The organism is Neobacillus piezotolerans, assembly GCF_003362805.1.
GTDB classification, from domain to species: Bacteria; Bacillota; Bacilli; order Bacillales; family Cytobacillaceae; genus Bacillus_D; species Bacillus_D piezotolerans.
This window is the reverse complement of sequence record NZ_QNQT01000001.1, coordinates 343869-459211: the sequence shown is the minus strand read 5'-3', so window position 1 is coordinate 459211 and position 115343 is coordinate 343869. Positions and strand designations below refer to the sequence as shown.

Genomic DNA, 115343 nt, shown 5'->3' with positions numbered 1-115343 from the left:
TTAATCCTGCTCCTGATTTTCGCCCGCTCCTGGTATATTTCCGGAATTACAAACTTTTACGCTTTTTACGCAATCCAGGAATACTCATTTACAATCAAGCATGCGCAATACCTGCTTTTCGCATTCCTCGTCGCGGGTGCTGCCGGAACATTTTTTGGCGGGCCAATTGCCGACAGGTTCGGGAAAAAGAATGTCATCTCCGCGTCCATGCTTTTCGCGGTCCCTTTTTCGGCGATTATGCCATTTTTGCCTCCCGCTGCTGCGCTTGCCTGCCTAATCCTGAATGGTTTCATTTTGATGACAAGCTTCTCTGTAACGGTTGTGTATGCCCAGGAACTCGTGCCTGGAAAAATTGGGCTGATGTCCGGGCTTACGGTGGGCCTCGCCTTTGGGATGGGAGCGATCGGTTCGGTTGGCCTTGGCTATATCGCCGATCTCGCGGGCCTGAAGGAAATGATCACTGGAGTCGGCTTCCTTCCATTAATAGGCTTGTCAGCGTTTCTCCTTCCGCCGGACAAAAAACTGGAGCAATGGCAATAGAAGTATGTAAGCATCCGCTGGGGCCGCACCTATTTTAATTAAAACGCGGCAGCCGATGTAAATTCGGCTGCCGCTTCATTAGTGATATCATTACTAGATTTCTCTTATTCTGCGGTATAGTTCCTCTTTCTCTTCCTCTGATAACATCCGCTGCGCCATTGGGAATAGGACATTTTCCTCCTTGGCGAAATGCTCGGTCAATGTATAGTAAGCTTCTTTGATCCGGTCGGCCATCCCCCGGATTTCATCCTCGGAAAATTCCGCACCTTCTTCCGCTGCTTTGGTCAAATAAGTGCCTATCAGGTCCTTTGCCCGGTCATGTTCATACTCCATTACAGCGATAGGGCCAGAAGTACGCCCAATATACTCCCCCATCATTTCGAACAGCACGCCTTCCTCCCGGTCGGAATGGGGGCCCAAATCGGCAATGAATAGCTTTGTCTTTTCAGTCAATTCGAAGAATGTTTCCTTTATATATTCGCCTCTTTCAATTTTCCTGACTGCCTCAAGCAGGCCATCCAATTGGGAAAGAAGGGGGGGATGCTCCTCTTTTAATTGTTTCAGTCCGGAACATAGTTCAACTTCCCCTGCTCCTCCAAATGCGCTCAAGCAACCGTTCATTTTTATTTCCCCTTTCAATAGATTGTTATCTGAGAACATTATAGGAAGTTTTCAACCAATTAGTTGTGATGGCGGTCACATGCCACAAATTCGTCAAAAAGGAATGGGTACGCTTACAATTTTCGAAAATTTTTAACATTTAACCTGTCATCCACCGCCAAAGATTTCATATAATTTAGTTAGAACCAAAATAAGGAGGGACAAAGCTTGAATTTCCCACATTATAGAGACTTTTATCCAAAAAGTATGATGCCGATCGGGATGAACGACACCGCCTTATTAAATGAATCCCCCTTTGCGGATACAGGCGCCACCCATTGGCTTATCGCGCTCCAGGGTGAACATGAAGGGCTGCCAGCAGGGTGCTGCAATTGGAAGGTGCTCGTCTACACATCCGACCCTGAAGGTGCATTCAGCTGGGAGAACCCTTATTACGCCTCCACATTATTGGAGTCGATCGACTCCGCAATCGAACTTGCGCAACAAATCGAATCATTTGGGAAAAATGATGTACTTTGCACAATGGGCTCGGATAAAAAAATCAGCTGACCGTCCCATCTTCCTCTCTTTTGCTTCTTCTTTTTGCCTTCATTTGTGAAATCCCGTACATATCATGCAAATAGTGTTTATTCCACCCATATACTTATTAAAAGGTTGAATGCACGTAAAAAAGCTGTCCGCGAAATGAAGCGGACAGCTTTTTTGAAATTCATATTACCTTAGGCGAGGCGGAAGACGATGCCATGCCCGCCTTTTGGATATTCCCATTTGATATTCTGGTAAGGACAGCCAATCCTGCAGCTGCCGCACTCATGGCAGCCTTCAAAGCCTACCTGCATCCGCTTCCCTTCCCATTTGTACACTTCGGCGGGGCAGAACACAGTACAGAGCTTATCAGGGCATTTTGTCGCGCAAATATCATGGTCAAGAACGGTTAGATGGGACTTCGTGTCACACCTGAAACGGAGGAGATATTGTTTTTCTTCCAGAGTCTTGGTTGACATTATTTCACCGCCTTCCATGCGCGATAGACATCCTGCAGCACCTTGAGCGTGCCGCGTTCACTAGTAATACTCTTCATGATTTCCTTCTGCTTGTCGCGTTTAGGTGTTCCGTCAACCGTGAAGAATTTGCTCATTGCCTGGTTCATCATTGGTACGTATTCCTTGAAATACTGTGGATATTTTTCAAATGTGTGTGCCGCATCCTTGTACTTTTCAAGGTCTTTCATGATAAAGCTGCCATAAAGCGCTTCGCGATAACTGTTCAGGCTTGCTTCGCTGTAATTGCCGCGAGCTTTCGCCTCAATAATCGCTTCCGCGGCCAGCTTTCCGGAATACATGGCCATATTCGACCCTTCCCGGTGAATCGCATTGACAAGCTGCGCTGCATCCCCTACAACCACGACCCCATTCCCGGCGACCTTTGGAACCGACCTGAAACCGCCTTCAGGTATGAGGTGGGCCAAATATTCTGCTGATTCCCCGCCTTCAAGCATCGGGCGCACCATCGGATGGGTCTTTAGGTAATCGAGCAGGTCATACGGCTTCAGTTTCGCTTTGATCATGCTCGATAAGGTTGTTCCAACTCCGATATTGAGGCTCTCTTTATTTGTATATAGGAAAGCAGTACCTAGATTCCCTTTTGTGGAATCCCCGAATATTTCAATCGTACAGCCGTGGTTGCCTTCAAGATTGAACCTGTCGTTAATTTTTTCCTTTGGAAGATTGATAACTTCCATCACTGTCAAAGCAACTTCATCAGGACGGAACTCTTTATGGAAACCAAGCTGCTTACCTAGAAGGGAGTTAACTCCGTCGGCCAGGACAACCACGTCAGCGTACACATCGCCGTCTGGCCGGTCCGTCCTCACCCCGATCACCTTCCCGTTTTCTACGATGCATTCGGTTACTACAGTCTCGTTGATCAGAAGCGCGCCCTGTTCGACGGCCTTCTGGGCGAACCATTGGTCAAACTGAGCCCTAAGGACAGTGAAATTATTAAATGGTTCACTTGCCCATTCCATACCTTTATACCCGAAGGAAACGACTGATTCCTTATCCATCATCCAAAAACGCTGTTCGACGACTGGCCGCTCAAGTGGCGCTTCTTTCCAGAACTCGGGAATCAATTCCTCAGTCTGCTTCCTGTAAAGGACTCCGCCCATTACGTTTTTACTTCCAGGGTATTCCCCTCTTTCAATCAGCAGCACATTCAATCCATTCTTCGCGCACACAAGGGCGCATGCCGTGCCGGCTGGGCCGGCGCCAACGACGATTACATCAAATTTTTCAGGCATAACTGATTTCACCGCCCTTTTGGTTCCGCATCTGTTTGAATTGTTCTGTCAATTTCGGGACGATTTCCAGTGCATCCCCTACAATGCCGTAGGTGGCCACATCAAAAATCGGCGCGTTTGGATCTTTGTTGATTGCAATGATGATTTCCGAGTTCTTCATGCCGACGACATGCTGGATCGCACCGGATAAGGCAATCGCAAAGTAGATTTTTGGCGTGACCGTTTCCCCGGTCTGCCCGATTTGAAGATGGTGGGGCAGCCAGCCGGCCTCCACTACATCCCTTGTTCCCCCGACAGTCGCGCCAATCGCGTCTGCAAGGTCGTAGAGCATCTGGAAGTTTTGCAGGTCTCCCATTCCTTTGCCGCCGCAAACAATGACATGGGCTTCGGCAAGATTTGCCTTATTTGTTATGTCTTTCACAATTTTAAGCACTTTTGTACGCATATCTTCTTCCGAAAGCGCGATTTTTTCTTCGATGATCCTCCCTGTACGGGAAGGATCCGGTTCGAGTGCTTTCATAACCTTTGGCCTGACCGTCGCCATTTGAGGCCTGTGCTTTTTGCAGAGGATGGTCGCCATGATATTTCCACCGAACGCCGGCCTGCTTGCTTCAAATAGGCGGTTGTCCATATCAATATCAAGCATTGTCGTATCCGCGGTCAACCCGGTATTCAAATCGGTCGCGACGGCGCTTGCCAAATCCTTTCCGTTTGGCGTTGCGCCATAGAGAAAGATTTCCGGTTTATATTTTTCGGCGAGCATGATGACGCCTTTCATGAATGACTCCGTCCGATAGTGCTTCATGACCGGGTGGTCGATCATATAAACCTCATCGGCCCCGTGCGCGATCACTTTTGAAGCAAGCGGCTTAATGCCATCCCCCATCAGGACTCCGGCAAGCGGTACTTCGAGCTTATCGGCAAGCGTTCTTCCCGCGCCAAGCAATTCAAGTGATACGCCTTCAATTACACCATCCGTTTCTTCTATAAAAACCCAAACCCCTCTGTAATCATCTAAATTCATCAGAATCCTCCTATCCCCTTATGCTGGTTTGATTAGTTTGCCGATTTGGGCATTAATAGCTCTCTTTTGTCCATTAGGAGGCTTATTAGCTCCTTTACCTGATCATCGGCTGTGCCTTCGAGCCTTTTTCCGCCTTCCGGCTTTGGTGGGGAAAACATTTTGCCTACGATGGTCGGAGACCCCTTAAGGCCTAGCTGGGTCCGGTCAACATTTTCAAAATCACTCACAGCCCAGATGACAGGCTCGTACCTGGCAGCCTTGATCATATTCGGAAGCGGCGAGTATTCAATATCATTTATTTCCTTTTCGACGGTCAGAAGGCAAGGGAGCTGGGATTGTATGAGCTCATGGCCATTTGTTTGCTTCCGTTTTATCAGGACTGTCTTTTCCTTTAAGTTTACTTCGGCAACTTCAATCACATTAGTAACAGGAGGAATATCCAGCCTCCTGGCAATTCCAGGGCCAACCTGCCCCGTATCCCCATCGATGGCATGCTTTCCGCAAATCACCATGTCGATTGGCATTTCCTTGCTGATTTTTTCAAGCGCTTTTGATAACGCATAGCTTGTGGCTAGCGTATCCGCTCCGGCGAACGCCCGGTCCGAAATCAGATAGCCCCTATCGGCACCGATTTCGACGCTCCTTTTAATGACAGCCGTTGCTTGGGGCGGTCCCATCGAAAGGACAGAGATCGTTCCCCCTGTCAGCTTCCTGATCTTAACGGCTTCCTGGACAGCGTGGGCGTCGTATGGATTCAGGATGGCTGGCGCGCTCCGGCGGTCAAGCGTATTTGTTTTGGGATTGATTTTAATGATTTTTGTATCTGGTACCTGTTTGACACAAACAACAATATGCATGTACTACCTTCCCCTCTGCAATAAATTTGTGTAAGCGCTTCCCTATTACTTAATCAAATGCTTTGTATTACGATATATGAATCATAAAACAAGCATAGTACCAACAATAACGGCGAGAACCCATGGTACGCTGACAAGGGTATAATCCGGCAACGGCCTGGAAAGCGGGAAAACCGTCCAGTGGGATGAATATCATAGCTGTTAATTACTACTATAAAAAATATTCAGATATAGACAATGATATAAATCACATTTGGAAGTTTTTTAAATAAATTTTGGATAGAATGTTGGATTATTTCCATAAAAAAAAGAGAATGCCTATACGCATTCCCTGCCGATGTTTTATATGGCCGCGGAGACCGCCAGCCTTTCCCTGTTGTTTGTACGAGCAAGCCGCCAGTTTAAAAGGATATTGCCCCCCCGGTTTGGGTACTGTGAGGCGGTTTGCCTTGCTTTTTGATAGGCGACAATCAATTCATCAAGTTCCTGGCTGTATTGAATTGTCATTTCATCTGTAAATCCATTCTCTTTTGCCGATTCAATCATTACTTTTCGTTTCCGCTGAATTTCATCCATCAATCGCAACAATTCGAAGCTATTCATAAACACCCTTACCCTGCCTCCAACTGAATCCATTATTTTACAATAACCATAGGTACCCTTGAAGTAAAAAGGGGCACCTGTTGAATTATGCCAGCCTTTGGAAGTAATGTAAATAGATTCGCAAAACAGGTCAAAACATCTAACGTTTCGCCGTTTTTCGACATTGTCCTCACCATTTTTCCGAAAAATGCAAATGGCCGGCTCCAACTGGAATCGGCCCATGCGAATATATTTATATAGCTTTTTCGTAAATTGGCACCCAGCCTTCTTTCGTAACAAAAATCCGGATTGCCACAACTTTCCTGTCCTCCTGGAGGGTAAAATAGTGACGGACATTTTCAGGAACAGAAATAAGGTCGCCCGGGTCAAGGTTAACATCAAAAAACTCACCATTCTTCCCCTGGATGACAAAGATGCCGTGGCCGCTGACAATGAAGCGGACTTCGTCGTCAGTATGATGGTGTTCCCTCTTGAAATTTTCCAGGAGTGTATCAAGGTTGGGAGTCGAGTCTGACAACGAAATGACATCCTGTGCTTTGTAGCCCCTTCGTGCTGAAATTTCCTTGATTTCATTTTCGAAAGTTTTCAGAATTTCATCTTTGTCTCCATCGGACAGAGCAAAGTTTTCTTTCAGATTCTCCGGCAGCTTGCCTACATTCCAGTGTTCATAAATAACTTCCTGTGATTCCAGGAAGGCCGCTACTTCTTGCTGCCCGTGTAATTGTTCACCGCTATTTTGAAAGTTGATCCATGCCATTTTAAATACCTCATTCCTATAATAAGTTTTTGCAGTACCTTGCCAGGCTGGTTTGGCTTTCCTTAAACCCGGTTTATTTCTAGCCTGGCTCTTTTAAACTACCTTAAATAATTGAAATGGTTTGTGCTCGAGGAGGCGGAGCTGATACCTGAACAAAAATTCTGAAGCCTCCAATACCTTTTTTGCTTCAAAAGCATTTCTTCCCCACACGGTGATTCCGTGGTTGCGGATGAGCACCGCTCCTGTATCTCCGTGGATATGATGCGAAAATTCCTTCGCCAAAGTCGGGATATGGGCAAAATTCTTGATAATTGGGATCTTGAGGACCGCATCTTCATCCCATTTATCAAACGCCTTAATAATCTCCTGGCCCTGGAACGATACCTCGCCGCGATCCCCGTATATTTCGGATATGACATTGTTGTCGATTGTATGGACATGGAGGCTGCAGCCAGCATTTGTCCTTCTGTATATTTCAACGTGCAGCAGTGTTTCGGCCGAAGGCTTCAAATGTGTTTCCCCAACTGGCCTGCCAAATTCATCAACTAGCAAAAAGTCCTCATCCGTACGCTTTCTTTTATCTTTCCCGCTCGCAGTTACAAGGAATTGCAGCGGCTCACCGCTCACTTTTATTGCAAGGTTGCCGCTTGTTCCCATAAACCAATCCCGTCCCGAAAGCTCATCCTTCACGTCAGCAAGCTCATTCCATTTTTCGTTCAGCATGCCCGCTCTTTCACCTCTGTCCTTTTTTTAATTGATGCTATGCAATCATAAAAGTTGTTAAATGAATCATGGGGCAGCTCCCACTCCCCGCACTTTTCAAGCAGCAAATCACGCGCCAGGACGAAATCCGCCTGTTTTGCGGCTTCGAGATCCGTTACCGAGTCGCCAATTACTATCTTAAAATAGTCGCGCCCATGGCCTAGCCGCCTGATGACACTTGGCTTGCAGCAGCCGCAGTCATTGCCGCAGTTTTCGTCACAGCTGTTGGGCCAATGGATTTCGATTGTTTCACCGCTAAAGTCCGATGTATTGCAGAAAACCCCATCAAACGGACCATATTGGGAAAGTAGCGGAAGAACGAAGAAATCGATTCCCCCGCTTACGATATACAAAGGAATGCCTTCTTCCCTTGCATAAGCGACGAATTCACCGAATCCTTCCCTGATTTTCGCCTGTCCAATCACAAACTCGGCAATCCGTTCCTTATCGCTTGAGGAAAGCAGTGAAAATAGCTCGCCAACCCCTTTCCTGATTGAGATTTGTCCCGATAGGATTTGGTCCTTAATCGGTTCCCACTCTGGCGGGGCGAAGGCTTTCATAATTGAAATAATGTTGTCTTTTTCGGTTACCGTTCCATCAAAATCACAGTAAATGACAGGTTTTTTCATTTTGCCGCCTCCTTTTTCGGAGTACCCCACAGTTTCAAAGCTGTTTTAAGTTCCTGGCGGCTTTCAGAGGCTTCGCCAAGGCTTATACCACACAGAACTGCGTCAATTGCCTGGCGGAAAGCTCTCCCGCCCGCGGAAGCTCCTCCAGGGTGCCCATGGACCCCGCCGCCCGCGTTGATGACCGAATCAATTCCGAAATCGGAAATCAGCAGTGGCACAAGGCCGGGATGGATTCCAGCAGACGGAACCGGGAAAGCCTTTTTGAATGTACTTTCAACCGTCAATTCCTCAGCAATCCCAAGCGCGCTTTCCCTTTCCAATGCCACCGAACCGTATGGTGAAGGAAATAAAGCAAGATCGGCGCCGGCATACCTGAGCAATTTTCCTAATAAGAGCGGATGGGAAACGCCATATACAGGCGATGAAGCGATTGCACCGCTGAAGGCTGGATGCGCCATAATCGGCAGGCCAATGCTGTCATCCTCCCTCAATTCCTGCAAGACATCGAGCCCGTAGGAAAAAACATTGAACAAGAGCGCATCCGCTCCATCTTCCGCGAATCTTTTCGCCTTATCCCTTAGCTCCGAAGTCCTCCCTGTCAGGTTTACGGCGTAAAGCGTCCTGTGCCCTGTTTCGAAAAATACTTCATCTAGGACCCGTCGTCCCGCTTGAATTCTTTTTCCCGAAGGAGTCAACGGATTTTCGAAAAGGATTTCGTCATCTTTGACAATATCAATCCCTCCCAATGCCTGCTCCTTTAATTGACTTGAGAGGAAATCAATGTCCTTTCCAAGGACCCCTTTAAATATGCTCATTAACAGGGGCCTATCATGGACATCCAGCCTTTCCCGCACTCCCTCAATCCCAAAGCGCGGCCCAGGGAAAAAGGATCTAAGCTCTTCGCCAAATTCCAGGTCAAGAAGCCGGATTTTCCCATCGAGCGACAATTTTCCAAACACAGTGGTAAGAATAGCGGGAAGGTCGGCGGAAAAATTGGCTGCGGGATATGCAATCGAGATTTCCGCAATGCCATCGTTGATTTGTTCAGCAGATACGACTCTTCCTTTGTGCTTCCTTAACTGCTCCTGTTCAAGAGCGGGCAGGCTTGTCCATGAACCGACCGTAAGGCCCAATGCGATTTCCTCCGCTTTTTTCTCGGGATTCCTTTCATCCCCGACGTGATATGTCGCTATCAATTCACTCATGATGTCCATCCTTTCCTGGGCGGTGTTTCTTGTCCCAACACAGGCTTGTTTTTGTTTTTTGCATTAAAAAAACCCCTTCCAAAGAAGAGGTTAGCGCGGCAAACTAATCTCTTCTCATCTATCAGCTTTCGCTGCAAGAATTAGCACCGTGCTTAAAAATAAGTCGGTTGCCGGGCTTCATAGGGCTAGTCCCTCCGCCTGCTCTTGATAAGAAATGATTTTTATATATTTACTATTTTCATAATGTTAAGATTTAATTTGGATTATCGCAGGAAATAAATTCAATGTCAATATTTTTTAAAAAATGTCCAATGCTTTTATCCGGCTGACCGCTTCCGAAAGCCGCTCTTCCGATGCGAGGAGGCCAACACGGACATAGCCTTCGCCAAATTGGCCAAATCCAATGCCGGGCGCGACCATGATATGCGCTTTCTCCAGCAAATAATCGGCAAACTCCATCGAGCTGAATCGTTCCGGGATCTTCAGCCAGGCAAAAAAGGAGCCTTGCGGTGCGGCGACATCCCAGCCAATTTCCCTTAATCCGCCAATTAACGCCTTTCTTCTGCCTTTATAAAGAAGGACCAGCTCCGCGACACAGTCCTGCGGGCCATTCAATGCTTCCGCGGCGGCTTCCTGGACAGCACCGAACAGGGAAACATACAAATGATCCTGCATCAGTTCTATCGCTGAAATTACGCTCTGATTCCCAACGGCGAACCCGACCCGCCAACCGGCCATGTTATATGTTTTTGACAGCGTATAAATTTCAATGCCAATCTCTTTCGCACCTTCAGACTGAAGGAAGCTGACAGGCTTCTCACCTTCAAATCCTATTGCCCCGTAGGCAAAATCATGGACGACGCAAATGCCATGCTTTTTTGACATCGACACAGTTTCATCAAAGAACTCTTTTGTCGCAACCGCGCCGGTTGGATTGTTTGGGTAATTGAGAATCATCAGTTTGGCGCTTTCCAGTGTATGCGCCGAAATCGCTGAGTAATCAGGAAGGAAACCGTTTTCCTCAAGGAGCGGCATCATTTCAAGCTTTACCTGTGCCAATGCCGCGCCTGATAAATAATCCGGATAACCGGGGTCAGGAACTAGCATCAGTTCACCCGGATTCATTATGCACTGCGGGATTTCCACAAGCCCAGCCTTTCCTCCAAAAAGGATGGCGACTTCCGTATCGGGATCCAAATCAACATTGTATTCCCGTTTATAAAAATCGGCCGCGGCCTTCTTAAGGTACTTGAAGCCTTGAAAAGGAGAGTATTTATGATTTAGCGGATTTTCAGCGGCCGCTTGAAGCCGCTTCACGATATGCGGCGGAGTCGGCTGGTCAGGGTTTCCCTGGCCAAGGTTTATGACATCATGGCCTTCTGCAATCGCCTCGCCAACCTTTTTGACGAGCCCCGCGAAAAATTGCCCTGGAAGGCTGTTCAATAAATCGGACTTGGGGTATTCCTTCACAATAAGCCACCTGCTTCTATATGAATTTATATTTTTATGGAAATCTAGTCACAAATGATATAACGTAAAAGATATCTTGTAAAGAGGTTTTTTACTTTTCTGAATTGGGGGAAATTAACTTGAAGATGAAAATTGCCATCGCGCAAATGGATATCGCATATGGTAATCCCGAAGAAAACTATATTATCGCCGATAGATTGATTCAAGAAGCGGTGGAAGAAAATCCTGACCTGGTTGTCCTGCCTGAATTATGGACGACCGGCTACGACCTCGAGAGGCTTGATGAGATCGCGGATGGCAAAGCGGCCGAGTCTATCGCTTTCCTTGAAAAAACAGCCGCGCAAAACGGGGTCAATCTAATCGGTGGATCGGTGGCGAACCGAACTGGCAACGGCGTTGAAAATACATTACTCGTCATTTCAAAGGATGGGAAACTTGTCCATACGTACAGCAAGCTCCATTTGTTCCAGCTGATGGACGAACATCATTATTTCATTCCAGGAACCGGAACAGCCAATTTCGAGCTTGAAGGCCGCGGGTTTGCCGGCTTTGTCTGCTATGACATCCGATTTCCTGAATGGCTCAGGAAGCATGCGTCCAAAGGGGCGGAAGCAATTATTGTAGTCGCGGAATGGCCAAAGCTCAGGGTCGCACATTGGCGCTCCCTCCTGATTGCAAGGGCGATTGAAAACCAGTGCTATGTAATTGCATGCAACCGGGCGGGTAGCGATCCGAAAAATGTGTTCGCTGGCCATTCGATGGTAATCGACCCGTGGGGCGAGGTAATCGCGGAGGCCGGGGAAGGCGAGGAAATACTTACAGCTGAAATCGACTTCGACAAAGTGAAGGAAGTTCGTGGAATCATTCCTGTTTTTGAAGACAGAAGGCCTGAACATTATTAAGAATAGTGTAAGAAAGGAGGCCCGCCGGCTGGAGGCCTCCTTATTGTGTTTTATGGCTTTGCCCACATTTCTTCCGGATTCAGCTCATACACTGCATTTTCCCTATACATGTAATGGTTGATGATGAATTCGCGCCGTATGGTAGCGTAATCCTCGTGAAACTGTTTAATGTACTCGTTTATTTCCCTTTCCTCGTACTTCACGCCCTTTTTCAGCCCTTTTACAATATGCTCAAATACAAAAAGTTTTTTCTTCCTTTGGGCCGGAATGGTCTTCAGTTTCCCATCCGCCGTAAAGAAATTACTGATTACCTTTTGTCTTTCCTGGCTAACATTCTCCATTTCTTCGACTTCCTCCCCTATTTTTTCGGCCAGCTGCGTAAGCGCCTTCGCATGCTGTCCCAGAACTTTTTCATTTAGGTAAAAATAAATTGTATTTTTGTCCCTTCTTTCAAAAACAACATGGACGTCCCGGAGTTTTTTCAAATGATGGGTAATCGTAGGCGGACTTAATCCAAGCTTGCCTGCAATCGCTTGCCCATGGAGTGACCCTCCTGCCAGCAGCTTGACGATACGGATGCGTGTCGGATCGCCCATCGCTTTATAAAAAGCAACCAGCTTGTCTAATTGCATATTTATCACCTTTACTAATTTGGTATATATCTAATTAGATTTATATCAAATCGTCAAGTTGCAGTCAATAGGTGTTTTGGTGATATTTAGAAATTGGGCAGGCAACCCCCGCGCTGGAAAGTTTGTCTAAATTGAGACAGTTTTCGATATTCGCCATCAAATTTTCGATATTTGCCTAAAATCTTTCGATAAAACAAAAATTTTTTCGATATCTCCTCGATAATTTTCGATATATTTTCTTGTCTCTTAAAAACAGTTCATTATGAAGGAATGGAAGACAAAATAAAGTCTAATAGCAAGCCCGGAAACCGAAAACAGCCTAAAGAACATGCACATCCCGCTCACGGAATTAAAAAAAGCGGCCCTTTTTCGCAAAAAGGGGCCGCTTCACTTAAGTTTTTTGTACCTGGACCGATCGGATTAAAGCATTGGGTGATCGTGCTTAGCTTTCAGGCGCTGCCAGCGTTTCTCGATTTCTTTTTCGAAGACCGCGAGCATTTCCTTGTTTTCTTCTTTCAGCAAATGCTTTGATTTGCCCATGTATTTAAGCCATTCGGATGCAGGCACCCGTTTGTTCTTTTCTTCCGGATTGTACGTGATTGCTGTCTTACCCTGTTCGATTTCATATAGCGGGAAGAAGCACGAATTGACTGCCGCTTCCATGATGGTGCTGCCATACCTGTCCTCCGATTTCCAATTCAGAGGGCAGGTGATCAGGATTTTTCCATAAACGGTCCCGACATTTTGAACGTACCATTGTGCCTTCGCGCCTTTTTTTACAAGGTCCTGCGGGAATGCCTCCGTACCCGTGAAGACATACGGAATATTCGCCGCGGCCATCAGCTGCGCAGTGTCCTTATGATGGAAGCTCTTGCCCTGCTGGGTCTTCCCGACGCTCGTTGTGCTCGTCATGTGGCCCATCGGGGTGGAATAGGACATTTGTGATCCAGTATTCATGTAGCCTTCGTTATCGTACTCTACAATGATCAGCTTATGGCCGCGGAGGGCGGTTCCAATCGCTGATCCCATCCCGATATCCATTCCGCCGTCACCCGTTATCATTACAAACGTCACATCTTCGGCAATTTCGATTTCCCCGCGTTTTTTCAGCTCAAAGAACGCCTCGACCGTACCGGACAACGTCGCCGCTCCGTTTTGGAAAAGGTTGTGGATCATCGTTTGCTTATGCGATGTGTATGGATAGGCTGTCGTCGTTACATAGGCGCACCCGGTCTGGTAGAGAACGACAATATCGCCTTCAATTCCTTTGAAGAAAAGTTCAAGCCCTGGGAAAATTCCACATCCAGGACACGCGCCATGGCCCGATCCCAGGCGCTTCGGCTTGGATGCAAGCGCGCGGAGCGGCGGGATTTTCACCTTTAATTCCCCTGTTTCCTCATCCATTTTCACATCGATAAGGCCCGATTTATACGATTCTCCATGCTGCGGTTCGATAACCGGTTTTAGCTCTTTTTCCGGATTCCCTGGCACAATCCCGTAATAATCAAACGGCTTTTCGGCAAATCCTTTTTCCTTTGCCGCGATGGCCATTTCAAAAAATGCTTCAGCGTCATCTGCGTAAAAATCCTTGCCCCCGAGGCCAAATACCCTGCTCAGGACAACCGTGGCGTTTTCCTTGTCTTCCTGGAGAGCCGACTTTACTTCATGTGTCAGGTTCGGCCCGTGCGCTCCATACGAATCGGCGCGCTCGCCAACAAGCAATGATTTTACATTTTTAAGCGCCTCACGGATTTCGTTGGCCGGGAATGGCCGGATGATATTCGGTGAAATGACGCCAGCCTTAATCCCCTTCGCACGCAGTTTGTCAACAACATCCTTCGCGGATTCGGCCGCGGAATTCAGCAGGAATAACGCTACTTCCGCATCCTCCATTTTATAAAGGTCAAGCACAGGATACTCCCTGCCTGAAAGCTTCGCATATTCGGCTGTAACCTCACGGAATACCTCGCCGGCCACATAGATTGCTTCGGATTGCTGGAAATGGTTGTTCATCAGGTCTTCGCCGTTCATATGCGCGCCGATTGTTACCGGTTTTTTCGGATCCCTTGCAAAATTGTAGTCCAGCGGGCACTCACCAACAAATTTCTGGACCACCGCGCGGTCCTTGAAAAATTCAACCCGCCTCTTTTGGTGGGAGGTGAAAAATCCGTCATAAGCAACGATGACCGGCAAACGGACCTTCGAGTGCTCGGCGATTTTCAGGGCCATGATGTTCATATCATAAACAGCCTGCGGCGTCCTAGCAGTCAGGATGACCCATCCCGTGTTCAATGCATAGTACAAATCCGAATGGTCACCCCGGATATCCAACGGCCCGCTTACAGCCCTTGTGACAAGGTTCATGACCATCGGAAAGCGCGTCCCCGCTTGGACCGGGAGCTGCTCAATCATATACAGGAGCCCGTTCGCGCTTGTCGCGTTGAAAACTCTCGCCCCTGTCGCCGCTGCGCCGTAGCAGATCCCCGCTGAGCCATGTTCCCCGTCGGCAGGAATCAGCTTAATGTCGTGCTCGCCCCTCGCCTTCATCATATCAAGGTATTGGGCTACCTCGGTTGATGGCGTAATCGGAAAGTACCCCATTATATGATAATTTATTTGCGCCGCGGCCATCGCGGCCATTTCATTGCCGGATTCAAACGTGAGTACTTGCTCCGCTTTTGCAGTTTCTTTTAATTGTTCTTCCAACATGGCCATTTCTATATCCTCCCCGCCGCATAAGGAAAGTTCTGCCTTACCCTGTTGGCTTCAGCGTAGCCAATCGTTTCGCGCAGGTCGCCAAGCGCATCGGTCGGGCATGCCTCAACACATTTCAGGCATCCTTTGCAGTATTGATAATCGATGCCCTTCAAAAACATTTGTTCCCGGCCGCGCTTGTCCTGCCCCTTTTCCCATACGAAGCAGAAGTCAGGGCAAACCGTATCGCATGATGCGCAGTGGATGCATTTTTCGATTTTTAATTCAGGAAGGAACCCTTGCCTTGAACCGCTTAAATCCTTGAGGATACTGTTCGCCGGAGCGGTAATCGTACCGCCTATCTCCTGTGTGAAATAGCCAAGGAGCGGAAGCGGCCGCGTAAACGTCTTCCCTTCCGCGCCAACCGGCGCATCATAAATCTTGAACTGGACTTCGTTGTATCCGCGCTCAAATGTCCTGATATTTGGTTCGACCAAATGAGGGTACTTCTTTTCAAACGTTTTTCTAATTACATTTTTCATGGCTTCTGGGTCAAGAAACTCACAAATCCGAAATAGCGCACCAAGCATCGCGGTATTTACTTTCGTTTTCTCCTCGACTGCTATTGTGAGTGCGTCGACAATCGCCAGTGTGCCGTATTCCAATTTCAAATCCTTTTTAACGCCGTCAAAATCCCGGGCGGAATTGACGAGTACAATCCCCTCGGCGTCCAGGCCGCTGACAACATTGACCATTTTATACAAAGCCTCATGGAAAACTCCGATAATGTGCGGCTGTTCTATCGGGCTATGATCCCGTATTTCAACATCCGGGTCGCAAAAGCGGATAAAGCTTTTTACGGGCGACCCTTTTTTCTCCGAACCATACGATGAAAAGTTCGAACCATTCAGGCCAAGGCCGAGAACCCCTGCTTCAGCAAGCATCTTTCCGGCAAGGTTTGCACCGAGCCCGCCAATCGATTCAAGGCGGATTTCAAAAAAACCAAGGTCATTTCTTTTTGGCAGAATTGACATGTTTCCCCTCCCATTTCCCTTTTACAATTTCAAAGCAGGGTTAAATGCCTGCTTTCCCCACCATCTATTTTAGGCAACAGGAAATATTTACGCTGTGACAAATGTTATACACCCCGATAATATTTTAGGTACAGCACATATTCTTTTCCCAATGATACAGATTTCGCAAAGGCTATGGGTCAATCATAACAACTAATACAGATACTTAACTGTAATACAACAGATAAGCACATCCGACTGGAACGCTTTACCTGTTTCCCCAAAAACGATTCAGGGTATCAAGGGAGTGAGATTGCTGGGGGTCTCTTAGTTGGAGGAAATCATGAAAAAACGAAACTACTACTTTGACAATGCAAAATTCATTTTAATTTTTCTTGTTGTATTTGGCCATTTGCTAAGGACGTTCATTGAAGATAATGAGGTCTTTTTCGCGCTTTACAAGGCGATTTACACATTTCACATGCCCGCTTTCATCCTGATTTCAGGTTTTTTTGCAAAGGGCTTCAATGAAAAAGGCTATGTAGCGAAAATAGCCAGGAAATTAATCCTGCCATATATCATTTTCCAGGTAATCTATTCTGTTTTTTACTATTACCTATACCAAAAACCGGATCTCAGGATTGACCCGTTCGACCCACAATGGTCACTTTGGTTTTTGGTCAGCATGTTCTTCTGGAGCATAATGCTGATTTTCTTTACAAAAATCAGGCCATCCTTTGCGATTGCGGCGGCATTCTCAATTGGCTTACTGATCGGCTATATTAGCTGGGTTTCCAATTACTTGAGCCTTTCTAGGACGTTTGTGTTTTTCCCGTTATTCCTGGTCGGCTATTACATGAAGAAAGAGCATTTTTATTCACTATTCACCATCAGGAAGCGAATCATTGCTATCGCTGTTTTCCTCACTGTTTTCGCCGGATTTTACTTTTACCCGGAAATGCAGTATCAGTGGCTCCTCGGCTCCAAGCCGTATGAAGCGATGGGGGTCGCGTCTGTATGGGCGATGTTTAAACGCCTTGGCATTTACGCGCTGAGCCTGGTCATGGTGATGAGTTTCTTCGCCTTTGTTCCAAGGAAACAGTATTTCTTTACAACGCTTGGAAAAAACACTCTTTATGTTTATCTCTTGCACGGCTTTTTCGTCAAAGTTTTCCGGGAGAGCGACATTGCCTCATATTTTGACAAGACGGAGAGGATCGTCCTTCTCGCAGGCATTTCTCTCATACTCGTCATCGGGCTGTCCAGCAAGCTGATTACATCCTTTACCCAGCCGCTGATAGAACTGAAAGCCTCAAGGACGAAGAAATTGTTAAGCAGGCTTTCAGGCGGCCTGAGGCTTAACCAGGGGCGCCATTAATAAATTTGAGACCCAAACCGCTGTCCCCATACTTCCGTCTGCGAATCCCTTTCGGCTATGCCGGGAGGGATTTTTTCAATTACTAATACCAGTCCCGTACCCGCATACCTATTAAATATTTCCTTCCTTTTACATCGTCCGGTGATTATACTAAAATATTGATTAAGAACCTTTTTGAGGAGTTAACAAAAAATGAAGATTATCTGTTCAACTTTGAACGCGAAATATATTCACACCAATTTGGCCATCCGTTATCTTAAAGCCTACGCAGCTCCGGAGTTCAGCATTGAACTGGCAGAGTATACGATCAAGGACCCCGCTATGAACATCGTTTCAGACCTGATTGCAAAAAAGCCCGATGTTATCGGATTTAGCTGTTACATTTGGAATATTGAAGAGACGCTTAAAGTGATTTCGATGATTAAAAAAATCAATCCTTCCATCGCCATCGTCCTTGGCGGCCCGGAAGTTACGTATGATACAGCTGATTGGATGGAAAAAGTACCAGCTGCCGATTTTATCATTATCGGAGAGGGCGAGGCGGCGTTCAAACAGCTCCTTATCGAACTTGAAAGCGGGGCTCCAAAGCTTGAAAAAGTGCCCGGTTTGGCATACAGGCTGGATGGCAAGGTTAAAATCAATCTCCAGTCCGGCAAGCTGGATCTGAAGGAAATCCCTTCCCCCTACCGCTTTCCTGAAGATATCCCCCATCTCGGAAAAAGGGTCACGTACATTGAAACAAGCCGCGGCTGCCCGTTCAGCTGCCAATTTTGCCTCTCGTCCATCGAGGTTGGCGTACGCTATTTCGACCGAGAAAAAATTAAAGAAGACATCCGCCATTTGATGGCCAACGGGGCAAAAACGATTAAATTTGTCGACCGCACCTTTAATATAAGCCGAAGCTACGCAATGGAAATGTTCCGCTTCCTGATAGATGAACACCTGCCCGGGACTGTTTTTCAATTTGAAATAACGGCGGATATCATGCGACCGGAAGTTATTGAATTTTTGAACAAGGAAGCGCCTCAAGGATTATTCCGTTTTGAAATTGGCGTGCAGTCAACGAATGAATATACGAATGAGCTCGTAATGAGGAAGCAGAATTTTGAAAAACTGAAGAGGACCGTCACGATGGTTAAGGAGGGCGGCAAAATCGACCAGCATCTTGACCTGATTGCCGGCCTGCCTGAGGAAAACTATCAATCTTTCCGGAAAACCTTCAATGATGTGTTTGAGATGAGGCCGGAAGAATTGCAGCTCGGATTCTTAAAAATGCTACGCGGGACCGGCGTAAGGCTTCGCGCCGACGAGCATGATTACATTTATATGGACCAGGCCCCGTATGAAATTCTCGGAAACAACGTACTTCCATTCGAGGATATCATCCGCATCAAGCAAGTAGAGGATGTGCTGGAGAAATACTGGAACAGCCACCGAATGGATGCAACGATCGATTATTTAATCACGAGGGAATTTCCATCGCCGTTCGACTTCTTCCAGGAGTTCGGGGCGTATTGGGACCAAAAGGGATGGGCGCGGATCGGACATCAGCTTGAGGACCTGTTCAAACGACTCCATTCCTTCCTGGAATCAAGGGATACCCGAAATCTTGACATAATAGAGGGACTGATGATGTTCGACTATTTGTCGAGGCAGAAATACAGCCCGCGTAAACCATGGTGGGAAAAACGCTTCGATAAAAAAGATAGGAGCGCCCTTTACCAGCGCCTTTTGGCGGTACCGTCGATTGCGGGAAAATCGTTTGAAAGACTTGGCCTTTCGGAAAAGGAAATGTACAAGCATACGATTTTGGAGCCACTTGCCTTCGATTTGGGAACGTACTTGTCATCAGGTGAAATAAGGGAAGCCCCTTCCGCCCTGGCGGTTTACTACGACCCGGCCGGGAAGGGGCCGCTGATTGGTTCGTTCGCGCAATAAGCCGGCATTCGCCGGCTTATTTTTTTTCTTTTTCGGGTTTATCCCGGCCCTTTTGGTCATGGTTTTCCTTGCCCATTGCAAATAGCTCAAAAAGCTTAATCCCGTTCACATCGCCGAATTCGATGCTGAACTCTTCCTGACCTGGGTTGCGGCGCAGCCTGTCCTTCATCAGCCCCGCCCTTTCCGCCCAAGTTTCGAATTCCTGTTTGCCCCTTTCATAGGGTCTTCCTCATGGGCAAGTTCAGCGGAAAAATCCGATTCCCGGGTATTTTTATATGGTGTTTTGCTATATTTCTCGACAGCATTCCGCTCCGCTTTCCGTTTTGCCATTGCTGATGCCTCCTTTTTCATTAGTTTCTTTCATCCCCACGCTTTTCATGCATTCATCGGGAACTCACCAAGCATCAATTGAGGTTTGTATTACTATAGGGATAAACCTATTCCTTTTTTCAAAAAATAATTAAAAAAGGAGGAATGAAAATGACCAGGGATGCGGATGAGTTAAGAAGGCCCGATATGGACGGGACACTCCCCCACCAGATCAATGCCCCTGATTTCAAAGGCACAGGCATCAAAATGAAAGCCCCTTTTGTGAACCGGCATGGGGTGACCATTGGAGACAGCAACTATTCTTCCCCGAATTCCCCCCTTGAAAATTGGTCGGATGAAACAGATCCGGAGATCATGGCCGGCGATCAATGGGTCCATCCGACAAACGATATCGGATGGAACACTACTGAAAACAGGGAGCTGCTCGAAAGAAGGCGAAAACCAAAAGCCGTTCCCTTCATGCATCCGCAAATCGATACAGGGAAAGGCACGGATTAAATTCAGAAGAACCGCCAGCACCGGGAGGCGGTTCTTTTTCCTTTTAAACGCGGCCTCGGTACAATTGAGTATATAATAGAATTGGCATTAACAAGGAGGCGAATAAAGATGCTCCAGCCCGAACTTGCCGGAAAAATCATAAACGAAATCCGGAAAGTAATTGGTGAAGACGCCATTGTCGCCAGTACCGATGGAACCATCATCGCGAGCACCGACCCGGCCAGAACCGGTTCATTCCATGAAGGGACGCTCATTGCGGCCATTGAAAAAAGAAAAATAATCATTACGCAAGAAGACGAAACAAAGTTAAAAGGCGTTAGAGCGGGAATCAACCTTCCGATTTTTTTTCAACATGATGTCGTTGGTATTGTCGGGATAACCGGCGACCCGGAGGCTGTCACGCCTCTTGGGGAAGTGATTCGCAAAATGACCGAGCTGCTTATCATGGAAAATTATTATTCCAGCCAGTTTGAGTGGCAATCCCGCGCTCTTGAAGCCTTTGTCGCGGATTGGCTGCAGGCTCCCGGCGAAGAAACATTGATGGACAGGGCAAGGCTCCTTGGAATTGATATGGCGCTTGAGAGGATGGCTGCCATCATCGCGTTCAGGAATATCAGCCAGCCGCTGTCACGAGAAACCTGGTCCGCCCTGTTCAGCTGGCCTCATTTTTCAAAAACAGATGTTGTCACCCGGTGGGGCAACAGCCGCATCGTCGTCCTGCTCGACCACTCGCTTTCACCTGCGCGCGATGAAATTGAACGCAAGATCGCTTCTTTCTGCGATTTTACCGAAGCGCTGGCCGGAATTACCCCCGTTGCTGGCATAGGACAATCGGCGCCGGCCGGTACTATAAAGGAGTCCTACTTCCATGCGGGAAGAGCGCTTAAAAATGCCGGCACATCCAGGAAGGTAGTTTTTGATGAAGACCTAACACTTGAAATGTTAATTGATGGATTGAACGCGGAGATAAAGATCGATTTTGTGCGCCGGACAATTGGCCCAATTTTGGAAGAAGTGGACCTGCTTGAAACGTTAGCCGAGTTTTTCAGGCAAAACAAATCATTCAAAAAGACGGCGGAACAAATGCATATTCATATCAATACGCTCCATTACAGACTGAAAAAAATCGAGGAAATGACAAAGCTTAACCCAGGAAGAACATCTGACTTCACAGCTATGTTTCTGGCTATGCTCTTTTTGGATAAAAACACAAATAACAATCTTATCTGACCTTATTTTTTGGTTATAGACACATGGCGGTCGGATTGCCTGTTTTTTTATAATAATCATATAGGAAATGGAATTTAGTCTGCATTTAAAGGGATTGGAGGAATGCATTATGTTGGCACAGGGGATTTCCGAAAAAATAAAAAAGGAATTCATCGCGATTGTTTCACCCGAAAATTACGAGGATACACAAACGAGCCGGCTCGTCTATTCCTATGACGCAACGCCAAATTACCAGGCGCTCCCGGAGGCAATCATAAGCCCGAGGAATACCCGGGAAGTATCGGAGGTCCTGAAAATTTGCAACGAGCATGGGATACCGGTCGTCCCGAGGGGATCAGGGACGAATTTATGCGGGGGTACATGCCCAGTCGAAGGAGGGGTCGTCCTTCTATTCAAGCATATGAATAAAATCCTCGAAATCGACGAAGCGAATTTAACGATAACAGTCCAGCCCGGCGTACTGACAGTCCAAATTATTCAAGCCGTCGAAGCGAGGGGGCTTTTTTACCCGCCTGACCCCGGGTCGATGAAAATTTCAACGATTGGCGGCAATATCAATGAAAACGCCGGAGGGCTCCGAGGCCTTAAATACGGTGTTACTAGGGATTATGTGATTGGGCTGGAAGCGGTGCTCCCGAATGGCGATATTGTACGGACTGGAGGAAAGCTTGCAAAGGATGTCGCAGGCTATGATTTCACCCGCCTATTTGTGGGCTCGGAAGGAACGCTATGTGTCGTGACTGAGGCTATCCTGAAACTACTTCCCCTCCCCGAAACAAAAAAGACGGGTCTCGCGCTCTTCAGCGATCTCGAATCAGCGGCTAAAGCGGTGTCAAAAATCATCGCCAACAAAATTATACCGGCGACACTTGAATTCCTTGACAATGCAACTATCAGGGTCGTTGAGGATTATGTGAAAATCGGCCTTCCAGTGAATGCCGAGGCGGTCCTTTTAATCGAACAGGACGGTCAACCGGAAATTGTTGATCGGGATATGGCAAAAATCATCGATATATGCCTTCAGGAAAATGCTTTTTCAGTCGAGGTCGCCAAAACGGAACAGGAAGCGGAAGCGCTTAGAACCGCAAGAAGGACGGCATTGTCCGCCCTTGCAAGGCTAGCGCCGACGACGATTCTTGAGGACGCGACTGTTCCTCGTTCCGAAATTGCCAGGATGGTTAAGTCTATTACTGAAATCGCAGGAAAATACAATCTCAAGATTTGCACATTTGGCCATGCCGGAGATGGAAATCTTCACCCAACCTGCCCGACCGATGTCCGGAACCATGAAGAAATGGAGCGTGTCGAAAAGGCATTTGAAGAGATATTCCAAAGGGCAATCGAGCTTGGCGGGACAATTACCGGCGAACATGGCGTCGGGATTATGAAGGCGCCTTATCTGGAGATGAAATTGGGAAAGGAAGGCGTTGCAGCCATGAGGGCCGTCAAAGCGGCGCTTGATCCGAACAACATTATGAACCCGGGTAAAATTTTTGCTGGAGACAGCCGGAAACGGGTGGTGGTTTCCTAATGACAACAGTAAAGGAAAGGGAAGCAATCCAGCAGCAATTTAAAGCGCGGATGGACGAAGATGAATTATTGAATTGCATGCGATGCGGGTTTTGCCTGCCAAGCTGTCCGACCTATATCGAATCAGGGTTTCAGGAAACCCACTCGCCAAGGGGCCGTATCGCATTGATGAAGGCTGTTGCTGATGGCCTGATTGAGCCGGACGCGGACTTTGAGCGATCATTGGATTTATGCCTCGGGTGCAGGGCATGTGAAACGGTTTGCCCTTCTGGCGTCAAATATGGCTCCCTTCTTGAAGAAGCGCGCGATATCATCGCAAACAATAAATCTTACTCGCTTCCTGTAAGGGTTGCAAGAAAAGCGGCCTTTAGCGGCCTGTTCCCACACCAGAACCGCATGCGCGCAGTAGCCGGCCTCATCGGGTTTTATCAGAGGTCAGGACTGCAAACCGCCGCCAGGAAAATTGGGTTTATGAGCCTCCTCCCTGAAGGGCTCGCTTCCATGGAAAAAATCCTGCCAAAAATTCCGCCTATGAAGGAATTGAAAAATAGGCCCGAATTCATGCCGGCGACCGGCAGGAAAACAATGAAGGTTGCATTTTTCAGGGGCTGTCTGATGGATACGATGTTCCTTGAAACAAACGATGCGACAATCAAGCTGCTTCAGCTAGCCGGTTGCGAAGTTGCCATTCCGGATAGTCAGGCTTGCTGCGGGGCGCTGCACGGCCATTATGGCGAAAAAGAATCGGCCAAGGAATTGGCGAAAAGGAATATTGCAGCATTTGAAGGGACAGGAGCGGATTATATCATTACCAATGCGGGTGGATGCGGGGGATTTCTAGTTGAGTACGGGCACCTGTTCCAAAATGATGCGGAGTGGCATGAGCGGGCTGAGGCGTTCTCAAGCAAAGTAAAGGATTTATCTGAAATCCTATTGGAGGCTGGTTTCCTTGAGAAAGTTACGCTGGAGCTGCCTGGCCAAATAATCACGTATCAGGATTCATGCCATTTACGGAATGCCATGAAATCCTCGGCCGCTCCGAGGGAATTATTAAAGGCGCTAAAAGGCGCGGAATATCGGGAAATGAACGAAGCAGATCGTTGCTGCGGCTCGGCGGGCATATACAATATTATAGAATCCGAAATGTCAATGAAGGTACTTGATTCCAAAATGGAGAATGTCAAAGATACCCACGCGGCAACGATTGTAACTGCAAATCCCGGATGCCTTCTCCAAATGAAGCTTGGTATAGAACGTGAAGGCTTGTCAAAATCAATGCGAGCTGTCCACATTGCCGATTTGCTCCTTGAAGCCGTAAAAAAGGAAACGCTAGCCATTCAGTAGGAATTGTCCGCCATCATTAACTTTTCTTTGGGATTTGCCAAACCGGAAAAGAATTACCACTCATATTTTTTATCTCTTCCCCAAAAACTATACCTACAGAGAGCAATCTCTGATGTTACTAAAGGAGTGAGATCCATGGCAAGAAACAGCAATCAACTGCTTGTTCCAGGTGTGGAACAATTCCTTGACCAGGTCAAATATGAAATTGCCCAGGAATTTGGCGTTCAGTTAGGTTCTGATACAGTTTCCCGCGCGAACGGTTCTGTCGGCGGAGAAATTACGAAAAGGCTCGTCCGTCAGGCACAGGCACAAATGACCGGCCAAAACAACCAATAACAACTGAATAAACATGGAAAAAGTCCGGCTATTTGCCGGACTTCCCTTTTTCTTTATAGTCGTCATTTGTATCCTGGCCCCCATTCTTTTGGGGGTCATTGTTGCCTTTATATCCGTTCTTGTCTTTTTTTTGCTGGCCGTTGTTTTCTTTAATGCTGTTTCCTTTTTCCCCATTACTGCTTGCATTGCCCTTGCCTTTGTTTTCGGAATCATGTTTTTTGCTGCCAGTATTTTGATTGCTTTGGGGACTTGGCTTTTGGTTGCTGTTCCCTTTTCCGTTGTTCTTTCCATTCTGGTTGTCTTTCTGTTTTTTTGGGTCACCACCTTTTACATCACTGCCCTTTTTTCCCACGCTGTTCCCCTTGTCATTTCCATTATTTTGTTCTTTACTGTTGCCTTTACCGTTGCTGTCCCCGTTCTTTTTATTGTCTTTTCCGTTATTTTTAGTCTCAGCTTTTTGGCTGCCTTTGTTTTCTTTAGGTTTTGTTTCATGCTTTCCTTTTCCGGCTTCAGCTTTGGAGTTGGTATGCCCATTCCCCTTGTTCTCCTGCTTCAGCGGTACGACTGGCTTTCCAGGATCCGCTTTTTTCGACTGGCCTGGAGCGGAAGCTTTTCCTTCCTTAGATGGGACCGCGGAGTTAGTTGCAGTTGGGGCATCCTTGCTTGCCGGTTTTTCTTCCGACTGAATTGCGGCTGAAGCCCCAGCCTTGTAATTGCCGGTAGTCACTCCAAGTTTACGGGCTTCCTTAAGGTCTTTAGGAGATGCGCTCACTACCGTTACTTCATGTTCTTCTTTCTTTGCGGTTTCGGATATTTCCTCGATTGTTTCCTTCAGTCTAAGATCTGCCTTATCTTCTTTTTCACCAGTTTGCACGGCTGAAATAATGACATTATTTGTTTCCGCAAAATACCCTTGCCGTCCGATTTCGTAAAGGATCTTCTCCGCTACTTCGGATGCGTCTTCCTTTTTCCAGTCTTTCAAACCGGAGACTATTTTCTCTCCTTCTGGATTGTAGCCGCTCATTTTCAGGACCTGCATTTTATCATTGAGCCCAAGCTCAATGCTCGGATTCACATCTATGGACATATATGCGTATACCTGGCTTCCACTGTTCAGCGGAATAATCGCGGAAGCCATAATAATTAAGGCCGCGGCCGCGGACATCCAAATCCGCTTCATTCCGGCCAGCTTCCCAACCGTGTTTCTCTTTTCATGCGATTGGATTGCAGGTTCAAACGTAATCTCCTGGCCAATCAAGTACGTTTTCCCTTTCCTGCGCGCCCTTAAAAATTCTCCCTCAGGGGTCAATAAGGTTAGAAACGACTCATCCATTTCCAATATGATACCTGTTCTCATGAATCAAGCACCCCTTTTATATAATCCTTCATATACACATAATCACCGGACATGATTAATGCCATCGCGATAATATATTTCCGGTTCCGTTCAAGCGTTTTACGGCTGACATGGACCATATCTTCCAACTGTTTCATAGGAAGCCGTTTTTTAACGAGTAGGCTATCCCTTAATTCTTCATTTTCAGCAAGCAGCCTTGCTGCCTCGATTGCGTTCTTGCGCGCATCCGCGTGCTTGGGGGCCTGGTCGACCAAATCCTGAAGGCTAAGTTCGTAATCCCGCAGATGTTTTTGGAAACGGAGGATTTCCTCCCTCCTCAATTCTTCATCTGTTTTTTTCCGGTAGTCATCAAGCGAAATTTCGTTCTCGATCAACGCTCCCCTGGTATCCGGTTCTCCCGCCTCCGTCTGGAGCTCAAAGCTTACGGTCGGATTCTTGGCTTCCTTACGGATATGGTCAATGACGCGCCTTTTTATAAGCACTTCCGCAAAACTTAAAAGTGAGCTTCCTTTTTCAGGGGAATATTTTTGAATCGCTTCATTAAATGCAATAAGGCCTATGCTAAACTCATCGTCTGATTGAACGATATATCTTTTGCATACAACCGAAACTGTTTTTGCAATGAACGGCTTATAGGCTTCAATCAGTTCATTATTCAGCTTCTTGTCGCCCTGCTGTATTAATCTGACAGACTCCTCTAGCGTCTGCTTCTTTTTTTTGGCTAAGAACAATAAGCTTAGCATAAACCTCACCTCTCTAATCCCCAATTATAGCATATGAGAGATGCCAGTGGTTTAATTGGGAGAAAAGATAGCCCAAAAAGAGCTATCTTTTCCATTGCTTCATGCTAGCAGTTGCTTTGGCAGTCTTAGTTGCCGTTCTTGCCATGACCGGCTCCTTTGCCGTTTTCTTTCTTTTCAACATTAACTTGTGCTTTTGCCTCGAACTTGGCGGCTTTTTCAGCTTGTTTTACTTCTTTGACTTGCTGTTTTGCCTCGCTGCGGATTTCCTTTACTTCCTGGTTGGCCTGCTTGCGTACTTCATTAGATTTTTGGTTTGCCTGCTGGCGGATTTCTTTTACTTTTTGTTTTGCTTCCTGCTTTGCGGCGGCTGCCGGAGCTGCAGGAGTGGCTGGTACAGCTTTTACAGCTGGCTTCTCAACTTTTGTTTCCGCCTTTACAGCAGTTTTTGCATCTACTGATACTGCCTTTTCCGTTTCAGCTTTTTCAATTTCAGTTACCTTTTCGGCTTCAGCCGCTTTTTCTGTTTCAATTTTTTCTTCCTCTTTAGCTACCTCTTCAGCCTTTTCGGCCATTTTGGCAAGAGTTCGATCGATGTTTCTTTGAAGCGCTGCCTTGGCAGTTGGATTTTTTACTTTTTCAAGCGCGGCTTTCAGAGCAACAATGTTGTTTCGTACGAGTTCTTCGCTTGAGCCTTCTTTGTCTTCATCGTTTTCAACAGCCTTTTCTTCGTCAGCAGGCTCATCTTTTGAAGTTTCTTCGTCTGTTGCAGGCTGTTGCTCACTGCTTTCAGTTTGATCTTCAGTTTTTTGCTCGTCTGATTTTGGTTCATCGGACTTTTGCTCGTCGGATTTTGGTTCATCCGCTTTGGCATCGTATTGATTCAAGTAGGCAATGCTGTCCTTAAGCGTTTTAATCGCCATGTCTTCTTTTCCCGCATTGAAAAGCTCTTCTGCTTCCGCGAGCCTTTCAGCGGCATATCCCGCCAATAAATCAGCTTCCTTTTCCTTATCGAATGTAATGGCCAGCTTGATTTTTTCAAGGGCGATTTTTACAAAGTAAAAGAAATCGCCAGGAACCAAAGCAGGCTTTTCAGCATCGTTCTTTACTTGGACATCAGTTGTAACAGATGTTTCAGCCTGGACCTTCTGCCCCTCCGTCAGTGTGTCCGCGGACGCAAGTGCTGGTGAGAATGCAAATGTTCCTGCAAGTGCCATCGCCATTGCGGCTTTGCTTAATTTTTTCATTTCTACGTTTTTCATTGATGTCACCTCATATAAAGTTGTAGCGGCCGCTTTCACTAAACCTTACGCAGCGATTCCACCCTTTTGTGAGGGTAAATTAAAAAATTATGTTATTTTCATGAAATAAGGCCATAAACCTGCAACGGTTTATGGCCTTGTTATTTGTTTCGAAAACGGGGCATTTCTCCCCGATTAAGTACGCTAATCGTGCATATCCATAGGATTGTAAAGTTTCACTTCAGGATTCTTATCCTGGAACCATCTCAAGGCAAACTCATTCTCAAAAAGGAACGCGTACTTACCGAATCGGTCCTTTACGAGCAGGCTGCGCGAGTTTGAGAGGTTTTCATTGACAGTATCCCCGTCAACCCATCGAGCCACTTTTGAGCCGAGCCGTTCCATGATTACATCCGAATTGTATTCATTCTTCATCCTGTGTTCAAAGACTTCGAACTGAAGCTGCCCGACCGCCCCAAGCAAGTATTCTTCCATCCTAACGGTTTTGAAAAGCTGGATGGCGCCTTCCTGGACGAGCTGTTCGATCCCTTTATAAAAAGACTTCTGCTTCATAACGTTTTTCGCAGATACTTTCATAAACAATTCAGGGGTAAACTGCGGCAAACGCTCAAACTGGAATTGTTCTTTGCCGGTCGTGATTGTATCGCCAATCTGGTAGGTTCCGGTGTCATAAAGGCCGATGATGTCCCCGCTGACAGCCTCTTCAACAGTATTCCGCTCTTCTGCCATAAAAGAGGTAGATTGCGAAAGCTTAATTTGTTTCCCAAGTCTTGGAACATTTACGCTCATACCGCGCTCGAATTTTCCTGAGCAAACCCTTATGAAAGCAATCCTGTCACGGTGGGCAGGATTCATGTTCGCCTGAATTTTAAAAACAAAGCCTGAAAAGTTCTCGGAAAGAGGGTCAATTTCACCTGCCGAGGAATTACGCGGCTTTGGAGGCGGTGCGAATTGCAGGTAAGATTCAAGGAATGTCTGGACGCCGAAAGTAGTTAGCGCGCTACCGAAAAAGACAGGCGTCAGGTTTCCCGCCGCTATACGTTCAGGTGAAAATTCGTTCCCAGCCTCATTTAGCAGCAATACTTCATCAAGCGTCTGATCATATAGGCCTGTTTTCTTTATTGCGTGGTCGCCTTCAATTTCACCGTCATTTTTTAGTGGAATGAAGCGGTCTTTTTCCTCCACCCGGAACTGCTCAATCCGATTATGGTACCTATCATAAATCCCTAGGAATTCTTTCCCCATTCCAATCGGCCAATTCATTGGGTACGATTCTATCCCCAGGACTTCCTCCAGTTCAGCCAGCAGCTCAAGCGGCGGTTTACCCTGGCGGTCAAGCTTGTTCATGAACGTGAAAATCGGTATTCCCCGCATCCGGCAAACTTTGAACAGCTTCATTGTCTGTTCCTCAATCCCTTTTGCGGAGTCGATAATCATGACAGCGCTGTCGACAGCCATGAGCGTCCTGTAAGTGTCTTCACTGAAATCCTGGTGCCCCGGTGTATCAAGGATATTGACCCTAAAGCCGTCGTAATCGAACTGCATGACACTTGATGTAACGGAAATCCCGCGCTGCTTTTCGATTTCCATCCAGTCACTTGTCGCATATTTACCGGTCTTTTTTGCTTTAACGGTCCCGGCGTCGCGGATTGCCCCGCCAAAAAGAAGTAATTTCTCTGTCATTGTCGTCTTCCCTGCGTCCGGGTGGGAAATGATTGCAAAAGTCCTTCTTGAGAGGACTTCATCTTTAAAATTCTTGCCCATTTTTGTTTCCTCACTTTTGACAATTAGATTTTGTCCATAATTTCTATCTTATCCCTGTGCAATAAAGTTTGCAATCCTGAATATTTTCCTTATTAACGAATAGATTTTTTTTAAAAAAAGTAATTATGTCGAAAATGTGTCCATATTGGGAGGTGCGCAGAAAAAAAACCATCTTGTTTGCATTTAAAAAATCCATTGGTTTTATGCTCCGAAAGTCCCTTCCCATCAAGCAAGGAGACATGTTTGGAGAGCAAATATACTCATAAATTCACTAGTTGTTCAAACCCGTCCATATTAATTTCCTGCAATTCCCATAGGGGATAATTCTCATTCCCTATTTATTACAAATGGTATTTTCATATAATGGAGATAGACATAAAGGAGATGAGCATAGTGGATATGAGTAAAAAAGCGATATATAAATTCATACCGCTGATCGCAGCAGTGATAATAGCAGCCTCTGGAATTACTTGGGCACTACAGTCTACGGCAAAAGAAACTGTTATTCCGTTTTCTTCAATGGAACAAAAAATAAAGGCGGATAATGGTAAAATGGTATCTCTCGAAGAACGGTCCGATGGCAGCCTTACATTAACAACAAGCGAGGGGAAATTCATGGCAAAAGTGCCTCCGAACAGCCAGATGGCGGAAGAATTAGTATCCAAATACAACGTTGACTATACATTTACAAACAACAGCAAATACGGAAAATGGATTATGGGCGGAGTGATTGTATCATTGGCAGCCGCGGCGTTCGCGCTTCAAAAAGCAAAAGGCGGCAGCGGAATCGGCGTCTCAAACACAATGAAAAACAGCCTTTCAAAAGCCCGTCCACTTCCGGAAATCTCACTTAAAGACGTAGGCGGTCTTGGTGAAGAAATGAAAGAAGAAATTCTCCAGACGCTTTCCATTATAAAAGAACCTGAACGTTCATCAAAGCTTGGCATTAAGCCTCCAAAGGGAATCCTTCTGTACGGCCCTCCGGGAACAGGAAAAACACTGCTCGCGCAAGCAATGGCAAAAGAGCTTGGTGCTTCTTTCTTTTCTACAAGCGGCTCCGCCTTCAACGAGTTATTCGTCGGGGTAGGTGCTTCAAGGGTCAGAAGCCTGTTCCAAAATGCGCGAAAACAGTCTCCCGCTGTCATCTTTATTGATGAAGTCGACGCACTTGCCGGAAAACGGAAAGCGCTTGGCGGCGAAGAATCCGAAAAGACTCTAACTGAACTGCTCGTCCAGCTCGATGGCGGACATTCGAATGAGGGGATTTTATTCGTCGCGGCAACGAACCGCAAAGACATGCTGGATGATGCGTTCCTCCGTCCGGGAAGGATCGATTTCTCCTTCCAGGTTCCTCTTCCCGACACAAAAGGGCGCAGGGAAATCATTGACATCCATACAAAGGGCAAAATGCTTGCGGAAGATGTTGCGGCATCCCTTGATGACCTGGCCGAAAGTACATCCGGTTTTTCCGGGGCCGATTTGAGCATGCTGTTTGAAACGGCCAGCCGCCGTGCAGTCCGGAACGGCCAGGACGTTATTAAAAAAGCGGACCTTGACTATGCACTGGACAGGACGATCCTCGGCAGCACATCACGCGAGCTTCAGGACGCAGACACGAAGAGGCGTGTCGCCATCCATGAGGCCGGCCATGCGATTGTCGCGGCAATCACAAAGCCGGGCTCTGTCAGGAAAGCGACCATCATTCCAAGGGGAGACGCGCTAGGCTATGTAGCGCCAATTCCGAAAGAATTGCATCTTTCCACAACAAGCGACCTCCTTGACCGAATTGCGATGATTTTGGCAGGCGGTGTCGCCGAAAGGATGTACCTCGGTGAGCACAGCATCGGAGTAAGCGGGGATGTCCAGCAGGCGAAACATATCATTGAACAGATGGTCGATACAGGAATGCTCCAGGACGGATTCACCCTCACCTTCGTCAAAACCGAAAAGGAGACGAAGATGCAGGAATTATTCCAGAATGGCCTGGAAAAGTCGGAACTGATCATTCACGCAAACCGCCTGGCTTACGAACAGCTGGTGGAAGCCCTTCTAAAAAAAGAAACACTTGAAGGCTCGGAAGTTGAAGAAATAATCGCAAACTGCAATAGGGCCGCCGAGGAAGAGTATATTTACGCCTAACAAAAGCCGGGTTCCATGATATTGGAATCCGGCTTTTTTTTGTTTCAGTAATAGGGGAATAAGCAAAAAAGTTTAGCATGTCTCCATCCGTGGAAAATTACTAAAAGCATCGAACCATACCTAAAAGGAAAGGAAGCATAAATATGGCATTCGGATTTGTTGGCTTAGGCAAAAAGTATAAAAAGGAAGCTCAATCCTATTATGACAATCCGGAACAAACCGACTCGCTCCTGAATAGGGCATTCGGAAAAGCGGACAAAAATAGGAACTCACTCGGTTTTTCCTGGAAAAAGCTCCAGCTATTATTTGAATTGGCAAGGGCTTGGGCAAAGGGAGAATACAAAGATGTATCTAAAGGAACGATCCTTGCCGTCATTGGGGCGATTATTTATTTTGTTTCACCTGTCGATATCATTCCCGATTTCCTGCTCGGGCTCGGCCTTGTAGATGACGCCGCGGTCCTTGCCCTTTCGTGGAACCGAATTACAAAGGACCTCGAAAAATTCAGCACCTGGAAAAATACGATTGATTCTCCACAACAAGCTGAAAACCCCCTATCCTGATTGGATAAGGGGTTTTATTATGGCCATGGTTAACTCGCGAAAACATGCCTTCCTATTTTAACGGAAACCGCCCTTGTTCGAATCCAGGTATCCGTTGCAATTTCAGGGTTATAGAAAAACAATGCATTGGTTACCTTTTTATCCGTACGGATGGCTTCATCTACCGCCTTTTTCGCGTCAGGTCCAGCCGGCTTGTTGATTTCCCCATTGGAGACGGGATCGAATTGCCTTTTTTGATAAATCACTTCTTTGACTGAATCCGGAAATTTTGCGTTTTGCACCCTGTTTAGGACAACTTCGGCAACAGCAACTTTTCCTTTAAAGGGCTCCCCTTTCGCTTCGGCATGTACTAGCCGGGCAAGAAGATCCTTCTCCTCTGCAGACAAAGACGGTCCCTGTTTCGCGGGCTGTGCCTGCTCTTTCTTTTGAGGCTTTACAGCAGGCTTTTCCGCAGCGGACGCCTTTTTCTGCTTGAATATTTTTTCAACGGCCGGAAAACAATTTGAACCATTCTGATCTTTTTCAAAAAGGCTGCCAGACAGGAAATTAGGGAAGGCAATCATGAGCGACATGGCCTGCATTAAAAGAATAGATGCTGGTTTTTGCATTCTTGTCTCCTCCAACTCCCTTTATTTAGCTCCCTATTAGGCTAACATTGCTCGAGAATGAAACCAACCCCAAAAAGTTGCCATGGAAAGACAGACAACTTTTACCGGTTGGTAAGTTGGTTCTTTCCCTTTATTTTTGAAGCCTCTTTTCACAACATAAAAAGAAAACCCGGATTCCCGGGTCATCCGAAAGATTTCCTTTAACCCTTTGTTCCGGAAGAAATATTGGACCCTTCAATGAAATAGCGCTGAAAGAAGAAGAACAAAAGAACGACAGGGAGCAGCACGGTTACAGACATGGACATTAAATAATGCCACTGTGTCTGGACGGTTCCCTTAAATGTCTGCAGGCCGATTTGCAATGTATACATCCGTTCATCATTAATGTAAAGAAGCGGGCCAAGCAGGTCATTCCATGCGCCATTAAAAGAGAAAATGGCGACCGCCATCAACGCGGGCTTTGTGAGCGGAATCATGATATGCCACCAAATTTGGAGATGGTTCGCGCCGTCAAGCACCGCCGCCTCAATTAGCGAATTGGGGATGGTCATCATGAACTGGCGGAGCAGGAAGATGAAGAACGCGCTCCCAAGGAACGCGGGAACGATCAATGGCAAGTACGTATTCACCCAGCCCAGCTTGGAAAACAGGATATATTGGGGAACCATCGTCACAAATCCAGGAATCAGCATTGTTGACAGGACGATGACAAATAAAGCATTGCGCCCCTTGAATCGGATTTTCGCAAATGAATAGGCTACAAGCGAATTGATCAGTACACTGCCGATTGTCCCAATAATGGCGATAAAAAGTGTATTCATTGCCCATCTGGTGAATGGAGCTGTTTGCCACGCCTCAATATAATTATTGAAGTTGAATTCCTTCGGAAAAAATGTTGGCGGGTACTGGGCAATCTCGGCCGGCGATTTCAGGGATGTCGAGATCATCCACCAAAGCGGCGAAAGAATGATTACACTGCCTGCGATAAGCAGAAGGGTAATCGCCCATGCTTTGACCTTCTCCCTGAATTTCCTTTTCTCATAAAATTTCGGAGCCGTGTAGGCACTCATTTATTTTCGCCTCCCTCATAATGGACCCAGCGCTTTCCTAACTTCAGATTAATCACTGTCAGGATCATGACGATGATGAAGAGAATCCAGGCCATCGCTGAGGCATAACCCATGTCAAAAACCTTGAAGGCATTGTTCCACATATGTAGGTTATAGAATAGGAGCGAGTTCGCCGGCGCCCCGCTTCCATTTTCCGTCATGACGTAGGCTTCCTGAAAAATTTGGAACGCACCGATTGTACTCGTGATGATATCAAAAAAGATGATAGGAGATATCATTGGCAGGGTGATGTAGAAGAATTTCTGCATGCTGGTAGCCCCTTCAATATCGGCGGCTTCATACATCTCCCGAGAAACCCCCTGCAGGCTCGCCAGGTAAAGAAGCATCCCGCCCCCTACCGCCCACATTTTCATTAGGATCAATGCCGGTTTGGTCCATTCCGGATCAAACAGCCAAGCAGGGCCATCAATCCCAAACCAGCCAAGGAACGTATTAACAAGCCCAGTTGAAGGACTTAATAGCTGCATCCATAGGAAATACACCGCAACCCCGGACAATATTGCCGGCAAATAATAAATTGTCCGAAAAACTTTCATACCGAAAATTTTCTGGTTCAAAAGGAGCGCGATCAGGATAGCGCCGACAGTCGTCAAAGGAACTGAAAAGATGACATAATATAGCGTATTCCATAAGGAAGTCCAAAAAAGGTCATCGATCGTGAACATTCTTACAAAGTTGTCTAGGCCGATGAAGTTCATTTTTGACGTGATATTGTAATCAGTAAAACTGGCCGCAAGGGAAAATAGCAGCGGACCAAGCGTCAATCCAAGGAATCCAACAATCCACGGACTAATAAACAAATATCCCCATATATTTTCCTTCGCCGCTCTTGAAATCCCTGTTTTCGGAGATGAATTCCGGGATGCAGCCAGCTGAATGCCCTTCCCGACAGGAGGATTGTGTTCTTCAGGCAGTGCAATATTTGCCGATTGTTGCGGCTTCATTTTTCTTCCCCCTTTTTTTGTATAGGAAATCATAAATCGGAACTCTATTTTTTGCTAGTTGGGGCTGCCCAAGGCGCTTCCGCATTTCGCTCTACGATTGAAAAGAGAAAGGACAGCGCCGCCATCCCTTCTCTTAAGCAAAATGTATGAATTACGATTTACTTTTTTATTTTCTTCACATCGGCTTCAGCTTTCTTCAATGCTTCTTCCGGGGTTAGTTTCCCGGTAAAAACTTTGTCGATATGCGGATTAATTCTGTTCTGGTAGTCAGGGTATTCGGCAGGGACAGGATACAGGTTCGTTTCCTCAAGGTTCTTGACAGTCATTTCATACACTTCTTTGGCCTGTCCATCGAGTGACTCTGAAACTGCTTCAGCGCCTTCAATATTGGCGACGTTGTCGTAGTTCTTTTCTCCCCAGTACTTCTGTGCTTCCTTGCCTGTCAGGTATTTTATAAACTCTACTGCTTCCTTTGGATGTTTGGAGCCCTTTGGCACCTCGACGACAAAGCCGCCGCCGTCAGCCCAATGGCCTGCGTTTTCGTCATAGGCCGGAATTTTGGCAACCCCGAATTCCATGTCTTTTCCGTAATCACGGATTTGTGTATAGAAAGTACCCACATCAATAATCATCGCGACTTTGCCAGATATGAATGGGTTGGCCTGTTCGCTTCCAAATTCGGCCTTGAACGCCTGGACATTCTTCTCGCCATACCGTTCCTGCCATCCAAGCAGCCATTCAAGCGCTTCTACTTTCTTTGGCGTGTTGATTGCCAAGTCCCCGTCATCAATGAAGCCTTTGCCGCCATCCGCGCTTGCCATCCAGGCGGATGGGCCGACGCTGCCCCATAATGGGTAAAACCCGAAGCGGTCGTATTTATTGCCACTTTTAATATCAAGCTTTTTCGCATATTCTTCCAGCTCCGCCCAGGTTTGCGGAGGTTTGTTTGGATCTAGGCCAGCTTCCCTGAAAGCCTTCTTATTGTAAAATAACAGCCTGGTGTCTGTATTGAATGGTACTGCATAAGGTTTTCCGTTATATTCGACTGTTTTCCAGAGGTGAGGATAGAAATTTTCCTTGAATGAATCATCCAGGTATTTGCTTAAGTCTTCAGCCTGGTTGTTCTCGGCGCGCAGGGCAACAGAGTTAATGTCATTTACTATAACATCCGCGGGATTCCCGGCGGCAACGGCTGCAAGATTTTTCGTCCATATGTCTCCCCATGGCAAAAACGTATGGTTAACTTCAATTCTATCCTGGGAGTCATTGAAATCTTTTACAATCTTTTCAATAATCGGCCTCCGGGTTTCTGAGCCCCAAAACGTCCAGAAATTGAGGACTACTTTGCCATCTTTTGATTTTGTGTCCGCTGAGCTTTTTTCTTCGTTGCACCCAGCCAGGACTCCCATTACTAAAAGAATACATAAAAACCCTAAAAACCCCTTCTTCATACTCTCCTCCTGATGTTTTATATATTTTTTTAAAAAGGCACTATATTTGTTTACCCACGTTCTTATGGTTAAAACCTTTTAATACAAAATTGGCCTGAATTTCGACATTTGCTAAAAAAAATGAAATAAAGGTTCGCCCTTGTATGTAGCAGCCCTGAAAATAGGGATTGGGCTTTCTCAGATGTACGGTGCATAACTATGAGTATCTCCCCTCGGAAGCAGTCCTTCATGCTCTCCGCCCCTATCCCTGGCGGCAAACAAAAAAGGCTGAACCATAGGTCCAGCCTTCGATTCCAACTAGTATCTGAAGCATGCAGCGCCAACAATAATCAACAGGATAAACAGCACTACGATGAGGGCGAAACCGCCGCCGTATCCGAATCCGCCGCCATACCCGTAACCGCAGCCGCCAAATCCTCCGTATCCGTACATAATAGAACCTCCTCTAAATTAATAGAAACCTCCGTACCCCCAGGAAGCCCCGATAATTACTAACAGAATGAACAGGACTACCAGCAAGGCGAAACCGCCGCCGTATCCGTAAGCTCCTCCAGACATTCACATTACCTCCTTTAGTAAAGTCCATATATCCTATTCAGAGGCAGGAAAATGTGCAATAGACTTAGGAAACAATTTTAATAAATGGGCGTAATGAAAAGCGAAAGCGCCCGTTTAGCGCACGACAGGACTGGAGGGAAGCAACTACTTTGAATTACTGCCTTGCAGCTTTGCGACGAGCTGAAGACAACTTCTCCGAATTCACTGTGGCACAGGAGCACCCTCCCACAGTAAAGGAAACTTGATGGGCATATAATAAAGAAAAAAGGACCCTTTACAAGGTCCCTTTTCACTTAAATTTTGAAGTTCATTTTAATAACGTTCACTTTAATCAGCGCGTCGATGATAATGACGATAGCCGGCCCAGCGAACAAGCCGATAAAACCGATAAGCTTAAACCCGATATAAAGGCTGGCAAGGGATGCGAGTGGTGAAATCCCAAGGCTGGTCGCGTAAACCTTAGGTTCCACCGTCCGCCTTATGACCGTTATGGCAATGAAGAGCACAATCAGTCCAATCCCAAGGAATTGTTTATCTTGGACCAGGGAAATGACAGCCCAAGGAACGAGGAAAGAGCCGGTTCCGAGAATAGGAAGAATATCAACAATCACGATCAAAAGAGCAAGCAGGGCGGCATATTTCACTTTTAAAAGGAGCAGGCCCGCAAAAGCAAGGAAATAGGTCATGAGGCTAAGAATAATCTGGGCTTTTATGAACCCGACCCCCGCTTTGGTCAATTGATTGATGACGATGGACACCTTCTTCTTTGTCCCCTCGGTAAGATGCGCTTTAATGTATGCCTTAATCTCAGGAAGTTCAAGGCTGATCAAAAATAACGCAACGAGATAAATAAGGAATTCAATCAGGAAACCGGGAATGGAGGTCAGGACACCTATCAAGGCCTGAATGATTTCATGCACAAACCGATCCAGCTCATTAACAGAATTGTCAATCGTTTTCTCAACGGAAGTAATAACATCCGGAGGAAGTGTTTTTGAATAGTCTTTCCATTTTTTTATGAGCGGTTTAATTCCTGTTGAATACAAATCCCTGACATATGTAGGTGTTTTTTCGGATAAGTTAACGACCTGTTGAAAGAGGATCAGGAACAGGTTGTATCCGATTACCAGAAGGCCCGCCAGAAAGGTTACAAAAGCAGCGATAACGGACTTTGCCCTGGTCAGTTTAAGCTTCCTTTGAAAATAGCCAACGAGCCTTTCAAGGAATACCGCCGTTACTAACGCAAAAATGAGCGGCAGGCTATAAGGTATAAAAAAGATAAACAGCAGGATTAGCGCTGTGATGATGATCCACTTTTTCCACATTTTACTTCTCTCCCGGGAACAATTAAGCACATGCTGCGCATTATTACCTAATTATATCTTGTAAATGCGGCCAATGCGAAACATTTGTCGAAAAAAAACAAAAAGGAAGGGCTCCTTGTTAAGGAACCCCTTCCTTTTTAGATTATTTTCCGCGCCACCACGTTTTTACGGCCGCTCACCAGAGAGAAAAATTCATTTACAACAGAATGTTTTTCATAAAGGAATAGGAGCGTATCCCCCTCAGCCGACAGATTCCAGGCTTCCTGGTATGCTTTAAGCTCCTGGGGGATGATGGAAATTTGTTTTCCTGAGTATCCTTTTTCCTTGAGGGCAGCGGCATGCATCATATTGGCCGTTTCATATGGCCCGCGGCCCCTCAAGTCTTCATCTTCGCGAATGATTAGACGGTCGGAATTCCGGATCGCGATTTTGGCCATTTCTCGGATTTCGTGGTCCTGCCTGTCTCCCGGCGAAGAAATGACCGTAATGGCCGACCCTGTTTTAAAATGTCGAACTGTATCAAAAAATGCGTTTAGGCCCGCAATATTGTGCGCATAATCGACGATAATCTTCCTGCCCTCAACCTCATACGTGTTGAATCTTCCCTTCGATTGTTCACTATTTGGACTGAATGTCAGCGCTTTTTCCTTGAGCACTTCAAAAGGCACGCCTTGCGAGTGGGCAGCCGCCAAAGCCTGAAGGAGGTTTGAAATGTTATGCCGTGCTTTTCCTTCAATCGTGACGGGGATGTCCCTTGCAGGGAGAAGCCTTTTTGGATTGCCATCTTCTATGCAGGAAATCCAATTATCTTCGTCAAGGAACCAAACCGTCCAGCCTTTTTCGGCGGCTTCCCTAATATGGTGATTTGTATAAAAAAGGCTTGTGAAAATGACCTTGCCCCTTGTGTGTTCTGCCATTTGGACGACTTCAGGATCATCGGCGTTCAAAATGCAATGTCCGTTTTCCATGACCACTTCAGGAATGAGCCGTTTAAGTTTTACGAGCTGGCCAAAATCTTCAATCCCCTCAAGGCCAAGATGGTCTTCGGAGACATTCGTGACGATGCCGACATCGCATTGCCGGAATGCAAGCCCTTCACGCAGGATGCCGCCCCTTGCTGTTTCCAGGACCGCCGCATGGACGTTAGGGTTCGATAAGATTTTGCGGGCACTGATCGGTCCGCTGCAATCCCCTTCGTCGATCGTTTCGTTCCCGACATAGACGCCATCTGAATTTGTCATGCCAACAGTATAGCCATCCCTTTCGAGGAAGTGCTTTATCATCCTCGTCGTTGTCGTTTTTCCATTCGTGCCTGTAACCGAAATAATTGGAATGGAAGCATCTTCCCTTGTCTTGAAGAGATAATCGACAATTGCTTTGCCGACATCGCGCGGCTTCCCTTTTGCCGGATAATGGTGCATCCTGATTCCTGGCGCCGCGTTCACTTCAACAATGGTTGCTTTTTTCCTGTCAAGCTGAGCCGAAATATCAGGGCATATAAAGTCTACGCCCGCCACATCCAGTCCGATTGCCTTGGCGGCTGTAACGGCAACGTCCCTGATCGTTGGGTGAACTTCATCCGTCACATCGATGGCCTGCCCGCCGGTTGAAAGATTCGCATTCCCGACAACCTGGACAATCTTTCCCGGTTCCGGGATGGAGTCGAGTGTCAGGCCTGATTTTTCAAGATGGCAGGATACGATGGCATTTATCGGGATTTTTGACATCGGTTTTTCATGGCCGTCGCCCCTTAGCGGATTTTTGTTTTCCTTTTCAATCAAAGCTTTGATTGAGTCCTGGCCGTTCCCAATAACAAAAGGCGCCAGCCGCATGCTCGCGGCAATGAGCTCCCCATCTACAACCAGGAGACGATAGTCATGTCCCTCGTAATATCTTTCAACGATAAAGTTGTTTTCAGGGGTATCCATGCAATGGATAATATTGAACAGTTCCTCCCTGCTTTTAATATTCGTATAGACTCCGCGGCCCTGATTTCCGTTCAATGGCTTTATTACTAGCGGAAAACCGACCCGGTCCGCCGCCTCGAATACTTCCTCCGCTGAGGATGCCGTCTCGCCTTCAGGAACTGGAATTCCCGCACCAGCGAGGAGCGTTTTCGTCATTTGCTTGTCACAGGAATTTTCAACCGCCATAAAAGATGTCTGGCTTGTAATCGTAGCCTGAACAAATTTTTGCTTCGAACCGGTTCCCAGCCTTAATAAACTGTCCTTCCCTACCCTTTCAACAGGGATTTGTTTCGCAAAAGCCGCATTGTAAATCGCCTCCGTGCTCGGGCCCAGCTTATTTGTGTAATAAAGGTCTTCGATTTTTTCAATATATGGCCCAGCATCCACGGATTTGGCGCCAGTAAGGATTTTTTCGACAATATCCTTCGCCGCTTCGAATGCATAAAGCCCGGATTTTGATTCTCGGCAGTCGTAAGTTACGTAATAAATGCCTTTTTTGTTGCTTGTAAGCGTTTTTCCTCTTCGGACCTTTATTCCCGCAAGGTACTGCAGTTCTAGTGCCATATGTTCAAGGATGTGGCCCATCCAGGTTCCTTTTTCAAGCCTTTCCACAAATCCTCCCGGATACCCTAGCGAACAGGTGTGATCCTTAAGGCTTGGAATTGTACCAAGTAATGCTTCAGTAAAACCTGGGAGTTCGTTTGATGGGCTGAATTCCAATTCTTCCAAATCCAGCTCAATCCACATGGTTGGTTTGTAACTAAAGTAGTTTGGCCCCTTTAAGTACCGCACGCGGTGCATCTTCATTTTTTACTCCCCTTTTATTAAAAGTTTTCTGTTTTTCAAATCGAATTTGTAGCCATGTGTAAGGGTATGAAGCTTAAAGTTTGAGAGCGTAAGTTCTTCGCTCCCCTCCTCGGTTTTATTTACTTCGACAAAACTATTTTCCTTCCCGTCAAGGATCAATACCTGATGCTCGCCAATCACTTCGAATTGGTCTCCTTCCACAAGAATCGCGGTGTTTTCATCTATGCCAATTCCCATTAAATCCGGATTGCCCGCGATTGCCCCAAGCAGCCTGTCAAATCGGGACCTCTGTGAGAAGTGCTGGTCAATCAGCATATTCGCCATGAACCCGAATCCTTTATCCATTTCAACCTGGAGAATTTCGTCCGAATCCTTGGTCAGCGCATTAACGATCATATGCTTTCCCATGATGGACGCGCCAGCGCTCGTACCGCTAAGCACCATCCCTTGTTCCCATTTTTCAAAAAAAAGCCTGTGCAATTTTGTGCCGGTTATCATTTGCGTTAGCCTGCTTTGGTCTCCGCCTGTAATGAATAATGCGGAAAGGCCCTCTACATCCTTAAGTATTTTTGGGTCCTCGGCCTTTTCCCGGGAATCCACATCCAAGGTGATTGGATTTCTTATCCCTAGGTTTTGAAACACCTCTTTGTATTCCCCGCCCACTTCTTCTGGAATTTTCGTGGCCGTTGTTAAAATTCCGACCTGGCCCTCATTTCGAAGGGAAAGGTCGACGAATTTTTCCAGGATGGTGACGCCGCTGTACTTTTCTTCAGCGCCGCCTATGATTAATAAAGGGCCTTTGTTCACAAACATCACCTGTCTGGTCAGAATTTATAGATTTTTGAAAAAATGCAACAACATTTCTTTACCCGTTTATACCTTTTTAAAACGCAATCCGTAACAACGTATATGTATGGAGAGATAAAAATATGGCAAATTTTTTCAAGTAATTTCATTTTCCCTTGTTGTTTTAGCCACAATAGGGAAAGGGTATACAAATGAAAGAGGTGATAATTGATGGAGAAAGAGGAAAAGAAGCCGAATTCTTCCTTGTATCAGGGAAAACGTGACAATCCGGAACAATATCCAACCGATACCGAAAGCCTTTTTGATAAATTCGAGAGTGAAAGGAACGTAGACACGATTCCCATGGAAGATTTAAAGATGGAACAGCGCGAAGAGAAAGCCGAACACCATACAAAAGATGACTCTTCTAGCGAGAGGAAATATAACACTGGTTTTTAAGGAGAGATAGGAGGGATTCAAGTTGGATAAGAAAAAAGAACAAAACAACTCTTTGGAACAGGAACAGAAAAAGCAGGCGGGAAAAGAAATCGAACCCCAACGCGATCCTGTTAAGCCACAGGAAGAAAACCCAAAAGAATAAACGAAGAGTCTTGCCTGGCTTAAAAGCCAGGCTTTTCTTTTTCCTGCAGTTAATGGATATTATCTAGAAAGCTTTTCGCCCAGATTCCCGGCCTCCTTAATTTGTATATCACTTTCACCTTGATATCCCCATTGCTGAGATACTCATCTATTTTTCGACAGGCCGTTATATCCAAAAAATGCCCACCATAGGTTCTAAAACGGATAGGCTGCTTTCACAAAATAATCCCACTTCTCATAAACTATCGTGGATGACACTGAAGGAGGTAAGCTAATGGATAATAGACAAATGTTTGGCTCCCCCACCGCAACGGGAGGCTTTGGGGGATATCCGGGTTATGGCGGGTATGCAGGTTATCCCGGCCATGTAGGCGGAATGGGAGGTTACGGCGGATTTCCTGGTTATGGAGGTTATCCAGGGCATGGGGGATTCCCAGGTTATGGAGGGTTTCCGGGTCATGGAGGATATCCAGGATACGGCGGGTACCCGGGCCATGGGGGATATCCGGGATATGGCGGCTACCCGGGGCATGGAGGATATCCGGGATACGGAGGGTATCCAGGGCACCACTATGGATATGGACATCACCATCACCATGGGCATGAAGGATATCCTGGTGGTTACGGCCACCGGCCTCAGGAGTAGGAAACCCCAATACTGGCGCCCGGTGGAATGTCAATGGTCCACGACAGAAAAAACGACTGTTTCCGTTATGGACATACAACCATCCTTTCCTTGGCGGCAGAGTCTAAATGTAATATATTGGCACTATAAGAAAAAAGCCTGAATCCTTTAGAGGAAATCAGGCTTTTTTGAGTTCGAGTTTTCCGGCTAAAATTGACAGCAGGTAGTTGACGGTAAAATACATGAACGCAAGGATTACGAGCATCGGAATGACGTAGCCATCCTTTTGTCCGTAAATGATTTGGGCATTGTGAGTCAGTTCCGGAAGTGAAATTACGACCGCCAATGAGGTGTCTTTTAAGAGGGAAATAAATTGGCTGACAATTGGCGGAACCATCCTTCTAAGCGCCTGGGGCATAACGATATACCTGATTGTCTGAACATATCCCAGGCCAGATGAGCGCGCCGCTTCAATTTGTCCTTTCTCAATCGAATTGAGGCCGCTGCGGATGATTTCCGATAGCATCGCCGATTCGAATATCGTCAGCGCGACAATCGCCGCGGTGGTTACTGGAAGCTTAAGCCCAACTTCCGGAAGGGCGAAATACGTGAAGAATATAATGAGCAGCAAGGGCAAATTACGGATAGTTTCAACCCCAACCGCCAACACCTGTGAAACTGCCGGGATTTTCGCATACCGGGCTGTCCCGATGGCCCCCCCAATAATAAAACTGCAAATGATGGCAATTCCAGCGACCAGAAGGGTAATCCCGAATCCCTGGAAAAGAAATTTCAAGTGGTCAAACGAATAAGCGCCGATAAAATCCATCCGGGTACCCCCTTAATTGCTCCGCGCCATCCGGCGTTCCAAATACCCGACCCCAAGGCTGAGCGGTATTGTCAACACCAGGTAAAACAGCGCTACGATGATATACGTATCAAATATGACAAAAGTCCTGGAGGATATAATGTCACCCTGATACATCAAATCCATCCCGGCGATGACGCCCAGGATCGATGAGTTTTTTACGAGATTGATAAACTGGTTGCCAAGAGGCGGAATAACCATTTTTATTGCCTGCGGCAGGATAATCGAAAGCATTGCCTGGTTGTAGGTCAACCCCGACGAACGGGCAGCTTCCATCTGTCCTTTCGGTACCGCAAGGATTCCCGCCCTGATTGCTTCGGTGATAAACGCCGAGGTGTAGATGGACAACGCGATCGTTCCCGCCGTCATTCCGTCGAAATCCACCCCTACCGAAGACATCCCGAAGAAGAAAAAGAAAGCGATGATTAGGACAGGAATATTCCTGACAAATTCAACATAGGCAGTCCCAAGCCAGTTTAAAGGCTTGAAAGGAGAAATTCTGAAAACAGCGATAATGGTTCCAAGCAGGAAACTGGAAATTAGCGCGATTATGCTTGCAATGATTGTTACTTTAAATCCCTCGAGATAGAGGTCGAGGTTATTTGTTAAAATTGAAAAGTCCACCCGCGTCACCTCTCTAGCATTTTGCCGATCAGGCAAACATTTTGCCACATGAAGCAATCAGGATGAGCCAGGAAGGCCCATCCCAATTTCAATTGCCGATTATTGCTGTTTAATCCACTTATCCTTGATTTCATCATATTTGCCTGAATCCTTGACTGCCTTCAACGCCTCGTTCAGCTTATCAACAAGATCCTTATTGCCTTTTTTAACGGCAATTCCGTATGGTTCTTCAGTAAATGTGCCGCCTACAAGTTCAAATGACGGGTCTTCATCAGCCATTCCGTAAAGGATGGAGTCATCCGTGGTCAGCGCGTCGCCTTTTCCCGACTTGAGGGCAGTGAACGCTTCCGCGTAGTTTTCAAACTCAAGCACTTGTGTTTCAGGGGCTTTTTCACGGATATTGAGTGCTGATGTGGATCCTTTTACCGCCAATACCTTAGTACCTTTTTTCAAATCGTCAAGCCCTTTGACCTTGCTGCCCTTTTTGACGAGCAGGGATTGTCCCGCCTGGAAATACACATCCGTGAAGTCTACTTCCTTTTTACGCTCCTCGGAAATAGTCATTGTTGCGACAACAGCATCGATATCGCCATTGTTAAGCATTGGAATCCTTGTTTTGGAGGTAACCTCTTTAAACTCAACCTTGTTTTCGTCACCGAGGATTTCCTTTGCCAGCGCCCTCGCAAGGTCAATGTCGAATCCTTCAACATCTCCCGTGCTTGGATTCTTCAGGCCGAACAGCCTTGTATCATGCTTGACGCCAAAGATGATTTTGTCGCGTTTTTCAATTTGATCCATGACGCCTTTGTCTTTGCTGCCTTCACCGCTTGTCTCTTTGTCTTTACCTCCGCACGCTGCGAGAACCAGTACAGCGATCATTGAAATAAGCGTTAATTTAAAAATCCTTTTCATCAACATTTCCCTCCTGAATTTTAATGGTTTAATATACGGCTGAGAAATGACTTGGCCCGTTCTTCACGCGGGTTCTCATAAAACTCAGCCGGTGTGGCCTCTTCAAGAATCCTTCCTTCATCCATAAAAACAATCCGGTCGGCCACTTCTCTCGCGAAGCCCATTTCATGGGTGACGACCACCATCGTCATCCCTTCCTTCGCGAGCGCTTTCATAACATCCAGTACTTCACCAATCATTTCAGGATCCAGCGCGGATGTCGGTTCGTCGAATAGCATAACCTCCGGCTTCATCGCCAGGCCGCGAGCTATCGCGACACGCTGCTGCTGGCCTCCGGAAAGCTGGGCCGGGTAGGAATTCGCCTTATCGGGGATGCCCACCTTCTCAAGGTATTTAATTGCGGTTTCCTTTGCCTCCTTCTCCGATTTTCCTAATACTTTCATAGGTGCCAATGTAATATTTTCAAGGACGGTTTTATGCGGGTATAAATGAAAATGCTGAAAAACCATCCCGATTTCCCTTCTCAGCTTATTGATGTCGGTTTTTTTGTCGTTAACGCTTACATTATTGACAGTCAAAGTGCCGGTTGTTATTTCCTCGAGCCTATTGATGCAACGCAGCATCGTACTTTTCCCGGAACCCGATGGACCGATGACAACCACAACTTCGCCTTTGTTGATTGTCAAATTTATGTCCTTAAGGACATGGAAATCACCAAAATACTTGTTGACATTGTCGAAAACGATCATGCTTTTTCCCCTCTCATAAAACATTGCTTCACTCGGTTAATGGATAAAAATAAATATTTTTTACATTCTAGATTATTATAAATTTTCTGAATTTATTTTTCTATTATAATATAACAATTACTTTAAGGTCAATTGTGTAACATCACAGGGAAAAGTGGACTGGCTGAATTCGTGCGGTGAATTTTTTATGCAAACCTTTGCGGTTACAGGCTTTTTTAAAAATGTCATGATCTGCTAAATTCCGGCTTTTTCTGATTATTTCCGGCATATATCCGGCCTTTCGAAAAATTTAAAGTTTAAATTTCCGTTCAAAAGGAACTAGTACAGGGAAGAAAAATTATAAAGGGAGGAATTCCTGCCATGCATTTGGAGAATTTCGAAGGCCAAAAAGTACAAATTAAATTCCGCAATTTCCCCGAGGAAATGAAGGGTGATGTTACGGGCATTTATCAGCCTGAAGAATGGTACCTTGCGAAACTTGTGAAAAGCGAAAATTTTGGAATCTGGGTCGAAAATCCATGCTATAAAAGAACTATGATCCGGGACGAAGAAGGAACCGTAATCCCAAAGGAAGAACAAATAGAAGAAACGTGCGTCACCCACCTCCTCATCCGCTGGGAATACATTAGTTCCATCATCACCTTCCCCGAAGAAAACCGCGTCGGCGTAGACAAAAAGGCCCACCTCATCGGCTTCCAGCCAGACATCGACTAACTCGTACGGCGGCATTCACCCCCATGGCCAGGCACCAATGATGGGGAAAACAATGGCCCGAGGCTTAACCCAGGCACCCTTGAGGGATAAAGGAGGGTGCCTGGCTCAGATCGATTATTTCCATGATCGACTTTTATGGAAGGCGTTTGCTTCTAGAAGAGATATAGAGTTTGTACCATTCTTCCCTTGTCATGAGTTTCGCCTGGCGTGGCGCGTCCTGGCAGTTTTGGATCCGTCCGGGGTTTGTGGTTCCGATGACGGGCTGGATGTTTGCTGGATGGCGCATTAGCCATCCAAGGACAATTGATTCTTTTGTCGTTTCCTTTTCTTCTGCCATTCTTGCGACCAGTTCTGCTGTTTCTTTTTCAGCGGCGGACATAAAATCTTCTTTGCCCGAGTAAATGCCCTTTGCAAGCGGCGCCCATGCCTGGAGCTGGATTGTTTCAAGCATGCAGTGTTCGATAAGCCCTTCGGCAAAATTCGTTCCCAGTCCCGCAGGCTGGTTGACATGGACCCCTTGATCGAGCCAATCGAGTTTTTTCAGGCTCATTTCCATCTGGTTTACAACTAGCGGGCTGCCTATATAAGCCTGAAGAAGCTTCATCTGCGCGACGTTCATATTTGAAACCCCAAAATTCCTAACCTTTCCCGATTCCATGAGGGTGCTGAATGCCTCGGCGACTTCCTCAGGCTCCATCAGGGGATCGGGACGGTGAAGAAGGAGGATATCCAAATAATCGGTCCCCAGCCTCCCGAGTATGCCGTCCACCGCCCCAAGAATATGGTTTTTGGAAAAATCGTACCTGCCCGGATTTTCAGTATCCGCAAAGCGGATTCCGCATTTGCTTTGGATAATGATTTTCTCCCTTAAGCCCGCCCTGTTATTAAGGCATTTGCCGAATACCTCTTCAGCTTTTCCTCTTTTGTAAATATCCGCATGATCAAACATCGTAATACCGGATTCCAGGGCGGTATCAAGCCCGCGTTCCGCTTCTAAAAGCTCTCCTTTTTCAATTACGCCTGTATCCCAGTCACCAGCGAAGCCCATGCAGCCCAAAACAAGCCGGCTGCCCGTAATTCCCCTTTTTTCCAATGGCATTAATGACATTTTATTCCCTCTCCTTCACTAATATTCTGTTCGATTGATTGCTGCCGTATTTGGGTCTTCTACACCCGCTTTGCGTTTTACGCCTGCGAAGTAATGGGATGCTTAATTTTTTCAGGAAGCACCAAGCCCTCCGCAGCACGGACAAACATAATCTCACTTCCGGCGTGTGTGGAGAGATCAAACGGCAATCCCGCTTCAGGGGTAAAGTGAAAAATAATCCTTCTCGTTTCTTCTCCAGCAATCCTCGCCAGTATTGAAGTAATGTCTGGAAGTGAACCGCCAATGAGGTCGTAAAGGTGCAATTCGCCCTCCTGTTCCTCAAAAATGCCGACCCACTCTTCTTCCTCAAAATAGTAAATGCAATCCTTGAACACGTTCAAGCAATAAAACATAAGCAGCTCTTCCGTCCCGGTTGCAGCGAATGTGCTTGAGATCGGCCTCCGCCGCTTGGCGAGCTGAAATAGGAGCTGCCTGTCCCGTTCATCCCCCATGTCAAGAAACCGCCCCAATTGGCCAGAACCCGCCTTTCTTTTAAAAGGGAGTGAAAAAATGTGCTCCTCTTTCCTTGTAAAACCGAACTTAGGGTAGAAATCGAGCACGGAATGGTTGGCGAATAAGTACATCAAATCATATTCTCTTTCAAACTCTGCCAATACTCGTTCCATTAGTTTTCCGGAGAGCCCCCTCCCCCTGAATTCTGGATCGACCATTACGGTTCCTATCTGGATCCCTCTCCTTTCCTCACCTTCAATTAAAAGGCCAATCCGGCTAACGGAGACATTCGCGACCACCCTTTCCCCAAGGCAATAGGAAAACGGGATATACTTGCCTGTCCAATAGCCATTTTCATACCAGCTGTCAAATTGAATCCCGAAAACTTGCCTGGCAAGGCTGAAAAAACTCTCCCTTAACGCCGCGTCTTCCCGGTATCCTTTTACAAACCTTAACTCCATAACCTTTTCTCTCCATCCATTTTTATGAACTTCTTCCATTTTACTTCTTGGGTGGATTTAATACCAATAAGAGATAGTGTACTATTATAGTTGAAAACCAAGTTTTATAGAGCAGCATTTGGAGGGCAATGCCGTGGAAACCGTACTTGAATTAAAAAATGTAAAAAAGGCAATCGGAAGGAAAACAATCATTAATGGCCTGAGCTTCACCGTCCGCAAAGGTGAAGTATTCGGCTTTCTTGGACCAAATGGCGCGGGCAAAACGACCACGATCAGGATGATTGTCGGGCTCATGGATATAACCGAAGGAGATATCATTATTTGCGGTAGCAGCATCCGGAATAAATTTGAAGAAGCGATTGGGAATGTCGGGGCGATTGTTGAAAATCCCGAAATGTACAAGTTTCTATCAGGCTATCAAAATCTCCTTCAATACAGCCGAATGCACGGCGGCATAACAAAGAATAAAATCTCGGATGTCGTTCACCTTGTCGGGCTCGCCGATAGGATACATGACAAAGTAAAAACGTATTCACTCGGAATGAGGCAGCGGCTCGGGCTTGCCCAGTGCCTCCTGCATGACCCAAAGCTCCTCATCCTCGATGAACCGACCAACGGACTCGATCCAGCCGGAATCCGGGAAATCAGGGACCACCTTAGGATGCTTTCCCGGGAAAAAGGAATGTCCGTAATTGTTTCGAGCCATCTCTTATCAGAAATGGAGCTGATGTGTGACAGGATCGCCATCATCCAGCATGGCGAGCTTGTCCAGGTCCAGGAAGTGAATGACTTCGTAGCCGAAACCGGAAGCAGTTATTCATTTGAAACAGGCCCGCTTGGAGAATCTGCCCGCTGGCTTCAGGCTGATTGGGGCGCCAAGCTCACGGACGGCGGCTTTACGGTCAGCGCGAGGCGGGAAGACATTCCTTCCATTCTGAAAAAATTAATCGGGGCGGACGTTGCCGTTTTCGGAGTGAAAGCGGAATCGAAAACATTGGAAGACCGATTCCTCGAGATTACGGCCAACTAAGGAGGGGCATTCATGAAGAATCTAGTACTAAACGAATTAGTAAAAATTTTCAGCAGGGCCGGAACGTATGTCATGATTGGCCTTATTGCCGTCCTGGTAATGGGCATGGCCGGGCTTTCAAAATACGAGGAGTACGACAGCCCTCCGAAGGAAAATCCCCATTGGAAGGCGGAGCTTGAAAAACAGATTGTGAATGACCAGGCCTCTCTCGAAAATTTCGGCAAGAACAACTCGAACCTTGTGCAATTTTACAAACGGGAAATCGCAATCAAGGAATACCGCATCCTGCATGATATGGCTCCCCCGGCCGGTATGCATGTTTGGTCATTCGTTGGAGATGCAAAAAGCTTTATCAGCTTTGTCGGGCTTTTTGCCATTGTCATCGCGGCGGGAATCGTTTCATCCGAATTTTCCTGGGGAACGATTAAGCTCCTGCTGATCAGGCCGATAGCGAGATGGAAAATCCTTCTTTCCAAGTATTTGGCCGTACTCGTTTTTGGCGTTGGCCTATTAACCTTGCTGTTTGTCTTTTCCCTGTTGGTGGGCATAATCCTTTTCGGGCTTCCGGACCAACCTGCTCCCCACCTCGTTTATACCGGCGGGCATGTGGTTGAACAGAACATCGCCCTGCAGCTAATTGCCGAATATTTGCTTAGCTCCATTGACATACTGATGGTTGCGACGATGGCTTTCATGATATCGGCTGTTTTCCGGAACAGTTCGCTTGCAATAGGGATATCATTGTTCCTGCTTCTCACCGGCAGTACATTGACTATGCTCCTTGCTGGCAGGTTCGAATGGACAAAGTATTTCCTTTTTGCGAATACGAACCTTACCGTCTACCTTGATGGCACGCCTCCGATTCCGGGGATGACGCTTGGCTTTTCCATCATGATACTGTTTCTCTACTTCACAATTTTTCATTTACTCGCTTTTTTGATATTTTCAAAGAGGGATGTCGCAGCATGAGCCTGAGTTTTTTTACGTGATCCCCTCTCTTTTTGTAAGAAAATTGTAAATTAAGGCAACCTTAACCAATTGATATGATGTATAATGAAATTGGGTGATGCTTTTTGAAATATGGGGCCATTATTGTAGCAATGTTGACACTTCCAGCTTTGTTATACTTACATATTAAAAATATGGATACTCTCCTATTATCGGTTTCTCTCGCGGCCATTGCCCTGTGCGTCCACACCCTCTTTCGGCTTAATTCAGCGAAGCAGTCCGCGAAAAACTTACAGAATGAAATTATTGATAAAAACAGGAAGCTTGACACGATGTTCTTCCATTCCGCGCTCGGGATCATGATTGCGGATAAAAGCGGCCAGCTATTGGACGCCAACCCGAAATTCATCGAAATGATCGGGTATACCATGGAAGAATTGAAAACTCTCAGTTTCATTGACCTGACCTTTCCTGAAGACCGTGAGAAGGACAGGGAGCTTTATGAACAGGCTGTAAAAAAGAAGCTTTCCTATACGAAGGAAAAAAGGTACCGCAGGAAGAACGGCGAGATGTTCATCGGGAAACTTTCGGCATCATTTATTCTTGGCGGAGACGGCGAGCCTAAGTATACAATCGCACATGTGGAGGATATCACGAAGGAAAAGCTTCTAGAAAAGGATTTGAAGGAAAGCCAGAAACGGTATCGCGACCTTGTGGCCTATTCACCTGAACCAATCATCGTCCACCGTGACGGCGTTATTATTTTCGCTAATGAAAAAGCCTGCGCTTTGGTCGGAATGTCCATGAAAGAATTGCACCAAAAGTCCATTTATGACTTTATCAGCCCCGCCTACCACAGCAGGACGAAGGTAAGGCTTGGTGAGCTCCAAAACATCATGGGGGAAGAAGAAACGCGCCATTTTAAAATAATCATTCCCGGCGGCCAAAAACTAACCATCGAAATTACCCATAAAGCGATTGAATATGAAGGGCTTCCCTCAATCCAGGCAATCTTTCGCGACGTCACAGAACGAAAGCGCCTTGAAAAAGACCTTCAGAAAGCGACAGAACGCTATCGGTTCATTACCGAGAACTCAAAAGACGTCATCGCCTTCCTTGATCCCAATGGTTGCTATGACTACATTTCTTCTGCCTGCAGGGATATTCTCGGATATGAGCCGGACGATCTGATCGGAAAAAATGTATTCGGTTTCATCCATGAAGAAGACGCCACGGAATTTGAAAAAGCCCAGCTTGAAAATCTCATCGGGGTAAAGGACTATTTTTCAATTGTTTACCGTCACAGACAGAAGGACGGCAGCTATCGGTGGATTGATACGGTCGCGAAGGTGCTTTTGAATGAAAAGGGTGAAATTGACTCCTACCTGGCGATATCCCGCGATGCGACTCAGCGGAAAGAAAAGGAGAAAAGCCTCGAATCCGCGAACGACTTCCTGAAGATGCTTTCTTCCCTCGACGGCCTGACCGGCATTCCGAACCGGCGTTATTTCGAGGAAGCCCTTGAAAAGGAATGGGAGCGGAACAAAACAAATGAAACGCCTATATCCGCAATCATGCTTGATATCGACTGCTTTAAGCTTTACAACGACACGTTCGGCCACCTAGCCGGCGATGACTGCCTTAAGCAGGTCGCATCGATTATCCGGGATTCACTTAAACGGCCGAGGGACCTTGCGGCAAGATATGGCGGAGAAGAATTCATCATTCTTCTGCCAGAAACAGATAAAGCCGGGGCCTTGGTGATTGCCGAGATGATCAGGGAGTCAGTCAGGAAGCAGGAAATCCCTCATACAACTTCGGAAATCGACTCCTATATCACCATAAGCGCCGGACATGCGACGATTGTGCCTGACGCCCAGTTTTCCCCGAAAGATTTAATCAGGGAAGCAGACACCGCTCTTTACCAGGCAAAACGCGACGGAAAAAACAAAGTATGCTCCCGGCTGGCCAACTAGATTGTTAGCTGGACCGTTAGCGTAAATGGGTACAATTCCATAGAATCAAAAACGCCGGTTTGATCTTGACCGGCGTTTTTTGTACTGAATTATTTTTTAAAAAGGCGTGGTGCAAAATGGTTTTTCATTAACTCGGAAAGCCTGTTCCATGAGGGGAGCAAATTCGGGTCTGCTAAGCTTCAACCTTCCATACCGGTGCAGCTTCCCAAAGTCGACTGATCCGGCCATCAAGGAGGAGAAATCCGCGATATCCATTTCAATTTCAACCTCGCAATCCTCCGCCTTCCCTTTCAATAGCTTGCCGTCTTCAATCCTGAAGCTGATTTTTGCAGGTGCGCCCGACTCAAAGCTGTCGTGGACAACCATTGTAAAATTTGCTGTCACGTTGTTGAAAGTCCGGCCCTCCAGGTCGACAATCACCTTATTAAAGTCGATGACCTTGTACATCAGGCCGACGCCTGCCCGATTCGTTTCGTGAAAGACACTTGGAATCAAGTATTCGCTGCCATTCCGCGCGTCCCCCAGCATATATTCAAGACCGTCATCCTGTGTATTCAGGACAATCCGCTCAATCTGGTCAGACTGTGAATTCAGGAACTTGGCAATGCTTGTAAGGGCGTCCGGCGTTTCATAAATGAACTCCCTGATAACAAGATTATTACGGAGGAAATTTTGCTTATCCACCTGCTCAAATCCATACACGATATAGCCGTTCAGCTCCTCGCCATTGAATGCGCCGAGAACGCGGTTATCGGGGTTTTTAAAAAGAGCATCCATGTCGAAACCATTTTTGAGAATCATGCCATGTGTTTTCTTCGCGTATCGGTTATAGCATTCCCGGATTTTTTCCTTATCGGCCTCGCCCAGCACCGCGAGCCCTTCCTTGCTTCCGTTTGATGGAAAGCTGTCAGGCCTGATTCTGTACTGATTCATCTTCGTCCCATAACCGAAGCCCATTTTTTTATAAAAATCCGGCCTGAAAGGATAGAGCAACGCCATCGACGCACCTTTTTCCCGGGAGTAGCGAATGAAATGGCCAATCAACTCTTTGGCAACCTTCTCTTTTTTATGCAAAAGGTCGACGGCGACAAGTCCGACTCCCCCGGCAGGCACTATTTTTCCAAAAAGATTCATTTCAAATGTGTGGAGCCTCATCCCGCCAAGGAGTTTCCTGTCCCTGAAAAGGCCGTAAAACTCGATCGTTCCGGATTCTTCATGGATGCGGCGGAGATTAGCCGCGAGTTTCTGCTTATATTCTGGTGTGTTTTCCTTATTTGCCGGAAAGGCCTGTATGGCAATATAAGCAAAATCAAGGAATTCATCCCCAGCCAATTTTCTGATGGTAGATTCCATATTGTTTCCCCCCGGAACGTTATTCCATTTCACGGTTCATCATGACCTGGTAGGCAAATGGCGTAAAGCCGATGTCCTTCAGTGTTTCATGGGTTAGCCGGCTTCTTTCCTTCGGTAAATTCAGGACTACCCGTCTAATATCTTCCTCAAAGGATCCAAAAACCTGCATTAACAGAGCCTGCAGGATTTCCTTCGCATCTTCCCTGCTTTCGTCGGCTTCGCATTGGCAAAGGGTAGTTGAAATATGGACGCCTTCTCCATTAAACGCCTTTTTGAAATACGCATATCCCACATCTTTTCCGTTTTCATCAGACATAATAATCGCTTCGGCATCCTTCGCGCTTTGCCAATGCGTCTGCCATGGATTTCCGCCCTTGTAAAAAGAAAGGTTGCCAACCTGGGCAGGGTACGCTTTCTTAACTGAGAACCCTTTCCTGTCAGGAAATGGGCTTTCGGCAAGCTTCCCTTTTAGTTCAAGGAATTCTAGCTCATCAACGGTTTCATAGCCCAAACTTTCATAGAGAGTAATCGCTTTATCGTTTCCTTTAATGGCTTCAAGCATCGCGAGCTGGACGCCTTCCTGCTTATAAAGATCGAGCGTTGCTTGCATAAGCGCCCGCCCAACGCCCTTCTTCCGGAATTTCACCGCGACTGCCGTGCCTCCGTTCCAGGCCGTTTTTACCCCTTTGATCGTGCGTATTCCATTCACGATCAGCCCTGCAGGCTCTCCGTCAACAAAGGCTACGACACTCATCGATGGCGAAAGATCCTCAGCCGGAAACCTCCTCAGGAACGTTTCGATGTCCATCGTCAAATTTACAAAATACTCCTCGAAGCCAGTGTTCCAGGCTGTCAGGGCCTCATTGAATGTACAGTCTGTAAGCCGTTTTATCTCTACCATTCTCTCTCCCCCATAAACTTTATTTTCCATTCTTTCTCAGTTTAACTATATGGGGGTTTAGCCGTCAAAAATGAACCGCCGCCCAGGGAATGGCCGGGCGGCGATGAAATTTAATATTCTGATTGTAATGAATGGGTATTATTTAAGTGGGGCTTTTCGTCCATGAAAACACTTTCGAACGTAAACCACACTCTAAATTGTCTTCATAAGCAAACTGGAGCTTTATTCATCAAAGGGGGATCCACTAATTCTAATATCCAGCCTATTCATCATAGAAGAATTTGCAATCCTTTTTAATTGCAAGAAGCCTTGCCACATTTTCGGACGCCCTTTCCAAATTCCTGGGTCCCTTCGCCAGGGCTTCCTCCAACGGAACAGCGCCCTCTGTAATCCCGAAAATTGCATCAATTTTTTCATAGAGCGGTTCAATGGCATTGCCGATTTTTCCTGCAAAGGCAATGACTGGCTTGTTCCAGTTTTTAGCGAGTTCTGCGACTCCGTACGGCGTCTTCCCGTATTGGGTCTGAAAATCAATGCTTCCTTCCCCGGTCCAGACCATATCCGCGTTTTTTACTCTTTCCTCCAGCCCGGTGTATTCGATAATAAGGCTAATTCCCGGTTTCAGGCTGGCTTGCATGAATGCCATTAGCCCGGCGCCAAGCCCGCCTGCCGCTCCTGCTCCAGGAATATCTATGACATCATTACCAAGCTGTTTTTTGATGACCTCAGCAAAATTCCTCAGGTTTTCGTCAAGCGTTTCAACCATTTCCGGACTCGCCCCTTTTTGCGGCCCGAAAACACGGGAAGCACCCTCTGGCCCGCAAAGAGGGTTCGATACGTCGCAGGCAACCTCGACAGCAATAGATTTCAGCCGTTGATCGAGCCTATCAAGGTCGATCCCGCGAAGTTTTCCAAGGCTTCCTCCCCCTTTGGGAAGTTCATTCCCGTTTTCATCGAGGAACCGTCCGCCAAGCGCCTGGACCATTCCGGCGCCGCCGTCATTTGTGGCGCTTCCGCCAATGCCGATCAGCAGCTTTTTAATGCCGAGGTCAAGACAGGCGCTAATCAGCTGCCCAGTCCCATAGGTCGACGTTATGAGCGGGTTGCGTTTCTCCTTCGGCAAAAGATGGATTCCGCTCGCGGCCGCCATTTCGATCGCCGCCGTTTCCCCGTCGCCCAGGATTGCATACTCCGCATCTACGTCTTCCCCAAGAGGGCCGCTGACCGTTTTTGTGAAAATCCGCCCACCTGTGGCATCCGCTAGTGACCGCATTGTCCCTTCTCCGCCATCGGCCATCGGGACGTGGATGCAGCGGGTGGGAAAGCCGGATTTATTTATTCCCCGTTCCATCGCCTCGCACGCCTCTTTCGCCGTCATGCATTCCTTGAACGAATCGGGGGCGAGTACTATTGTAATTTCCTTTTTCATGTGTTCCTCCGCGCGATTTTGTTTCTTTAATCGTAACAATGGCGGCGGTATCCGTAAAGCGCCGGAATTCCGGAACAAAATGCGCAAGCGCCTTCGTGACAGGCAAAGGCCGCCTGTCCCTGCGATGATTATTCTTAGGAGCTTTCCTTAGTGGTCAGCCCCGACCAGCATAAGACGGGGCCCGCAGGACGGGCCTGCCCTCCGAAGGGAACCGGCTTATGACCTCGAGGGGCTAGGCGCTCCTCGGAAAAGAAGAACACTTTTCCTTCGTGCGATGCTATGCTACCGTAGCTTTCCTTGTGGAGCTGGATTACAATATCTTGTTTCGAGTTATCCACAAGGTTCCACTTTATAATTTCCTAGACAACAAAAAAGCCCGGGGGTTCCCCGGGCTGCTTCATCCATTTACTTTCAGCATAAATTCATTTACATCGCTTTCTGGTCCGGCAAAAGCTATGCGTGCGTCAATTGCTTCAAAGTGCTTTTTTGCGAATTTGATTTTCGCCAGTTCTTCGGGACGTAGCCCGGACTCGATGGTAGTCCCTTTCGTCTCGATGACAAAGTACAGCTTTTCCACTCCATCTTTTGTGATGACCGCGGCCCAGTCCGGGTTATAATTGCCGACTGGCGTATCAATCTTGAACCAGCCCGGCAGCTTAACGTAAACCTTGACATCCGGGTCATTTTCGAACCGTTCGGCGAACTTAGCCTCGATTGTATATGAATCGTACAGCACATAATCAAAAGGGGACTTTCTGCTTGGCAGTGCGTTGTCGTTCAAATAGGCGAGTAATTCCTCACTTTTGAAAAGTTCGACCGCGTAGCATGCGCCATCCCCAATTTTGTGGTACCGGACCCCATCGGCGAGCAGTAGCCTCATTTCCCGCTGAATGATTTTCGAAGCTTCCTCAATGAACCTTTGCGGATTGTTTTTAAAATCGTCCAGCCTTCCGCATGAGGCCAAAATCCGTACTACTGTCTTCCTGGTCAAGTTTGTCCGGTTCTGCAGCTCGGTGATGATGTCGGGCAGCACATGGCCTGGAGCAATATGATCTTCGACACGCTCGCTTGTCATCGAACCTTCGACGCCTGATAATCTGTCAATGCCCGAGATTCTATCCTTACGCGAGATGATCCGCACCCTGTCGATTTTAGGCATCGAGGAAATTCCCGCAGCCGCTTTTTCGATCAGCTCACTGCTATCGAATTCGACGGAATAGACTGTTTTGTATTTAATTTTGTCCCAAAGCTCAAGAAACTCGGCTGAATCGAGGATTGCTTTATTCAGCTTCACTTTCCGCTTCTTGGCAGCGTCCTTGATCGGCAGGCGGTTTACTACATGATTCAATTCCCTCAGGATGGCCGATGACCAAGGGGCAAATTCGTCCGGAAGCGGAAGCTCGCCTGTTTCCATGGCTTCCTTCAGGGAGCCAGTTGCTTTGTCTTTCCTGTCCACATACCCGGCAGCCTTCAGCCAGGCGTACAGCTCCGCCGATTTATCATAACCAAGAGCCAGCAGTTCATCGGTTTCCGGATTAAAATAACCGAGCTTCGCAAACGTATGCGCTTCAATTTTCCCAAAAACAATCCCTGTCTGCTCTTCCATTTCCTTCTGAAGATTTGCGACAAACTCTTCATACGATTCATTTGCCATTACGGTAAGCGTGTTGATATTGTAATCATCAACGCGCTCTCCTGACTGGTTTACGGCAAGCCGTAAGCCACGGCCGATTTCCTGGCGCCTGCTTACATACGTCCCCGCTGTATCCTTTAACGTACAAATCTGGAACACATTCGGGTTATCCCATCCCTCACGGAGCGCGGAATGAGAGAAAATGAACCTAAGCGGCTCATCCAGGCTGAGGAGCCGTTCCTTCTCTTTCATAATGAGCGAGTAAACATCAGTATCGGCGGCTGTGTTACCTTTCGTATCCTTCAAAACGCCTTTTTTATCCTGGGCAAAATAACCGTTGTGGATCCTGGCTGCCTGCGCGGATTCCTCATCGATGTCTTCGAAAAGGCCCCGGTATTTTGGCTTCCGGATCAGCTTCCGGTATTCTTCTTCAAAAATCTCCGCATAGATCCCGGGAACCGGGTTTCCGTTCCGGTCGTAATCACGGTAGTTGGCAACCTTGTCGATGAAAAATAAACTCAGCACCTTGATGCCTTTAGGCTTCAGCTGCAATTCTTTATCAAGGTGCTCTTCGATTGTTTTACGGATTTGATACCGTTTCAAATTATCTTCCCCATGAGCGCCGATTGCCTCTCCAACCGCAAGCCTGTTCCCGTTTACCTCGATTGACTCGCTGCCTTCAGTCCAATCGATTTGCTCCACGAACAAGTTGCGGTATAGTTCCCTACCGCCTGAAACGTCGAACAGGTCGTCGCCGTTTTTCACCGTTTTGGCTGTACGCTTCACTTTTCCCCGTGTTTCCACATCCAGTTCAAGCTTCGCCTTTCCGGGCTTCACTTCAATCAGCTTCATGTAAGGAAGGTTATGATCCTCCTCGGAACGGACCGACATGACCTCGATTTTTTTAACGAGTTTTTCATTATACGCATCGACCGCGTCAAGCCTGTAAACCATGTTGTATTTTTCCACATGAGTCGCTGAAAAGCGAAGTGTGCAAAGCGGCCGCAGCGAGGAAATTGCTTCTTTAGACTTTGGCGTTGTATCAACGCTTTGCGGTTCATCGATGATGGTGATTGGGTTCGTCTGCTGGATGAACTCAATTGGGCGGTATCCATTCATCCGGTCATTCGCGCGGTGTATGAGGTTCGATTTATCCTCCCTGTCCGGATCATCAAAGCTTTTCCGGAAGGCATCAATGTTGATGATCATCACCTGGATGGCTGTCGCGGTCGCAAAATTGCGCACCTGATCAAGCTTGTCGGAATCATAAACAAAATACTCGAGCGGGGTCCGGTCATAAAGTTCCGCAAAATGCTGTTTCGTCACCTCAAGCGATTTATGGACGCCCTCCCGGATCGCAACGGACGGAACGACGATGACAAACTTTGAAAAGCCGTATTTCCGGTTCAATTCAAAGATTGTCCTCAAGTACACGTACGTTTTCCCTGTACCGGTCTCCATCTCGACGGTAAAATTCATGCCATCAAGCATATCGCTTCTAGCAAGGCCATTTTCCACTTGGATTCCTTGGACATTTTTCAGAATTTCTTCCCCGGTCAAATCCAGCCTGTTCCCCACTCCAAGGTCGGTTTGAAGCATCCCGGCGCCTTCCCCGTATGAAACAGTGAAGTTTGACTGCTTCAACGGCTGTCCTTTAAAAATGTTAACAACCGAATCAATTGCCCGCCGCTGGTAGGCCAGGTCAGAAATAAATTTCAATTTCATCGGCCTACACGCTCCTGACATCGAGTATTCCGTTTTTCTTTAGCGTCTGGATCGCGTTTGTTTTGACCGTATCATCCGGGAAGCCGGATTCCTTAAAGATCACCTTCACATCTGCATGGTCCGGTTTATGCTTCGCCAGCCCATTGACAAGCTCAAGGGTGATTTCATCTTCAAGGCAAAGCAAGACTGCCCCATTGCCGGCCTTAAAAATCGACTTTCCGGATATTTGGATTTCCTCGACTGTTTCCGTCAGTGGGATTCCAACCTTCAGGAGCATCTCGGCAAGAAGGTCTTCCTTCGTCCGGCCTTCCTTGATGCTGTTCTCAAGGTCGAACAGGTTTTTTTCGAGATTGTCGGTGTCCGGGTCCCATGCCTTGATGTTCGAGCTATCGAGCCTGTACACCTTGAATCCGGTATCTAGGTCCGCTCCTTCCCCGGCATCCATCTTTTTCCCAGCGCGGCGGATGCGCTCTTTCGCAATTTCGCAAATCGTCTCGAATCCTTCCCTCGCCGCTTCCGAATCAGGGCTTGTCCGTTCAGGAAGCTGGACCATTATGAACTTCCGCTTGCTGCCGTATTCCCTGTTCACGTCCATGACGGCATGTGCGGTGGTGGCGGAACCTGAGAAGAAATCGAGGATGAGGTCATCCTCTCCCGACCCAATCAGGATGAAATCCTTAATAAGCTCAAGCGGCTTCGGGTTGTCGAACACCTTTCCGTTAAACAGGCTTTTCAGCAAATTCGTCCCATTCCCCGAACTGTATTCCGGCTTGTAGAAAAGGGATTTCGGTTTTTTGCCGCGAATGCCCTTGTCCTCTTCAAGGCGCTGCTTTTTGTAAAAAGAAATGCCGTTCGCAGTCTTTTTCACAATGATCTCATCGTACGTTTCAGCGAGTGTTTCCTTCGAGCGCCGCCATGACATTTCCTTGCCGTCGGCTGTTTTCGGAAACACCTCGTAGTCTTCGGCATTCATTCGCTCAATCGATATGCGCGAAAGGTCCTTCGTGATGTAAATCGGATAATAGCCTTTCGGGCGTTTTTCACGCGCGCCCGCCTCGCCTGTCCGCATCAGCGTCGCGCCCTGCTTGTAATAGCCCTTCTCATCCTTGAGGCTATAATCGCCGATATCTTCCTCTGTCAGCGGCAGCTCGCCAACCGAATCCTCATTGGCAATGTTTTTTGCATAAACAAGTGTGTATTCATGTGTTCCCGAAAAGCCGTATTGGTCATTGTTCCCTTTCAGGTTCATGATGGTCGGCAGCTGGGCGACGAAATTGATTTCGCCGAAAATCTCGTTGCAGACGGCGCGAAGGTTTGTTACCTCGTGGTCATCAATGGAAATGAAGATCACCCCATCGTCCGAAAGCAAGTTCCTGGCAAGCTTCAGCCGCGGGTATATCATGTTCAGCCAATCGGTATGGAAGCGCCCGCTCGTTTCCGCGTTCGCCTTCGTCGCCTGGCCCGTCACTTCCTTGTAGTTTTGCAGATTGTCGATAAAATTGTCCTTGTATACAAAATCGCGGCCGGTATTGTACGGAGGGTCGATATAAATCATCTTTACACTACCGAAATACGCTTTTTGCAAAAGCTTGAGGACCTCCAGATTATCGCCTTCAATATAGAGGTTTTCAGTGGAGTCCCAGCTCTTGCTCGAAGCCTTATCAGGGCGGAGCGTTCCGGTGGAAGGCGCCTGGGCGATTTTCAAAGCCTGCGATTTTCCATTCCAGCTGAACTCATAGCGCTCCCTGCCTGTTTCGACTGTCTCGCCTAGCAAAGCCCGCAATTTTTCAAAATCTATTTTCCCGTCTGTGGCCGCGTCAGGAAAAAGCCGCATCAGTTCGCTGATGTTTTGCTTCCTTATATCAAGAGAGGTGCTTTCTACTTTTTTCATCCAAAACTCTCCTTAAGATGAGAATCTTTGGGCAGGACATTGAATCCTGCCCGCAATCATTTCTTTTTTAGTATAGCAAACTCGCCTGAACGGATAAACGCCGCATGCACAGGCAAGCTGGTGTCGGGGCCGCCTCCTGTGCTAAAGTCAGTGGAAATGAACCTTCCGAAAGTGGAAAACACTTAAATTTGTTTCTTTAAAGTCTACTTGTTTGACTTTTCCAAAAGCGTTGTTTTAACATATCTTTAGTTCAAGATATCTTTAAGGAGGCTAAAGCATGTTTGATATCGCAATTATCGGAGCAGGACCCGCGGGTGCTAGCGCGGCGCTTTTCGCAGCAAAGGCAGGAAAAAAGACCGTCGTGATTGACAGTGACAAAGGGATGACGAAGCGTGCCTGGGTTGAAAATCATTATGGCGTAACTGAAATTTCCGGTCCAGACCTGATTGAAACAGGAAAATCCCAAGCGAAGAAATTTGGAGCGGAAGTACTTGAAGATGCTGCCACTAACGTTGAAAAAACTGAAGGCGGTTTCAAAATTGAAACTGAAAACAAAGGCACTCTTGAGGCAAAGCACGTAATTTTTGCGACAGGCATTTCAGTGGACCTTGCTGAAAAGCTTGGCGTAAATACGAAACCGGGTACAGAACCAAGGATCAAAACCGTCCTTGATGCAAATGCAGACGGACGGACGAATGTTGCGGGCGCCTGGGCTGCCGGCACATGCGCGGGCGTCAGCGTCCATACGATCATCACCGCCGGGGACGGAGCGAAGGTTGCCATCAACGTCATCAGCGAGCTTAATGGCGAACGTTACGTGGACCACGATGTTTTAAAGCCTAAGGAATAAGAATGCTTTCCCGCATTACCCATTTTTAAAAAGAGAACGGCCAGGCATGCGCTTGGCCGTTTTTAATCTAACAATTGCAAATCATCAACACATTGCCATCGGGATCTTCAAAATTAAAATACGCAAACTCTCCAATCCGTTCAATCTCCCTGACAACCAGAATATCATTCTCTTTAATAAACGCATACGCTTCATCGATATCTTTTACAAATAAATTGAATAATACATGTTTGGATGGCCTCAATGTAAACCCTGGGTCAAACGTATGGTCATCAAGGGTTAAGCCTGTTTGGCCAGTTACCGGGATGTTGTATACCGGGGATTGAACTTCCTCAAGGTTGATTGGCAGGCCCAAAAGGTTGCTGTACCAGGCCGCGGATTTTTTCAAATCGCTGACATGGATGAATACATTGTTTATTTTGCATGCGATTGGCGATGCTGTTGTTTCCATTCGAATTCCACCTTTTTGTTTTATCCGCTATGTATTCTCCTTTTCAATAGTGAATACCTTTTTATAGTGTAAAGTTCCTCTAAAATGCTAAGTCTTAATCATTGCAAGTTTGTAAAAAAACCTAAAAATACGTAAAGTGGGACGCGAATGAATTTTTCAATGAATGAAGCGATTGAAGTGCTCGAACGGACGCCGCAAACTCTTGATTTCTTTTTAAATGGCCTTTTGTGATGGCTAAACGGTACAAGGAAGATGTCGGGTTGTGGAAGGAATACCTTGGTATTATAAAAAGTGTTTAAGTTGATCTTAAAAAAATCGAAAAAGGAATATACCCCCTCCGACACGAATAGTAATAGTAATTCTTATTGAACGGGAAAAGGGTGGCGGATATGTCAAAACTTAAAAGGCAGCCTTTGTTTCTCAGAATCAGCTGGTTGTTCCTTCTTATTACCGGAGCTGGGATACTGATTTTTGGTATATTAGTTAGCTTATTTCCCCGGATTGCTGGTCCTTATGATTTGGGATTGGTGCGAGCGATTGGCGTTGCAACAATAGGAATGGGTTTTTTCGGTTGCGCAATCACTATCACTTCGTTCCGAAAAAAAGAAAGTTGGGCGTGGCTTACCCTCTGGTATTACCCTATCTTCTGGATAGTGCACTTGGTGGGTGGCCTGCCACCAGGGAATGATCATATCCATCAAGTTATTTTCATTGTCATATCTCTCCTCGGATTACTACTTCCTTTTAGACAATTTTTCCCGAGGAAAACAGTTGAAGGCATAGATAAAGCATAAATCGCTGTATTATTAATCTTCAGATATTGTTTCTGATCTACAAACAACTCTTTAGAAAAAAACTTAAAGGGAAAACGGTACACTTTATTCTCAAATCAGCAACAAGGAAGCCCGGCTGCAGAATCAGGTCCGGGCTCTTTGTGCGGAAATTGCACTTATTTTTAAAAAGCTGAAATTACTCCCTCCCTTCTCCGTCTAATTGGTAAATCAAAGTAAAGGAGGCCGGACATGGAAAATGAAAAACTCATCCAGCAATGGTTCAATGATTACCACGATGACGTGTATAACTACCTCGTTTATTATTTTGGGACAAAGGACGTGGAGGATTTTGTCCAGGAAGCCTTTATAAAAGCCTATCAAAATATGAACAGGTTTGAAGGGCGCTCGAATCCGAAAACATGGCTGATAACAATCGCGAGGAATGTGGCAATAGACCATTTGCGGAAAAACAGGCTAAAACGGTTCCTCCCCATCAGCCTCTTGAACAAGGCTGCCGCCCCGGATAAAAACCCTTTGGAACATGTCCTCGAGGACGAAACGAAGCGAGAGCTCTATGGGTTGATTAAGCAAATGAAGCCCGCTTACCGTGATGTCCTCATCCTTCGCGGCATCATGCAGCTCACGCCGGAAGAAACAGCGGCAATCCTTGGCTGGGAAAAAGCAAGGGTTAACCTCTCCTTCCACCGGGCTATCGAAGGTTTGAGGAAACAGTCGAGGAATGAAAAAGGAGGTGCCCAAAATGCGGCCATTAACGAATGAAGAAATTCAAAAGGAACTTAACTCCTTCCCCCGCCTTAGCCTTAACCATGCGGCGAAGGTACGGATTGGCGCCTCTCTGAACCGGGCTGATTCCCCGCTTCGAAAACGGATAATTTTTTTCCCGGCGGCCCTAAGCTTCGCGGTTCTGGCCTTCCTCTTTATCGGGCTTTCCGCCTTCGTGGTCAGCAGCATTACCGGCAACGGCCTGTTCTTCGGCTTAGGCTCGGCCCCTGGAGAAAAGTTTTCGATTGACCCGATGGATAAATTTACGATTGAGAGGATTTCCGACGATATAGTGGAGTTTTATGTGAATGGAAGAAAGGCCGGCGGTATTGAAGTCATGACGGAAAAAGAAATGCACAAGAATATAGCCAAACAGAATCGTTTTGAAGACACTGCCCGCCCCGGCTTTCAGTATCCCGTGAGGTTTACACTCGACCATCAGAAAACTGACGAGGCTATGCAAATCCGCCACTACTTCTTCCTCTCGGAAAAATCAAAGCTCCGGTACCATGTTTATTTCTACTATAACAAAATTGATCATTCGGATGCTGAAAAAATCGCCAGGACGTTCCGGATAAATGAATAACTCTTTCCGAGCCGGTTGCAGCCGGCTTTTTTATGCTTTTTTTGAAAAAAGAAAATTTGCTCAATATTTCACAAATAGATTGTGAAGTTTTGAGCAAAATAGTATACTATAGTCAAAGGGAGTGATACGGATGGTAAAAAAGGAAAAGATTGTTATTCTAGGTGGAGGGTATGCGGGTTTGCTGACCGCCGTTACTCTCCAGAAGAAAGTCCATGGCAAGCGCGCGGAGATTACCCTCGTCAACAAAAACGACTACCACTACCTTACAACCAAAGTGCATGAGTCGGGTGCTGGAACCATCCAGGCTGAATCGATTGTTTTTCCTATTAAAGAACTGATTGATTCGGAGCGGGTAAACTTTATTAAAGATGAAGTGATTGGCATCGACATTGCAACAAAAACCGTCACGCTCAAAAACAATGAACTGAATTATGATTACCTCGTCCTTACGATTGGCGGCGTACCGCAAACATATGGGCTTCCCGGAGTGAATGAGCACGCCTTCTTCCTGTTCGACTGGGAAGGAACGAACCGACTACGCTGGCACATCGAGGAACAGATCGAAAAATACCTTGAAGACCACGATGAAAAGCGGCTTTGTTTTGTGATTGGGGGCGCCGGATTTTCAGGTATGGAATTCATTTATGAACTTACTGAAAAATTGCCTGAACTATGTGATGAATACGGCATCGGACTGGACCTCGTCAAGGTCATCTGCGTTGAGGCCCATGATGAATTGCTGAAAGGCTACGAATCTTCCATGGTGAAGGATGCGAAAAAGGCTTTCGAAAAGATTCCCGCAGAATTTAGGACAGGTACTACAATCGCTTCCTGTACTGAGACGGAAGTCCGCTTTACGGATGGTTCCACAATCGAGACGAATACATTTATCTGGGCAGGAGGTGTCAAGGGCAACCCGCTCCTTGAAGGACTCGGTTTCAAGACGTTCAGGGACGGGCGGGTCATTGTGAATGAATACTGCGAGGTTCCCGGCTATCGGGACGTTTATGTACTTGGCGACGCTTCCGTCAGCTTCTCCCCTGAGGGAAATCCTTATCCTCCCACAGCCCAGATCGCCTTGCAGCAGGGTCAATACTGCGGCAGAAACCTGGCGGCGAAAATTTATGGGGTAGCAATTAAGCCGTTCAAGTATATCCACCGCGGCACTGTGATGAGCATGGGCCATAAAAACGCGACCGGGGTCGTGTACGGGAAAGCAATCCACGGGCGCTTTGCCTCCTTCATGAAATGGGTCATTGAAAAACGGTATTTCTTCATGCTCGGCGGCCCCCGTCTGCTGCTAAAGGAAATCAAGAAATGAGAGTTGAAAATGGTTTTCCGTCCGCTTCTAGCGGGCGGTTTTTGTTTTGTTTGGATGGAGCATGGAATACCTCCCCCGCTTCATTATTGAAGAAAGTGAAGCACAAGACCCGTCCTTTCTCCTACCTGTTTCACTGGGGTGGAAATATTATGAATTTTCATTTATTTTAAGTATAAGGGAAGTTTTTTCAGGGGGCGGTTGGATGAATAAGGAATCGATTTTGATTGTTGAGGATGAAGAGAAAATTTCGAGGGTGCTGGAGCTTGAGCTGGAGTTTGAGGGGTATTCCGTAACGAAGGCCGCTGATGGCATTGAAGGTATTGAAGCTTACCGGACCGGTAAATGGGATTTGATTTTACTCGATGTAATGCTGCCGGGCATGAGCGGAATCGACCTGCTTCGGCGGATACGGGCGAACGACCCTTATACAAAGGTGATTTTGCTGACAGCGAAGGGAACGGTCGAAGATAAAATCAACGGCCTGGATCTTGGGGCAAATGATTATATTACAAAACCATTCCAGATTGACGAGCTGCTGGCAAGGATTCGTGCGGCTTTACGCTATAAAACAATACAGGAGCCTTTGGAAGACGGAAGCATCCTTTCTTTCGCTGGGCTAAGATTGAATCAAAAAACAAGGGAAATAAATCGGGGCGGGACTTCAATTGTTTTGACCCCAAGGGAATTTGACTTGCTTGTCTATTTGATGGCCAACCGGAGGCAGGTGCTGACGAGGGACCAGATTCTTGAAAAGGTTTGGGGGTATGACTTTACGGGCGATACGAATGTCGTTGATGTTTATATCCGCTATCTTAGGAAAAAAATCGACCTGCCCTGCTTCCCTCCTCTCATCCAAACTGTTCGTGGCGTCGGTTACGCTCTGAGGGAGGGCAAATGAAACTCCGTTCCAAAATAAACCTGTACACAGCCGCCCTGTGCGCACTCGTTTTAATCAGTATGAACCTATTCATTTACATCGTGTTCAGTAAGCAGATTTATTCAAGCCATTTGGAAGCATCCGAAGTGGAAATGAAAAAAGCTTCCGCCGTCGTGGCGCAGTCTCTAGGAAAGGTATCTGAGGACGCCCTCCTACGCACCTATGTTCCTGGGAATGGGATGATTCAGCTTGTCAGCATGGAAGGGAAAGGATTGGCGGCAGCTACATCCAAAATGGAGCAAAGGCTTGCAAGGAGGACGCCCCGCTATTTCGCCAGTGAAACGGGCGGAAGGATTCAATACCTTGGCAGGGATTATTCGTTCCAGTCAATGCCGATTATTCTTCCCAGCGGAGGAGTCGCTAATCTCCAGATAACGGCCAGCCTTGAACCTGCAGCGGGAATCGTCCGAACTCTCGGCCTTGTACTCCTGCTCGCGACATTTACCGCCTTGATTCCGGTACTGGCATCAAGTGCTTTTCTCGGCAAAATCATTATCGGGCCTATATCATCCATGACTTCGATCATGTCGGAAATCCGCAGGAGCGGCCAGTTTAAACGGATTCCGCTCAAAAGCAAGTCCAAGGATGAGCTTTATCAAATGGGAGATACGTTCAACCATATGATCGGACTGCTCGAAACGAATTTCAACAAGCAGAAGCAGTTCGTTTCGAATGCATCGCACGAGCTGAAAACTCCGCTTACGATAATTGATAGTTATTCCAGCCTTCTCAAACGTCGCGGCCTTCAGGATCAAAAAATTTTCGTGGAAGCGGTTGAAGCAATCCATTCGGAAGCTATCAGAATGAAGGAACTGACCGAACAGCTTTTGCTTTTGGCAAAGCATAATGAACATTGGAATCTCCGGATTGAACCTATGGATTTAAACCCGCTTGTAATAGCTTCGGCAAAAGCGTTTGAAAGCGCGTTTAACCGTGAAGTGATTCTTGACCATTCCGGAGAGCCGCTCTTAGTTAAGACGGATGAACAGAAATTGAAGCAGCTGCTGTTTATTTTTCTCGACAATGCCTGGAAATACAGTGACGCACCTATAAAAATCACCTTTGGCTGCCAAGGTGATGCAGCGCTTATCACGATTGCAGATAAGGGAATTGGGATCGATGAGGACGAATTGCCAAAGGTTTTTGACCGTTTCTATCGTGTGGATAAAGCGAGGAGCAGGAAAATGGGCGGTTCTGGTCTTGGCCTATCCCTCGCCTCAGAAATCGCAGATGCACTTGGAATCCGGCTCGAGCTTGAGAGCAAACCAGGCATAGGCACGAAAGCGAGCTTATTTATAAAAAAATGAAGCACTTTCTCAGGAAAATTTAATGTTTGCGATGCAAAATGGTGATAGAAATCGAACTTATAAATCGGCGGCAAGGGTGGTGGACGACATGTTAAACAGGAAGTGGGGTTATATTGCTTTATTCGGTATGCTTTTCATAATAACCGTTTTGCTTGGCTGGGTTTTACTTAGGCCGGAAAGCTCATCTGCCGAAGCGCTAACGAGGGAAGAAGCGAAAAGCCTGGTTGAAAACCGGTACGGCGGGAACGTATCTTTTTTACAGGCCGATAAACAATTATATTATGCTAAACTGGATATCCAAAACCACTCCTACGAGGTTAAGGTTGATTCAAAAACTGGTAAAATCCTTTCCATTCAGTGGATGCAAACTTTAAATGAAGAAAATCCTTCCCCTGCCCTTTCAGAGGATGAAATAAAAAGTTTAATCCTTTCAAAAGCCGAGGGAGAGCTAGTTTCTTTAGAAAAAACAACCAGAGGCGGAAAGCCGGTTTACAACGGGGTTGTCAGGGACCCGGACGGAACTGCTACAATAGTCACTGTCGACGCGGAAACCGGAGAATTGCTTTCGGAGAAAACCAGTCCCGCCAATCCACCGAGAAGGCTGACGGAAAACGAGGCGATTGCGATCGCCCAGAAAGAAGTAAAGGGCGAACTGGATGATGTGGACCTCGAGACAGAGAACGAGCAATCATTCTATCTTGTTGAAATCAAGACGCCTGATGACCGGGAAGCGACTGTCCAAATCCACGCCATTTCTGGCGCAGTCTTGTCTGTAGCCTGGGATGATAGTGGGACAGACTAACGTTTGGATCTTTTTACAAAAAACGCTTTCTCATGAATTTCTAATCTTCTTATCCCTATCTTCTCATGTTCGCTGGATATTATGGAAACAGAATAAGATATGGGAGTGAAAAATATGAAAAACAAATTTTTGGCGGCAGGCGTTGTATTTGGATTGATTGCCGGGGGCACATTCGCGGCTGGGGCGGTCGGAAAGGATGATTCTGGTCGTGAAGTGGAACTTGAGAAAGAAACAGAGCATGGTCCGGTCTTGAATAAAAAGGAAGTAACTGAAGTTGAAAAAACCTTTGAAAAAGTCGGCGCAATTTCCTTTGAAAAAGCAGCAAAAATAGCAAAAGGCGCGGCCACAGGTGAAATTACGGATGCCGAAGCTGAAATGGAACACGGCCGCGTCAAGTATGAGTTCAAGTTAAAAGACGAAAAAAAAGAAACCGAGCTTAAGATTGATGGTACCACCGGGAAAATCATCAAAATTGAATCTGAGGACGAACGTGAGGACGATAAATGCGACGATGATTGAACGAAGGTAGAAAGGCAGAATCCGTTTAGTCGGATTCTGCCTTTCTATTTAAAGCTGAATCGAAATATATTTTACCTCCAGGAATTCGTCCATTCCGTGGCGGCTTCCTTCTCTGCCAAGCCCGCTCTCTTTCATCCCTCCGAATGGGGCCTGAGCTGTTGCCGGAAGCGGATCATTCACGCCGACAATCCCATATTCAAGATTTTCAGAATAATAGAAGGCTTTTTGCAGGGATTTTGTAAATACATAGGCAGCGAGTCCGTATGGCGTATTATTGGCTCTGCGGACTGCCTCGGCATCATCCGAAAACGTACTGACAGGGGCAACCGGGCCGAATGTCTCTTCCCGCATGCAGGCCATGTCGTCCGTCGCACCTGACAAGATGACCGGCTCGATGAAAAAGCCCTTCCGTTCATCGGCTTTCGGCCCTCTAATCGCTTTGGCCCCTTTGCTGATGGCATCATCGATTTGTCCCTTCACTTTTTCGATTGCCGCTTCATTGATGAGCGGGCCGATGTCCGTCGATTGCTCAAACCCATTTCCGACTCGGAGGGAATTTAATGCGGTCTTGAACGCATCGATAAATGGCTCCTTGATGTTTTCATGGACATAAATCCTGTTTGCGCACACGCAGGTTTGGCCGGCGTTTCGGAATTTCGATTGCATGACCCCTTTTACTGCCGCGTTAATATCGGCATCTTCAGCAATGATGAACGGCGCAAGCCCCCCAAGTTCCAGGGAAACCTTTTTGACGGTTTTTGCCGCTTTTTCCATTAGCTGCTTTCCGACTTTGGTAGAGCCGGTGAACGTTATTTTTTTGACGCGGCTGTCCTCGAGCCATACGTCCGAAACTGCAGCAGCATCATTAGTCGTGACGACGTTGATGACTCCTTCGGGTATCCCGGCTTCATGTGCGCATTCCGCCAGAAGCAAGGCGGTCAAAGGTGTCGCGGGGGCGGGCTTAATCACAACCGTACAGCCAGCGGCAAGGGCCGGCGCGACTTTCCTCGTAATCATGGCAGCCGGAAAATTCCATGGAGTAATCGCCGCTACGACGCCGACAGGCTGTTTTTGGACAAGTATCCGTTTTGAGCTTGACGAGGCGGGAATTGTTTCCCCATAAACGCGCTTCGCCTCCTCGGCAAACCACTTGATGAACGAATTCGCATAGGCAATTTCGCCGCGCGCTTCAATGAGCGGTTTCCCCTGTTCAAGCGTAATCATCCTTGCGAGCTCTTCCGTTCTTTCCGAAATTGCCTGGAACCAATTTTCAAGGTGGGCAGCTCTTTCATAGGCTGTTTTTTTCGACCATACTAAAAAGGCTTCATGCGCGGCATCTACAGCCATCTGCGCTTCCCTTGTACCGCCATCCGCCACATATCCGATTTTCTCAAATGTCGCCGGATTTTCAACAGCGAACAAATCCCCGGCATAGACTTCCTCGCCATTTATATACATGCCTTTTTGTAAAATTGCCCCATCCATCTTCGTTCCCCCTCATTGGAATTTTTGAAGCTAAGCGGAAGTGCCAAAAACGTTTTTAACAGCTTATAAATCTTGTGTATCAGGAAATTTAAATCGGAAAATCAACCACTTCCCATCAAAAGGATTTCCCTGATATCCTCTTCGGTTAGCGTAGTGTTGGAAGGATTGGCAGTACCGATTATCCCGTCAACAAGATCCCGTTTCCTTTCCTGCAAATCATTGATTTTTTCCTCAATCGTCCCTTTGGCAACCAGCTTTATGACATGTACGGAATTTTTCTGTCCCATCCTGTGCGCCCGGTCCGCGGCCTGCTCTTCAACCGCCGGGTTCCACCAGAGATCGTACAATATGACGGTGTCCGCACCAGGGAGGTTAAGCCCTGTCCCGCCGGCTTTGAGTGAAATCAGAAAGAAATCCCGCTCTCCGCCATTGAAGCGGCGGCAAATGTCGACCCTTTCCTCGGATGGGGTTTGCCCATCAAGATAAAAATAGGGAATCCCAAGGTCCGAAAACCTATGTCCGATTAGTTCGAGCATTTTTGTAAACTGCGAAAAAATCAGGACGCGGCGGCCGGCCAACCTCGATTCATCGACAATTTGCATGAGCTGTTCGAACTTAGCTGATCTGCCGGTGTAGCCATCCACAAATAAGGCGGGATGGCAGCAGATTTGCCGCAGCCTTGTGAGCCCCGCAAGGATTCGGATCCTGTTTTTCCGAATCGTTTCCTTATCCAGGTGCTTGAACGTTTTCACGCGGAGCTTCGCAAGATATGCCGCATACAGTTTTTTCTGCTCCGGAAGCAGCTCGGACGAATCGATTGCCTCAACTTTTTCGGGCAGTTCCAAAAGGACATCCTTTTTAAGCCTGCGGAGCATGAAAGGCCTCGCTCTCCGGGCAATTTGCTTTCTTGTTAGATGGCTGTATTCACGCAGTCCTTGAAATAATGCCGGGAAAACTACGTGGAAAATTGACCATAGCTCCTCAATCGAATTTTCAATCGGCGTCCCAGTCAAGGCAAAGCGATGGGCAGTCTTGATTTTTTTAACAGCACGCGCCGTTTGGGTTACCGGGTTCTTAAACGCCTGCGCTTCATCAAAGATGGCGCAATGGAATTCTTTCCGTTCATACATCCCGATATCCTTCCGAAGCAAAGGATACGAAATGATGACGGCATCCACCCCATCCAGGTCGCTCGCCAGGCTAACCCTCTCAGCAGCGCCTCCGTCCGCAACCACGGCATTCACTTCGGGAGCGAATTTGGAAAACTCGTTCAGCCAGTTATAAGTAACCGATGATGGGCACACAACGAGCGCCGGCAGCTTCTGTTCCCTTATTTTCGGAAGCTCCGAAAGGATGAATGCGATGCTTTGCAGTGTTTTTCCTAGTCCCATGTCATCCGCCAGTATTCCGCCAAACCCATGGCTGGCAATGGTTTTCATCCATTGGAAGCCCTGTTTCTGGTAGCCTCGCATAACAGGCCCAAGCCGCTCGGGCACTTGATGGTCCATTCCGGTTGGATTCCGGATTTCATCCAGGAACGAACGGAACGATTCCTCGAAAGAAAATGCCGTCCCTTCCCCCGCCGAATCGAGCAGGCGGAACCCTTCGATGATTGGGACATTCAAGGACGATTCAAAATCCTCTTTCTGGATCGGCGCCTCCTTCAAAAACCGTTGGATTTCTTCGTACTCCCTTTCCTCCAGCGAAAGGAGGGAACCATTCCGGAGGCGGTAATACTTCCGTTTTTCTTCAAGCGCGGAAAGAACATCGCGGATTTCGTTTTCGGCGATGCCAGAGAGTTGGAATGTGAATTCAAGCCAGTTGGTCCGTTCCTTCTTTACCTTTACACTAATTTTAGGAGGGGAAGGGCTTTTGAAAATTCGGTTCCTTACCGCGGTCGTCGCAAAGATTTGAACATGTTTTTCAAGCAAAGGGACGATGCGGTACAAAAATTCATACTCAAGCTCTTCGTTGTGGAGGAAATAGCCGCCCTCCGTTGTGGCAAAGGACCCTTTCTCCATCAATTCGAGGATGATGGTTTCTTTTTCGGTATTGCGGTGGATTCCCGGGTTATGGGCCGCAGATCCTGTTTCCAAAGGATTAAGGATATGATGGCCGTAATGGAACTCAAGCCCGGCCAAAAGGCGGTTCTTTACCCGATCCAAATACAACTTAGCGATAAGCGGCGGAAAGGCATGCTTTTTGGCTGCCGATTCGGAGACATGGATGCTTCCGAGTTTTCTTAATCCCGGCACTACTTTTTCAAGAAAATAAGCTTCCTGTCCGGAAGGGATTAGAAGTCCTTTTGTCCCTGCCCCCTCGAGTAGCCGTTTTAGTTCAGCTAGGCGGCCACAGTCCTCTACGGTCAGTTGGACGAATTTTCCGTCCGCCAACGCGGCGCGATAGGACTCCAATAAAATGATTTCGCCGAGACCTCCAACGACAAACTTGTGTCCCCCGTTTTCCTCCTTTATCTCAATCTCCAGAGGAAGCGGGCCGCTGGACAACTGCATCCCTGGATACTCCCTGCCGCCATAGGAGAGTTTTACATGGGGAGCCGTGGCGAGCAGCGGAAAAAGCTGATTCCATGAGGCGGGCGGGATGGGCAGAAGCTCGGGGGCGGGATTCCCTGTTACATTTTCACTTCGAATAAAAGTTTCCTTCAGTATTTTTTCGTCGTCCATAATCCGAATTAATTGATGGAGAACAGAGTCTGTTTCAGCCTCAAAGCAATGGAGCTGTGGATTATAGAGGCCGGATGGGTCGGTTGCCCCTTTTCCCACACTGTCAAGGAACCCGCGGATATCTCCGATCGCGATGAAGTTTATGTACAGCTGAATCCCAAGCATCACCTGTCCAGTATTTAAAGAGAACGGCCTGCAATGAAATCCGGCATTTAGCACTTCCCTGGTTTCAAAATGGAGCCTGTGTCCGGACGGTAATTTAGGGCGATTTTCAAAAAAGCCTCCGAGGGGTCCGTTGTTCAGAGGCATGGGGGAAATTTCACGATGATGCGGGTTAATCCCATCCCCTAAGATTGCAAGCAGGACCGCTGCAACATGCTGGCAATCCTTGTTGACAGAAGCCAGGGATGGGCATGTGCATACAGTCGTGAAACCGCCTCGGCCGTCGGCTTGCACGGTGACATGAAAATCCTCGGCGGCAATCACTGTGGCAGTCCACTTTCCTTCTCCAGCGAGGTGCATTTTAACCTTATTCCCGCGGTAATAAGCCTCGCCCCTTTTAAAAGACGCGGGGCCGCAGCGGTTTTTTATTATTGTTTGAGTCAGTTTTATTGTCAATGGAGAACTCATTCCTTCCCCAGCTTTACGCGTTATCCATTTTTTAAAAGGCATATTTGCTGTACTAGTATTATAGCCTCTTTTTTGGGCGGGTTGCCAGATGGAAGGTTGAAAGCAAAAGTGAAGCAGGAATGTCCCCTGCTTCACTCTTCGCCTGGTTGGTATTCCGATGTGCTTTTTGCATTTGGGTGACATCCACTTCGTGTTTTGGCCAGACAATGTCACTCAGCATGGTCTTGAGCAACATTCTCTCCTGATTTCGCCGGACATTGCCTCTTCATTAATTGATTTCCCTGGTCGTCCCGGATGCCCTTCCCCTTTCCCTGAAAATCAGCCAGACAATCAGGCTGAGTGAGACAAGAAGGCCTTCGAGTGAAAGGATGTACCATGGATATGGCCCGAGCACGTCCAAAAGGCTGGCGGTTTCCGGCTTGTGGCTCAAATACATATAATTGCCGCCAACCAATTTGTTAATAAGCATGACAACTGGCATGATTAAATTCAAAAACACGACTAGCCTGATGACTGAAGAAAAAGCAGGCCTGTAGCCCCTAACCCATGTGTAATAAAGCGGGACAAGAACAATCAGCATATGCGTAGAGAAAAAATGGATGAACCGGAAATGCGGAAAATCATAAAACAAATACGGCGTAGCGAGCGCCTGGGTCGCGCCGAGCAAGGCCGTATAAAGCAAGATGTCATAAACGGATTTGCTTCCTGTTAATAAAAGTATTACAGCCAGGATCAGGCTGATGCTGCAAAGGCCAGCCGGCAAAGAATCAACCGCGCGCCAAAAGCCGTTCGCATACATCCAAATGTGGTATAGGGATTCCATCACAATGAGCGTTCCCGCCGCCCAAATTTCCATTTTCCTCTGCCCAGCCCCTTGGAGACGGCCCCGGAACACATACATCCCGGTTCCCGCCAGGAGAAGGATCACCAAAACGGCAATATGCGTTACCGAAAACATTACAAATCGATAATTCTCCGAACTGCCCCCGAACCAGTCCATCTTAGATTCCTCCCTCAGCCTTCCGTCAGGATAGCTGGTTATTCTACGTCTTTACAATTAACCCGGCAATGAAGCGGCAGTCCGTCCCCTGCTTTCTTCACTGCTAACCTGGCATGAAGCGGCGAATACTCCCCTGGTTCACTTTTTTTCTTTGGTCCATTTTGCCAGGCTGTTGCCTTTTAGGATGTCTTCGAGCAGTTCGGGAAGGAGGTTTGGGCTGCAGCCAAAGCATGGGATGCCCATTGCCGCGAGCTTTGTGGCGTTTCCTTGATCATAGCTCGGGACGCCCTGGTCGGATAAAGCCAGCAGGGTAAGAACAGTTACCCCCGATTCATGCATTTCTTTCATCCGGCGGAGCATCCCCGCCTGGTTTCCTCCCTCGTATAGATCCGTCACGACGATAAAAATGGTTTTTGACGGATCTTCGATAAAAGCCTGGCAATAGGCAAGCGACTTATTAATATCCGTTCCCCCGCCTAGTTGAATCCCGAACAGGAGGTCGACCGGGTCAAGATTGGCCTGTTCCGTGAGGTCGACTACTTTGTCATCAAATGCGACCACATGGGTTTTCAAGGCCGGGATGCTTGCAAAAATGGAGCCAATGATCGAGGCGTAAATGACTGAATTCGCCATCGAGCCGCTTTGGTCGATATCAAGGATGATTGTCCAATGATGGGAGTTTTTCTTTCGGTCAAAAAAGTAAAAACGCTCCGGGATAATGGTCTTTCTGTCAGGCTGATAGTTTTTTAGATTCCTTCGGATTGTGTAGTTCCAGTCAATGCTCTGTGGCCCGCCCGGCAGCAGTGTCCGTTCCCTCCTGTTCAGCGCTCCCTTAACAGCCCGCCGGATATCGTTTTCAAGGAGCTTTTTAATATCCTCTACAACGGAGCTGACAAGTTCCCTGGCCGCATCTTTCGTCCGCTCGGGGATCTTCCCTTTCAGCGCCATTAGCGCTGCGACCATTTCAATGCTCGGTTTTACCGTCCGGAGCGTTTCGGGTTCAAAAAGGAGCTGGGACAAACCCTTCCTTTCTATCGCGTCATTTTGGATGACCGAGACAACGTCATACGGAAAACTAGCCCGGACGTCCCCAAGCCATTTGGCCAGCCGGATGCCGCCCGATTGCCCGAGCCCTCCCGTCCGGTCTGGATCGTAAAGAGCGGCAAGGGCTTCGTCCATGAGCAATTCTTCTTCGCTTAAAAGCGAAGGGGCGTCCGAACCCGCCAAATCCTTTTCTGCCGCCTGCCCAAGTATGAGCCGCCAGCGCTTTTGTTGAGTTCCCATTTCACCAGTCCCCAAAATCGAAATCATTTAGTTGGTCGAGCACCGACTCTTCTTTTTCAGTTAACTCCTCATTTAGCTGTTCGCTTACCTGCTGTACGTTCAGCCCCCAGCTTTCGGCGAGGATTTCGGCGACTTTCGATCTGTCCCCGGCGTTGTAAGTACTGAAAGCCCGACGTAAAAATACCAGCGCCCTTAAAAATTCTTCGTCCGTAAGCGTGGCGATATAGCGATCGACTTTTTCCCACAAATACGCTCTGGACAGGAGCGCATACTTATTACCGAGGCATAATCCCTCGAACCAACCGCCGCCAAGATCCGCCGGGATACCGGGTGAAAGCCTTCTTGAAACTTCCTGTTCCAGCATTTCCGGGCCAATTTCATTTTTCTCCAACAGCAGCGCGCAGCAATAGCCTGATAAAACCGGGTTCAAATCGTCCCTTTCACAGATTTCCCTTAAGGTTTGCAGCCAAAGGGGCTCATCTATCTCCTTATATAGCTGGGCTGCCGTTTCGTCCATTTCCTGAATCCCCTTCAAGACAAGCTTGGCGGCTTCATTATTGCAGCCGGAAGAACCCGGAAGAAGCAAGGCACCCCGCAGAAACAGCCTTGCAACGAGCGGTTTAAGCATGCCGGTATCAAATCCTCTTACATCCCCGAACTGAAGGACATATGCAATCTGCCCAACAGCGGCGGCCGTTTCCGGGAAATCCGCCGCTTCGGCCCCAAGCGCCGCGACAGCCGCCCTCGCCTCCTCCATCATCTCCATCATCCCGCACAGCCAGCTGTCCCTAATCACCGAGGAAGCTTCCGATACATTCTGCGCGTTCGCAAGCCTTTCTTTTAAAACAAAGGCCGTAGCAAGCTCGATTGTGTCTCCAAGCAGGGTCGTTTCGACGAGGCGAATTTCCGACTCGGGCGTCCAGCGAAGATTCCATTGCTCCGCCCACGACGCCTGATCCTGCTTATAGCCGGACTGATTTGCAAAACCAATGCCCAAGACATTCAGCTGATGGAAAAAGAATGACCTGTTCCGGTCGAGAAACGCGGCTTCGCTGCTTTTGACCCGCCGGTTTTCGCGCAAATCCAGCCTGAGTTCCGAAAGAGAAGAAGTTTTATATTTTTCCAGCTTCAGCTCCCTGACCCGTCTCGTAAAATCCTCTTGGACAGGCGCCTGGATCACTCCATCGGGCAGCTCACCGATTGCCGTCCCCACTTCAATTTTCGCGCACGCATCCGCAATGACAGAAAAATTCCCGTGGCCGAGGCACATGATGGCGGCATCCCTTAAATCCTGGAGTGTCGGGCTTCCGTTCCGGAAAGATGCGAGCGCATAAGCAAGCCTCGTTCCTTCCATTACTTCCGCGGTCGAGCGGAATGTTCCGGATTTCCGGAGTTCCGCCGCCAAAGAAGAAAGATAATAAAATGGAAGTTTTTCATGATCCGCTTCCCGTAGGCACTGCCACATCATATAAAAATACGACGGAGCATGGTTTCCCGCTCCGTATCCTGATTGGGAGGAGAGCCTGAAATTTGAGTAAGGCATAAGGGTCATTTTTATCGGGACAGAGGGCAGTTTTGAAAAATCGGTCAGTTCCCCTGTTTCTTCGAGAATCCCTTTTATATGGAACGCACCGGTCACAACGACGATTTTTTCCGGATGATGCCCCGCGGCGATAACTTCGGCTATCTTTCTCCGCATATACGCTTCCCGGAGATTGTTATAGTCCTGCTCCTTTTGGCTGTCTGTTTTTTCCGCCAGGGAACGGAGCTCCGAGGAGAACGCGGCCATCGCCGAAAAGAAACCTTCCAGGCCTCTTATTTGTTCAAAAGACCTTTCCCAGTACGATTCATAATTCTGCTCCCCCGCCAAACGGGCAAGCTCTTCGTATACGGAGTGGCGCTCCCCGCCTGCTTCGCCCTCCTCCCGCTCCTCGGTTTCTTCCCGCCTGTGGACCACAAACGAATATTTCGCAGGCAAATCAATGAATTCCGAATGGCACCCCTTGCTGGCCGCCCATTTTAACGCCCTGTATTCCGGCGAGTAGCCAGCGAGCGGATAAAGAATCGTATCAATGGGAAGCTCTTCGGTGTAAGCCAAAGCGGCGATTGGCGGTTTTGTCCTTTGCCTTACAATATCCGGAATCAGCCCTGACATATCGGCCGGACCTTCGACAAGGACCGCTGTCGGCATAATCGCATCCAAAAAAGCTTCAATATGCCAGGCGGACGCTGGCGACAGATGGCGCACCCCGAATACATGCGGCTTCATGCCTGGTTCATCTCGCTGCAGGCAAGATACAGCTTCCTCCATCCCGATCCCCTTTTCTTCATGACATTTTCAAGATATTCCTTCCACACAAGCCGGTCCTTCTCCTCATCCTTTACAATGGTTCCCTGCAATCCCGCCGCAACATCTTCCTCGGTAATCCTTCCCGACCCGAAACTGCCCGACAAGGCCATGCTGTTTGTTAAAAGAGAAATAGCTTCAGCTGTCGAAATGACGCCGCTCGGGGCTTTAAGCTTTTCCTTCCGGTCGAATGTCATCCCTGCCCTTAGTTCCCGGAATATGGTGACCACTTTTTCCACAAGTTCCTCGCCCGGCAATTCGGATTGAAGCTGGAACTGTGATGAAAGCTCGCCAACCCGTTTCCTTACGATATCCATTTCCGTTTCAATATCGCCCGGAGCGGGAAGCACCAGAATGTTGAACCGCCGCTTCAGGGCCGAGGACATTTCATTTACGCCCCTGTCCCTTGTATTTGCTGTCCCAATAATGGAAAATCCCCTGACCGCTGAAACCTCCTCCCCAAGCTCGGGGATTGTCATGCTTTTTTCCGAAAGGATTGAAATCAATGCGTCCTGCACTTCCGATGGGCAGCGGGAAATTTCTTCAAAACGGGCGATCGTCCCCGTTTCCATCGCCCGGTAGACTGGGCTTTTCACAAGCGCGTCGCGGGAAGGGCCATTGGCGAGGAGCATGGCATAATTCCAGCTGTACCGGATTTGTTCCTCCGTCGTCCCGGCCGTGCCCTGAATGATTTTCCCAGAATCACCGTGTATCGCGGCCGCGAGAAGCTCTGATAAAGTCGATTTCGCGGTTCCCGGCTCGCCGATTAAAAGAAGCGCCCTGTCCGTCACAAGCGTCGCGATTGCCATTTCAATCAGCCGTTTGTTCCCTATGTATTTTGGGAGGATTTCTTTTTTCCCGGCCATTCCCCCAGCGATGAAGGTGAATACTGCTCGTGGGGACATGGCCCAGCCGGCCGGGACCGCCCCTGTATCTTCCTTTCTAATAATCTCTAATTCTTCCGCGTATAATTTTTCCGCCGGCAGGCGCAGCAACTCGGCCATTTATAATTCCTCCCTGTTCCGCATTTCCTTTGCAATTTCAGAAAGCCTTTCCTTTAAAAGCTCGTGTTCGATTTTAGATTCCGCGATCCTTTCCAATTCAGTTGAATAGGATGCAGGCAAACAGGCGAACAAGCCAAGATTGTCTCGTATTCCCCGGAAATGGAACTGAACCGATTTCATATTTTGGTCTGTCTTTTTCAACGTATCGACAAGAACTTCGAAGGTGTTTTCATACCCTGCCTGGATGAGTGACACCATCGCCATCATCCCCCGCTTGCTTGAAAAATAGGGATTGAGGGCAAGCTTATCCAGCACGTACTTAAGATGTTCCTTGCCATGGATTTTCCGGGCAAATCGGAAAACGAGGTTTTCCTCGTCAAGGTCGATAAATAGCGGAAGCCATCTATCAATCCACGCAATTTTTTCATCTTCACTATCCTCCGTATTCCTATAGGCTTGCCACCTGTATTCCTGGTCAAATTCCTGAAGGGTAGGCTCGAATGAAATAAGCTTATCGATGGTTTCGAGAATGGCCCCGCCAGCGGGATCTTTCCGCGATTTCTTAACAAATTTCGCGTACCTGGAATACACATCATCCGGAGTCCTGATCGATAAGGACGCAAGGAAGGATAAATCAGCGAAATGTTCCTTTTTCGGAAGATGGCAGAGAAACTCAATAAACTCCCTTATTTCATACACCTGCTTTTGGAGCAGGATTCTTGCCGCGTCCTTTGATAGTTCCGTAGAAACACGTGGTTCAGCGGCAACTTTTTTCAAGAACTCGATAACGCCTTTACTCTTGCCACCATCCAGGCTCCAGATTGCGGATGACAGCAAATCCGCCATTTCCCGCTTACTTCCATCAAGATAAGCCTTGAGTGTTTTTTCAGCAAAACCAAGCAAGGCATCTGCTATTCCGGGGGAAGGATTTGCTCTGGCAATCTGAAGAATCATCTCCTGGTCTTTAGACTCAACAGCTTCACTGAGGCGTTTAAGAGCCGCGGCAGTACCCCTCGCTGCCAATGCCGAATAAGCCGCCCGCCTTGTTTCCGCCCTCTTCGCTGTGGTTTGTTCAAGAATTGCCTCCTCGGCCTCATCATAGTTGGCCAGTAACTCAAGCGCCGCTTCCTTAATTTGCGGAGAACCGTTTTCGAGGCATTCAAGATAAAACGGCAGTCCTTCGTTTCCCAAAATGCCATGGATGGCCTTCAGTTTTTTCCCGTCACCAGCTTTCCCTTTCATTGAAAATGATTCTTCAATAAACGGGAGGGCCTCTTTTCCAAAACGGGGCAGAACGTTTTCGGCTATGAAAATACCAATCTCCGGATAGGAATCCTCAAGGCCGTTAATAAACGGCAAAACGAGGCGCAAATCACGGAATTTTCCCGACTTAACCGCCTCCTGTATGATTTCCGTCCGTCCATACCCTTTTGTTTCAAGCGCATGCATCAAGGGTTGCAATTCAAGCCAGGACAGATCGGTCGGCAGCTCAATGCCGCCTTCGCCTTGGGCCAGTTCGCCTTCTTTTCCTGTTGTTCCCATCGTATATAATACCGATGCCAGCAATCCAGATAACTCCAGCAAATTTTCCGCGGAGTTCGATTCATCCGTAACGAGTGTTTCAGCCAGTTCTGAAAGGCGTTTAAATACCGGCGCCCTCTCGCCAAGTTTTTTCAAAATAGGAATGATCGCTTTCACCTTTGCATCGCCAATCGCCAGGCTGCTCCCTGCTATAGCGAGCCTCCTTGTTTCTTCCTGCAATTCATATAATGCCTGTATGCTCATAGCCTTACCCCCTATCCAACCAGCCGGATATGCCGGTCTTCTGTAATGACTGCCAACGGCTGAGCCCCTAGCCTCCCGGTTAGAAGGTCTGAATAAAACCGGACAAGCATCGCCCCGTTTCGGGTGTATTTCTCAGGGAGAAGTTTTAGCAGGTCCAGTGAATTGTTGGGTCCTTCATCCGGACCTTCCACCAAGGATAGCCGCTGCCCTTGCCGATCCTCAAGCAGCCAGTCCCCATCAGCCAGGCCGACTCTTTCATAGGCTACAAAAGCAACCGGATGCTTATCAGCCAATGGCTGCTTCAGGAGATTTTTCACCTCTTTTATTACATCCGCCACGTTTTCCCTGGCAAATCCCTTTACCATCGCCAAATCCGGTTTGCCTTGGAAGCTGTACTCATTCCAGCGAACCCTGCGGATTCCCTCTCCAGGGTAAATGAACAACTCGTTTGTACAGAGCATTTCCATGATGGAATCTTCTTCCTTGACATGCTTCAATGCTTTAAACGGCCTGTAGTTTTTTGTGCAGAAAAGTCCACCGCCGGCAAGGTCGATCCAAATTCCCTCATCGATAAACTCTTTCCGCGCATCGTGGCGGATGGAGGAAAAAGACAACTGGGCAAGCCTTGCATCTTGGCGGACAAGCCCGAGTTCTTTCAGCTCGGCAAGCTGCCATGTATGCCCGAGCCATTCCTCAATCGAAGAGGCAGTGTCTGGCGTAAGGTTTTCATCCTCAAGGCGGCGTTCAAGATGGACGCTTCCTTTTTTGCAAAGTGAGTGCAGCAGGATCAGTTTTTCATAAGCCATCTGATAAAGCCGTTCTTCGGAAAGTTTCTTCCCCCACAGCAAGGAAAAATCCCTCAGTTCATTCTGAGCCTCTTTTAAATAATGGTTGCCAAGCTGTTTCGCTGTATCTTCAAGCTGGCTTAGTTTTTTCGGGCTGATGGAAGCGATGCCGGCCGCCAAAAGCTGTCCGATTTGCTTTTCCAATAGGCGAAGCCCTTCAAGCTGAGCCTTCAACTTCTTTTCAAGCGCGGCTTTGTTGGTCTTTCTTGGGGTTTTTGTTTGTTTCTTTTTCTTTTCTTCACGTTCCGCGGCCTTTTCTCGTTTTGCCGCTATATCCCCGGGTATCGGGGCCTCTGTAAAAGTCGAGCCATTTATGTATGCGTACAATAAGCCAAGGGAGTGCTTGCAAGGAAACTGGCGGCTCGGGCAGCTGCACCGGAAAACCGGCTGGCCGCCACTGAAATCCGCGGAGGTTATGTAAGGATTTTTCCCGCTGCCCTTGCATTCCCCAAATAGAAGGGTTCCATCGGGGCTCCTATGCATGTTTTGGAACTGATTTTTCCTGACGAGCCCCCAGCCGTTCTTAATCGCGGCGGCATTCGGGGCCAGGGAGTCCACATACGCTTCAGTCAACGCTTGCATACATCCACCTCTTTATGAATATTCAAAAAATATTTTAACAATATTTTACCACTTTAACCTTCCTCGGGGAGGATGGTAAATAGAAAAGATAGGCGGAAATATTTTCCGACGTGTTTCGCGGTTGGCTTCACGGCAGCTCCCAATGGTAAAATAAATAGGTACATATTTCCGGGATTAGGAATTTTTAAGAGGGCCCCGCTTTGCCGAATCGGCAAATGCATGGCGCCTTTTAAAGGGGGATTTTTTTATGGGGAAAATAAAGGTTGGCATTATTGGCACTGGAGGCATTGGCGAGCGCGTAATGAACGCATTCCTCTCGCATCCTGAGGCAGACGTTCTGGAAGTGTTCGACGGCAATGCGAAGCGGCTTGCGGAAGTCTCCGCAAAATATGGGATAGCTGCTGCGGCTGACTACAGGGCTCTTTTTGACAACCCTGATATCAACTTGATTTATATCGCCGTACCGCCAAAGTTCCATCATCAGTATGTAATGGAGGCGCTTCATTCCGGCAAAAATGTCCTGTGCGAAAAGCCTTTGGCGAGCACGGTGGCTGAAGCGGACGAAATGCTTGAAGCGGCCGAGTCCACTGGTTTGATGCACGCGGTCAATTTTCCGACGATCTTCGGCGGCGGGTTTTTGGAGCTGGAGAGGCTGGCTCGCAATGGGTTCCTTGGCAATTTGCGCCGGGTTGAACTTCATTGCCATTTTGAAGAGTGGCCGCGCAAATGGCAGCAAAACAGCTGGATTTCTTCAAGGGATCAAGGCGGCTTCGTCCGGGAAGTATTCCCGCATTATATCCAAATCATTTTGCATTTGTTCGGAAAAATAAGCGATGTCCGTTCTTCCCTTGAGCTGCCGGATGATCCTGAATGGTGCGAAACAGGCATTATCGCAAGCGGACGCCTTTCAAACGGTGTACCTGTCCTATTCAACGGGCTGTCTGGACTCGGCATGAAGGAAGAGCTCCGTTTTAATTTGTATGGAGATGAGGGCACTCTTTCCCTTCGCAACTGGTCGGAGTTGTGGGCCGCGAGGAAAAATGAACCACTTCAGCGGATTGAAGTGGAGGGTTCAAACAGTTATCATGCATTCATCGATGAACTGGTAAAAGCATTTGAAGGACAACCGGCCCGGATTATTTCCTTCCAACGCGGACGTGATGTGCAAGAGATCCTCGATAAGCTTTTGAAAGAGTGAATTAGGGTGAGGCAGGGGACATATCCTCTGCTTCTTTTTATTGGGGAGCGTGATTGAAACGGAGGACCCTAAATCCCGCTTCATTTTTTGGCTACATGAGTGAAACGGGGACGGTGCCTCCGCTTTAGATATTTGCGGAAATGGATCCGTCCCCAGTTTTCATGTATCTTATTTAACCCTCTTAATGTTGGCCATGATAAATCCGCTTTCCGGGCGTGTTGGCATCCGGACTAGGCTGTAGCTTAAATCCTGGTCCTCCGGTACATCGTAGGTGATGCCGTTTACTAGTAAATCTTGGCAAACTTTCATGACCTCCACAGTAACGCCTTCGCCCGGGCATCGATGGCCTTTTGCCGGATCCCCGCCTCCTTGGGGTATGAACTTGAATAAGTTTCCGTCCCAATCCCGGAACCGTTCAGGATGGAATTGATCAGGGAACTCCCACAGCCTGTAATCGTGGTTCGTTCCGTACATATCCAGCAAGACAAGCTGACCTTCTTCAAAATTGTAGTTTTGCCATGTAAATGTGTTTTTTACCCTCGCGCCCACAAACGGCCCAAACGGGTAAAACCGCCTTACTTCCTCGGCAAACCATTCCCGGTATTCGCCGCCTTCCGTACGGAGCTTTTCCTTGCATTCCGGATGTTCATGCAGGGCCAGGGCGCTGAACGAGATGAAAGTCGCAATCGCAACAATCGGCCTTAGCACATTGATCAGTTCCACCGCGGCCATTTTCGCGTCAAGCGGTTCCCCGTCCGGTTCCCGATACACAGCCCATGAATGAAGCGCCGAGCCTTCCCTCGCCGCGAGTTCCCCTGCCCTGACCTTCTCGATAACTTCGGTGATCCATTCCTCGGCACGAGCCCGGGCCCTTCTGCCCTTCCAGTGGCGCGGCCCCACTGCTCCGAAAGCATCGATCATCGCTGTGAAATCCTCCGCGTTTTTTTTTGCTTCATCGTCCTTTAAAGGAACGCCCGCCCACTCGCAGGCGATTTTACAAAGGATTTTTGCTGCCTCTTCGAAAAGGACCACCTTGTCCATCGTTTCCCATCTAGTAGCGGCTTCGCGGAAATACGTTTCGGCCTGTTTGCGGACCTCGTCAACTCCGTCTGGTGACAGGAGCGCCATGAACAGCATTTTCCTACCTTGGTGCACCGCGCCGTCCTTTGTCTGGACCGCATTTACACCAAATAGCGTCTTTTGAACCCTTTTGGGAGCCGCGCCTTTTCTTTGAAACTTTTCATTATCATAAAAAATCCTCGCTGCTTCCTCCCCGGTCATGCACACGACCTTCTGGCCAAGCAGCCGAGCTTCGAATAGGTCCGCGCCATATTTCTTGCAGCGGTTCCCGATAAATTCATAGCCCTCCTGCATCAGTGCCAAACTGTTGTCGAGGCTGTGGTCTTTCGGAACTTCACTGTTCAAATCGATCTTCTCCTTTTTGGGAAAATAAGTTCATTCTACTGCATACATATTTGCCTATCCGGAACCTTGTTAAACTCTCTCACTGGTTAGAGGCGCGTTAAATCGCCATTATTAGCTGATTTCCGGCCCCGTGGGGAGGGCCTAATTGTGTCGAAAATTTGTCAAACCCGGATATCTTGCCTGAAAACCCGGATAAGTGTCTTGTAAACCCGGATATCCCTCCTGAAAACCCGGATATCCCTTCTGAAAACCCGGATATCTTGCCTCTCCTTAATAAACTGGGGCTAAATGATACCGCCGACCACGGAAATAGGGCCAATTTTTAATGATAAACGCCATTTAAACAGGGTATCATCCTGAGATCGAGGGGTTAAGGCCCCGGATAAGCAAAAAAAGACAGGGGATTACCCCTGCCTTTTAAATATTTCATACTAATGAAACGCTGTATCCGTCGCCTGCATCCAATTTCAGTAATAATAAAGCACCGGGGCAGGCCCCAGCCCCACTCATTCCCAAAATGAAGCTCTGAATCCGGCCCCCGCTTCACTCTTCGGGGAAACCATTCGAGCCGAGGTAGCGTTCCATCAGGATTTTCCGGTGGTGGAGTTCGTGGCCGGCGATGCTGGCGGCGATTGCTCGGACTGATACGAGATGGCCATTGGCATTTCCGGTCCTTGTCCAGGCTTCTTCGCTGAGTGACCTTACCAGATGTACGGTTGCCGAACGGACCGCAAGGAAATTGGTCAGCAAATACTCAAGCGATTCCCGGTCGAAACCCGCTTCGCGGACATAGTCGTTCTCTTCAAAACCCGGGAGTGGCACCGCGTCCCCTCGCGCAATCGTCAACAACCGGTACGCCATGATCCGCTCACAGTCCGCCATATGGCCCAGCACTTCCTTAATGCTCCATTTTGACTCTCCATACCTGAAAGAAGCCTGCGCATCCGACAATCCTTTCAGGAGGATGGCGGTTTCATCCGCCTGCCTTTCCAAAATTGAAACAATGTCCCCTTCAGGAACCAACGCAATATACGGTTCAAAGCAAGATGCATATTCACCTTGTTCAGGCCTTTTATACATGAAAACCACTCCCCTCAGTTTCTTGTTTTTACAATATCACGGACCAATATAACTTTACCAAAAATAAGAGACGCTGAAACTCAAACCCTTGTTAGCCTATCCTTTTAAAAAACAGTCCGAAATGAAGGGGATATTGATTATTTAGAGCGTCCGTTCGACTTCTTTCAAAACATCCTTGAGGCTCTTCTCAGCCATCGATCCAAGCCGAAGCCGGTAATTTTGAAATGGCAGGTGGTTCGTGACCGGGTTCGGCACGATAACGCAGACCATGCCAGCCGCAATCGCAGCGGCGGAACCATTCAAAGAGTCTTCGAAAGCGACAGTCTCCTCCGGGGAAATCCCCAGGCTTTCAAGCGCAAGAATGTAAAGCGCCGGGTCGGGTTTTACCTTTTCAACATCCTCCTTTGCCTTAATGGTTTCAAAAAAATCAAAAATGCCAAACTTCCTTAAATACGATTCGACCCATTCCCTCCGTGAGCTGGATGCGAGGCCGATTTTCAGTCCAAGAGCTTTAGCTTCCTCCAAATACTCACGGACCCCTTCCCGGAGCGTCAGGCCGCCTGCTTTTTGCATGTAAAGTTCATTCGTCTTTAAATGGAGGCCAGCTTCATCGGCTGTTTTGCCTGTTATTTTTTCAAAATAAGAATTCAATGCTTCGTCAGTCGTCCCAATGACCTTGGAAAATTCCTCTAATGAGAGTTCACATCTGAATTCCCCCATGACTTCCTTATATGCCTCATACCATAGCGACTCCGTATCGACAATCAGGCCGTCAAAGTCAAAAATAATTCCCTTGATCACGCTGCTCCCTCCAATCAACTTTCAAAAAATGGAACTCTACTAAATTACTGGCAAGTCTACTATACTATAGATACAAACCTGGTATGAAGAAGGTGTCCTTTTGAGAAAAGTTATGATTATCGAGGATGAACCGAAATTAAGGCAGCTCATTGCAGCCCATTTGGAAAAATGGGGTTTTTCACCACGTGCCGCATTATCGTTTGATGCCATTGATGAGGAAGCCGCCAGCCTGGAGCCGGACATCATTTTGCTTGATATCAATCTGCCCAGCTATGACGGGTTTTACTGGTGCAAAAAAATCCGCGAGGTGACATCCGCTCCCATCGTGTTCATTTCGTCGAGGTCGGAAAACATGGATATCGTCATGGCCATGAATGTCGGCGGGGATGACTATATCCAGAAGCCTTTTTCGCTCGACGTGCTGGTCGCGAAGCTGAACGCCATCTTGCGGCGAACGGCGGCGCCCCATCAGCGGGAAAAGGCTTTGCTTGAATACAACGGCCTTCTCTTGAATCTTGAAAAGGCCTCCGCCCAGTTTGCGGCCAAGGAAGCGATTTTAACAAAAAATGAATTTTATATATTGGCGATGCTAATGAAGCGGCCGGGAAAAATAGTGGGCAGGGATGAAATCATGCGCGCATTGTGGCAGGACGAGAGCTTTATAGATGACAATACCCTGACCGTCAATATGAACCGTCTCAGAAGGAAGCTGGAAAGCCTTGGCCTCGCCGGCGCCATCCAAACAAGAAAAGGGCAAGGGTATATTTTACAATGAAACCAGGTGAATACATTTCTGGCCAAAAGGCGCTCATCGCCTGTTTCCTGCTTATCATCGGCTTTATGAATTCGGTCGCCCTTGCAGATCCCTCGCTGTCCATCCATCCGGCGAGCCTTTTGTATATCGATTTTGTTTCCGTACTGATTATCGCGGGTTATTTATTCTACGATTTCCGCAGGAAGAATGCATTTTTAAGAGAATTGGAAAGCTATGACCCTGGTGGTCATTCCAGCGGGCAAGGTATTAAACATACATACGAAGAAAAATGGTATCTCGCCATACTCACAAGGCACTACCGTTCGTATCTTGAAGACCTAAGAATGGCGAATGAGGAGAAAAAGGAATGGATGGAATACATGACTTCATGGTTTCATGAAATCAAAACGCCAATCGCCGTGAGCAGGATGCTCCATGAGGCTGGCGAAGGGAGTGGGAGCCTGGAGGAAGAAATGGACAGGATTGAACATTTCGTCGAGCAGGCCCTTTATTTTTCCAGGCTGAATGACTTCAATAATGACTACCTAATCCAGGAAACGGAAATTGGGAAGATCGTTAAGGATGCCCTCAAGGTCCATTCCAAGGCTTTTTTTGCAAAAAAAATCCATTTGGAAGTCCGCTTCGAATACATTGAAGCGCTCACAGACAAAAAAGCCCTTCTCTACCTTTTCAACCAGCTGCTCGGAAACGCGCTAAAATATACCCCGGCAGGTGGGGAACTTGTCGTTTCTGTCCTTTCTAAGGAAAGATTGATTACGATCCGCGACAATGGAATCGGCATTTCGCCCGAGGATCTTCCAAGGATTTTCGAGAAGGGCTTTACCGGTAAAAATGGGCGCGAGCTTTTTTCATCGACAGGCATGGGGCTTTTTCTCGCAAAAAAAATCGCCGATAAACTAGGCCATGAGGTGAGGATCCATTCCGAAAGGGGCGTATTCACTGAGGCGCGCATCCATTTCCCAATACCTGGCGGCGCCACCTACCTTGGACTGGAAGCCGAAAACCATGAAAAATGACCACACAAAAAAGGGATGGAGGAACCATCCCTTTTCTCATGGCTAGTCATTTACAAGTGTATAGAAGCGGACAGATGTGTAAGAGAAGTAGCCCAAATATAGACCGATATACAGGCCTAGGACGACCATGAACGGGCCAGCCATCGAGATGCCTGCAAACCCTGCGAGCGCCGAAATAAGGATAGAACTGTGCGATAGGGCAAGCACGATTGGAATGGAGAAAACGAATAATGTTTGTACCCTTATTGATTTCTTCATATCCCGCGCGCCGAAGCCAATCTTTTTGAGAATTTGATACCTCGGCCTGTCGGCAGCCGCTTCCGACAATTGCCTGTAAAAGAGGACGCTGCCGGTTGCCATCAGGAAGACAAGCCCTAGAAAGCCGCTGATAAAAATAAGGATTCCGTATGTTTCCATTCCCTGGGCATATTCCTTATAAAAACTTGACCAAATTACCTCGTTCCGGTCCTCCGCATGGTTCCAAAGGATTTCTTCGATTTTTTCACTTAGTTCATTTGTTGCCTTTTCCTTCCCAAGCTTGTAAATCTGCAGCTGTGTTGTCGGCGCCCCAGATTCCACCACCTTTTCATAAACGGCATCCTTGACGACGAGCGGGAATGCGAAGATAACTTGATTCAGGAGCGAATAATTTTGATATGAAGCAACTGTCACGTTTTCTCCACCCGGTAAACGGATGCCTTTTCCGGTATAAGGGTCGTGGGTCCTGTTCAGATTGCCATCATAAAAGGCGACTGCTTCATTATCGGCAAACTGAATATCCACTTCCTTCCCCATTTTCCTTGCGAGCTGCCTGAAAGAAGATTCCGGAATAAGCAGGACCGGATAATCGGGAGGAAACCTTCCGGAAAAGTCCGGACCCGCTTCCATTTTCACTGGCTCGAGTTTTTGGCTGTAACGCACATCATCCCTTGCCTCGAATAGCCGATTAATTTCCATTTCAGCCTCCCCATTTTGCACTGTATATATAAAGCTATGCGGAAAATTGTCTTTTGAAATTTCATTCACATTGGCGTACAGGCTCCACGTCACCCCCATAAGGAAAAGCGTGAATGTGGATAAGAGCGCCAATATTGACAGGACAACGATATTCCCTTTTATCCTGTACAGCAGATTCGAGGTGCTGATGATGTTAGCCCCTTTATAGAAGAATGCCCTCTTTTTTGATAGAGCCGAAAGTAAATAGACGATGAACGTCCGGATGAACAGGAACGTTCCAATAATGATGCTCACAAGCGATCCAAGGATTTTAAGCCATGCATGGCTCGCCCAGATGCCAGATGAAACGGGCTGGAGGATGACCCAATATCCTGTACCAATGAATAGCAGCGACAACACAGCCACGGCGATTGAGGCATGCGGCTTTTTCTCCGATTGTTTCCCTGCCTGGAAAAGTTCACGGAGCGTGGTTCCCCGGATGACCCGGGCATTATAAATTGATGCGGCAGAGAGGATGACAAAGAACACTACTATCGTTTGGGCCGCCGGGGCCGCGGACAATGAGAAGCCCGCAACGATCGGAATCCCCATCAACTTTACTAGGATCATCGCAAACAATTTGGAAAGAACCGCGCCAAGGCCAAGTCCAGCCAGTAGGGCCGTGGCGCCGACAAGCAGATTTTCAAAAAAAAGCATTTGGCCAATCTTTTTTTTCGACATGCCAAAAAGAGAATATAAGGCAATTTCTTTTTTCCGCTTTTTCATAAAAAAGCTATTGGAATAAAAGATGAACATCGCAGAGAAAACCATTAGGAAGGCAGAAGCTGCCATGAAAGCCGGCCCTATTTTGCCAAGGGTCGCGGCAGAATCAATGATTTTTCGGTTGTATTGCAGGGAAACAAAGGTAAAGTAAATCACGATGCTGAAGGCCATCGGATAAAAATAAACCAAATATGCCCTGTAATTTTTACTGATGTTTCTTTTTATCAATTCAAATAGACTCAATCTGTCCACCCCCCAAGGCAGCCAGCACATGGACAACCTGCTGGAAAAACTGCTTCCTTGATTGGCTTCCCTTCCTTAGTTCAGTAAAGAACCCGCCGTCTTTTATAAAAACGACTCGGCTGCAAAAGCTTGCCGCGAAAGGGTCATGGGTTACCATCAATATTGTCGAGCCCTCGTTCCTATTGATTTCCTCAAGTGTCTTCAAGAGGATATAGGCCGATTTTGAATCGAGCGCTCCGGTCGGCTCATCCGCGAAGACGATGCTCGGATTTGCAACAAGCGCCCTCGCCGCGGACGCCCGTTGCTGCTGCCCGCCGGAAACCTCATAAGGATATTTGCCGAGGAGTTCTTCTATCCCGAATACTTTTGCGAATTCCGCTGCCCGCCTCGCAATTTCAACGGGCGGCATGCCGGCCAAAGCGAGCGGCAGGGCGATATTTTCTTCAATTGTCAGTGTGTCGAGGAGATTGTAATCCTGGAAAATGAAGCCGAGCTTTTCCCGCCTGAACCTGCTGACTTCCTCTTCCTTCAAGCTTTGAACATTCGTGCCGTTTATTCTTACAACGCCTGAAGTCGGCACGTCAATCGTCGACAATATGTTCAGCAAGGTTGTTTTTCCCGCTCCCGAAGGCCCCATAATCGCGGTGAATTCCCCTTTTTCAATTCTCACATCAATGTTATGTAGCGCGGAAAAGACATTGCCCCTGCCGCCATACGACTTATTGATCCCTACAGCTTCCAAAACCAATTCCATTTTCATCCCTCGTTTATCTTTTTGTTACTTTTACTGTAATAAAATCCTTTTCTGGCATCCATCGGATTCCCTTACAATTTGAACTTGCATGCTTACAATTTTGTAAGAAACAGATAGGGGGAAAATTTTTTTTGCAGTATGTTTACAAATTTTCGCCACGCCTTTTTTACTTTTTTCACAGATTATTTACATTTCACTGGCAGTGACGCCGTCTTGGCGAAAATAGATTACAGAACGGAAAAGCCAGTTATATCAATGCGTTTATGGTTAGGAAACTACCATTTTTCTAAATACAAGTAATAGAAATGTTAATTTTCAGAATTTTCAACCGCGCTTGTAATAGACTTGTAATCTAGCTGTGATGACGCTGTTAAATAGAATAGAGTATAGTAGGTTTAGCAAATCACACCAGGGGGTAAACTTAGATGTTGAAGAAATTTATGGCGGTACTGTTTATGACAACTATGATGATGACACTTCTTCCGTCCATGAGTGAAGCTGCAACTTACCACAACAGTGCAATTTCTGTCGCTAAAGCCAATATGGGAAAACGTTATACTTGGGGCGGGATCAACCCAAGAACTGGTTTTGACTGCTCAGGCCTTGTGAAATATTCGTTTGGCAAAGCGGGAAAGGCACTCCCAAGGACAGCCGGGGAAATGTGGGGAAAAGGTACTCGCGTATACAGCCTTAAGCCTGGGGATCTTGTTTTTTATAAAACCTACAAGTCTTCAAGACCGACCCATGTCGGCATTTATATTGGAAACGGAAAGTTCATCCATGCCGCTTCATCTAAAGGCGTATCCGTTTCATACTTAAGCAATTCTTACTGGAAGCCGCGTTATGTTGGTGCGAAGCGCATCTAATTATACTATAAAAGAGAGCCGGACAGGCTCTCTTTTTTGCATGCATGCATGCATGAAAAATTAATTTTCATATTTCAATTTCCTCAGCCCCAAATAGAAGAATAGAAGGCAAAAACCAATCAGCATCGCTGTTGCCGTCAAGATTGTCTTTGTGTGCAGGCTACCGCTGACAATTTCCCGTATTCCCTCCATCATCCAACTTTGAGGCACAAATTTTGCAATCAGCTTCATAAAATCGGGCACGACATCAAGCGGCCAGTAAACGCCTCCGAGCATGCTTGTGCTGACAATGATGACCGCGCTCAATGCGCCCGCCTGCTGCTTTGTTTTTACCAGTCCGGCAATCATTAGACCGAGGCCGACCACCGTCAGGATGACAATCGACGCAAATGGGATAAAATAGAGCGGGCTGCCCCACTGGCCATTGAACAGCACTTTAATCGAGATTGCAAGTATCCCAAGCTGAAGCCAGCCAAGCAAAAAGTAGGACAGGATATAGCCACATATGATTTGAGTTCTGCTGACCGGAGAGGCCATCAGCCTTGCCCACGTTCCGCCAGCCCTTTCTTCAAGGATTGTGGCTGCTGCTCCCGAGATTCCGAACATCATGAACATGATTGTAAATCCGATGGAACTTAGCGAAACGGCCTCTCCCTTGTTTCCTTCCCTTTGAATGATTTCCTTGTCAACGCGGATTCCTTGCTTTCCCGATACTTCCCGTATAAGTGCGGCAAATCCATCAAGCTCGGGAGCCGCGGCAATTTCATAGCTTGAGGCGATCGTCCGGGCAGCTCCTTCGATATGAGGATACAATGCCAAGTACTCCTGCGTCTCCCGTTGGATCGCAATGGTGAACAGCGGTTCCTGCTTTTCGATCCGCTCCGCCATTCCCTCCCCAATCAAGACTGCGGCGATGGCCTTTTGGCCATTGACAGCTTCCCTTGCCTTTTTTGCCGATACTTTTTCCCATTTATATTGTTTATTCCCTGTCAGCAGTTTTGCAGCCTCTGTTGACAGTGCATCGCTTCCGGCGGAATAGAGCACTACCGGCTTGTTTTTTTCAGAACTGCCGGCCATCCCTCCAAAAATAAGGCTGAATATGAGTGGCATGGCAACCATCAGCACCCATACTGAGGGCGTGCGCGCCATAGACTTCATGTGAAGCAGGGCAATCGCACCTATTTTACGCATAGTTCACCCTCCTTTCCGATGCAAGCCTAAGCCAGCCGATACCCAAAAATAGTACCCCAAGCCCCAAAAGCCCCGCTGCGCCGGGAAGGATATCCTTTAATCCGCCGCCTGCCATCAGCTCAAGGAAAGATTGCAAGGCGAGCGCGTTCGGGAAAATTTTGACGATTGTGTTCACCCAATCCGGCATCATATAAAGCGGCACCATGCTTCCACCGACCGCAGCCATGATTTGGGTTCCAAGCATGCCTGCGACGTTAAAAGCCTTTTGCGATTTCAAAAGGGCGCCAGCCATGACGCCAAGCCCGCAGGCACTGAATACAAAGCTGATTCCTATAATGAACACACCGGTGATAGATGGGCCCCAATCAACAGAAAAAATGAAACGGGTCCCAAGAATGATAACAAGCAGCTGCAGCGTGGATAAAACCAGCAGGCCAATGACTTTTCCCGCTAAGTACTCATAATGAGTCAATTTTGAAACTAGCAGCCGCTTATATACCTCCTGCTCCTTTTCTTCAATCATCGCGGTGACTCCTATAGTCACTGTCATAAGGAGAAACATCACACCCATACCGGCCGCGTAATACTGAAAAGAATTGACCGGCAGTGCACCTGCATTCGGCGCCTCCTCCTTCACAAGCGCGAACGGTGCTTCCCCCGCCGAAAAGCTGCCGGGGCCAAGGTTTGCCTGCCCCTCATTCCCGGCTTTTGCCGCGGCCTGGATGGCAAGCTTTATACCGGCTGTGCGGACAGTCGCTTCCCTTGCAAACTGTTGGATGACGTTTTCCGTAATTATAGCCTGAATGCCCGCCGATGGAATTGAAATCAGTTTGACCTCCGCTTCCTCTCCGGAAATAACCGCATCTGAAAAGCCCTTTCCAATGATCAGGCCAACTTCGGCTTTTTGGGCCTTCAAGCTTTCATATAATTCAGCTTCATCCATTTTTTTAACTTTCACGAGGCCGGGAAGTCCCTTCACAAAAACGTCCTCCTCAAGGACCCTGCCCATTTCCCCCTCGTCCAGATTGGCGACGGCGAGTGTAAATTTGTCAATCTTCACTTCGCCGTCCCCCATCAGCTTGCCAAATGCCGCTCCTAGTATGCCGATCAGGAGCAACGGCATTAGGATGAGAGTCAGCAAGGCTTTTCGGTCCTTTGCGATAAGGACTGTGTCTTTTAAAGCAAGCCACCAGAAATTCATTTTTTCTTCCCCCTTAGTCGCGCAGGCTTCTTCCTGTCAAATGCAAAAAGACGCTTTCCAAATTAGGTTCAACGATTTCCACTCCGGCGATTTGCGCTCCGTTTTCCGTAATCCTTTGGACCAGGGTGCTCAAAACGGCTTGAGGCTCTTTATGAAATACGGTCAGTTGGTCTCCGGAAACCTTGCAGTCACCCGCTTGAACAATCCCAATCAGAATTTCCGGATTAATCTCTCCTCCCTGGATTGAAAAGACCATTTTTGACCTGTCGCCAATCTTCTCACGAAGTTCAGGTATGGTTCCAGAAGCAATCAGCTTTCCATGATCCATAATTCCGATTCGCTCGCAAAGGAACTCAACTTCTTCCATGTAATGGCTTGTGTAAATCACGGTCATTCCCTCACTGTTCAATCTCTTGACAGTATCAAGGATATGTGCCCGCGACTGCGGGTCGATTCCTACGGTCGGCTCATCCATAATCAATAACTCCGGCCTGTGCAGGATGGCGGCTCCAATATTCACCCTACGTTTCATCCCGCCGGAAAATGTCTCAACTTTATCTTTAGCCCGATCAGCGAGCCCAATCAGCTCCAGCGTTTCAGCAACCCGCTGATTGAGGAGGCTGCCGGAAAGCCCGTACATCCTTCCCCAAAAATATAGATTGTCTTTCGCGCTCATCGTTTGATACAGCGCGATTTCCTGTGGGACAATACCTATCAGGGCCTGTGCTTTTTTCGGATCGGCTTTCAAATCAATGCCAGATAGCATGATTGAACCCTCCGAAGGCGGAAAAAGGCCCGTCAGCATGTTGATGGTCGTTGATTTCCCTGCCCCATTCGGACCAAGCAATCCGAATGCTTCCCCTTTTCTCACTGTAAAGGATACTCCACGGACGGCTTCAAATTGCTTAAAAGACTTCCTTATTCCTGAAACCGAAAGCAGTTCCATTCTTCCATCTCCCTTCTTATCTATGACTATTTTACTATATCTGTTTCCATTATTGTGAGAATTTTTTCACAAAGTGGATAATAAATACAAAAAAGCCAGCATTGGCTGCTGGCTTTTTACTAGTTATAAATCGGATAGCCGGTGAATTTGAAATCGCGGCCGATCCTTTCAATCGATGTATCCGCCAAATCAAGGACATCTGACATGCTTTCCGCGCCATTGCCTTCAAGGAACGTTGGCGCGGATTGGCCTCCAATAAGCTTTGGAGCGAAATATAGTATGACTTTATCAACTAATTTTTTCTCAATTAAATTCGCATGGACGGTGCCGCCACCTTCAACGAGAACGGAAGAAACCAGTTTTTCACCGAGAATATCCATCACTTCCCCCAGGTCGACTTTTCCCGAACCGGCGGTCCGGTATACACTGACGCCCTGGTCTGAAAGCAGCTTTTCCTTTTCCTGATCGGCATCTTCTGTTGTAAAAATCCATGTTTCCGCCAAACCGTCCGAAATCACTTTAGAATCAAGAGGGATTTTTAACGTTGAATCCAGTACCACCCGGATTGGGTTCCGGCCATTTGGGACCCTGGTTGTCAATTCCGGATTATCTTTTAGTATCGTATTGGCACCGACGAGGATCGCCATATTTTCGTTCCTTAAAAAGTGGGCGTCGCGCCGTGCATCTTCGGACGTAATCCATTTGCTCTCAAAGGTATGGGTGGCGATTTTCCCATCAAGTGAGGATCCCGCTTTCATTGTTACGAAAGGCCTTTTCGTAACGATGAATTTGTTGAAAACCTCATTCATCTTCCGGGATTCCTGCTCGCGTATTCCTACGGCGACTTCAATGCCGGCATTTTCGAGGATTGCTACGCCATTCCCTTTGACAACCGGATTCGGATCGAGTGTCGCGATGACCACTTTTTTCAAACCGGCCTGGACAATCGCTTCCGCACAAGGACCTGTGCGTCCGTGGTGCGAACAAGGTTCCAATGTAACATAGATGGTGCCCCCCCGCGCTTTTTCCCCGGCCATCCGGAGGGCGTGGATTTCCGCGTGAGGGCCGCCCGCCTGCAAATGGGCGCCAATGCCTACAATCCTTCCATCATTCACAATTACCGAGCCGACAAGCGGATTCGGATCGGTCTGGCCTTTTAACGCCTGGGCATTTTGCAGGGCAAGATCCATATAAAACTCATCGCTAGTCATTTGTGCAGGATCCCTCCTCCTTCAGATGCCCTGAACGATTAACCTTTGTTTGCAGATATTTCTCATTGTATTCGGATATATCACCCCAAAGCTGGCGCCTGCCCGTAATCGGCATGCCAGACTGCCGAAGGGCCTCAAGTTTTTTTGGATTGTTCGTAATCAGGGTGACCGGCTTCGAGCGCAATGCTTTCAGGACCGAAATGGCATCATCATAATTTCTCGAATCGTCCACAAAACCGAGCCCCTCATTCGCTTCTACTGTGTCGTAGCCATTTTCCTGGAGAATATACGCCATCGCCTTGCTGAACAGGCCGATCCCCCTGCCCTCGTGGTTGGCCAGGTAAAAAAGGGCGCCTGTTCCATGCTCGACAATCATTTTCAACGAATTCTTCAATTGGAAGCCGCAGTCACACCGCTTGCTTCCAAAAATGTCCCCGGTATGGCAAATGGAATGCATCCGAATGATAGCATCTTCCCCATACTGGAAATCCCCATAAGCAAGCACGCTCGATTGCTGCAATTCCGCCAAATTGGATGAGGATAGCTTATCAATAATCCGCTGGTAGTCTTCAGTAACTTCGTCGCAGTTCAGCCAGCAGTACCATTGGAACTCGACGGTTTCGCCGTAAAGATTGACAGGAAGCCTGATTGGGCCGACCAAATAAATCGCTCCATTACCGGTTTTAATTAATTGAATTTTATCCTGTAAAATAGAAAGTACTTTTGAATCCATCTTCAGCTCACTCATTTTGAGAAGGCTCCTTTTTTTAAAATAGTTAAAAGCCATGTCAGACATATCCTATAAAAGGAACTGCCTGTGGAAGCAGTTCCTTTCAGTGTACATTATTATGCTTCAATCGTACGGAGCAGGTTGGCCATTTCAATCGCCGAAGAGGCTGCCTCCCAGCCTTTGTTTCCGGCTTTTGTGCCCGCGCGCTCGATTGCCTGCTCAATTGAATCTACCGTCAGCACTCCGAAAATAACTGGAACTCCCGTGGATAGGGCGGTATTGGCGACGCCTTTGGCTGCTTCATTGCATACAAAGTCGAAGTGCGGCGTGGAGCCGCGGATGACCGCGCCAAGAGTAATGACCGCATCATACTTCGCTGACTTCGCAAGCTTTTGCGCGACGAGCGGTATTTCAAATGCGCCAGGCACCCAGGCTACATCCACATCTTCCTCGCCGACCCCGTGGCGCTTTAGGGAGTCCAATGCGCCTCCCAATAGTTTGTCAGTGATAAATTCGTTGAAACGGCCCGCGACGATTCCGATTTTCAGGCCAGACCCTACTAAATTGCCTTCATATATTTTTTTCATAGTCCAATCCTCCAGTAATTTTCTCTCTATCCAAGATGTTATTTTATTGCTCCTTGCTGTTCCCTCTTCTTTTTAAAACCAATTAAATCCTCGATCGTAATCATTTTCAGGCCGAAGCGTTCGGCAACCTGTCTCAACTGCGGAACCCTCGCCATCGTGCCATCCTCGTTCATAATCTCACAAATGACCCCTGCCGGCATCGCGCCGCAAAGTTTGGCCAAATCGACCGCCGCCTCGGTGTGCCCGGGCCGTTCCAAAACTCCGCCCTTTTTAGCAACAAGCGGGAACACATGCCCCGGCCTTTTAAAATCCTCAGGCATCGACGTCGGGTCAAGCATGCTCAAAATCGTTGCCGACCGTTCATAAGCGGAAATCCCAGTCGTGGAGAATTTATGGTCAATGCTGATTGTAAAAGCCGTCCCGTGCGCATCTGTATTCTCGTCCACCATTGGATGGAGCCTTAATTTTTCTGCAATGCCTTCCTCTACAGGCACACATATTAAACCCCTTCCATGGGTGGCCATAAAATTAATGACTTCCGGTACTGCCTTTTCCGCCAGGGAGATAAAATCCCCTTCGTTTTCACGGCCTTCATCATCACAGACGATGATGACCTTCCCTTCCTTTAAATCGTGAAGGGCTTCTTCAATTGTGCTGAACATTGTGCTACCTCCTTAAATGAACCCGTTATTCTCCAGGAATTGGGCTGTTAACCCTTGCTTTTTTTCCCCGATGCTTCTTTTGCCTGGATTCAGGATATGGTGCACATATTTGCCAAGCATGTCGCATTCAACATTAACGATGTCCCCCGCTCCTTTTAATGAAAGAATTGTTTCTGAAAGGGTATGGGGAATCAGTGAAACAGTAAATGTATCGCCGGTCACGCCAAAAACAGTCAGGCTTGTCCCGTCCACCGCAACAGAGCCTTTCAAGATGAGGTAAGGCATCAAGGCGGGGTCTGCTTCAATTTCGTAATAAACAGCGTTTTCGACTTTTCTCTTCTTTTTAATCGTACCCGTGCCGTCAATATGGCCGCTCACAAAGTGCCCGCCAAACCTCCCGCCCGCCGCCATGGCGCGCTCGAGGTTTACTTTCGAGCCTTTTTTCAAGTCCTTTAGAGTGGTGGCTTTCACAGTTTCAGGCATCACATCAACGGTAAACCTCTCTTTTTCAAAAGATGTAACCGTCAGGCAGACCCCATTGACGGAGATGCTATCACCAAGTCCCACATCCTCCAAAACTTTCTTCGCCTCGATAGTAAGGGCCATGGAGGCTGCTGTTGAGGCAATCCTTGAAACGGAGCCAATTTCCTCAATGATTCCAGTAAACATTCTTTTCTCCTTTTTCGTGGCTTATCCATTATAAGGATATCCCAAAGGGGTGGAAAAACATGCAAAAGCCCCAAGGCAAAAACGCTTTGGGGCTGAAAATTGACATGCTCAAATAAAGGTCCTAAAAATGGAATTTGCACTCTCCATAGGCCGTGTATTGGCTTATACCCGACAATACTTTTAGCCGTAAACGGAAGTGTACACCGCTCCCTTTTTTAAAAACCTGCTGCTTCCTTCTCCCATCCAGACTATACTGTCGGCCCCGGAATCACGCCGGATCCACCGCTTGCCAAAAACAGCCGGCAAACGGGTCACGGGCTTTGGGGCAGAAGCCCCATCACCGCCGGTAGGGAATTTCACCCTGCCCCGAAGGAATATTCAGTTGGAATACCTAAATTATACTTAATTCCGGGGAAAAAAGAAACTGTTTGGTTTTATACAGGTTTTGGAATGAAGAATGGTTTGGCCACGGCCATACGCTCACAGGCTGAAAAAGTCGATGAAATCGCCATTTTCATAAGGGTTGAAGTCAAGCCATTCGGCAAATGACTGGTTATCCACTTTGAAATACGCTTTCGTGAACCGGATGAATTCGATTGTGGCCAATTTTTTGGCTGAATAGGCGGAGAGATAATCGGAAAGGAAGTCAAGCGCTGTTTCCGTCCCGTAGGGTTTCATCATTTTCCATAGATGGAGCACTGGTTTTGCCTGGACATGGCCAACCAATCCTCCCTGTATCCCAATATATTTGTCCGCAGGCAAGTTCGATTTAACATCCGTACGCATGATATAAAAGTCATCATACGCGTTTGCAAACGCAAAGCTTTCTTCCTCGCTTTTCTTTTGGCCAGCAAAAAAGAAAAGCGATGCCGCAAGCTCTGAAAGGCCGTCATTCAGCCACGCATCCTTATAGCGGTCGAAGTGGACTTTGCCATAAAACCACTGCTGGGCAAGCTGGTGCACGAGCAAATGGTCCTGGCTTTCCTCGATAGGCATATAGAATTTGTCTTCGCCGTGGATAACTGCCGGCTGAAGGACGATTCCCGGATAGCTGCCCTTCCTCTCTTCTGTAAGAACGATATCAATCTGTTTATGCGGTGATTCTCCAAGCCTGGCGGAAAAGAAACCTACCGCCTCCACTGCTGTCCCGAGAACGTTTTTCCCCCTGCCCTCGATCTCCCTTTCCTGGGCAAACACACGGACTTCAGTTGGACCTGCCATAGTCTTAACCATTTGATAGCCATCCAAAAGGAGGACGTGCATTTCTTTAAGGCTGTTTTCTTTCAATTCCCCTTGTCCGCTTGACTGGTCAAGGTCAGTTGCTGAGGTAACCGCCATAAGATTTCCGGGTGTTTTATAGCGGAAATGATAGTTTGCTGGGGCTGCTGAATACGTTTCTTTTCCATATGCGGGCGGCTGGATTATCCAGTCATACGTATAATCCGGCAGCATTGGATGCCATTGGAGAAGGTCATGGCCCCGCTCGCCATTAATGGGATTCGGCAATGAAAAAGAATAAGAAATCTCCACAGTTGCGTTCGCGCCAACCGGCAAAATAGCCCTTAGCGGGACATTTAACCAAGGCCCTTCAACTTCGTAATCAGTTGCTTGACCGTTCACTTTCGTTCCAATTAGCTCCATATTACTGGTTCCAATTTCATTCAGGCATTTGTCAACTACCCATGTAAGGACTTTCCCGCGGCACTGGTCCCTCGCCATGTCACCGAGCTGATTTGGGAAAAAGTAAAAGGAAATTTGACTCCAGGCCTTTTCCGATGTATTGGTTACGTCAATCGACGAGCGAACCTCATATTTATTTTCCTGCGGGACAATTAAATCAAAGGTATACGAGGCGGCCGTTCCTTCAGGTAAAACCTCAGGTTTAAAATCTGCCGGCATACCGGGTTGCCGCAGTTGTTCATCGGCCTGTTTTCCTGTATCGGCAGTTGGCGCACCCATCGATTCCAGTCCTTTTCCCCGCTCGGAATGCTTCATACTTTCGATGTAGAAAAACGCGGCAACAAGCAGTGCAAGAAAAGCGATAATGATGACCGTATACCGATACATTTTCTGCGTTCTCGGCTTCACTTCAATATTTTCAGAAGAGTATGTAAATCCAATTGGTTTTTGTTCTTTATTCAGCATCTCATAATTCTGGTTAACAAATGTAAATTTCTTCTTCATCACAATCCTCCAGGCAGCAGTCATTTTCCTAAACCTTTAGACTGTATATTATTGGATAAGGTTACAGGAAAGAGGGATATTTTCAGGAAAATAAAAAAACCGCTCCTGTTATCGAAGAAGCGGGTTCCGTTTCCTATTTTCGACTTATATTTTCTCCAAGGCCTTCCAGGTTTCTGAATCGGCGATGCCGGTCATTTTCAGTTTGCTGTCCTTTTGGAATTTTTTCAAGGCTGCATCTGTTCCGGAGCCAAAAATTCCGTCTATTCCATTTGTCTTATATCCCCTTTGGGTTAAAGCGATTTGCAGGGTTTTCACGTGCTCTCCTTTGCTCCCCATTTTTAACAAAACAGAAGGCGGTACTGTTGCCGGGATGGCCTGACCTGTCACTTTATAGCCGTTTACTGAAGCGATTGAATGAAAAGGCAATTTCGAAGTAGTGATAATTACGGGCGTGTTAACAGCCACCTTGCCATAAAGCCACTGGACTTCCTCGTTGTGCATCCTAATGCAGCCGCCGCTTACATATTTGCCAATCGAAGAAGGATTGTTGTTTCCATGAATGGCGTAGGTCGTGCCCCATGTTCCTTTTGCATTGAGCCCAAGCCATCTGTTTCCCAGCGGATTCTTCGGACTGCCACCGGGAATTTTTTCTTTGTAATACGGGCGGTTTACGATTTTATTGACAATCTTGAATTTTCCCTCAGGCGTAAAGGACGCTTCCCTCCCAGTGCCGACGCTGAAAATTTTTACAAGAGTGCTATTTTTGTAATACGCCAACAGGTTTGTTGACTTATTAATGATGATTAGATCCCCGCCTGCGGCCAGCGCCGGTGCTTCATAAAACACCATTGATAAAAACAAAAGCAGGCTTAAAAGTATTTTTTTCATTTTGTTGCCCCCTTTAAATCTGGCAATTGCTGTGGATGAATTGCCCCTCTATATATTAGAACGATTTCTTTCATAATCGTTACACAGTTTTTACTGTAAAGGGGTTTTTTTCTATCTGCTTTTTGCGACAAAATTTTCTTGCCCGGTCGACAAACAGCTCAGGGGCTTTAGCTTATCGTTCTCACGACCATTTCCATTGGTAAACGTTTTTGATGTATCTTTTTACGACAGTTTCACTTACGTTCCTTTCCAAACGGTCTGGATGCGCAAAAAAGCTTCCCTAATAACCTGGGAAGCTTTTCGTATTCCGTCTATTCCATTTCACACTGCTTTCTGGGAGGCGTGCAGTTTCCAGTAGTAACCCCTTCTCTGCAACAGTTCCTGATGTGAGCCTTCTTCCATGATCCTTCCCTTATCGATAAACAGGATGCGGGTAGCGTTTTGGATGGTCGATAGGCGGTGCGCAATGATGAAGGATGTCCTTCCTTCAAGCAGTGTTTCCAATCCTTTTTGCAAAGCGAGCTCCGTTTCCGTGTCGATAGAGGAAGTCGCCTCATCCAATATGAGAATCCTCGGGTCGGCCAGCAATGCCCGCGCGAAGGAGATAAGCTGCCTTTGGCCGGTTGAAAGACGGGTTCCCCGCTCGTTCACTTCCGTTTGGTAGCCGTCCTTCAGCTGGCTGATGAACTGGTGTGCCTGAACGGCTTTTGCCGCCTCGATCACTTCCTCATCCGTTGCGTCCAGACGGCCATAACGGATATTGTCCATGATGGTACCGGAGAAAATAAACGGATCCTGGAGCATGACGCCCATTTGGCGGCGGAGTGAAGGAATTGTCACGCTATTGATGTCCGTACCGTCGATTTCAATTTTACCGCTGGTAATATCATAAAAGCGGCTGATTAGGCTTACAATGGTTGTTTTGCCGGAGCCAGTCGCGCCGACCAGCGCAATTGTGTCACCCGGCTCGACATTAAAGCTGACATTATCGAGAATCCGGTCCGCCTCTTCATAGCCGAACACAACATCCTTGAACTCAACCCGCCCCTGGATGGCTGGCAGTTCCTTTGCATTTGGCGCGTCTGTTACAGCCGGCTTTTCATCCATCGTTTCAAAAATCCGTTCCAGATAGGCCATTGCATTTATGATTGCATTGTAAAAGTTTCCGATGTTCGCAAGCGGTGTCCAGAACATCCAAATATAGCCCACGAACGCCACAAGCGAACCGACCGTCACCCCATCGCCAATCATTGATACCCCGATAATATAGATGAAGGAAACCGTCAGGACCGAAATATTTTCAATCGCTGGCCAAAGCAGGAAGTGGACTTTAATCGCGCGCATCCAGCTCGAACGGTAGCTGCCTGAAACATCGCTGAAAATCCTGGCATTCTCCTCTTCACGTGAGAATGCCTGGGTCACTTTAATCCCGCTGATGCTTTCATGGATATAGGCGTTCATATTGGATTGCTTGTTGCTTAAAATTTGCCATGCTTTCCGCTGCGCATTTTTTAAAAGAAGAATGACGCCAGCTAGGACAGGGAAGCCAGCCATCGCATAAAGGGTCAGCTTCGGATCGATTGAAAGCATGAAACCGACAATCACCAGAAGGCTGAACAAGTCCGTAATGACGTTGATGATCCCGTTGGACAAAAGGTCACTTAAAGAATTGACATAGTTTACGACCCTGACAAGGATTTTCCCGTGCGGGCGGCTGTCGTAAAATGAAAAAGACAGCTTTTGCAAATGGGTGAACAAATCCTTTCGGATGTCGCGGATAATGCTCTGCCCGGTTTGGGACATCATCCGAATCCTGAATTTCATACAGATTCCGGTAGTGATGAGCGCAAGGATGTAAATTCCGGCCAAAATGAACAAACCGGAAATATCCTTCGTCGGGATTTCCTTGTCAATCGCCTGCTTGATCAAGTAAGGGCCGACAAGGTTCGCGCAGCTTGCCAATAGCATCATCAAGACAGTTATCAGTATTTTTGTCTTGTATGGCTTAATGTACACGAGCAAACGCTGGAAATGGACGAGGCGAAATGGCGACTCCAAGTCTTCATCGACATCAAATTTATTCCGTGCCATGGCCTACACCACCTCCTTTTCCGCATCCTGGCCATGAAAGCTGTTATGCTGATTTCTGAATACTTTGGAGTAATAGCCTTTCTTGCTGAGCAATTCTTCATGTGTTCCACGTTCAATGATTTGGCCATTTTCCATGACCAGGATCAAGTCGGCTTCCTTCACAGAGGAAATGCGGTGCGCGATAATAAAGCAAGTTTTTTGTTTTAGGATGGCCTTTAGGGTTTCCTGAATTTTGAGCTCGGTTTCCATGTCGACCGCGGAAGTAGTGTCATCGAGAATTAGAATAGATGGATTTTTCAAAAGAGCCCTCGCAAGCGCGATCCGCTGCTTTTGTCCGCCGGAAAGCCCTACGCCGCGTTCCCCGACAATCGTATCATAGCCTTCGGGAAGGCTTTGAATAAAGTCATCCGCTTCCGCCATTTTCGCGGCGGCCTTGACCTCTTCAAGTGTCGCTTCCGGATTCCCGTAAGCGATATTTCCTTCGATTGTATCGGAGAACAGAAAAATATCCTGCATGACCATCGCCATGCTCGCGCGGAGCTTGTAAAGGTCCCAATCTTTTACATCGATACTGTCGACCTTCACTTCGCCGCTGTCTGCATCATAAAAACGGCTCAAGAGATTTACCAGGGTGGATTTTCCCGACCCAGTAGCCCCGATAATGCCGACGGTCTGGCCAGGAGATGCCTTAAAGCTAATATCCCTAAGCACATCCTCATCCCCGTAGCTGAACGAAACCTGGCTGAATTCTACGTATCCCTTTAACGCTTCCCCGTTCAGCTTTTTGCCGTCATTGGCGATGGCTGGCGTTGTCTTCATTAATTCTTCAACTTTCTTGGCGGATGCATTGAACCTCTGGACATCGTTAATGAGCCAGCCCGCCATCCGCATCGGGTTGTTAAGCGCCCAAATGAGGCCGTTGAAGGTGGCAAGCTCCCCGATTGTAAGAGAACCGTTGATAACCATAATCCCGCCGACAAGGATCATGACGACCGTGAATAAGCCGGCAAGCGAATCAAGCACAGGAAGGAACTTTTCCCACACCTTCGCGGAAGCAAGCGACTTTTCCTTGTAGCCTTCATTCTCGGCGGTAAACTTCCTTATCTCGTATTCTTCCTTTGCGAATGCTTTTACGACGCGATTCCCGCTTATATTTTCCTGGACAACCGAATTCAGTTTCGCAAACTGGGTGCGGATTTCCGAAAAGGTCGGTCCGACGGCAAACGTCATCTTATAAGCGAAAAAGCCGATAATCGGCGTTACAAGCATCATCACAAGGGCCAGCTGCGGATGGATATAAAACATGAAACCGACCGCGAAAAGCAGGATTGTTGCGTTTTCGAATATCATATAAATCGACCAGGCGGAAAACGCACGGACCATTTCCATATCCCCTGTCATCCTTGCCATAATGTCGCCGGTTTTTGTTTTATCATAAAATTGAAAATCCAGTTTGTTGAGGCGGTCATACAGCTCTTTCCGTATGCGGAAGATTGTATTTTGGGAAATCCGCTCAAACTGGATTTGATAGGTGTAACGGATAACAGTCTTTAAAACAGTAGCCCCAATCATCGCGCCGATGAACGGCCATAATAGTTCCTGCTGCTTCCCAAAAATGACTTTGTCTATGATTTTTCCCGCGAATAGTGGATTAACCAAATTTAATGAAGTGACAACCAGCGCAAGAGCCAATCCAAGGAAGAATCTGAATCGGTACTCCTTCAGATACCCCCATATCCAACGAAAGCTTTGCATATTTCTCTTCTCCCCCCGGTAAAACTGAACATAATATCACTATATTGCGTATCCTACCCTCCTATGTACCTTTGTCGAACTATTCCGAACTGCGAAATAAATAACATAATAACCATTCTACAACAGTAACAACTCCAATACTAGATAAAAATTCCATAAAATGAAGAAAATTCTCTTTGAAATGATGAAAGCCATAAAAGGACATAAAAGCCCCTTCCCGGGGCTCCACTCGATGCTGAGGGGGACTGCCTAAAGTGGGGTGGTCTATCCTCCTTGCAAAAAAAACACCCGCCCCTTTAATTTAGGAGCAGGTGCTTGAGAAAGTTATTAACGGATACCCTTCATAAAGACTTGTATTTTCGGAGCCAACATGAAGAGCAAGACACTTAGGACGATGGACGCGCCACCGATAATGCCGAAGTATGCCATTTCGTTTTCCGGTGTATAGAATTGAACGATTTGGGCATTTATTGCCTGGGCAGCTGCGCTTGATAAGAACCAAAGGCTCATTGTCTGCGCGGAAAACGCTGCAGGCGCAAGCTTTGTAGTCGCAGAAAGCCCTACAGGCGACAGGCACAATTCGCCGAGAACAACAATCAGGTAGCTTAGGACAAGCCATAGCGGGTTAACCAACGAATCGGTTCCGCCGAAATATGCTGGCAGCAGGATGACAAGGAAGGACAAACCTGCAAACAGCAAAGCCAGCGAGAATTTTTGCGGGATGCTCGGCTGGCGCTTGCCTAATTTGATCCACATCCAGGCAAATACTGGCGCCAAAAAGATAATGAAAAGCGGGTTCAGTGATTGGAACCATGCCGGAGATATTGTCATACCGGCAAAATTCAGCTGCGTCCGATTGTCCGCATAGCTAGCAAGAATTGTCGAGCCCTGTTCCTGGATCGCCCAGAACATGACCGAGGCGATAAACAGAGGAATGTAGGCGATTAGACGCGAACGTTCAACTTCATTTGTTTTCGGGCTGCGATACATGACGATGAAATACAAGGTCGGAATTAATATACCAAGGACCCCAACGAGATTAATAAAGCTTTTGAAAGTCAACAAGCCTGTAGGAATAGCAATCGCAATTAGCACTGCAACGGCGGCTACAACTATACCAATAATCGTGTAGGTCTTTTTCTTTTCATCACCTGTAAGCGGGTTTGGTACATAAGTTCCAGCAAGTCCAAGGTTTTTCTTCTTCGTTGTAACAAATTGGACCAAGCCAAAAAACATACCAACAGCCGCGATACCAAATCCAAGGTGGAAGCTTGTATTCATAACGGAACCAACAATCAGCGGTGCTAAGAATCCACCAAGATTGATACCCATGTAGAAGATACTGAAGCCGGAGTCACGGCGTGCATCTTCTTCACTGTAAATCTCGCCAACTACTGACGAAACGTTTGGCTTGAGCAGCCCGGTACCAAGAACAATCAGCACCATTGAAATGAAGAACAATGCAACATTGCCCGGAATCGCAAGTGCGATGTGGCCAAGCATGATTAAAATACCGCCATAAAAAACGGCTTTAGATGTACCGAATATCCGGTCAGCGAACCAGCCGCCGATTATACCGGACATATATACGAGTGAACCGTAGATTGACATAATCGAAAGTGCGAGAGTCTGATCAAGTCCAAGCCCGCCTTTTGAAACTTCATAATACATATAGAAAACAAGGATTGCCCTCATTCCGTAATATGAGAAACGTTCCCAGAATTCTGTGAAGAAAAGGGTGAATAGTCCTTTTGGATGGCCAAAGAAGCCTGTCTGGGGGACACTAGCCACAATTTTCTGCCTATCATAGTTTGCCATGGTTATAAGCCTCCTCTATATATTATTTCATGATACTTTCTTAAATATAATTTTGTCAAAAGCTATTTTTGGCATTACGCTTGAAATCTTCCAAAAATGCTGATAAAACAATGAATTCTAATAATATAACCATAAAAGAAAGTTTTTTTAAAATAATTATTCTATTCCTAATTTTCCCTCAAATGTGACTCTTCAGCCATTAGCAAGATCCCCTCCCCATCCTTTAAAAAAATTGCCCCCTGCAATAAAGGCAGGAGGCTGGATTCAGGCAGTTCACAAACAGCAATCCAAGTTCTTTTGGCCTTTCCGGAGGTGCGTAGCGCGAATCCCATGCCACCCTCCCCGTCCCGGCGCCCACAATGCAGCGCCTTATTCCACATCAACCGGCGACGAAAGGCTATCCTCATACTTATCGATAAAAAGGACGCCGCTTGTGTTAATGACAGCATAATAAATGTCTTCAACCTTCAGGTTCCGCTTTTTGCATTCCCCTTTTATCCAATCGCTGCTGTAAATTCCATTCGTGTTTTTTGCAATGATTTTTCCATCCATGATCAATTCGATTGGGAGGGACTGGTGGGAATGCATTATCCCAAAGTCCCGTTTTACGGGGGGTTGGAAGGGCGATTTTTTAATAATCGATAATGTGCCGCTGACCTCAAGCAAGGCGTACTCCACCTCGCCAATATTAAAAATATCTTTTTCCCGTAAAAGCTGATTCAGGTCATCAATCGACATTTTTAGCTTCTTCATATTCATGTCGAGGATTTTTCCGTTTTCAATCAGGACGGTCGGACGGCCAGACAGCCATTCCCTTATCCATCGGCTTCTCCATGACAATAAAAGGCAAAGATAATATAAAATCAGTAAAGCGATAAACGCAATTAAAATATCCATGAACTTAAGGTTGGTGTGAAATCCCATATTGGCTATAAATGAGCCGATTGAAACAGACAAAGCGAAGCTATAGTGGTTTTTATGTGAATTAATATGCTTGCCAATTACCAAGGTAACGAAAACCAATAGGACGAAACTGGTTAACGTCCTTCCTATTGGAACCAGGAATTCTTCCACTAAAATCTCCCCATCACAATGGATTTAAACAATGAAAAAAGGCCGGGAAGATTCCGTAAAAATCCACCCAACCTTTATACTTCCAAATTATTCATTTTTTATCCCAATCCGTTTGGGTTTAAATCGTCAACAGCGGACGCGAGGACATGTCCTGGAAAGCGGCTTGTTTTACTCAGCGCCGTTTACCCGCCAATGGCTGGTTCATCGTATGCAGATTGCTCATCACCTTCGTGCTGTAGGTAAAATCCCCGTAGCAATAAGGGTAGCGGAAGTTGTTTTTATCGCCTCCGCAATTGTAAAGCTTCGGATTTTTTTGGACCTGGATGTACGAATATTCCTTCGCGAAATCCTCTTTATGCTTACCGCCCTTTTCCGCGACAAAGTCAATGTAGCCGATTCCCATATTATACGCCTGGATGATGGTGGGAAGGTCGACGTTTTTCTTTTCGCCGTATTGGTAAGCTTTGTGAAAATGCTTCACACCCTGCCTGATGCTTTGCTCCGGGTCTCTAATGGCGTTTCGGGCCAACCCCGCCGATTCCGACGACTGCATCGGGTCGCCGCCCTTCCCCTTGCTTTCTTGCTGCATAACCGCTGCAAGGAGAGGCGTGTACTCCTCGAGCTGCACCTTCTCAAGTTCCATGTGGATTAATGGAGTATATTTTTTCACATTTTCCGAAGGAAGGTTTTTATAAACAAGCTCAGGGTTTTTGGTAAAAGACAATTCCCCATTTAACAGCGCAACAAGGCAGAAGACTCCGGCAAGGATCATCAAAATATGAAAAAATCTCTGCTTTTCCTTCCTATTTTTCGCCAATCTACGTTTCTTCTTCATTCTGTTTCTCCAAACCTTGTATTCTCTTATCTATTATTAGCAAAAAACAGCGGAGAAAACTACTATTTGCAAGCTATAAAACACAAACCTTAACACGTTTCGCCAGAACGGCGGCTGATTCTCCGATTTCCGCCAAGAAAGTTAATTTTTTTAGAGGAAAAGGTTTCCCTATTTTGAAATATTGGTAAATAAGAGGATAAGCAAGCAACTTAGCCCTCAGACCATTTTTACCGCTATGGAGAACTTGCTCTCGATGGGTCCGGGTCTTCCCAATTTTCATAAAAAAGCCAAAAGTATTTCAAAACCAACAACTTTTACTATATAATTAAGTTGTTGCTTTTCTTAAAAAAGCGTCAGTCAAAGGGGGAATTCGATGATTAAGTTTGATAACATCGTCAAAAAATATCAGCGGCAGGCCGTCATCCACAATTTCAGTCTCGAAATTGAGGAAGGCCAGCTCGTGGTTTTTATAGGCCCGAGCGGCTGCGGAAAGACCACTCTTTTAAAAATGGTCAATCGCCTGATCGAGCCAACTTCCGGAAAAATTTATATTAACGGGAAAGACATATCCAAAATTGACCCAATCGAGCTACGAAGGAATATTGGCTATGTCATTCAAAGCACCGGCCTGTTTCCGCACATGACAATCAGGGAAAACCTCGAACTGATTCCGAAACTTAAAGGCGAAGATCCCGCGGCCATTGAAGAGAAAACCGAAAGGCTCCTGAATCTTGTCGGCCTGGATCCCGTCCAGTACATTGACCGCTACCCGAAGGAATTAAGCGGCGGACAGCAGCAGCGTGTCGGTGTTGCCCGCGCCTTTTCCACTGACTCCGATATCATCCTTATGGATGAACCATTCAGCGCCCTAGACCCCGTAACCAGAAGTTCCCTTCAGGAAGAATTGTTCAACATGCAAAAGGAATTGAACAAGACGATCATCTTCGTTACCCACGATATGGATGAGGCGTATAAAATCGCGGACCGGATTTGCCTTTTGAAGGATGGGGAAATCCTGCAGTTCGACACCCCTGAAAATATCCTTAAAAACCCTGCTTCGGAATTTGTCGAGAACTTCCTTGGAAAACGGCGGGTTTGGAACAACCCTGAAGTGTTGAAAGCGGAAGATATCATGATTCCAGACCCGATAAAGGTGTCACCTGTGCGGAATGTGCTGCAGGCGCTGGAAATAATGAAGGAGAAAAAGGTTGACAGCCTGATGGTCACCGGCAAGGATAATCTGCTTATCGGCCTAATAACTTTAAAGGACATTAACGTGACTGATAGGACCATGTTAATCGGCGACGTAATGGAAAGGAATATCCATTCTGTCTCCGAAGACATGGATTTGATTAATGTTTTTAAGAAAATGAATGAGCACAGGATTGGCTATTTGCCTGTTGTGAATGATTCCGGACAATTGAGGGGGCTGATTACCCGAAGCAGCATTCTATCCGCCTTAAGCAGCCAGCTTATGGATCTGGAGGTGGCATTTTAATGAAGGCATTTTTCGATTATATTTTCAATAATACCGGCCAGATTTTGAATTTGCTCGGCCAGCATATATATTTAAGCATCATATCTGTATTAATTGCGATAGCAGTAGGGGTTCCGCTTGGGATATTGATCTCGCGAAATAAAAATCTATCAAAGCCGGTTATCGGGACGGCGAATGTCGTGCAGGCAGTCCCAAGCCTTGCGCTGCTTGGTTTCCTTATTCCATTCATAGGAATCGGCAGCACGCCTGCGATTGTCATGGTTGTGTTATATTCCCTGCTGCCTATTGTTAAAAACACCTATACTGGGCTTACGAATATAGATAGGGACATTCTTGAAGCAGCGCGTGGAATCGGGCTCACAAACAGCCAGATCATGAGGAAAATCCAGCTGCCGCTCGCTTTCCCGGTCATCATGGCCGGCGTACGCATATCTGCAGTAACGGCCGTCGGGCTGATGACAATCGCGGCGTTCGTCGGCGCAGGCGGTCTAGGCTACCTGGTCTTCTCCGGTGTTTCGACGGTTGACAATAATATGATTCTAGCTGGTGCGATTCCCGCCTGTATCCTCGCATTGCTGATTGATTTTGTGGTCGGCAGGCTTGAGTCGAGAATTTCCTATACAACGAAAACGGCCCGAAAGGCTAAAAATCCGAAGACTTCCCTGGCAAGAAGGATTGCAATCCCCGCGCTTATTGGGATTATAGTCATTGGTACCGGAATTACCTACGCGTTCAATTTGGTTGGCGCCAAAGAGAAAATTTCCATTGGCTCTAAAAACTTCACTGAAGCCGTAATCCTTGCGAATATGGCGGCCGACCTGATCGAGGACAAAACCGACCTCGAGGTTGAACGGAAGCTAAAGCTTGGCGGAACTCAGGTTGTGTTCAACGCGCTCCGAAAAGGGGACATTGATTCATATATCGAATACACCGGAACAGGGCTCGTCAGCATTTTGAAAAAAGAAGTCTCGAACGATCCGGATGAAGTTTATTCCATTGTCAAAAAGGATTTCAAGAAAAAATACGGCCTTGAAACACTCAAGCCGCTTGGCTTCAATAATACGTACACACTTGCGGTTCGGCAGGACACCGCCGAGAAGTATGGGCTTGAAACATTCTCCGACCTTGCCAAAGTCAGCAATGAATTGACACTTGGAGCGACAATCGAGTTTACGAACAGGGAAGATGGGCTCCCCGGCCTCGTGAAAATGTACAACATGGATTATAAAAACCTGCGCGCGGTTGACGGCGGGCTTCGTTACACAGCGCTTAAGAGCAAAGAGAGCGATGTAATCGACGCTTTTTCAACAGATGGGTTGCTCGAGGAATTCAAATTGAAGGTGCTTGAGGATGATAAAAAGTTCTTCCCTCCTTATTATGCCGTTCCAATTGTCAGGGAAGACACTATGATGGAACACCCAGAAATCAAAGACGCATTTGACTTGCTCGCAGGCAAACTGACAGACGAAAAAATGCGCGAACTGAATTACCGCGTCGACAGCCTAAAACAATCACCTGAAAAAGTTGCAAAAGACTTCCTAATCGAGGAAGATCTAATCGAAAAATAGAAGAGTATCCCCCGCCTCAACCGCGAATGACAAAGAAATTGCGCATTCAGTTAGCTAGGGACGTATCTCCTATTCCGTTCAAAAATCAAAAACAGGGACGGTTCCGGATTCTCCTTCACAACCGAAGGAATAGCGGAACCGTCCCTTTTACTAACTCATTCTTTCATAAAGCCGATGACCCGGTTGTAAGTATGTTCATTGCCAATCACGAGCAAAATGTCGCCCGCTTCGATGCTGGCATAAGGGCCGGGCGAAATAATAATTTCCCCTTCCCTTTTCAGCCCGACAATCGTGCCGCCTGTATTTTGCCAAAATTTCATTTCCGAAATCGTCTTGCCAATTTGCAAACAGTCCTCGTTAATTTCGATTTCTAACGGAACAAGCAGATTTGTATATCTCAGCTTTCCAGAGTAATCAACGATTTTCTCAATCGTTTGAAAAAGCTCCGCATCGAGCTTTTCCCGCTCTACGATAATCTTTCGCAGTGTCTTTTCCATATCCTTCACGCTTTCAAGGTTGGAAAAACGGTTTATGTACGTTAAAGCATTCTC

106 protein-coding genes, 1 pseudogene and 2 riboswitches (2 of these 109 cut by a window edge) are annotated in these 115343 nt (G+C 47.3%); of the genes and pseudogenes, 35 read left to right on the top strand and 72 right to left on the bottom strand.

Annotated features, from left to right (window positions below; all coding sequences use genetic code 11):
• Nucleotides 1–540, top strand: the final stretch of a protein-coding gene (locus tag DRW41_RS02090; protein ID WP_115450301.1) for an MFS transporter. It extends 687 nt beyond the left edge of the window; only the last 540 of its 1227 coding nucleotides appear in the window; its start codon lies beyond the left edge, outside the window; its stop codon occupies nt 538–540.
• Between the two features lie 93 nt (nt 541–633).
• Here DRW41_RS02090 and DRW41_RS02085 read toward each other — a convergent pair whose 3' ends face one another.
• Nucleotides 634–1161, bottom strand: a complete 528-nt coding sequence (locus DRW41_RS02085) for a hemerythrin domain-containing protein (RefSeq protein WP_115450300.1) — start codon at nt 1159–1161, stop codon at nt 634–636.
• A gap of 207 nt (nt 1162–1368) precedes the next feature.
• Between DRW41_RS02085 and DRW41_RS02080 the strand changes: the two genes are divergently transcribed.
• Nucleotides 1369–1710 (top strand): hypothetical protein, encoded by a 342-nt coding sequence (locus DRW41_RS02080; protein ID WP_115450299.1) that lies wholly within the window; start codon nt 1369–1371, stop codon nt 1708–1710.
• Nucleotides 1711–1880: 170 nt separating this feature from the next.
• Here the strand turns inward: DRW41_RS02080 and DRW41_RS02075 are convergent, their stop codons facing one another.
• The 10 genes from DRW41_RS02075 to DRW41_RS02030 all read right to left on the bottom strand — a co-directional run bounded on the left by DRW41_RS02075 (nt 1881) and on the right by DRW41_RS02030 (nt 10767).
• Entirely contained in the window at nt 1881–2165 is a 285-nt protein-coding gene (locus DRW41_RS02075; RefSeq protein WP_115450877.1) for a ferredoxin family protein, read from the bottom strand.
• Complete coding sequence (locus DRW41_RS02070) at nt 2165–3460, bottom strand: FAD-dependent oxidoreductase (protein WP_115450298.1); 1296 nt, start codon at nt 3458–3460, stop codon at nt 2165–2167. Before DRW41_RS02070 ends, DRW41_RS02075 begins: the two co-directional genes overlap by 1 nt.
• Nucleotides 3453–4484 carry an electron transfer flavoprotein subunit alpha/FixB family protein gene (locus DRW41_RS02065; RefSeq protein WP_115450297.1) on the bottom strand — a complete coding sequence of 344 codons (1032 nt, stop codon included), beginning with the start codon at nt 4482–4484 and terminating at the stop codon, nt 3453–3455. Before DRW41_RS02065 ends, DRW41_RS02070 begins: the two co-directional genes overlap by 8 nt.
• Before the next feature lie 32 nt (nt 4485–4516).
• A complete protein-coding gene (locus DRW41_RS02060) occupies nt 4517–5341 on the bottom strand; it encodes an electron transfer flavoprotein subunit beta/FixA family protein (protein ID WP_115450296.1) in 825 nt (274 codons plus the stop codon).
• A gap of 342 nt (nt 5342–5683) precedes the next feature.
• Nucleotides 5684–5917, bottom strand: a complete 234-nt coding sequence (locus tag DRW41_RS02055; protein ID WP_245959314.1) for an aspartyl-phosphate phosphatase Spo0E family protein — start codon at nt 5915–5917, stop codon at nt 5684–5686.
• Between the two features lie 259 nt (nt 5918–6176).
• Nucleotides 6177–6701 carry a 1,2-dihydroxy-3-keto-5-methylthiopentene dioxygenase gene (locus tag DRW41_RS02050; RefSeq protein ID WP_115450295.1) on the bottom strand — a complete coding sequence of 175 codons (525 nt, stop codon included), beginning with the start codon at nt 6699–6701 and terminating at the stop codon, nt 6177–6179.
• A gap of 93 nt (nt 6702–6794) precedes the next feature.
• Nucleotides 6795–7424 (bottom strand): methylthioribulose 1-phosphate dehydratase, encoded by a 630-nt coding sequence (locus DRW41_RS02045; RefSeq protein WP_115450294.1) that lies wholly within the window; start codon nt 7422–7424, stop codon nt 6795–6797.
• Nucleotides 7418–8092, bottom strand: a complete 675-nt coding sequence (locus DRW41_RS02040; RefSeq protein WP_115450293.1) for a 2-hydroxy-3-keto-5-methylthiopentenyl-1-phosphate phosphatase — start codon at nt 8090–8092, stop codon at nt 7418–7420. Before DRW41_RS02040 ends, DRW41_RS02045 begins: the two co-directional genes overlap by 7 nt.
• The gene (locus DRW41_RS02035; RefSeq protein ID WP_115450292.1) at nt 8089–9297 is read right to left on the bottom strand and encodes a 2,3-diketo-5-methylthiopentyl-1-phosphate enolase; all 1209 of its coding nucleotides are present in this window, start codon (nt 9295–9297) and stop codon (nt 8089–8091) included. Before DRW41_RS02035 ends, DRW41_RS02040 begins: the two co-directional genes overlap by 4 nt.
• Before the next feature lie 111 nt (nt 9298–9408).
• A riboswitch (SAM riboswitch) is annotated at nt 9409–9511 on the bottom strand.
• Between the two features lie 83 nt (nt 9512–9594).
• Nucleotides 9595–10767 carry a pyridoxal phosphate-dependent aminotransferase gene (locus DRW41_RS02030; protein WP_115450291.1) on the bottom strand — a complete coding sequence of 391 codons (1173 nt, stop codon included), beginning with the start codon at nt 10765–10767 and terminating at the stop codon, nt 9595–9597.
• Nucleotides 10768–10886: 119 nt separating this feature from the next.
• Here DRW41_RS02030 and DRW41_RS02025 point away from each other — a divergent pair, with 119 nt between their 5' ends.
• Nucleotides 10887–11669: a carbon-nitrogen family hydrolase gene (locus DRW41_RS02025; RefSeq protein WP_115450290.1), complete on the top strand. Its 783-nt coding sequence runs from the start codon at nt 10887–10889 to the stop codon at nt 11667–11669.
• 50 nt (nt 11670–11719) lie between these two features.
• Here the strand turns inward: DRW41_RS02025 and DRW41_RS02020 are convergent, their stop codons facing one another.
• The 3 genes from DRW41_RS02020 to DRW41_RS02010 all read right to left on the bottom strand — a co-directional run bounded on the left by DRW41_RS02020 (nt 11720) and on the right by DRW41_RS02010 (nt 16029).
• Complete coding sequence (locus DRW41_RS02020; protein WP_115450289.1) at nt 11720–12301, bottom strand: DUF2087 domain-containing protein; 582 nt, start codon at nt 12299–12301, stop codon at nt 11720–11722.
• A gap of 420 nt (nt 12302–12721) precedes the next feature.
• Nucleotides 12722–15016, bottom strand: a complete 2295-nt coding sequence (locus DRW41_RS02015) for a thiamine pyrophosphate-dependent enzyme (RefSeq protein WP_115450288.1) — start codon at nt 15014–15016, stop codon at nt 12722–12724.
• Nucleotides 15017–15018: 2 nt separating this feature from the next.
• Nucleotides 15019–16029, bottom strand: coding sequence for a 2-oxoacid:acceptor oxidoreductase family protein (locus tag DRW41_RS02010; RefSeq protein WP_115450287.1), 1011 nt, complete (start codon nt 16027–16029; stop codon nt 15019–15021).
• A 322-nt stretch (nt 16030–16351) separates the two neighbouring features.
• On the opposite strand from DRW41_RS02010, the gene DRW41_RS02005 reads away from it, so the two are divergent.
• Both DRW41_RS02005 and DRW41_RS02000 read left to right on the top strand, forming a co-directional pair.
• Nucleotides 16352–17386: an acyltransferase family protein gene (locus DRW41_RS02005; RefSeq protein ID WP_115450875.1), complete on the top strand. Its 1035-nt coding sequence runs from the start codon at nt 16352–16354 to the stop codon at nt 17384–17386.
• A gap of 192 nt (nt 17387–17578) precedes the next feature.
• Nucleotides 17579–19324 carry a B12-binding domain-containing radical SAM protein gene (locus DRW41_RS02000; protein WP_115450286.1) on the top strand — a complete coding sequence of 582 codons (1746 nt, stop codon included), beginning with the start codon at nt 17579–17581 and terminating at the stop codon, nt 19322–19324.
• Nucleotides 19325–19340: 16 nt separating this feature from the next.
• Here the strand turns inward: DRW41_RS02000 and ykzE are convergent, their stop codons facing one another.
• Both ykzE and ykzP read right to left on the bottom strand, forming a co-directional pair.
• Nucleotides 19341–19493 (bottom strand): protein YkzE, encoded by a 153-nt coding sequence (ykzE, locus tag DRW41_RS22795; RefSeq protein WP_181884382.1) that lies wholly within the window; start codon nt 19491–19493, stop codon nt 19341–19343.
• Entirely contained in the window at nt 19493–19654 is a 162-nt protein-coding gene (gene ykzP, locus DRW41_RS22790) for a protein YkzP (protein ID WP_181884381.1), read from the bottom strand. Before ykzP ends, ykzE begins: the two co-directional genes overlap by 1 nt.
• Before the next feature lie 150 nt (nt 19655–19804).
• On the opposite strand from ykzP, the gene DRW41_RS01995 reads away from it, so the two are divergent.
• From DRW41_RS01995 to DRW41_RS01975, 5 genes are all read left to right on the top strand, one after another.
• On the top strand, nt 19805–20152 hold the full coding sequence (locus tag DRW41_RS01995) for a DUF3905 domain-containing protein (RefSeq protein ID WP_115450285.1): 348 nt from the start codon (nt 19805–19807) through the stop codon (nt 20150–20152).
• 108 nt (nt 20153–20260) lie between these two features.
• Entirely contained in the window at nt 20261–21382 is a 1122-nt protein-coding gene (locus DRW41_RS01990) for a CdaR family transcriptional regulator (RefSeq protein ID WP_115450284.1), read from the top strand.
• A 109-nt stretch (nt 21383–21491) separates the two neighbouring features.
• Entirely contained in the window at nt 21492–22913 is a 1422-nt protein-coding gene (gene glcD / locus DRW41_RS01985; protein ID WP_115450283.1) for a glycolate oxidase subunit GlcD, read from the top strand.
• On the top strand, nt 22913–24256 hold the full coding sequence (locus DRW41_RS01980) for a (Fe-S)-binding protein (RefSeq protein WP_115450282.1): 1344 nt from the start codon (nt 22913–22915) through the stop codon (nt 24254–24256). Before glcD ends, DRW41_RS01980 begins: the two co-directional genes overlap by 1 nt.
• A gap of 135 nt (nt 24257–24391) precedes the next feature.
• Entirely contained in the window at nt 24392–24592 is a 201-nt protein-coding gene (locus DRW41_RS01975; RefSeq protein ID WP_115450281.1) for an alpha/beta-type small acid-soluble spore protein, read from the top strand.
• Nucleotides 24593–24620: 28 nt separating this feature from the next.
• On the opposite strand, the gene DRW41_RS01970 is transcribed toward DRW41_RS01975, so the two are convergent.
• The 4 genes from DRW41_RS01970 to DRW41_RS01955 form a co-directional block, all read right to left on the bottom strand.
• On the bottom strand, nt 24621–25949 hold the full coding sequence (locus DRW41_RS01970; RefSeq protein WP_115450280.1) for an anti-sigma-I factor RsgI family protein: 1329 nt from the start codon (nt 25947–25949) through the stop codon (nt 24621–24623).
• Complete coding sequence (gene sigI / locus DRW41_RS01965; protein WP_245959313.1) at nt 25946–26701, bottom strand: RNA polymerase sigma factor SigI; 756 nt, start codon at nt 26699–26701, stop codon at nt 25946–25948. Before sigI ends, DRW41_RS01970 begins: the two co-directional genes overlap by 4 nt.
• A 116-nt stretch (nt 26702–26817) precedes the next feature.
• Nucleotides 26818–27951 (bottom strand): DUF5667 domain-containing protein, encoded by a 1134-nt coding sequence (locus tag DRW41_RS01960; protein ID WP_115450278.1) that lies wholly within the window; start codon nt 27949–27951, stop codon nt 26818–26820.
• Nucleotides 27952–28134: 183 nt separating this feature from the next.
• Nucleotides 28135–29715, bottom strand: a complete 1581-nt coding sequence (locus DRW41_RS01955) for a peptide chain release factor 3 (RefSeq protein ID WP_115450277.1) — start codon at nt 29713–29715, stop codon at nt 28135–28137.
• 399 nt (nt 29716–30114) lie between these two features.
• Between DRW41_RS01955 and DRW41_RS01950 the strand changes: the two genes are divergently transcribed.
• Nucleotides 30115–31854, top strand: a complete 1740-nt coding sequence (locus DRW41_RS01950; RefSeq protein ID WP_245959342.1) for an AAA family ATPase — start codon at nt 30115–30117, stop codon at nt 31852–31854.
• 143 nt (nt 31855–31997) lie between these two features.
• Nucleotides 31998–32417 carry a YkvA family protein gene (locus tag DRW41_RS01945; protein ID WP_115450275.1) on the top strand — a complete coding sequence of 140 codons (420 nt, stop codon included), beginning with the start codon at nt 31998–32000 and terminating at the stop codon, nt 32415–32417.
• 29 nt (nt 32418–32446) lie between these two features.
• On the opposite strand, the gene DRW41_RS01940 is transcribed toward DRW41_RS01945, so the two are convergent.
• The 9 genes from DRW41_RS01940 to DRW41_RS01900 all read right to left on the bottom strand — a co-directional run bounded on the left by DRW41_RS01940 (nt 32447) and on the right by DRW41_RS01900 (nt 42014).
• Entirely contained in the window at nt 32447–33025 is a 579-nt protein-coding gene (locus DRW41_RS01940; protein WP_115450274.1) for a cell wall hydrolase, read from the bottom strand.
• A 200-nt stretch (nt 33026–33225) separates the two neighbouring features.
• Entirely contained in the window at nt 33226–34095 is an 870-nt protein-coding gene (locus DRW41_RS01935; protein ID WP_115450273.1) for a carbohydrate ABC transporter permease, read from the bottom strand.
• A complete protein-coding gene (locus DRW41_RS01930) occupies nt 34092–35099 on the bottom strand; it encodes a carbohydrate ABC transporter permease (RefSeq protein WP_115450272.1) in 1008 nt (335 codons plus the stop codon). Before DRW41_RS01930 ends, DRW41_RS01935 begins: the two co-directional genes overlap by 4 nt.
• 158 nt (nt 35100–35257) lie before the next feature.
• On the bottom strand, nt 35258–36550 hold the full coding sequence (locus DRW41_RS01925) for an ABC transporter substrate-binding protein (protein WP_115450271.1): 1293 nt from the start codon (nt 36548–36550) through the stop codon (nt 35258–35260).
• A gap of 297 nt (nt 36551–36847) precedes the next feature.
• Nucleotides 36848–36982 carry a YjcZ family sporulation protein gene (locus tag DRW41_RS01920; protein WP_115450270.1) on the bottom strand — a complete coding sequence of 45 codons (135 nt, stop codon included), beginning with the start codon at nt 36980–36982 and terminating at the stop codon, nt 36848–36850.
• A gap of 18 nt (nt 36983–37000) precedes the next feature.
• Nucleotides 37001–37108 (bottom strand): YjcZ family sporulation protein, encoded by a 108-nt coding sequence (locus DRW41_RS01915; protein ID WP_082306846.1) that lies wholly within the window; start codon nt 37106–37108, stop codon nt 37001–37003.
• Between the two features lie 293 nt (nt 37109–37401).
• On the bottom strand, nt 37402–38433 hold the full coding sequence (gene ytvI, locus DRW41_RS01910; protein ID WP_115450269.1) for a sporulation integral membrane protein YtvI: 1032 nt from the start codon (nt 38431–38433) through the stop codon (nt 37402–37404).
• A gap of 137 nt (nt 38434–38570) precedes the next feature.
• Complete coding sequence (cphA, locus tag DRW41_RS01905) at nt 38571–41207, bottom strand: cyanophycin synthetase (RefSeq protein ID WP_115450268.1); 2637 nt, start codon at nt 41205–41207, stop codon at nt 38571–38573.
• A 3-nt stretch (nt 41208–41210) separates the two neighbouring features.
• Complete coding sequence (locus DRW41_RS01900; RefSeq protein ID WP_245959312.1) at nt 41211–42014, bottom strand: cyanophycinase; 804 nt, start codon at nt 42012–42014, stop codon at nt 41211–41213.
• Between the two features lie 210 nt (nt 42015–42224).
• On the opposite strand from DRW41_RS01900, the gene DRW41_RS01895 reads away from it, so the two are divergent.
• From DRW41_RS01895 to DRW41_RS22610, 3 genes are all read left to right on the top strand, one after another.
• Nucleotides 42225–42452 carry a YczO family protein gene (locus DRW41_RS01895; RefSeq protein WP_115450266.1) on the top strand — a complete coding sequence of 76 codons (228 nt, stop codon included), beginning with the start codon at nt 42225–42227 and terminating at the stop codon, nt 42450–42452.
• Between the two features lie 22 nt (nt 42453–42474).
• The gene (locus DRW41_RS01890; RefSeq protein ID WP_115450265.1) at nt 42475–42594 is read left to right on the top strand and encodes a 3-methyladenine DNA glycosylase; all 120 of its coding nucleotides are present in this window, start codon (nt 42475–42477) and stop codon (nt 42592–42594) included.
• Between the two features lie 273 nt (nt 42595–42867).
• On the top strand, nt 42868–43239 hold the full coding sequence (locus DRW41_RS22610) for a hypothetical protein (RefSeq protein WP_181884380.1): 372 nt from the start codon (nt 42868–42870) through the stop codon (nt 43237–43239).
• 157 nt (nt 43240–43396) lie between these two features.
• Here the strand turns inward: DRW41_RS22610 and DRW41_RS01885 are convergent, their stop codons facing one another.
• The 4 genes from DRW41_RS01885 to DRW41_RS01870 form a co-directional block, all read right to left on the bottom strand.
• Complete coding sequence (locus DRW41_RS01885; protein ID WP_115450264.1) at nt 43397–44047, bottom strand: amino acid ABC transporter permease; 651 nt, start codon at nt 44045–44047, stop codon at nt 43397–43399.
• Between the two features lie 12 nt (nt 44048–44059).
• The gene (locus tag DRW41_RS01880) at nt 44060–44710 is read right to left on the bottom strand and encodes an amino acid ABC transporter permease (protein ID WP_115450263.1); all 651 of its coding nucleotides are present in this window, start codon (nt 44708–44710) and stop codon (nt 44060–44062) included.
• Nucleotides 44711–44809: 99 nt separating this feature from the next.
• Entirely contained in the window at nt 44810–45622 is an 813-nt protein-coding gene (locus tag DRW41_RS01875; protein ID WP_115450262.1) for a transporter substrate-binding domain-containing protein, read from the bottom strand.
• Nucleotides 45623–45642: 20 nt separating this feature from the next.
• Nucleotides 45643–46371, bottom strand: coding sequence for an amino acid ABC transporter ATP-binding protein (locus DRW41_RS01870; protein WP_115450261.1), 729 nt, complete (start codon nt 46369–46371; stop codon nt 45643–45645).
• A gap of 360 nt (nt 46372–46731) precedes the next feature.
• Between DRW41_RS01870 and DRW41_RS01865 the strand changes: the two genes are divergently transcribed.
• On the top strand, nt 46732–47085 hold the full coding sequence (locus DRW41_RS01865) for a hypothetical protein (RefSeq protein ID WP_115450260.1): 354 nt from the start codon (nt 46732–46734) through the stop codon (nt 47083–47085).
• Between the two features lie 133 nt (nt 47086–47218).
• Here DRW41_RS01865 and DRW41_RS01860 read toward each other — a convergent pair whose 3' ends face one another.
• Together DRW41_RS01860 and DRW41_RS01855 are read right to left on the bottom strand one after the other, a co-directional pair.
• Nucleotides 47219–48193 (bottom strand): aldo/keto reductase, encoded by a 975-nt coding sequence (locus DRW41_RS01860; protein WP_115450259.1) that lies wholly within the window; start codon nt 48191–48193, stop codon nt 47219–47221.
• 77 nt (nt 48194–48270) lie between these two features.
• Nucleotides 48271–49146: a GNAT family N-acetyltransferase gene (locus tag DRW41_RS01855; protein ID WP_181884379.1), complete on the bottom strand. Its 876-nt coding sequence runs from the start codon at nt 49144–49146 to the stop codon at nt 48271–48273.
• A gap of 133 nt (nt 49147–49279) precedes the next feature.
• On the opposite strand from DRW41_RS01855, the gene DRW41_RS01850 reads away from it, so the two are divergent.
• The 3 genes from DRW41_RS01850 to DRW41_RS01840 all read left to right on the top strand — a co-directional run bounded on the left by DRW41_RS01850 (nt 49280) and on the right by DRW41_RS01840 (nt 53100).
• Nucleotides 49280–50176, top strand: coding sequence for an ABC transporter ATP-binding protein (locus DRW41_RS01850; RefSeq protein WP_115450257.1), 897 nt, complete (start codon nt 49280–49282; stop codon nt 50174–50176).
• A gap of 12 nt (nt 50177–50188) precedes the next feature.
• Entirely contained in the window at nt 50189–51145 is a 957-nt protein-coding gene (locus DRW41_RS01845) for an ABC transporter permease (protein ID WP_115450256.1), read from the top strand.
• A 131-nt stretch (nt 51146–51276) separates the two neighbouring features.
• Entirely contained in the window at nt 51277–53100 is a 1824-nt protein-coding gene (locus DRW41_RS01840; protein ID WP_142752170.1) for a GGDEF domain-containing protein, read from the top strand.
• Between the two features lie 96 nt (nt 53101–53196).
• Here DRW41_RS01840 and DRW41_RS01835 read toward each other — a convergent pair whose 3' ends face one another.
• The 5 genes from DRW41_RS01835 to DRW41_RS01815 all read right to left on the bottom strand — a co-directional run bounded on the left by DRW41_RS01835 (nt 53197) and on the right by DRW41_RS01815 (nt 62032).
• Complete coding sequence (locus DRW41_RS01835; RefSeq protein WP_115450254.1) at nt 53197–54453, bottom strand: GNAT family N-acetyltransferase; 1257 nt, start codon at nt 54451–54453, stop codon at nt 53197–53199.
• Nucleotides 54454–54472: 19 nt separating this feature from the next.
• Nucleotides 54473–55354 carry a GNAT family N-acetyltransferase gene (locus tag DRW41_RS01830; protein WP_181884378.1) on the bottom strand — a complete coding sequence of 294 codons (882 nt, stop codon included), beginning with the start codon at nt 55352–55354 and terminating at the stop codon, nt 54473–54475.
• Nucleotides 55355–55616: 262 nt separating this feature from the next.
• Entirely contained in the window at nt 55617–56783 is a 1167-nt protein-coding gene (locus DRW41_RS01825) for a glycerate kinase family protein (RefSeq protein ID WP_115450252.1), read from the bottom strand.
• Nucleotides 56784–57180: 397 nt separating this feature from the next.
• The gene (locus DRW41_RS01820; RefSeq protein WP_115450251.1) at nt 57181–60141 is read right to left on the bottom strand and encodes a type III restriction-modification system endonuclease; all 2961 of its coding nucleotides are present in this window, start codon (nt 60139–60141) and stop codon (nt 57181–57183) included.
• A gap of 4 nt (nt 60142–60145) precedes the next feature.
• Nucleotides 60146–62032: a site-specific DNA-methyltransferase gene (locus DRW41_RS01815; RefSeq protein ID WP_115450250.1), complete on the bottom strand. Its 1887-nt coding sequence runs from the start codon at nt 62030–62032 to the stop codon at nt 60146–60148.
• A 277-nt stretch (nt 62033–62309) separates the two neighbouring features.
• Here DRW41_RS01815 and DRW41_RS01810 point away from each other — a divergent pair, with 277 nt between their 5' ends.
• Entirely contained in the window at nt 62310–62882 is a 573-nt protein-coding gene (locus tag DRW41_RS01810; RefSeq protein WP_115450249.1) for an FAD-dependent oxidoreductase, read from the top strand.
• Nucleotides 62883–62949: 67 nt separating this feature from the next.
• On the opposite strand, the gene DRW41_RS01805 is transcribed toward DRW41_RS01810, so the two are convergent.
• Nucleotides 62950–63333, bottom strand: coding sequence for a VOC family protein (locus tag DRW41_RS01805; protein ID WP_115450248.1), 384 nt, complete (start codon nt 63331–63333; stop codon nt 62950–62952).
• Between the two features lie 389 nt (nt 63334–63722).
• Between DRW41_RS01805 and DRW41_RS01795 the strand changes: the two genes are divergently transcribed.
• The 8 genes from DRW41_RS01795 to DRW41_RS01760 all read left to right on the top strand — a co-directional run bounded on the left by DRW41_RS01795 (nt 63723) and on the right by DRW41_RS01760 (nt 70361).
• Nucleotides 63723–64127, top strand: a complete 405-nt coding sequence (locus tag DRW41_RS01795; RefSeq protein ID WP_115450247.1) for a hypothetical protein — start codon at nt 63723–63725, stop codon at nt 64125–64127.
• A gap of 228 nt (nt 64128–64355) precedes the next feature.
• Nucleotides 64356–64886, top strand: a complete 531-nt coding sequence (locus tag DRW41_RS01790; RefSeq protein WP_115450246.1) for an RNA polymerase sigma factor — start codon at nt 64356–64358, stop codon at nt 64884–64886.
• Nucleotides 64867–65475 (top strand): hypothetical protein, encoded by a 609-nt coding sequence (locus DRW41_RS01785; protein ID WP_115450245.1) that lies wholly within the window; start codon nt 64867–64869, stop codon nt 65473–65475. The genes DRW41_RS01790 and DRW41_RS01785 overlap by 20 nt, the downstream gene beginning before the upstream one ends.
• 130 nt (nt 65476–65605) lie before the next feature.
• The gene (locus DRW41_RS01780; protein ID WP_115450244.1) at nt 65606–66796 is read left to right on the top strand and encodes an NAD(P)/FAD-dependent oxidoreductase; all 1191 of its coding nucleotides are present in this window, start codon (nt 65606–65608) and stop codon (nt 66794–66796) included.
• A gap of 202 nt (nt 66797–66998) precedes the next feature.
• Nucleotides 66999–67694 carry a response regulator transcription factor gene (locus DRW41_RS01775; protein ID WP_115450874.1) on the top strand — a complete coding sequence of 232 codons (696 nt, stop codon included), beginning with the start codon at nt 66999–67001 and terminating at the stop codon, nt 67692–67694.
• Nucleotides 67691–69040, top strand: coding sequence for a sensor histidine kinase (locus DRW41_RS01770; RefSeq protein WP_115450243.1), 1350 nt, complete (start codon nt 67691–67693; stop codon nt 69038–69040). The genes DRW41_RS01775 and DRW41_RS01770 overlap by 4 nt, the downstream gene beginning before the upstream one ends.
• An 88-nt stretch (nt 69041–69128) precedes the next feature.
• Nucleotides 69129–69842 (top strand): PepSY domain-containing protein, encoded by a 714-nt coding sequence (locus DRW41_RS01765; RefSeq protein ID WP_181884377.1) that lies wholly within the window; start codon nt 69129–69131, stop codon nt 69840–69842.
• A 114-nt stretch (nt 69843–69956) separates the two neighbouring features.
• Nucleotides 69957–70361, top strand: coding sequence for a PepSY domain-containing protein (locus DRW41_RS01760; RefSeq protein WP_181884376.1), 405 nt, complete (start codon nt 69957–69959; stop codon nt 70359–70361).
• 48 nt (nt 70362–70409) lie between these two features.
• Here the strand turns inward: DRW41_RS01760 and DRW41_RS01755 are convergent, their stop codons facing one another.
• The 9 genes from DRW41_RS01755 to DRW41_RS01720 all read right to left on the bottom strand — a co-directional run bounded on the left by DRW41_RS01755 (nt 70410) and on the right by DRW41_RS01720 (nt 84007).
• Nucleotides 70410–71846 carry an NAD-dependent succinate-semialdehyde dehydrogenase gene (locus tag DRW41_RS01755; protein ID WP_115450240.1) on the bottom strand — a complete coding sequence of 479 codons (1437 nt, stop codon included), beginning with the start codon at nt 71844–71846 and terminating at the stop codon, nt 70410–70412.
• Nucleotides 71847–71947: 101 nt separating this feature from the next.
• On the bottom strand, nt 71948–75148 hold the full coding sequence (locus DRW41_RS01750) for a DEAD/DEAH box helicase (protein ID WP_115450873.1): 3201 nt from the start codon (nt 75146–75148) through the stop codon (nt 71948–71950).
• Nucleotides 75149–75218: 70 nt separating this feature from the next.
• Entirely contained in the window at nt 75219–75392 is a 174-nt protein-coding gene (locus DRW41_RS22785; RefSeq protein ID WP_181884375.1) for a hypothetical protein, read from the bottom strand.
• 36 nt (nt 75393–75428) lie between these two features.
• Complete coding sequence (locus tag DRW41_RS01745) at nt 75429–76160, bottom strand: YwaF family protein (protein WP_115450239.1); 732 nt, start codon at nt 76158–76160, stop codon at nt 75429–75431.
• Between the two features lie 138 nt (nt 76161–76298).
• Nucleotides 76299–77471 (bottom strand): VWA domain-containing protein, encoded by a 1173-nt coding sequence (locus tag DRW41_RS01740; RefSeq protein WP_245959310.1) that lies wholly within the window; start codon nt 77469–77471, stop codon nt 76299–76301.
• Nucleotides 77446–79755 (bottom strand): DUF5682 family protein, encoded by a 2310-nt coding sequence (locus tag DRW41_RS01735; protein ID WP_115450237.1) that lies wholly within the window; start codon nt 79753–79755, stop codon nt 77446–77448. Before DRW41_RS01735 ends, DRW41_RS01740 begins: the two co-directional genes overlap by 26 nt.
• Entirely contained in the window at nt 79710–80795 is a 1086-nt protein-coding gene (locus tag DRW41_RS01730; protein ID WP_115450236.1) for an AAA family ATPase, read from the bottom strand. The genes DRW41_RS01735 and DRW41_RS01730 overlap by 46 nt, the downstream gene beginning before the upstream one ends.
• Nucleotides 80796–82580 carry a HEAT repeat domain-containing protein gene (locus DRW41_RS01725; RefSeq protein WP_115450235.1) on the bottom strand — a complete coding sequence of 595 codons (1785 nt, stop codon included), beginning with the start codon at nt 82578–82580 and terminating at the stop codon, nt 80796–80798.
• Between the two features lie 11 nt (nt 82581–82591).
• Complete coding sequence (locus tag DRW41_RS01720; RefSeq protein ID WP_115450234.1) at nt 82592–84007, bottom strand: SWIM zinc finger family protein; 1416 nt, start codon at nt 84005–84007, stop codon at nt 82592–82594.
• A 247-nt stretch (nt 84008–84254) separates the two neighbouring features.
• Here DRW41_RS01720 and DRW41_RS01715 point away from each other — a divergent pair, with 247 nt between their 5' ends.
• Nucleotides 84255–85205: a Gfo/Idh/MocA family protein gene (locus tag DRW41_RS01715; protein WP_115450233.1), complete on the top strand. Its 951-nt coding sequence runs from the start codon at nt 84255–84257 to the stop codon at nt 85203–85205.
• A gap of 168 nt (nt 85206–85373) precedes the next feature.
• Here DRW41_RS01715 and cypC read toward each other — a convergent pair whose 3' ends face one another.
• Nucleotides 85374–86630, bottom strand: a complete 1257-nt coding sequence (cypC, locus tag DRW41_RS01710) for a CYP152 family fatty-acid peroxygenase CypC (protein ID WP_115450232.1) — start codon at nt 86628–86630, stop codon at nt 85374–85376.
• 158 nt (nt 86631–86788) lie between these two features.
• On the opposite strand from cypC, the gene DRW41_RS22780 reads away from it, so the two are divergent.
• A complete protein-coding gene (locus DRW41_RS22780; RefSeq protein WP_181884374.1) occupies nt 86789–86956 on the top strand; it encodes a hypothetical protein in 168 nt (55 codons plus the stop codon).
• Between the two features lie 217 nt (nt 86957–87173).
• Here DRW41_RS22780 and DRW41_RS01705 read toward each other — a convergent pair whose 3' ends face one another.
• Nucleotides 87174–87710 (bottom strand): DinB family protein, encoded by a 537-nt coding sequence (locus tag DRW41_RS01705; RefSeq protein WP_115450231.1) that lies wholly within the window; start codon nt 87708–87710, stop codon nt 87174–87176.
• A gap of 141 nt (nt 87711–87851) precedes the next feature.
• Nucleotides 87852–88508 (bottom strand): HAD family hydrolase, encoded by a 657-nt coding sequence (locus tag DRW41_RS01700; protein WP_115450872.1) that lies wholly within the window; start codon nt 88506–88508, stop codon nt 87852–87854.
• A gap of 115 nt (nt 88509–88623) precedes the next feature.
• Between DRW41_RS01700 and DRW41_RS01695 the strand changes: the two genes are divergently transcribed.
• Together DRW41_RS01695 and DRW41_RS01690 are read left to right on the top strand one after the other, a co-directional pair.
• Nucleotides 88624–89286 (top strand): response regulator transcription factor, encoded by a 663-nt coding sequence (locus DRW41_RS01695; RefSeq protein WP_281272280.1) that lies wholly within the window; start codon nt 88624–88626, stop codon nt 89284–89286.
• Nucleotides 89283–90302, top strand: a complete 1020-nt coding sequence (locus DRW41_RS01690) for a sensor histidine kinase (protein ID WP_115450229.1) — start codon at nt 89283–89285, stop codon at nt 90300–90302. Before DRW41_RS01695 ends, DRW41_RS01690 begins: the two co-directional genes overlap by 4 nt.
• A gap of 42 nt (nt 90303–90344) precedes the next feature.
• On the opposite strand, the gene DRW41_RS01685 is transcribed toward DRW41_RS01690, so the two are convergent.
• On the bottom strand, nt 90345–92264 hold the full coding sequence (locus DRW41_RS01685; RefSeq protein ID WP_181884373.1) for an ABC transporter permease: 1920 nt from the start codon (nt 92262–92264) through the stop codon (nt 90345–90347).
• Nucleotides 92251–93018, bottom strand: coding sequence for an ABC transporter ATP-binding protein (locus DRW41_RS01680; RefSeq protein WP_115450227.1), 768 nt, complete (start codon nt 93016–93018; stop codon nt 92251–92253). Before DRW41_RS01680 ends, DRW41_RS01685 begins: the two co-directional genes overlap by 14 nt.
• Before the next feature lie 425 nt (nt 93019–93443).
• On the opposite strand from DRW41_RS01680, the gene DRW41_RS01675 reads away from it, so the two are divergent.
• Entirely contained in the window at nt 93444–93884 is a 441-nt protein-coding gene (locus tag DRW41_RS01675; RefSeq protein ID WP_115450226.1) for a C40 family peptidase, read from the top strand.
• 60 nt (nt 93885–93944) lie between these two features.
• Here the strand turns inward: DRW41_RS01675 and DRW41_RS01670 are convergent, their stop codons facing one another.
• The 16 genes and pseudogenes from DRW41_RS01670 to DRW41_RS22775 form a co-directional block, all read right to left on the bottom strand.
• On the bottom strand, nt 93945–95075 hold the full coding sequence (locus DRW41_RS01670; protein ID WP_245959309.1) for an ABC transporter permease: 1131 nt from the start codon (nt 95073–95075) through the stop codon (nt 93945–93947).
• Nucleotides 95068–96276: an ABC transporter permease gene (locus DRW41_RS01665; RefSeq protein ID WP_115450225.1), complete on the bottom strand. Its 1209-nt coding sequence runs from the start codon at nt 96274–96276 to the stop codon at nt 95068–95070. Before DRW41_RS01665 ends, DRW41_RS01670 begins: the two co-directional genes overlap by 8 nt.
• Before the next feature lie 13 nt (nt 96277–96289).
• Nucleotides 96290–97216 carry an ABC transporter ATP-binding protein gene (locus DRW41_RS01660; RefSeq protein ID WP_115450870.1) on the bottom strand — a complete coding sequence of 309 codons (927 nt, stop codon included), beginning with the start codon at nt 97214–97216 and terminating at the stop codon, nt 96290–96292.
• Nucleotides 97217–97341: 125 nt separating this feature from the next.
• On the bottom strand, nt 97342–98433 hold the full coding sequence (ribD, locus tag DRW41_RS01655; protein WP_115450224.1) for a bifunctional diaminohydroxyphosphoribosylaminopyrimidine deaminase/5-amino-6-(5-phosphoribosylamino)uracil reductase RibD: 1092 nt from the start codon (nt 98431–98433) through the stop codon (nt 97342–97344).
• A complete protein-coding gene (locus tag DRW41_RS01650; RefSeq protein WP_115450869.1) occupies nt 98426–99181 on the bottom strand; it encodes a GTP cyclohydrolase II in 756 nt (251 codons plus the stop codon). The genes ribD and DRW41_RS01650 overlap by 8 nt, the downstream gene beginning before the upstream one ends.
• A gap of 98 nt (nt 99182–99279) precedes the next feature.
• Entirely contained in the window at nt 99280–99750 is a 471-nt protein-coding gene (ribH, locus tag DRW41_RS01645; protein WP_115450223.1) for a 6,7-dimethyl-8-ribityllumazine synthase, read from the bottom strand.
• Between the two features lie 56 nt (nt 99751–99806).
• Nucleotides 99807–100412 (bottom strand): annotated as a pseudogene (ribB, locus tag DRW41_RS01640) (3,4-dihydroxy-2-butanone-4-phosphate synthase); the annotation flags it as partial.
• A 12-nt stretch (nt 100413–100424) separates the two neighbouring features.
• Nucleotides 100425–101081, bottom strand: a complete 657-nt coding sequence (gene ribE, locus DRW41_RS01635) for a riboflavin synthase (protein ID WP_115450221.1) — start codon at nt 101079–101081, stop codon at nt 100425–100427.
• A 227-nt stretch (nt 101082–101308) separates the two neighbouring features.
• A riboswitch (FMN riboswitch) is annotated at nt 101309–101459 on the bottom strand.
• Nucleotides 101460–101561: 102 nt separating this feature from the next.
• Nucleotides 101562–103265, bottom strand: a complete 1704-nt coding sequence (locus tag DRW41_RS01630) for a gluzincin family metallopeptidase (RefSeq protein ID WP_115450220.1) — start codon at nt 103263–103265, stop codon at nt 101562–101564.
• A gap of 144 nt (nt 103266–103409) precedes the next feature.
• Complete coding sequence (locus DRW41_RS01625; protein ID WP_115450219.1) at nt 103410–104153, bottom strand: L,D-transpeptidase family protein; 744 nt, start codon at nt 104151–104153, stop codon at nt 103410–103412.
• Between the two features lie 321 nt (nt 104154–104474).
• Nucleotides 104475–106244 (bottom strand): ABC transporter ATP-binding protein, encoded by a 1770-nt coding sequence (locus DRW41_RS01620; RefSeq protein ID WP_115450218.1) that lies wholly within the window; start codon nt 106242–106244, stop codon nt 104475–104477.
• 3 nt (nt 106245–106247) lie between these two features.
• On the bottom strand, nt 106248–107999 hold the full coding sequence (locus DRW41_RS01615) for an ABC transporter ATP-binding protein (RefSeq protein ID WP_115450217.1): 1752 nt from the start codon (nt 107997–107999) through the stop codon (nt 106248–106250).
• Nucleotides 108000–108326: 327 nt separating this feature from the next.
• On the bottom strand, nt 108327–109817 hold the full coding sequence (locus DRW41_RS01610; RefSeq protein ID WP_115450216.1) for a peptide MFS transporter: 1491 nt from the start codon (nt 109815–109817) through the stop codon (nt 108327–108329).
• Between the two features lie 369 nt (nt 109818–110186).
• Nucleotides 110187–110891: a DUF421 domain-containing protein gene (locus tag DRW41_RS01605; RefSeq protein ID WP_115450215.1), complete on the bottom strand. Its 705-nt coding sequence runs from the start codon at nt 110889–110891 to the stop codon at nt 110187–110189.
• Between the two features lie 172 nt (nt 110892–111063).
• The gene (locus DRW41_RS01600; RefSeq protein WP_245959308.1) at nt 111064–111726 is read right to left on the bottom strand and encodes a lysozyme family protein; all 663 of its coding nucleotides are present in this window, start codon (nt 111724–111726) and stop codon (nt 111064–111066) included.
• Between the two features lie 73 nt (nt 111727–111799).
• Nucleotides 111800–112006 carry a hypothetical protein gene (locus DRW41_RS22775; RefSeq protein WP_181884371.1) on the bottom strand — a complete coding sequence of 69 codons (207 nt, stop codon included), beginning with the start codon at nt 112004–112006 and terminating at the stop codon, nt 111800–111802.
• Nucleotides 112007–112099: 93 nt separating this feature from the next.
• Here DRW41_RS22775 and DRW41_RS01595 point away from each other — a divergent pair, with 93 nt between their 5' ends.
• Both DRW41_RS01595 and DRW41_RS01590 read left to right on the top strand, forming a co-directional pair.
• Nucleotides 112100–113224 (top strand): ABC transporter ATP-binding protein, encoded by a 1125-nt coding sequence (locus DRW41_RS01595; RefSeq protein WP_115450214.1) that lies wholly within the window; start codon nt 112100–112102, stop codon nt 113222–113224.
• Entirely contained in the window at nt 113224–114792 is a 1569-nt protein-coding gene (locus DRW41_RS01590) for an ABC transporter permease/substrate-binding protein (RefSeq protein ID WP_115450213.1), read from the top strand. The genes DRW41_RS01595 and DRW41_RS01590 overlap by 1 nt, the downstream gene beginning before the upstream one ends.
• A 155-nt stretch (nt 114793–114947) precedes the next feature.
• Here the strand turns inward: DRW41_RS01590 and DRW41_RS01585 are convergent, their stop codons facing one another.
• Nucleotides 114948–115343, bottom strand: partial view of a GntR family transcriptional regulator gene (locus DRW41_RS01585; RefSeq protein ID WP_115450212.1) — the 3' portion only. It continues 219 nt past the right edge of the window; only the last 396 of its 615 coding nucleotides appear in the window; its start codon lies beyond the right edge, outside the window; its stop codon occupies nt 114948–114950.

What these genes read in the sequence shown, in the direction of transcription:
- DRW41_RS01785 (WP_115450245.1), top strand. Translation starts at nt 64,867, where the DNA reads ATGCGGCCATTAACGAATGAAGAAATTCAAAAGGAACTTAACTCCTTC.
- DRW41_RS01765 (WP_181884377.1), top strand. Translation starts at nt 69,129, where the DNA reads ATGTTAAACAGGAAGTGGGGTTATATTGCTTTATTCGGTATGCTTTTC.
- DRW41_RS02020 (WP_115450289.1), bottom strand. Translation starts at nt 12,301, where the DNA reads ATGCAATTAGACAAGCTGGTTGCTTTTTATAAAGCGATGGGCGATCCG.
- DRW41_RS02035 (WP_115450292.1), bottom strand. Translation starts at nt 9,297, where the DNA reads ATGAGTGAATTGATAGCGACATATCACGTCGGGGATGAAAGGAATCCC.
- DRW41_RS01730 (WP_115450236.1), bottom strand. Translation starts at nt 80,795, where the DNA reads ATGGCCGAGTTGCTGCGCCTGCCGGCGGAAAAATTATACGCGGAAGAA.
- DRW41_RS01590 (WP_115450213.1), top strand. Translation starts at nt 113,224, where the DNA reads ATGAAGGCATTTTTCGATTATATTTTCAATAATACCGGCCAGATTTTG.
- DRW41_RS01885 (WP_115450264.1), bottom strand. Translation starts at nt 44,047, where the DNA reads ATGGATTTTATCGGCGCTTATTCGTTTGACCACTTGAAATTTCTTTTC.
- DRW41_RS02040 (WP_115450293.1), bottom strand. Translation starts at nt 8,092, where the DNA reads ATGAAAAAACCTGTCATTTACTGTGATTTTGATGGAACGGTAACCGAA.
- DRW41_RS01670 (WP_245959309.1), bottom strand. Translation starts at nt 95,075, where the DNA reads ATGCGTAAAATAGGTGCGATTGCCCTGCTTCACATGAAGTCTATGGCG.
- DRW41_RS01725 (WP_115450235.1), bottom strand. Translation starts at nt 82,580, where the DNA reads ATGAGCATACAGGCATTATATGAATTGCAGGAAGAAACAAGGAGGCTC.
- DRW41_RS22610 (WP_181884380.1), top strand. Translation starts at nt 42,868, where the DNA reads ATGGATAATAGACAAATGTTTGGCTCCCCCACCGCAACGGGAGGCTTT.
- DRW41_RS02070 (WP_115450298.1), bottom strand. Translation starts at nt 3,460, where the DNA reads ATGCCTGAAAAATTTGATGTAATCGTCGTTGGCGCCGGCCCAGCCGGC.
- DRW41_RS01990 (WP_115450284.1), top strand. Translation starts at nt 20,261, where the DNA reads ATGCTCCAGCCCGAACTTGCCGGAAAAATCATAAACGAAATCCGGAAA.
- DRW41_RS01920 (WP_115450270.1), bottom strand. Translation starts at nt 36,982, where the DNA reads ATGTACGGATACGGAGGATTTGGCGGCTGCGGTTACGGGTATGGCGGC.
- DRW41_RS01855 (WP_181884379.1), bottom strand. Translation starts at nt 49,146, where the DNA reads ATGGAGTTAAGGTTTGTAAAAGGATACCGGGAAGACGCGGCGTTAAGG.
- DRW41_RS01860 (WP_115450259.1), bottom strand. Translation starts at nt 48,193, where the DNA reads ATGTCATTAATGCCATTGGAAAAAAGGGGAATTACGGGCAGCCGGCTT.
- DRW41_RS01650 (WP_115450869.1), bottom strand. Translation starts at nt 99,181, where the DNA reads ATGAGTGAGCTGAAGATGGATTCAAAAGTACTTTCTATTTTACAGGAT.
- DRW41_RS01980 (WP_115450282.1), top strand. Translation starts at nt 22,913, where the DNA reads ATGACAACAGTAAAGGAAAGGGAAGCAATCCAGCAGCAATTTAAAGCG.
- DRW41_RS02045 (WP_115450294.1), bottom strand. Translation starts at nt 7,424, where the DNA reads ATGCTGAACGAAAAATGGAATGAGCTTGCTGACGTGAAGGATGAGCTT.
- DRW41_RS01930 (WP_115450272.1), bottom strand. Translation starts at nt 35,099, where the DNA reads ATGAAGCCGCAACAATCGGCAAATATTGCACTGCCTGAAGAACACAAT.
- DRW41_RS01870 (WP_115450261.1), bottom strand. Translation starts at nt 46,371, where the DNA reads ATGATCGTTTTCGACAATGTCAACAAGTATTTTGGTGATTTCCATGTC.
- DRW41_RS01740 (WP_245959310.1), bottom strand. Translation starts at nt 77,471, where the DNA reads ATGATTTCGATTTTGGGGACTGGTGAAATGGGAACTCAACAAAAGCGC.
- DRW41_RS01845 (WP_115450256.1), top strand. Translation starts at nt 50,189, where the DNA reads ATGAAGAATCTAGTACTAAACGAATTAGTAAAAATTTTCAGCAGGGCC.
- DRW41_RS01925 (WP_115450271.1), bottom strand. Translation starts at nt 36,550, where the DNA reads ATGAAGAAGGGGTTTTTAGGGTTTTTATGTATTCTTTTAGTAATGGGA.
- DRW41_RS01735 (WP_115450237.1), bottom strand. Translation starts at nt 79,755, where the DNA reads ATGGAGGAAGCTGTATCTTGCCTGCAGCGAGATGAACCAGGCATGAAG.
- DRW41_RS01790 (WP_115450246.1), top strand. Translation starts at nt 64,356, where the DNA reads ATGGAAAATGAAAAACTCATCCAGCAATGGTTCAATGATTACCACGAT.
- DRW41_RS01945 (WP_115450275.1), top strand. Translation starts at nt 31,998, where the DNA reads ATGGCATTCGGATTTGTTGGCTTAGGCAAAAAGTATAAAAAGGAAGCT.
- DRW41_RS01940 (WP_115450274.1), bottom strand. Translation starts at nt 33,025, where the DNA reads ATGCAAAAACCAGCATCTATTCTTTTAATGCAGGCCATGTCGCTCATG.
- DRW41_RS01975 (WP_115450281.1), top strand. Translation starts at nt 24,392, where the DNA reads ATGGCAAGAAACAGCAATCAACTGCTTGTTCCAGGTGTGGAACAATTC.
- DRW41_RS01995 (WP_115450285.1), top strand. Translation starts at nt 19,805, where the DNA reads ATGACCAGGGATGCGGATGAGTTAAGAAGGCCCGATATGGACGGGACA.
- DRW41_RS01620 (WP_115450218.1), bottom strand. Translation starts at nt 106,244, where the DNA reads ATGGCACGGAATAAATTTGATGTCGATGAAGACTTGGAGTCGCCATTT.
- DRW41_RS02075 (WP_115450877.1), bottom strand. Translation starts at nt 2,165, where the DNA reads ATGTCAACCAAGACTCTGGAAGAAAAACAATATCTCCTCCGTTTCAGG.
- DRW41_RS01760 (WP_181884376.1), top strand. Translation starts at nt 69,957, where the DNA reads ATGAAAAACAAATTTTTGGCGGCAGGCGTTGTATTTGGATTGATTGCC.
- ytvI (WP_115450269.1), bottom strand. Translation starts at nt 38,433, where the DNA reads ATGTGGAAAAAGTGGATCATCATCACAGCGCTAATCCTGCTGTTTATC.
- DRW41_RS01915 (WP_082306846.1), bottom strand. Translation starts at nt 37,108, where the DNA reads ATGTCTGGAGGAGCTTACGGATACGGCGGCGGTTTCGCCTTGCTGGTA.
- DRW41_RS02005 (WP_115450875.1), top strand. Translation starts at nt 16,352, where the DNA reads ATGAAAAAACGAAACTACTACTTTGACAATGCAAAATTCATTTTAATT.
- ykzE (WP_181884382.1), bottom strand. Translation starts at nt 19,493, where the DNA reads ATGAAGGACAGGCTGCGCCGCAACCCAGGTCAGGAAGAGTTCAGCATC.
- ribH (WP_115450223.1), bottom strand. Translation starts at nt 99,750, where the DNA reads ATGAAAAAAATATATGAAGGCAATTTAGTAGGGTCTGGCCTGAAAATC.
- cphA (WP_115450268.1), bottom strand. Translation starts at nt 41,207, where the DNA reads ATGAAGATGCACCGCGTGCGGTACTTAAAGGGGCCAAACTACTTTAGT.
- DRW41_RS01875 (WP_115450262.1), bottom strand. Translation starts at nt 45,622, where the DNA reads ATGAAAAGGATTTTTAAATTAACGCTTATTTCAATGATCGCTGTACTG.
- DRW41_RS01950 (WP_245959342.1), top strand. Translation starts at nt 30,115, where the DNA reads ATGAGTAAAAAAGCGATATATAAATTCATACCGCTGATCGCAGCAGTG.
- DRW41_RS01705 (WP_115450231.1), bottom strand. Translation starts at nt 87,710, where the DNA reads ATGTATAAAAGGCCTGAACAAGGTGAATATGCATCTTGCTTTGAACCG.
- DRW41_RS01615 (WP_115450217.1), bottom strand. Translation starts at nt 107,999, where the DNA reads ATGCAAAGCTTTCGTTGGATATGGGGGTATCTGAAGGAGTACCGATTC.
- DRW41_RS02055 (WP_245959314.1), bottom strand. Translation starts at nt 5,917, where the DNA reads ATGGATGAAATTCAGCGGAAACGAAAAGTAATGATTGAATCGGCAAAA.
- DRW41_RS01935 (WP_115450273.1), bottom strand. Translation starts at nt 34,095, where the DNA reads ATGAGTGCCTACACGGCTCCGAAATTTTATGAGAAAAGGAAATTCAGG.
- DRW41_RS01810 (WP_115450249.1), top strand. Translation starts at nt 62,310, where the DNA reads ATGTTTGATATCGCAATTATCGGAGCAGGACCCGCGGGTGCTAGCGCG.
- ribE (WP_115450221.1), bottom strand. Translation starts at nt 101,081, where the DNA reads ATGTTTACTGGAATCATTGAGGAAATTGGCTCCGTTTCAAGGATTGCC.
- DRW41_RS01770 (WP_115450243.1), top strand. Translation starts at nt 67,691, where the DNA reads ATGAAACTCCGTTCCAAAATAAACCTGTACACAGCCGCCCTGTGCGCA.
- DRW41_RS01695 (WP_281272280.1), top strand. Translation starts at nt 88,624, where the DNA reads ATGATTATCGAGGATGAACCGAAATTAAGGCAGCTCATTGCAGCCCAT.
- DRW41_RS01625 (WP_115450219.1), bottom strand. Translation starts at nt 104,153, where the DNA reads ATGAAAAAAATACTTTTAAGCCTGCTTTTGTTTTTATCAATGGTGTTT.
- ykzP (WP_181884381.1), bottom strand. Translation starts at nt 19,654, where the DNA reads ATGGCAAAACGGAAAGCGGAGCGGAATGCTGTCGAGAAATATAGCAAA.
- DRW41_RS01835 (WP_115450254.1), bottom strand. Translation starts at nt 54,453, where the DNA reads ATGGAATCTACCATCAGAAAATTGGCTGGGGATGAATTCCTTGATTTT.
- DRW41_RS01955 (WP_115450277.1), bottom strand. Translation starts at nt 29,715, where the DNA reads ATGGGCAAGAATTTTAAAGATGAAGTCCTCTCAAGAAGGACTTTTGCA.
- DRW41_RS01690 (WP_115450229.1), top strand. Translation starts at nt 89,283, where the DNA reads ATGAAACCAGGTGAATACATTTCTGGCCAAAAGGCGCTCATCGCCTGT.
- DRW41_RS02010 (WP_115450287.1), bottom strand. Translation starts at nt 16,029, where the DNA reads ATGTCAATTCTGCCAAAAAGAAATGACCTTGGTTTTTTTGAAATCCGC.
- DRW41_RS01665 (WP_115450225.1), bottom strand. Translation starts at nt 96,276, where the DNA reads ATGAATTTCTGGTGGCTTGCTTTAAAAGACACAGTCCTTATCGCAAAG.
- DRW41_RS01595 (WP_115450214.1), top strand. Translation starts at nt 112,100, where the DNA reads ATGATTAAGTTTGATAACATCGTCAAAAAATATCAGCGGCAGGCCGTC.
- DRW41_RS01745 (WP_115450239.1), bottom strand. Translation starts at nt 76,160, where the DNA reads ATGGACTGGTTCGGGGGCAGTTCGGAGAATTATCGATTTGTAATGTTT.
- DRW41_RS01820 (WP_115450251.1), bottom strand. Translation starts at nt 60,141, where the DNA reads ATGAAATTGAAATTTATTTCTGACCTGGCCTACCAGCGGCGGGCAATT.
- DRW41_RS02065 (WP_115450297.1), bottom strand. Translation starts at nt 4,484, where the DNA reads ATGAATTTAGATGATTACAGAGGGGTTTGGGTTTTTATAGAAGAAACG.
- DRW41_RS01865 (WP_115450260.1), top strand. Translation starts at nt 46,732, where the DNA reads ATGCATTTGGAGAATTTCGAAGGCCAAAAAGTACAAATTAAATTCCGC.
- DRW41_RS02015 (WP_115450288.1), bottom strand. Translation starts at nt 15,016, where the DNA reads ATGGCCATGTTGGAAGAACAATTAAAAGAAACTGCAAAAGCGGAGCAA.
- DRW41_RS01780 (WP_115450244.1), top strand. Translation starts at nt 65,606, where the DNA reads ATGGTAAAAAAGGAAAAGATTGTTATTCTAGGTGGAGGGTATGCGGGT.
- DRW41_RS01825 (WP_115450252.1), bottom strand. Translation starts at nt 56,783, where the DNA reads ATGAAAAAGGAAATTACAATAGTACTCGCCCCCGATTCGTTCAAGGAA.
- DRW41_RS01960 (WP_115450278.1), bottom strand. Translation starts at nt 27,951, where the DNA reads ATGAAAAACGTAGAAATGAAAAAATTAAGCAAAGCCGCAATGGCGATG.
- DRW41_RS02050 (WP_115450295.1), bottom strand. Translation starts at nt 6,701, where the DNA reads ATGGCATGGATCAACTTTCAAAATAGCGGTGAACAATTACACGGGCAG.
- DRW41_RS01630 (WP_115450220.1), bottom strand. Translation starts at nt 103,265, where the DNA reads ATGAAGAAGAAATTTACATTTGTTAACCAGAATTATGAGATGCTGAAT.
- glcD (WP_115450283.1), top strand. Translation starts at nt 21,492, where the DNA reads ATGTTGGCACAGGGGATTTCCGAAAAAATAAAAAAGGAATTCATCGCG.
- DRW41_RS01675 (WP_115450226.1), top strand. Translation starts at nt 93,444, where the DNA reads ATGTTGAAGAAATTTATGGCGGTACTGTTTATGACAACTATGATGATG.
- DRW41_RS01720 (WP_115450234.1), bottom strand. Translation starts at nt 84,007, where the DNA reads ATGCAAGCGTTGACTGAAGCGTATGTGGACTCCCTGGCCCCGAATGCC.
- DRW41_RS01755 (WP_115450240.1), bottom strand. Translation starts at nt 71,846, where the DNA reads ATGGATGGGGCAATTTTACAAAAAGGCATGTATATAAATGGCGAGGAA.
- DRW41_RS01815 (WP_115450250.1), bottom strand. Translation starts at nt 62,032, where the DNA reads ATGAAAAAAGTAGAAAGCACCTCTCTTGATATAAGGAAGCAAAACATC.
- DRW41_RS01795 (WP_115450247.1), top strand. Translation starts at nt 63,723, where the DNA reads ATGTCAAAACTTAAAAGGCAGCCTTTGTTTCTCAGAATCAGCTGGTTG.
- DRW41_RS01775 (WP_115450874.1), top strand. Translation starts at nt 66,999, where the DNA reads ATGAATAAGGAATCGATTTTGATTGTTGAGGATGAAGAGAAAATTTCG.
- DRW41_RS02000 (WP_115450286.1), top strand. Translation starts at nt 17,579, where the DNA reads ATGAAGATTATCTGTTCAACTTTGAACGCGAAATATATTCACACCAAT.
- DRW41_RS01805 (WP_115450248.1), bottom strand. Translation starts at nt 63,333, where the DNA reads ATGGAAACAACAGCATCGCCAATCGCATGCAAAATAAACAATGTATTC.
- DRW41_RS22775 (WP_181884371.1), bottom strand. Translation starts at nt 112,006, where the DNA reads ATGAAAATTGGGAAGACCCGGACCCATCGAGAGCAAGTTCTCCATAGC.
- DRW41_RS02085 (WP_115450300.1), bottom strand. Translation starts at nt 1,161, where the DNA reads ATGAACGGTTGCTTGAGCGCATTTGGAGGAGCAGGGGAAGTTGAACTA.
- DRW41_RS01715 (WP_115450233.1), top strand. Translation starts at nt 84,255, where the DNA reads ATGGGGAAAATAAAGGTTGGCATTATTGGCACTGGAGGCATTGGCGAG.
- DRW41_RS01610 (WP_115450216.1), bottom strand. Translation starts at nt 109,817, where the DNA reads ATGGCAAACTATGATAGGCAGAAAATTGTGGCTAGTGTCCCCCAGACA.
- DRW41_RS01680 (WP_115450227.1), bottom strand. Translation starts at nt 93,018, where the DNA reads ATGGAATTGGTTTTGGAAGCTGTAGGGATCAATAAGTCGTATGGCGGC.
- DRW41_RS01970 (WP_115450280.1), bottom strand. Translation starts at nt 25,949, where the DNA reads ATGAGAACAGGTATCATATTGGAAATGGATGAGTCGTTTCTAACCTTA.
- DRW41_RS01895 (WP_115450266.1), top strand. Translation starts at nt 42,225, where the DNA reads ATGGAGAAAGAGGAAAAGAAGCCGAATTCTTCCTTGTATCAGGGAAAA.
- ribD (WP_115450224.1), bottom strand. Translation starts at nt 98,433, where the DNA reads ATGACTAGCGATGAGTTTTATATGGATCTTGCCCTGCAAAATGCCCAG.
- DRW41_RS02060 (WP_115450296.1), bottom strand. Translation starts at nt 5,341, where the DNA reads ATGCATATTGTTGTTTGTGTCAAACAGGTACCAGATACAAAAATCATT.
- DRW41_RS01840 (WP_142752170.1), top strand. Translation starts at nt 51,277, where the DNA reads ATGTTGACACTTCCAGCTTTGTTATACTTACATATTAAAAATATGGAT.
- DRW41_RS01830 (WP_181884378.1), bottom strand. Translation starts at nt 55,354, where the DNA reads ATGGTAGAGATAAAACGGCTTACAGACTGTACATTCAATGAGGCCCTG.
- DRW41_RS01600 (WP_245959308.1), bottom strand. Translation starts at nt 111,726, where the DNA reads ATGAAGAAGAAACGTAGATTGGCGAAAAATAGGAAGGAAAAGCAGAGA.